The organism is Sporomusa sp. 246TCP1, assembly GCF_057319775.1.
The window spans coordinates 4,130,244-4,245,586 of record NZ_CM170492.1 but is presented as its reverse complement, the minus strand read 5'-3'; the positions used below and the strand labels follow the sequence as shown (position 1 = coordinate 4,245,586).

General features: G+C 42.5%; 102 protein-coding genes, 4 pseudogenes, 1 riboswitch and 1 other annotated feature (2 of these 108 cut by a window edge). Of the genes and pseudogenes, 76 read left to right on the top strand and 30 right to left on the bottom strand.

All coding sequences use genetic code 11. The features are described 5' to 3' along the window. Both AC1ECB_RS20050 and AC1ECB_RS20045 read left to right on the top strand, forming a co-directional pair. A protein-coding gene (locus tag AC1ECB_RS20050; RefSeq protein WP_485665436.1) for a hypothetical protein crosses the window boundary here: on the top strand, nucleotides 1–89 show its 3' portion. Its footprint begins 85 nt before the window's first position; only the last 89 of its 174 coding nucleotides appear in the window; the start codon falls outside the window, past its left edge; its stop codon occupies nucleotides 87–89. Nucleotides 90–109: 20 nt separating this feature from the next. Continuing rightward, nucleotides 110–721, top strand: a complete 612-nt coding sequence (locus AC1ECB_RS20045; RefSeq protein WP_485669375.1) for a transposase — start codon at nucleotides 110–112, stop codon at nucleotides 719–721. A gap of 194 nt (nucleotides 722–915) precedes the next feature. Here AC1ECB_RS20045 and AC1ECB_RS20040 read toward each other — a convergent pair whose 3' ends face one another. Next, nucleotides 916–3,051, bottom strand: coding sequence for a cell division protein FtsA (locus AC1ECB_RS20040; RefSeq protein WP_485665435.1), 2,136 nt, complete (start codon nucleotides 3,049–3,051; stop codon nucleotides 916–918). Between the two features lie 182 nt (nucleotides 3,052–3,233). Between AC1ECB_RS20040 and AC1ECB_RS20035 the strand changes: the two genes are divergently transcribed. From AC1ECB_RS20035 to AC1ECB_RS20025, 3 genes are read left to right on the top strand one after another with little or no spacing between them, the layout of a single operon-like run. Continuing rightward, nucleotides 3,234–4,079 (top strand): DegV family protein, encoded by an 846-nt coding sequence (locus AC1ECB_RS20035; protein ID WP_485665434.1) that lies wholly within the window; start codon nucleotides 3,234–3,236, stop codon nucleotides 4,077–4,079. Nucleotides 4,080–4,102: 23 nt separating this feature from the next. Then, nucleotides 4,103–5,737, top strand: coding sequence for a DAK2 domain-containing protein (locus tag AC1ECB_RS20030; protein ID WP_485665433.1), 1,635 nt, complete (start codon nucleotides 4,103–4,105; stop codon nucleotides 5,735–5,737). Nucleotides 5,738–5,782: 45 nt separating this feature from the next. Continuing rightward, entirely contained in the window at nucleotides 5,783–6,427 is a 645-nt protein-coding gene (locus AC1ECB_RS20025; RefSeq protein ID WP_485665432.1) for a cyclodeaminase/cyclohydrolase family protein, read from the top strand. A gap of 43 nt (nucleotides 6,428–6,470) precedes the next feature. Here the strand turns inward: AC1ECB_RS20025 and AC1ECB_RS20020 are convergent, their stop codons facing one another. Then, the gene (locus AC1ECB_RS20020; protein ID WP_485665431.1) at nucleotides 6,471–8,645 is read right to left on the bottom strand and encodes a Tex family protein; all 2,175 of its coding nucleotides are present in this window, start codon (nucleotides 8,643–8,645) and stop codon (nucleotides 6,471–6,473) included. Between the two features lie 179 nt (nucleotides 8,646–8,824). Between AC1ECB_RS20020 and AC1ECB_RS20015 the strand changes: the two genes are divergently transcribed. Beyond that, on the top strand, nucleotides 8,825–10,153 hold the full coding sequence (locus tag AC1ECB_RS20015; protein ID WP_485665430.1) for an MATE family efflux transporter: 1,329 nt from the start codon (nucleotides 8,825–8,827) through the stop codon (nucleotides 10,151–10,153). Nucleotides 10,154–10,191: 38 nt separating this feature from the next. On the opposite strand, the gene AC1ECB_RS20010 is transcribed toward AC1ECB_RS20015, so the two are convergent. After that, the gene (locus tag AC1ECB_RS20010; RefSeq protein ID WP_485665429.1) at nucleotides 10,192–11,229 is read right to left on the bottom strand and encodes an HD-GYP domain-containing protein; all 1,038 of its coding nucleotides are present in this window, start codon (nucleotides 11,227–11,229) and stop codon (nucleotides 10,192–10,194) included. A gap of 195 nt (nucleotides 11,230–11,424) precedes the next feature. Here AC1ECB_RS20010 and AC1ECB_RS20005 point away from each other — a divergent pair, with 195 nt between their 5' ends. The 12 genes from AC1ECB_RS20005 (at nucleotide 11,425) to rlmH (ending at nucleotide 23,740) form a co-directional block, all read left to right on the top strand. After that, nucleotides 11,425–13,815 carry an MASE3 domain-containing protein gene (locus AC1ECB_RS20005; RefSeq protein ID WP_485665428.1) on the top strand — a complete coding sequence of 797 codons (2,391 nt, stop codon included), beginning with the start codon at nucleotides 11,425–11,427 and terminating at the stop codon, nucleotides 13,813–13,815. A gap of 196 nt (nucleotides 13,816–14,011) precedes the next feature. Next, nucleotides 14,012–14,209, top strand: a complete 198-nt coding sequence (locus AC1ECB_RS20000) for a YvdQ family spore coat protein (protein WP_145092598.1) — start codon at nucleotides 14,012–14,014, stop codon at nucleotides 14,207–14,209. Nucleotides 14,210–14,222: 13 nt separating this feature from the next. Continuing rightward, a complete protein-coding gene (locus tag AC1ECB_RS19995; RefSeq protein ID WP_485665427.1) occupies nucleotides 14,223–14,531 on the top strand; it encodes a spore coat protein in 309 nt (102 codons plus the stop codon). A gap of 202 nt (nucleotides 14,532–14,733) precedes the next feature. Then, nucleotides 14,734–15,165 (top strand): transcriptional regulator PerR, encoded by a 432-nt coding sequence (gene perR, locus AC1ECB_RS19990; RefSeq protein WP_021169777.1) that lies wholly within the window; start codon nucleotides 14,734–14,736, stop codon nucleotides 15,163–15,165. Between the two features lie 84 nt (nucleotides 15,166–15,249). After that, entirely contained in the window at nucleotides 15,250–15,918 is a 669-nt protein-coding gene (deoC, locus tag AC1ECB_RS19985; RefSeq protein ID WP_485665426.1) for a deoxyribose-phosphate aldolase, read from the top strand. A gap of 95 nt (nucleotides 15,919–16,013) precedes the next feature. Next, nucleotides 16,014–16,895, top strand: coding sequence for a peptidase MA family metallohydrolase (locus AC1ECB_RS19980; protein WP_485665425.1), 882 nt, complete (start codon nucleotides 16,014–16,016; stop codon nucleotides 16,893–16,895). 141 nt (nucleotides 16,896–17,036) lie between these two features. After that, nucleotides 17,037–18,272: a hydrogenase small subunit gene (locus AC1ECB_RS19975; RefSeq protein ID WP_485665424.1), complete on the top strand. Its 1,236-nt coding sequence runs from the start codon at nucleotides 17,037–17,039 to the stop codon at nucleotides 18,270–18,272. Nucleotides 18,273–18,278: 6 nt separating this feature from the next. Beyond that, nucleotides 18,279–19,655 carry a nickel-dependent hydrogenase large subunit gene (locus AC1ECB_RS19970; protein WP_485665423.1) on the top strand — a complete coding sequence of 459 codons (1,377 nt, stop codon included), beginning with the start codon at nucleotides 18,279–18,281 and terminating at the stop codon, nucleotides 19,653–19,655. 175 nt (nucleotides 19,656–19,830) lie between these two features. Further along, nucleotides 19,831–21,180 carry a phosphomannomutase/phosphoglucomutase gene (locus AC1ECB_RS19965; protein ID WP_485665422.1) on the top strand — a complete coding sequence of 450 codons (1,350 nt, stop codon included), beginning with the start codon at nucleotides 19,831–19,833 and terminating at the stop codon, nucleotides 21,178–21,180. Between the two features lie 163 nt (nucleotides 21,181–21,343). Beyond that, nucleotides 21,344–22,126 (top strand): MBL fold metallo-hydrolase, encoded by a 783-nt coding sequence (locus AC1ECB_RS19960; RefSeq protein ID WP_485665421.1) that lies wholly within the window; start codon nucleotides 21,344–21,346, stop codon nucleotides 22,124–22,126. A gap of 11 nt (nucleotides 22,127–22,137) precedes the next feature. Then, a complete protein-coding gene (locus tag AC1ECB_RS19955; RefSeq protein ID WP_485665420.1) occupies nucleotides 22,138–23,256 on the top strand; it encodes a S1C family serine protease in 1,119 nt (372 codons plus the stop codon). 4 nt (nucleotides 23,257–23,260) lie between these two features. Further along, the gene (gene rlmH / locus AC1ECB_RS19950) at nucleotides 23,261–23,740 is read left to right on the top strand and encodes a 23S rRNA (pseudouridine(1915)-N(3))-methyltransferase RlmH (RefSeq protein WP_485665419.1); all 480 of its coding nucleotides are present in this window, start codon (nucleotides 23,261–23,263) and stop codon (nucleotides 23,738–23,740) included. 43 nt (nucleotides 23,741–23,783) lie between these two features. Here rlmH and AC1ECB_RS19945 read toward each other — a convergent pair whose 3' ends face one another. The 3 genes from AC1ECB_RS19945 to AC1ECB_RS19935 all read right to left on the bottom strand — a co-directional run bounded on the left by AC1ECB_RS19945 (nucleotide 23,784) and on the right by AC1ECB_RS19935 (nucleotide 28,369). Further along, nucleotides 23,784–25,343, bottom strand: coding sequence for an HNH endonuclease family protein (locus tag AC1ECB_RS19945; protein WP_485665418.1), 1,560 nt, complete (start codon nucleotides 25,341–25,343; stop codon nucleotides 23,784–23,786). A 2,583-nt stretch (nucleotides 25,344–27,926) separates the two neighbouring features. Next, the gene (locus AC1ECB_RS19940) at nucleotides 27,927–28,121 is read right to left on the bottom strand and encodes a hypothetical protein (protein WP_021169767.1); all 195 of its coding nucleotides are present in this window, start codon (nucleotides 28,119–28,121) and stop codon (nucleotides 27,927–27,929) included. Next, complete coding sequence (locus AC1ECB_RS19935) at nucleotides 28,118–28,369, bottom strand: helix-turn-helix domain-containing protein (RefSeq protein ID WP_485665417.1); 252 nt, start codon at nucleotides 28,367–28,369, stop codon at nucleotides 28,118–28,120. Before AC1ECB_RS19935 ends, AC1ECB_RS19940 begins: the two co-directional genes overlap by 4 nt. 132 nt (nucleotides 28,370–28,501) lie before the next feature. Between AC1ECB_RS19935 and AC1ECB_RS19930 the strand changes: the two genes are divergently transcribed. Then, nucleotides 28,502–28,810, top strand: coding sequence for a helix-turn-helix domain-containing protein (locus AC1ECB_RS19930; RefSeq protein ID WP_094606864.1), 309 nt, complete (start codon nucleotides 28,502–28,504; stop codon nucleotides 28,808–28,810). 413 nt (nucleotides 28,811–29,223) lie between these two features. Here the strand turns inward: AC1ECB_RS19930 and AC1ECB_RS19925 are convergent, their stop codons facing one another. The 3 genes from AC1ECB_RS19925 to AC1ECB_RS19915 are packed head-to-tail and all read right to left on the bottom strand — an operon-like array spanning nucleotide 29,224 to nucleotide 31,258. Further along, nucleotides 29,224–29,943, bottom strand: coding sequence for an IS91 family transposase (locus AC1ECB_RS19925; RefSeq protein WP_485665416.1), 720 nt, complete (start codon nucleotides 29,941–29,943; stop codon nucleotides 29,224–29,226). Next, a complete protein-coding gene (locus AC1ECB_RS19920; protein WP_485665400.1) occupies nucleotides 29,895–30,389 on the bottom strand; it encodes an IS91 family transposase in 495 nt (164 codons plus the stop codon). Before AC1ECB_RS19920 ends, AC1ECB_RS19925 begins: the two co-directional genes overlap by 49 nt. Then, nucleotides 30,386–31,258, bottom strand: a complete 873-nt coding sequence (locus AC1ECB_RS19915; RefSeq protein ID WP_485665399.1) for a tyrosine-type recombinase/integrase — start codon at nucleotides 31,256–31,258, stop codon at nucleotides 30,386–30,388. The genes AC1ECB_RS19920 and AC1ECB_RS19915 overlap by 4 nt, the downstream gene beginning before the upstream one ends. 500 nt (nucleotides 31,259–31,758) lie before the next feature. On the opposite strand from AC1ECB_RS19915, the gene AC1ECB_RS19910 reads away from it, so the two are divergent. The 9 genes and pseudogenes from AC1ECB_RS19910 (at nucleotide 31,759) to AC1ECB_RS19870 (ending at nucleotide 37,583) form a co-directional block, all read left to right on the top strand. Then, entirely contained in the window at nucleotides 31,759–32,160 is a 402-nt protein-coding gene (locus AC1ECB_RS19910) for a transposase (RefSeq protein WP_485665415.1), read from the top strand. Nucleotides 32,161–32,216: 56 nt separating this feature from the next. Continuing rightward, on the top strand, nucleotides 32,217–32,588 hold the full coding sequence (locus tag AC1ECB_RS19905) for a hypothetical protein (protein ID WP_485665414.1): 372 nt from the start codon (nucleotides 32,217–32,219) through the stop codon (nucleotides 32,586–32,588). 228 nt (nucleotides 32,589–32,816) lie between these two features. Further along, nucleotides 32,817–33,092 (top strand): type II toxin-antitoxin system prevent-host-death family antitoxin, encoded by a 276-nt coding sequence (locus tag AC1ECB_RS19900; protein WP_485665413.1) that lies wholly within the window; start codon nucleotides 32,817–32,819, stop codon nucleotides 33,090–33,092. After that, entirely contained in the window at nucleotides 33,073–33,375 is a 303-nt protein-coding gene (locus tag AC1ECB_RS19895; protein WP_485665412.1) for a type II toxin-antitoxin system RelE/ParE family toxin, read from the top strand. Before AC1ECB_RS19900 ends, AC1ECB_RS19895 begins: the two co-directional genes overlap by 20 nt. A gap of 154 nt (nucleotides 33,376–33,529) precedes the next feature. Beyond that, entirely contained in the window at nucleotides 33,530–33,757 is a 228-nt protein-coding gene (locus AC1ECB_RS19890; RefSeq protein WP_485665411.1) for a hypothetical protein, read from the top strand. A 205-nt stretch (nucleotides 33,758–33,962) separates the two neighbouring features. Next, nucleotides 33,963–35,357 (top strand): IS1634 family transposase, encoded by a 1,395-nt coding sequence (locus tag AC1ECB_RS19885; RefSeq protein ID WP_485665410.1) that lies wholly within the window; start codon nucleotides 33,963–33,965, stop codon nucleotides 35,355–35,357. Between the two features lie 41 nt (nucleotides 35,358–35,398). Next, nucleotides 35,399–36,563: pseudogene (locus AC1ECB_RS19880) on the top strand (IS3 family transposase). Nucleotides 36,564–36,597: 34 nt separating this feature from the next. Beyond that, nucleotides 36,598–36,921: a hypothetical protein gene (locus AC1ECB_RS19875; protein ID WP_485664417.1), complete on the top strand. Its 324-nt coding sequence runs from the start codon at nucleotides 36,598–36,600 to the stop codon at nucleotides 36,919–36,921. 269 nt (nucleotides 36,922–37,190) lie between these two features. After that, nucleotides 37,191–37,583 carry a plasmid pRiA4b ORF-3 family protein gene (locus AC1ECB_RS19870; RefSeq protein ID WP_485665409.1) on the top strand — a complete coding sequence of 131 codons (393 nt, stop codon included), beginning with the start codon at nucleotides 37,191–37,193 and terminating at the stop codon, nucleotides 37,581–37,583. A 212-nt stretch (nucleotides 37,584–37,795) separates the two neighbouring features. Here the strand turns inward: AC1ECB_RS19870 and AC1ECB_RS19865 are convergent, their stop codons facing one another. Both AC1ECB_RS19865 and AC1ECB_RS19860 read right to left on the bottom strand, forming a co-directional pair. Continuing rightward, on the bottom strand, nucleotides 37,796–38,035 hold the full coding sequence (locus AC1ECB_RS19865) for a helix-turn-helix domain-containing protein (protein ID WP_485665408.1): 240 nt from the start codon (nucleotides 38,033–38,035) through the stop codon (nucleotides 37,796–37,798). 437 nt (nucleotides 38,036–38,472) lie between these two features. Then, nucleotides 38,473–38,583, bottom strand: a complete 111-nt coding sequence (locus AC1ECB_RS19860; protein ID WP_485665407.1) for a BBE domain-containing protein — start codon at nucleotides 38,581–38,583, stop codon at nucleotides 38,473–38,475. A 529-nt stretch (nucleotides 38,584–39,112) separates the two neighbouring features. On the opposite strand from AC1ECB_RS19860, the gene AC1ECB_RS19855 reads away from it, so the two are divergent. Continuing rightward, entirely contained in the window at nucleotides 39,113–39,676 is a 564-nt protein-coding gene (locus AC1ECB_RS19855) for a hypothetical protein (protein ID WP_485665406.1), read from the top strand. A 698-nt stretch (nucleotides 39,677–40,374) separates the two neighbouring features. On the opposite strand, the gene AC1ECB_RS19850 is transcribed toward AC1ECB_RS19855, so the two are convergent. Further along, on the bottom strand, nucleotides 40,375–41,283 hold the full coding sequence (locus AC1ECB_RS19850) for a hypothetical protein (protein WP_485665405.1): 909 nt from the start codon (nucleotides 41,281–41,283) through the stop codon (nucleotides 40,375–40,377). A 139-nt stretch (nucleotides 41,284–41,422) separates the two neighbouring features. Here AC1ECB_RS19850 and AC1ECB_RS19845 point away from each other — a divergent pair, with 139 nt between their 5' ends. From AC1ECB_RS19845 to ltrA, 3 genes are all read left to right on the top strand, one after another. After that, nucleotides 41,423–41,662: a hypothetical protein gene (locus tag AC1ECB_RS19845; protein WP_485665404.1), complete on the top strand. Its 240-nt coding sequence runs from the start codon at nucleotides 41,423–41,425 to the stop codon at nucleotides 41,660–41,662. A 449-nt stretch (nucleotides 41,663–42,111) separates the two neighbouring features. Further along, nucleotides 42,112–43,236: a radical SAM protein gene (locus tag AC1ECB_RS19840; RefSeq protein ID WP_485665403.1), complete on the top strand. Its 1,125-nt coding sequence runs from the start codon at nucleotides 42,112–42,114 to the stop codon at nucleotides 43,234–43,236. A 467-nt stretch (nucleotides 43,237–43,703) separates the two neighbouring features. Then, nucleotides 43,704–45,080, top strand: coding sequence for a group II intron reverse transcriptase/maturase (gene ltrA, locus AC1ECB_RS19835; RefSeq protein ID WP_485664894.1), 1,377 nt, complete (start codon nucleotides 43,704–43,706; stop codon nucleotides 45,078–45,080). Nucleotides 45,081–45,483: 403 nt separating this feature from the next. Here ltrA and AC1ECB_RS19830 read toward each other — a convergent pair. The 9 genes and pseudogenes from AC1ECB_RS19830 to AC1ECB_RS19790 all read right to left on the bottom strand — a co-directional run. Further along, nucleotides 45,484–45,867, bottom strand: a pseudogene (locus tag AC1ECB_RS19830) (transposase); the annotation flags it as partial. Between the two features lie 34 nt (nucleotides 45,868–45,901). Beyond that, nucleotides 45,902–47,485 (bottom strand): IS66 family transposase, encoded by a 1,584-nt coding sequence (tnpC, locus tag AC1ECB_RS19825; RefSeq protein ID WP_485665402.1) that lies wholly within the window; start codon nucleotides 47,483–47,485, stop codon nucleotides 45,902–45,904. An 89-nt stretch (nucleotides 47,486–47,574) separates the two neighbouring features. Then, nucleotides 47,575–47,931 (bottom strand): IS66 family insertion sequence element accessory protein TnpB, encoded by a 357-nt coding sequence (tnpB, locus tag AC1ECB_RS19820; protein WP_485664426.1) that lies wholly within the window; start codon nucleotides 47,929–47,931, stop codon nucleotides 47,575–47,577. Beyond that, a complete protein-coding gene (gene tnpA, locus AC1ECB_RS19815) occupies nucleotides 47,925–48,293 on the bottom strand; it encodes an IS66 family insertion sequence element accessory protein TnpA (protein WP_485664427.1) in 369 nt (122 codons plus the stop codon). The genes tnpB and tnpA overlap by 7 nt, the downstream gene beginning before the upstream one ends. 110 nt (nucleotides 48,294–48,403) lie before the next feature. After that, nucleotides 48,404–48,748: a transposase gene (locus AC1ECB_RS19810; RefSeq protein WP_485665401.1), complete on the bottom strand. Its 345-nt coding sequence runs from the start codon at nucleotides 48,746–48,748 to the stop codon at nucleotides 48,404–48,406. Continuing rightward, complete coding sequence (locus AC1ECB_RS19805; protein ID WP_485665400.1) at nucleotides 48,700–49,194, bottom strand: IS91 family transposase; 495 nt, start codon at nucleotides 49,192–49,194, stop codon at nucleotides 48,700–48,702. Before AC1ECB_RS19805 ends, AC1ECB_RS19810 begins: the two co-directional genes overlap by 49 nt. Continuing rightward, on the bottom strand, nucleotides 49,191–50,063 hold the full coding sequence (locus AC1ECB_RS19800) for a tyrosine-type recombinase/integrase (RefSeq protein ID WP_485665399.1): 873 nt from the start codon (nucleotides 50,061–50,063) through the stop codon (nucleotides 49,191–49,193). The genes AC1ECB_RS19805 and AC1ECB_RS19800 overlap by 4 nt, the downstream gene beginning before the upstream one ends. Nucleotides 50,064–50,978: 915 nt before the next feature. Further along, on the bottom strand, nucleotides 50,979–52,298 hold the full coding sequence (locus AC1ECB_RS19795) for an FAD-binding oxidoreductase (RefSeq protein ID WP_485665398.1): 1,320 nt from the start codon (nucleotides 52,296–52,298) through the stop codon (nucleotides 50,979–50,981). 304 nt (nucleotides 52,299–52,602) lie between these two features. Next, entirely contained in the window at nucleotides 52,603–53,268 is a 666-nt protein-coding gene (locus AC1ECB_RS19790; protein WP_485665397.1) for a flavodoxin family protein, read from the bottom strand. A 110-nt stretch (nucleotides 53,269–53,378) separates the two neighbouring features. Between AC1ECB_RS19790 and AC1ECB_RS19785 the strand changes: the two genes are divergently transcribed. The 8 genes from AC1ECB_RS19785 to AC1ECB_RS19750 all read left to right on the top strand — a co-directional run bounded on the left by AC1ECB_RS19785 (nucleotide 53,379) and on the right by AC1ECB_RS19750 (nucleotide 61,049). Then, on the top strand, nucleotides 53,379–53,705 hold the full coding sequence (locus tag AC1ECB_RS19785; RefSeq protein WP_485665396.1) for a winged helix-turn-helix transcriptional regulator: 327 nt from the start codon (nucleotides 53,379–53,381) through the stop codon (nucleotides 53,703–53,705). Between the two features lie 116 nt (nucleotides 53,706–53,821). After that, nucleotides 53,822–54,736, top strand: a complete 915-nt coding sequence (gene rocF / locus AC1ECB_RS19780; protein ID WP_485665395.1) for an arginase — start codon at nucleotides 53,822–53,824, stop codon at nucleotides 54,734–54,736. A gap of 62 nt (nucleotides 54,737–54,798) precedes the next feature. Continuing rightward, nucleotides 54,799–55,002, top strand: coding sequence for a hypothetical protein (locus tag AC1ECB_RS19775; protein WP_485665394.1), 204 nt, complete (start codon nucleotides 54,799–54,801; stop codon nucleotides 55,000–55,002). Nucleotides 55,003–55,034: 32 nt separating this feature from the next. Further along, a complete protein-coding gene (locus AC1ECB_RS19770; protein WP_485665393.1) occupies nucleotides 55,035–57,947 on the top strand; it encodes an HD domain-containing phosphohydrolase in 2,913 nt (970 codons plus the stop codon). Nucleotides 57,948–58,623: 676 nt separating this feature from the next. Further along, the gene (locus tag AC1ECB_RS19765; protein ID WP_485665392.1) at nucleotides 58,624–59,067 is read left to right on the top strand and encodes a hypothetical protein; all 444 of its coding nucleotides are present in this window, start codon (nucleotides 58,624–58,626) and stop codon (nucleotides 59,065–59,067) included. Nucleotides 59,068–59,078: 11 nt separating this feature from the next. Then, complete coding sequence (locus AC1ECB_RS19760; RefSeq protein ID WP_485665391.1) at nucleotides 59,079–59,354, top strand: hypothetical protein; 276 nt, start codon at nucleotides 59,079–59,081, stop codon at nucleotides 59,352–59,354. Beyond that, nucleotides 59,323–60,612 (top strand): glutathionylspermidine synthase family protein, encoded by a 1,290-nt coding sequence (locus AC1ECB_RS19755; RefSeq protein WP_485665390.1) that lies wholly within the window; start codon nucleotides 59,323–59,325, stop codon nucleotides 60,610–60,612. Before AC1ECB_RS19760 ends, AC1ECB_RS19755 begins: the two co-directional genes overlap by 32 nt. Further along, on the top strand, nucleotides 60,612–61,049 hold the full coding sequence (locus AC1ECB_RS19750; protein WP_485665389.1) for a DUF350 domain-containing protein: 438 nt from the start codon (nucleotides 60,612–60,614) through the stop codon (nucleotides 61,047–61,049). Before AC1ECB_RS19755 ends, AC1ECB_RS19750 begins: the two co-directional genes overlap by 1 nt. Nucleotides 61,050–61,148: 99 nt before the next feature. On the opposite strand, the gene purB is transcribed toward AC1ECB_RS19750, so the two are convergent. Continuing rightward, nucleotides 61,149–62,507 carry an adenylosuccinate lyase gene (gene purB, locus AC1ECB_RS19745; protein ID WP_485665388.1) on the bottom strand — a complete coding sequence of 453 codons (1,359 nt, stop codon included), beginning with the start codon at nucleotides 62,505–62,507 and terminating at the stop codon, nucleotides 61,149–61,151. 300 nt (nucleotides 62,508–62,807) lie between these two features. Next, nucleotides 62,808–63,035: a binding site (T-box leader), on the top strand. Nucleotides 63,036–63,105: 70 nt separating this feature from the next. Here purB and AC1ECB_RS19740 point away from each other — a divergent pair. From AC1ECB_RS19740 to AC1ECB_RS19695, 10 genes and pseudogenes are all read left to right on the top strand, one after another. Further along, nucleotides 63,106–64,752: pseudogene (locus AC1ECB_RS19740) on the top strand (2-isopropylmalate synthase); the annotation flags it as partial. A 108-nt stretch (nucleotides 64,753–64,860) separates the two neighbouring features. Continuing rightward, the gene (locus tag AC1ECB_RS19735) at nucleotides 64,861–65,097 is read left to right on the top strand and encodes a helix-turn-helix domain-containing protein (RefSeq protein ID WP_485669374.1); all 237 of its coding nucleotides are present in this window, start codon (nucleotides 64,861–64,863) and stop codon (nucleotides 65,095–65,097) included. A gap of 352 nt (nucleotides 65,098–65,449) precedes the next feature. Next, entirely contained in the window at nucleotides 65,450–68,542 is a 3,093-nt protein-coding gene (locus tag AC1ECB_RS19730) for a bifunctional diguanylate cyclase/phosphodiesterase (RefSeq protein WP_485665387.1), read from the top strand. After that, a complete protein-coding gene (locus tag AC1ECB_RS19725; protein ID WP_485665386.1) occupies nucleotides 68,520–68,699 on the top strand; it encodes a hypothetical protein in 180 nt (59 codons plus the stop codon). The genes AC1ECB_RS19730 and AC1ECB_RS19725 overlap by 23 nt, the downstream gene beginning before the upstream one ends. Before the next feature lie 200 nt (nucleotides 68,700–68,899). Then, nucleotides 68,900–69,691 (top strand): transposase, encoded by a 792-nt coding sequence (locus AC1ECB_RS19720; RefSeq protein ID WP_485665385.1) that lies wholly within the window; start codon nucleotides 68,900–68,902, stop codon nucleotides 69,689–69,691. A 246-nt stretch (nucleotides 69,692–69,937) separates the two neighbouring features. Next, the gene (locus tag AC1ECB_RS19715) at nucleotides 69,938–71,608 is read left to right on the top strand and encodes a DUF4127 family protein (RefSeq protein ID WP_485665384.1); all 1,671 of its coding nucleotides are present in this window, start codon (nucleotides 69,938–69,940) and stop codon (nucleotides 71,606–71,608) included. Between the two features lie 91 nt (nucleotides 71,609–71,699). After that, complete coding sequence (locus tag AC1ECB_RS19710; protein WP_485665383.1) at nucleotides 71,700–72,647, top strand: MDR/zinc-dependent alcohol dehydrogenase-like family protein; 948 nt, start codon at nucleotides 71,700–71,702, stop codon at nucleotides 72,645–72,647. A 182-nt stretch (nucleotides 72,648–72,829) separates the two neighbouring features. Further along, nucleotides 72,830–73,825 (top strand): potassium channel family protein, encoded by a 996-nt coding sequence (locus AC1ECB_RS19705; protein WP_485665382.1) that lies wholly within the window; start codon nucleotides 72,830–72,832, stop codon nucleotides 73,823–73,825. Between the two features lie 204 nt (nucleotides 73,826–74,029). Continuing rightward, nucleotides 74,030–74,785: a sulfite exporter TauE/SafE family protein gene (locus AC1ECB_RS19700; protein WP_485665381.1), complete on the top strand. Its 756-nt coding sequence runs from the start codon at nucleotides 74,030–74,032 to the stop codon at nucleotides 74,783–74,785. A 265-nt stretch (nucleotides 74,786–75,050) separates the two neighbouring features. Continuing rightward, complete coding sequence (locus AC1ECB_RS19695) at nucleotides 75,051–75,596, top strand: DJ-1 family glyoxalase III (protein WP_485665380.1); 546 nt, start codon at nucleotides 75,051–75,053, stop codon at nucleotides 75,594–75,596. A gap of 160 nt (nucleotides 75,597–75,756) precedes the next feature. Here the strand turns inward: AC1ECB_RS19695 and AC1ECB_RS19690 are convergent, their stop codons facing one another. Continuing rightward, nucleotides 75,757–76,635, bottom strand: coding sequence for an SDR family oxidoreductase (locus tag AC1ECB_RS19690; RefSeq protein WP_485665379.1), 879 nt, complete (start codon nucleotides 76,633–76,635; stop codon nucleotides 75,757–75,759). A 63-nt stretch (nucleotides 76,636–76,698) separates the two neighbouring features. After that, nucleotides 76,699–77,346, bottom strand: coding sequence for a dienelactone hydrolase family protein (locus AC1ECB_RS19685; RefSeq protein WP_485665378.1), 648 nt, complete (start codon nucleotides 77,344–77,346; stop codon nucleotides 76,699–76,701). Between the two features lie 350 nt (nucleotides 77,347–77,696). Between AC1ECB_RS19685 and AC1ECB_RS19680 the strand changes: the two genes are divergently transcribed. Next, nucleotides 77,697–78,584, top strand: coding sequence for a DUF2339 domain-containing protein (locus tag AC1ECB_RS19680; protein WP_485665377.1), 888 nt, complete (start codon nucleotides 77,697–77,699; stop codon nucleotides 78,582–78,584). 208 nt (nucleotides 78,585–78,792) lie between these two features. Here AC1ECB_RS19680 and AC1ECB_RS19675 read toward each other — a convergent pair. Beyond that, a pseudogene (locus AC1ECB_RS19675) lies at nucleotides 78,793–79,923 on the bottom strand (IS256 family transposase); the annotation flags it as partial. Nucleotides 79,924–80,014: 91 nt separating this feature from the next. On the opposite strand from AC1ECB_RS19675, the gene AC1ECB_RS19670 reads away from it, so the two are divergent. The 13 genes from AC1ECB_RS19670 (at nucleotide 80,015) to AC1ECB_RS19610 (ending at nucleotide 96,357) form a co-directional block, all read left to right on the top strand. After that, complete coding sequence (locus AC1ECB_RS19670) at nucleotides 80,015–81,679, top strand: IS1634 family transposase (protein ID WP_485665376.1); 1,665 nt, start codon at nucleotides 80,015–80,017, stop codon at nucleotides 81,677–81,679. Nucleotides 81,680–81,878: 199 nt separating this feature from the next. Further along, nucleotides 81,879–82,862 (top strand): DUF2339 domain-containing protein, encoded by a 984-nt coding sequence (locus AC1ECB_RS19665; RefSeq protein ID WP_485665375.1) that lies wholly within the window; start codon nucleotides 81,879–81,881, stop codon nucleotides 82,860–82,862. Nucleotides 82,863–82,903: 41 nt separating this feature from the next. Next, on the top strand, nucleotides 82,904–83,167 hold the full coding sequence (locus AC1ECB_RS19660) for a DUF2339 domain-containing protein (RefSeq protein ID WP_485665374.1): 264 nt from the start codon (nucleotides 82,904–82,906) through the stop codon (nucleotides 83,165–83,167). Beyond that, nucleotides 83,151–84,668 carry a tetratricopeptide repeat protein gene (locus AC1ECB_RS19655; RefSeq protein WP_485665373.1) on the top strand — a complete coding sequence of 506 codons (1,518 nt, stop codon included), beginning with the start codon at nucleotides 83,151–83,153 and terminating at the stop codon, nucleotides 84,666–84,668. The genes AC1ECB_RS19660 and AC1ECB_RS19655 overlap by 17 nt, the downstream gene beginning before the upstream one ends. A 214-nt stretch (nucleotides 84,669–84,882) precedes the next feature. Further along, nucleotides 84,883–85,515 (top strand): class I SAM-dependent methyltransferase, encoded by a 633-nt coding sequence (locus AC1ECB_RS19650; RefSeq protein ID WP_485665372.1) that lies wholly within the window; start codon nucleotides 84,883–84,885, stop codon nucleotides 85,513–85,515. 22 nt (nucleotides 85,516–85,537) lie between these two features. Further along, nucleotides 85,538–87,181, top strand: coding sequence for an autotransporter outer membrane beta-barrel domain-containing protein (locus AC1ECB_RS19645; protein ID WP_485665371.1), 1,644 nt, complete (start codon nucleotides 85,538–85,540; stop codon nucleotides 87,179–87,181). 126 nt (nucleotides 87,182–87,307) lie between these two features. Continuing rightward, a riboswitch (TPP riboswitch) is annotated at nucleotides 87,308–87,419 on the top strand. Nucleotides 87,420–87,484: 65 nt separating this feature from the next. Next, on the top strand, nucleotides 87,485–88,699 hold the full coding sequence (cytX, locus tag AC1ECB_RS19640; RefSeq protein ID WP_485665370.1) for a putative hydroxymethylpyrimidine transporter CytX: 1,215 nt from the start codon (nucleotides 87,485–87,487) through the stop codon (nucleotides 88,697–88,699). Beyond that, nucleotides 88,678–89,490 (top strand): hydroxyethylthiazole kinase, encoded by an 813-nt coding sequence (gene thiM, locus AC1ECB_RS19635; protein WP_485665369.1) that lies wholly within the window; start codon nucleotides 88,678–88,680, stop codon nucleotides 89,488–89,490. Before cytX ends, thiM begins: the two co-directional genes overlap by 22 nt. Further along, nucleotides 89,483–90,112 carry a thiamine phosphate synthase gene (gene thiE, locus AC1ECB_RS19630; protein ID WP_021169734.1) on the top strand — a complete coding sequence of 210 codons (630 nt, stop codon included), beginning with the start codon at nucleotides 89,483–89,485 and terminating at the stop codon, nucleotides 90,110–90,112. Before thiM ends, thiE begins: the two co-directional genes overlap by 8 nt. 125 nt (nucleotides 90,113–90,237) lie before the next feature. After that, nucleotides 90,238–91,431 (top strand): CCA tRNA nucleotidyltransferase, encoded by a 1,194-nt coding sequence (locus AC1ECB_RS19625; RefSeq protein WP_485665368.1) that lies wholly within the window; start codon nucleotides 90,238–90,240, stop codon nucleotides 91,429–91,431. Nucleotides 91,432–91,513: 82 nt separating this feature from the next. Continuing rightward, entirely contained in the window at nucleotides 91,514–93,259 is a 1,746-nt protein-coding gene (locus tag AC1ECB_RS19620) for an ABC transporter ATP-binding protein (RefSeq protein ID WP_485665367.1), read from the top strand. Between the two features lie 103 nt (nucleotides 93,260–93,362). Further along, nucleotides 93,363–95,597 (top strand): PAS domain-containing protein, encoded by a 2,235-nt coding sequence (locus tag AC1ECB_RS19615; protein ID WP_485665366.1) that lies wholly within the window; start codon nucleotides 93,363–93,365, stop codon nucleotides 95,595–95,597. Between the two features lie 61 nt (nucleotides 95,598–95,658). After that, nucleotides 95,659–96,357: an N-formylglutamate amidohydrolase gene (locus tag AC1ECB_RS19610; RefSeq protein ID WP_485665365.1), complete on the top strand. Its 699-nt coding sequence runs from the start codon at nucleotides 95,659–95,661 to the stop codon at nucleotides 96,355–96,357. A gap of 128 nt (nucleotides 96,358–96,485) precedes the next feature. Here the strand turns inward: AC1ECB_RS19610 and AC1ECB_RS19605 are convergent, their stop codons facing one another. Further along, on the bottom strand, nucleotides 96,486–98,462 hold the full coding sequence (locus tag AC1ECB_RS19605; RefSeq protein ID WP_485665364.1) for a methyl-accepting chemotaxis protein: 1,977 nt from the start codon (nucleotides 98,460–98,462) through the stop codon (nucleotides 96,486–96,488). A 763-nt stretch (nucleotides 98,463–99,225) separates the two neighbouring features. Here AC1ECB_RS19605 and AC1ECB_RS19600 point away from each other — a divergent pair. The 4 genes from AC1ECB_RS19600 to AC1ECB_RS19585 all read left to right on the top strand — a co-directional run bounded on the left by AC1ECB_RS19600 (nucleotide 99,226) and on the right by AC1ECB_RS19585 (nucleotide 104,952). Continuing rightward, a complete protein-coding gene (locus AC1ECB_RS19600; RefSeq protein ID WP_485665363.1) occupies nucleotides 99,226–100,701 on the top strand; it encodes a methyl-accepting chemotaxis protein in 1,476 nt (491 codons plus the stop codon). 80 nt (nucleotides 100,702–100,781) lie between these two features. After that, nucleotides 100,782–100,988, top strand: coding sequence for a twin-arginine translocase TatA/TatE family subunit (locus AC1ECB_RS19595; protein WP_485665362.1), 207 nt, complete (start codon nucleotides 100,782–100,784; stop codon nucleotides 100,986–100,988). 218 nt (nucleotides 100,989–101,206) lie between these two features. Beyond that, nucleotides 101,207–104,173, top strand: coding sequence for a hypothetical protein (locus AC1ECB_RS19590; RefSeq protein ID WP_485665361.1), 2,967 nt, complete (start codon nucleotides 101,207–101,209; stop codon nucleotides 104,171–104,173). 158 nt (nucleotides 104,174–104,331) lie between these two features. Then, a complete protein-coding gene (locus tag AC1ECB_RS19585; RefSeq protein ID WP_485665360.1) occupies nucleotides 104,332–104,952 on the top strand; it encodes a hypothetical protein in 621 nt (206 codons plus the stop codon). A gap of 99 nt (nucleotides 104,953–105,051) precedes the next feature. Here AC1ECB_RS19585 and AC1ECB_RS19580 read toward each other — a convergent pair whose 3' ends face one another. Next, on the bottom strand, nucleotides 105,052–105,327 hold the full coding sequence (locus AC1ECB_RS19580) for an EamA family transporter (RefSeq protein WP_485669373.1): 276 nt from the start codon (nucleotides 105,325–105,327) through the stop codon (nucleotides 105,052–105,054). 390 nt (nucleotides 105,328–105,717) lie between these two features. On the opposite strand from AC1ECB_RS19580, the gene dapA reads away from it, so the two are divergent. Then, a complete protein-coding gene (gene dapA, locus AC1ECB_RS19575) occupies nucleotides 105,718–106,599 on the top strand; it encodes a 4-hydroxy-tetrahydrodipicolinate synthase (RefSeq protein WP_485665359.1) in 882 nt (293 codons plus the stop codon). Between the two features lie 82 nt (nucleotides 106,600–106,681). Here dapA and AC1ECB_RS19570 read toward each other — a convergent pair whose 3' ends face one another. After that, complete coding sequence (locus AC1ECB_RS19570) at nucleotides 106,682–107,128, bottom strand: hypothetical protein (protein WP_485665358.1); 447 nt, start codon at nucleotides 107,126–107,128, stop codon at nucleotides 106,682–106,684. Continuing rightward, nucleotides 107,128–107,937, bottom strand: coding sequence for a DUF3100 domain-containing protein (locus AC1ECB_RS19565; protein WP_485665357.1), 810 nt, complete (start codon nucleotides 107,935–107,937; stop codon nucleotides 107,128–107,130). Before AC1ECB_RS19565 ends, AC1ECB_RS19570 begins: the two co-directional genes overlap by 1 nt. A gap of 169 nt (nucleotides 107,938–108,106) precedes the next feature. Between AC1ECB_RS19565 and AC1ECB_RS19560 the strand changes: the two genes are divergently transcribed. After that, complete coding sequence (locus AC1ECB_RS19560) at nucleotides 108,107–109,420, top strand: amidohydrolase (protein ID WP_485665356.1); 1,314 nt, start codon at nucleotides 108,107–108,109, stop codon at nucleotides 109,418–109,420. Between the two features lie 117 nt (nucleotides 109,421–109,537). Here AC1ECB_RS19560 and AC1ECB_RS19555 read toward each other — a convergent pair whose 3' ends face one another. Beyond that, the gene (locus tag AC1ECB_RS19555; RefSeq protein WP_021169717.1) at nucleotides 109,538–110,086 is read right to left on the bottom strand and encodes an NADH peroxidase; all 549 of its coding nucleotides are present in this window, start codon (nucleotides 110,084–110,086) and stop codon (nucleotides 109,538–109,540) included. A 218-nt stretch (nucleotides 110,087–110,304) separates the two neighbouring features. Here AC1ECB_RS19555 and AC1ECB_RS19550 point away from each other — a divergent pair, with 218 nt between their 5' ends. From AC1ECB_RS19550 to AC1ECB_RS19525, 6 genes are all read left to right on the top strand, one after another. Continuing rightward, complete coding sequence (locus AC1ECB_RS19550; protein WP_485665355.1) at nucleotides 110,305–110,772, top strand: protease inhibitor I42 family protein; 468 nt, start codon at nucleotides 110,305–110,307, stop codon at nucleotides 110,770–110,772. A gap of 169 nt (nucleotides 110,773–110,941) precedes the next feature. Beyond that, nucleotides 110,942–111,838, top strand: coding sequence for a LysR family transcriptional regulator (locus AC1ECB_RS19545; RefSeq protein ID WP_485665354.1), 897 nt, complete (start codon nucleotides 110,942–110,944; stop codon nucleotides 111,836–111,838). 45 nt (nucleotides 111,839–111,883) lie between these two features. After that, on the top strand, nucleotides 111,884–112,621 hold the full coding sequence (gene pxpB, locus AC1ECB_RS19540) for a 5-oxoprolinase subunit PxpB (RefSeq protein WP_485665353.1): 738 nt from the start codon (nucleotides 111,884–111,886) through the stop codon (nucleotides 112,619–112,621). 12 nt (nucleotides 112,622–112,633) lie between these two features. Then, complete coding sequence (locus AC1ECB_RS19535; RefSeq protein WP_485665352.1) at nucleotides 112,634–113,575, top strand: 5-oxoprolinase subunit C family protein; 942 nt, start codon at nucleotides 112,634–112,636, stop codon at nucleotides 113,573–113,575. Nucleotides 113,576–113,760: 185 nt separating this feature from the next. Next, nucleotides 113,761–114,984 (top strand): NRAMP family divalent metal transporter, encoded by a 1,224-nt coding sequence (locus AC1ECB_RS19530; protein WP_021169712.1) that lies wholly within the window; start codon nucleotides 113,761–113,763, stop codon nucleotides 114,982–114,984. Nucleotides 114,985–115,057: 73 nt separating this feature from the next. Further along, nucleotides 115,058–115,343, top strand: the start of a protein-coding gene (locus AC1ECB_RS19525) for a LamB/YcsF family protein (RefSeq protein WP_485665351.1). The gene runs 479 nt beyond the window's last position; the window shows 286 of its 765 coding nt (coding positions 1–286); it begins with the start codon at nucleotides 115,058–115,060; its stop codon lies off the right edge, out of view.

The window sequence follows — 115,343 nt, the reverse complement described above, 5'->3', positions numbered from 1 at the left end:
GGCAAACAGTGGTGCTTAAACTGATTCGAAAGAGTATTACGGCAGAAGAGAAGAAAAAGTTCAGCCGCTATTACAACAAGCCTATGTAAATAATGCAGATGGCTTTTATATATATGCCCCGAAACAAAAGGGAAATTTTAAAGAACAATTACAATACATTGGTCGTTATATGAGACGTCCTGCAATCGGTATAAATCGAATAGTAGACTACGATGGTGAAATGGTAAGTTTTCGTTATCATGATAAAAATGATGGTCAAGAAAAGGTTGAAACAATAACGGTGGAAGAATTTATAGGTCGAATCATAAAACATATACCAGATGAACAATTTAAAGTGATTCGTCATTATGGAATCTACTCTAGACGAATCAAAACCCTATGCAAACAATTAATAACAGTTTGGCAAAAAAATGCACGTAAGTGGCTAGTAAAGATAAAGCGGTTAGTAAAAAGAAATTGGAGTCAAAGAATCAAAGAACAGACAGGAAAAGATCCAATGATATGTCCCCATTGTAGTAATTATTATGAATACAAGGGAGAAGTCTGTCTAAAAGAAGGTAAATTGACAGTAAAATATGCAAAAGATAGTATGGCGAGAGCTTATTTAGAAAGGATGATTGACGATAGCACAGGCAATGAGAAAAAAGAAAGCAAAGAAAATAGGCGGGAAGCCAACGCCTCCTCGCCCAAGTACGGTAAAGTATATTTGTTTAGTGTGTGATGAGATTGAGAATATTCCATACCAAGTTGTTAGGAATTTTGACAGAATGGATGACGGTGATCCAACGGTACCGCCACAGTTTGCTTGTCAAAAATGTGGCAATGCGATGTATCCTGAGTATTACAAAGGGGTTCATGGATTTGAGTATAAGATATCTGATTTGAGGTAGACCAAAAGGACGCGTAGCGTTTTTCTTATTTTTCAATTATTTGAATGGTTACACTGTCACCGTTTTTGACGATGGCGGTAAATTCTGTGGGCAGACCATTTAAGAGCACATTTACACTGGCGGTAACTGGCAGGCTAAGGGGATCAAAATCGGCAGCAAGGAGTACATCGCTGATAAGTGGCTGGAGGTCTGAGGAAGTAAAATCAATTACGCTGCCGGAAATGGCAGGCAGGCTGATATCTGCCGGGTGTCCATCTACCAGCACAGTGTGACGGTGAATAGGGATAGTGCAAGGTGTACCGTTAAACAAAACCTTAATATCGTTGCCACTATCCTGATTGGTTATTCCCAGGACATCGGCCAACGTTGGCGGCGGCAGCTTAAGTATTTCAATGGTATCGCCAGACGCTAGCAGTGTATCAGGGGCTGCCGGGACGTTATTAATAGTATACTTGGGCCAGATAGTATACGTGCGTTCGGATCCATTAACCTGATAAACATATTCGGCAGAGGTGGGCTCAAGTGCTAGTTGTTGTAAAGCCTGTTTGAGTGTGGGCTTGGGATTAACGCAAATCTGGTCACGGTCACTTAGTACCGTGTCCGGGGTAGCGGGAGTTCCATTTACTGTTATTGGCTGCTCTAGGAGATAGTTCTTGCCGTCAATAGTAATTGGTACTGACTCAGGCGTAGCTGCGATATCTTTCAGGAGTGGTGCTGGTGTTGTTCCATTAGTACCGAGGTTTACCACAAGTATATCATGGTCATGCAGCGCATCGGTCAACTTGGCGGGCTGGCCGTTCCGCAGAATTTCGCCAGGATTACCATGACTACCGGCAATAAACCGGGTTTTACCATTGACGGAAATGGTTAAGCCCATGCCGGGACGGCCGCGTAATGCCCGGATGTCAATACCGGCAGCGAGCAAAGCATCGGCTACTGTTAACCGGCTTAAATTAAATAAGCGGATTGTCCGTTCATTCAGCGTAATATTAATAAAGTTAAGCATGCGCCCGCCAGCCAGCTTTAAAATTCCTAGTGGTGTTACTGAATCCGGGGTGCAAAGTGCTGCCGGTATGCCAATAATGCCTTCAATCGAATCAGGACGGCGAATGGCTATCTTAGCAGCTGGAATATCAAGCGCCTGTGCTAAGGCTTCAGGCAAAAGTGGTGTGAGTGCGCCGCCACCAACCAATAATACCGCTTGCGGACGTTCATTATTGAGTGAAAGTATTTCAGCGGCAAGAGCCTGCGCAAGTTCTCCTACCTTAGACGTCATGGCCGCAATAATGTCTTTGGCAGAAACCTTTTGTGACATACCTAATACATCGGTAAAAGAAATTTTTTTATTTTTGCCACTTGATTGGCGTTTGACTGTTTCCGCAACATTAAAATCAAGCAGGAACTGCTGTGATATAGCTTCAGTGATTTCATCACCGGCGAAAGGTACCATGCCATAGGCTATGACAGAGCCGTCACGGGTAATGGCAACATCAGAGGTACCGGCACCGACATCAATAAGCACCAGATTAAGATGGCGCATGGTAGTGGGAATAAGTACATTAATAGCGGCAATCGGTTCCAATGTGAGGGTGGACATTTCTAATCCCACAGTTTGAATAGCTGATTGCAAAGAGTCAATAACCTGCCGCGGCAAAAAGGTAGCAATGGCTTCAATGGCAGACTGTTTACCACGCTGGCCTATCAGACTTTTTATGCGGGTACCGTCTAAGCTGAAGCTAACGACACTATAACCGACACAGTAATAGTCAGACGGCTGAGGGACAGCGCCTGAAGTAGCCAGCTCAGCCTGGGCTGCTTGAATGGCAGCGAGCTCCAGTGAGCGCTCATCCTCTATGGTAAGAGCTCCATGTGAAGCAGTGTCAAGAGTTGCTGAGGTTTTAAGCGTGCACAGAGCGCGCCCGGCAGCAGCTACGGCTACCTTGGTTAGCGCACCGGTAGTGGCTTCCAGCCGCGTTTTGACAGAGGCTAGTACTTCTGCTACCTCCTGAACATCGTGAATTTGGCCGTCAAGCATGGCACGGGTATGATGTTCTTCCCGGTCTGATGCTACTAGTTTTATCAGGCCATTTTCCATTTCGCCGACAAGGCCGACAACGCTGCGGGTTCCGATATCTAATGCAAAGAGGAGTTGTTTGTTCATAGCTACTCCTTCATAAATAGTATAAGTATAGTTAGCTTCGCCGCTTACTATCCGACTTCCTGTCAGCCCCGGTAAGATTTAAGAATTTGCTGAAATTCTGGTCGAAAAGGCATAACGATATTTTTGTGTATTTGTGCTAGATTATTTGGTAAGATATAGGTTAAAGGAGTAGGAGAAGGGTTGTGTATGTTATTGATATACAGATAGTGATTGACAGTACGGCCAATGTCCCGGAAGAAATGCTAATAGCTCATGCCAATCTCCGTGTTGTGCCGTTAAAGATTATTCTCGGTAAGGACGAGTGGAACGAACCGGAGTTAACTACTGCAGAATTGTTCCGGCTGGTTAATGAAAAAGGGGTGCATCCCCAAACTTCACAACCCGCGCCGGGTGAATTTGTTCAGGCATTTATGCCGGCAGCTCAGGGACATCCGGTTATTATGATTTGTCTTGCGGGCGGGTTAAGCGGTACCGTTAATGGGGCCAGAGCGGTAGCTAATAAAGACTTTAAAGGCCGGGAAATCTATGTTATTGACTCTTGCACTGGTGCTATTGGCGCTGTAAAAATGGCAGAGTCGGCGCTGGCTATGGCAGCAGCCGGTGAGTCAGCCCGCGTAATCGCCGAATATCTGCGGCGCATGGCAGCTGCCACCCGCACTTTATTTATTGTTGACTCACTGGAATATTTGCGTAAGGGTGGGCGCATTGGCGGGGCGGCGGCGTTGGTTGGCTCTATATTGCAAATTAAGCCAATTCTTATGCTACGGGAAGCAAGGGTGCAGGTACTTGATAAGGTGCGCACCCAGTCACGCGCCATATCCCGTATGCTGGAGGAACTTTCTAAAGAGGATAGTCTGGCGTATATCGGCATAGTATATGAGGATGAGCCGGCTGTGGTCGAAGAAATGCTGACATCCATTCACCAGCGCTATCCTGATATCCCTGTATCGAGATCTGTACTTGGGTCAGTATTGGGTGCCCATTTGGGCCCCGGAGTTATTGGACTGATTTTTCAAAGCAAGGTATAAGAACTGTGGAAGGGGATACTAGTATGCAGCCAAGGGGCGAAGTAATTGACGGCAAAGATTTTCGCCGGATGATTACCGGGGCTTATAGTGCATTTATGCGTAAACACGAATATATTAATGGTCTGAATGTCTTTCCTGTTCCTGATGGCGATACCGGAACCAATATGCTGCTTACGCTGGGAGCAGTAGCCAAAGCCGTGACAGAAGCTCCAGATGAGGGGATTGGTTCTTTGGCTCGCCGGGGAGCTGACAGCGCTATCATGGGAGCCAGAGGTAATTCTGGTGTTATTTTGTCACAATTGCTGCGTGGAATTGCCAGAGGACTGTCAGGTAAAGATACTGCCACCTCTGCTGAAGTCGGTAAAGCCTTTCAATATGGGGTGCTGTATGCCTATCGTGCTGTTGCCAGGCCGGTAGAAGGCACTATCTTGACTGTTGCCAAAGGAATTGCCAAAGGCACCTATCGAGCAGTTCGGGATCATGCGACTTTTTCGGATATTTTGGCAGCGGCAATTCATGCCGGCGGGGAAGAGTTGAAAAGGACTCCGGAATTGCTGCCGGCGCTAAAGGAAGCTGGCGTGGTAGATGCTGGCGGTCAAGGACTGATTGTTTTTCTGACTGGCTGCCTGGAGGGACTGGAAGGCAGGTTTTGCGGGCCTGAGGCCGATTTTGGCCGTACGTTGACTGTGCCGGGTATTACCGCTGATATTACTATTGCTCATCCTTATTGCACCGAGTTTATCGTTAAACGGTTTGCTGCCAGCTTGGTGGAGGTGAAGCGCCAGTTAGAGCAAATGGGTGAATCTTTGGTGCTTGCACCAGGTGAAGATATTCTAAAGGTGCATATGCATACCGCTCACCCTGGAGCTGTATTGGAATCAGCCATTGCCTGGGGGACGCTTCATGATATCAAAATTGATAATATGGCAGATCAACATCGCCAAGCCATTGATCTGGGAGAAGTTTTGTCAGCAGTGCCGGCGGCCCCGGCTCAGGCTAGGGATAAGTTAGCGATAATCAGCGTGGTTGCGGGCGAGGGCATGAGTGCTATCATGCGGCAACTCGGAGCCAATATTATTATCTCAGGCGGGCAGACCATGAATCCGCCTGTGGAAGAATTTATAACAGCCGTGCACAATGGACTGGCTGAACAATACATTATTTTGCCAAACAACAAAAACATTGTTCTGGCAGCAGTGCAGGCCAAAAAATTATTGGGGGAACGGGTGGCTATTGTACCAACAACTACTATTCCACAAGGATTTGCTGCTATCCTGGCCTTTGACCCGGGCGACTTGCTTGAGGCTAATATCCGGCGAATGACTGAGGCTCAGAAAACCGTGAGATCAGGGAGCCTGACCATGGCTGTGCGTGACTCGGCTATGGACGGTCAAAATGTGCCAGAAGGCTCCTATATTGGAGTGATTGACGGCAGTGTAGTCGTGTGGGCTGATAATATAGCCGGCGCCTTAAAGCAGCTTGTCTCGTGTTTGGTGGGGGACGATAGCGGTGTGGTTAGCTTGTATTACGGGGTTGAGCTTGTCGGAACAGAGGCTCAGATATTAGCTAAAGAGCTTGGTAAAGAGCTGGAGGGCATAGAAGTCCAAGTGTATTTTGGTGGGCAACCGCATTATCAATTTATCGTTAGTGTTGAGTAAGCAGTGATATATATGTACAAGCAAAAGCGAAGGGATGCGATAGATATGTTAAGTTCATTAAGTATTAATGATTTTGCTGCTAAATTGGCTTCTGATGTCGTACCGCCAGGCGGAGGCAGTACGGCAGCCTTATATGGGCTCATGGCGGCAGCCTTATTAGAAATGGCAGTAAACTATTCCTTAAAAAGTCCCCAGCATTTGGAGGATAACGAGATTCTAAGCGCCAAACAAGCTGATCTGACCAGACTTCATATTGAACTCACGATATTAATTGACCGGGATGCGTTGGCTCTCCAGGGATTACTAGCGGCCGCTGATTTATCAGCAACAACTACTGAAACACAAAAGGTGCGCAATCTGGCGCTGCAAAAGGGTCTTAAACAGGCCGCCGAAGTACCAATTGAAACAGCCAGCGCCTGTCTTGAGGTAATGGAAATCGGGAAGGCCATTGTCGGTTTAGTGGATAAAATGGTAGTGAGTGATTTAATGGCCGGTGTGGCTGCTGCTCACGCCGGTATTACAGCTAGTTTGCTAAGTACAGCCATAAATTTGGGCGAAATTCAAGAGGAAACACTGGTTAGCGGACTTACCGGGCAAATTTATCTGCTAAGAACTACCGGTGATGAGCTTAAGGCAGCCATTGAAGAAAAGGTCTACAGAAGTGAACCATTTACTGTGTTGCGGGGGTAATTATTTAAAAATCCCTGTATCTTTGTCAGATACAGGGATTTTTTTACTTTTTAGGGACTTGTTTGAGGCTAAGACCAATACGCTTACGTTCTTCGTCAACATTAATGACTACTACGTCGATGATATCGCCCACTGAGACAACCTCGGTGGGATGGCGAAAAAACTTGTGGCTCAGTTCTGAACGGTGGATTAGACCGTTAATCTTGATACCGATATCAACAAATACGCCAAAATCGGTCACATTGTGAACAGTACCCTTGATTAGCGTACCAGGAGTAATATCAGAGAGCTTGACAATGTTTTTTCGGGTTTGGGGTGGTGGCACATCCTCGCGCGGGTCACGGCCTGGTTTGGCTAAAGCGGCCAGGATGTCCCGGACTGTCGGCTCACCGGCATTCAATTCGGCTGCCAGGCAGGCAACATCAGCGTCCGGTGCTGCCTGCTGCAGGGCGGCCAACCTATTTTTGTCTGATAAATCCTTTAACGTAAAGCCGAGTTTGCCTAAAATAGCTGCTGCCAGTTCATAGGATTCCGGGTGAACCGGGGTGTTATCCAGCGGGTTACCAGCCTGGGCAATCCGTAAAAAACCGGCACACTGGGTAAAAGCCGCTTTACCTAGCCGGGCGACCTTTAACAGTTCTTTACGGCTTTTGAATTGGCCGTTCTCGGTGCGGTAGGCAACAATGTTTTTGGCGACACTGGCATTAATACCGGCGACATAGGTAAGAAGCGCCGGGGAGGCAGTATTAAGTTCAACACCGACATGGTTGACGCAGGATTCTACTACATTGGTTAAAGTACCGCCAAGTTCTTTCTGGTTTACATCATGCTGATATTGGCCAACCCCAATAGATTTGGGGTCAATTTTGACCAGTTCGGCCAGTGGATCTTGGATACGGCGGGCAATGGAGACTGCGCCGCGGATAGTTACATCCAGATCAGGCAGTTCTTCTTTGGCCAGTTTTGAGGCTGAGTATACTGAAGCCCCGGCTTCATTGGCAATAATGTAGTGGACGTTCAGATTGTGGGTGCTGATCAGGTTGGCGGCAAATTCCTCAGTTTCGTAGGAGGCGGTGCCGTTGCCAATGGAAATCAGCGTAACTCCATGTGTGTGGATAAGATCCAGCACTTTGGCCGCGGCTTCCTGGCGTTGGTGTTCACTCATGGTGAGGTAAAGTGTGTTGGTTGCCAGCACAGCGCCAGTCGGGCTGACCACTGCCAGTTTGCAGCCGGTACGGTAGCCAGGGTCAAGACCCATTACCGTATGGCCTGCCAGTGGCGCTTGCAGTAATAAGGGACGCAGATTGAGGCCAAATACGCGGATGGCCTGCTTTTCGGCGTTTTCGGTTAAGAGGGTACGGAGCTCCCGTTCCAGTGTTGGAAATAGCAAACGTTTGTAGCCATCAGTAAGGGCATCGGTAATAACCTGGCTGAAAATGGAGTTGCCGCTAAGTATTTTGTTGCCAATGAGCCGGATATTAGCTTCCTGGTCGGTGGCGAGGGTCACTTTAAGGGTTCCTTTAGTCTCGCCGCGGTTGACTGCTAAGATTCGGTGGGACGGCATGCGATTGATCGGTTCGCGGTAGTCCTTGTAGGTCAGGAACTCTTTGGCTTCTGTTTCTTCGACAACAAGCTGAGTAGCGATTTGGGCCTTTTGCCACAGCTCTTTGCGGAGCAGGGCGCGGATATCGGCTCGCTCACTGACTGTTTCAGCAATGATATCCTGGGCACCGCTTAGCGCTAGCTCGGCAGTAGTAATCTCATGCTCTTCATTGATGTACTCAGCAGCTATATCCAGGACATTGCCGGTAGTTTGTTGCTGAGCCAGAATTAGTGTTGCCAACGGTTCGAGGCCCTTTTCCCGGGCAATTTGCGCCCGGGTCCGTTTTTTTGGCCTGTAGGGCAGATACAGATCTTCCAGTTCTTGCAGTTTGGTGGCTGACTGAATAGCCTGGGTTAGTTCAGGGGTTAATTTGTCCTGCGATTCAATGCTGGCAAGAATTTCTTCCTGTCGCTTGATAAGATTGCGGAGATATTGAGTACGTTCTTCAATTGTACGGATATGTTCTTCGTTAAGCTCACCGGTGGCTTCCTTGCGGTAACGGGCAATGAACGGGACGGTATTGCTGTCATCTAATAGGTTTATGGTAGCGGTTACCTGATGGGGTTTAACGGTTAGTTCACGCGCAATAATCGCGGGGATATCGGTAATTAGCATTTGTTCACCAGCTTTATTTAGTTTAGTATTCTTTATTATAAGCAGTTTTTACTGTAAGCACAATATAATGACCCTAGTTGCTGCAGAAAAAGGACTATTTTTCCGGGATGCAGAAATAGTAGAAATTGAGAAAATAGCTAGTTTAATTTCTTTGCAGGGACTAAGGGGACGATGCGATAGTGATTGTTTCAATCGGAGACTATATGCGGCGGCAAATTATAAAATTGGTCTGGCCGGTGATTTTGGAAGGTGCCGGGGTCATGGCTGTTGGTGTGCTGCTGACAGCCATGGTAGGCCGGCTTGGCGCGGTGCCCTTAGCTGCGGTCGGTTTGGCGACAATGCTGCAATTTTCCACAGCAATGGTGTTTGCTGCCGCCGGTACTGGTGCTGCCTCAATTGTAGCCCGGGAAACAGGGGCCGGTAACTGGCAGGAAGCCAGGAATATTATTGGGCAGGCTATTCTCCTGGGGGCGGTTTTGGGGACAGGGGTAGCTGCTAGCGGATGGTTTGCAGCCGAGTTTGTGCTTAACTTGACGGCGGCTGAGCCAGAGGTGACCGGACTGGCTAGCTCTCTGGTTAAAATTACATTTATGTTTACGCCTTTGTTCTTAATTATGTCTATTGGTACTGCCGCCTTGCGGGGTATGGGAAAAACACAAACTGCTTTTTATATTACGCTGGTCAGCAATATCGCAGCAATTGGTATAGCTTATGTACTTGTTTTTGGACATGGTTTACCGGCTATGGGTCCTTATGGTGCTGCCTGGGGCATGGGCGTAGCGCAGTTGGCAGGCGCCTTAACGGTCTTGCTTGTTCTTCATCGTCAACAAAAGGTTCAGCTATCCTGGCGGCATGTGCTGGTAATTCGCAGCAAGGTAATTGCTCGCATTATGGACATTAGTGTGCCGGCCGCTTTAGAACAGCTAGCAATGCAAAGTGGCCGGATGGTGTTTACCTTTATGTTGGCCGGTGTGGGCTCAATGCAATTTGCCGCTCACCAGATCGCCACTCAGATTGAGTCGATGTCGTTTTTGCCGGGTTTTGGTTTTTCAGTGGCGTCCATGACCCTGGTTGGTCAGTATTTAGGCAAAGGTATGCCCCACCGGGCCATACAATTTGCCTGGCTAACAAATAAAATTGCTTGGTTGAGTATGACTGCTGCCGGGGTAATAATTTTTATCTTTGCCAGGGAACTGACCACTTTGTTTATTGATGATCCTCAGGTCACCCATTGGGGCACACTGTGTGTGATGATTGCCGTACTGGAGCAACCGACACTGGCCATCTGTTTTGTGTTAGGTGGAGCTCTGAGAGGGGCAGGGGATACACGGTGGCCGATGTATATTACGACCATGGGAGTGTGGCTGATACGTATGCCATTAGTGTATTTGTTTATTTGTGTCTGGGGTTATGCCATTACGGCTGCCTGGTATATTACGGCAGGTGATTTTCTGATTCGAGGTGCCATTTTGTGGTGGCGGTTTGACTCAGGGAAATGGGCTAAATAACGAACGTCACGCTATTTTTGCGTGACGTTTTTATTTTACTACTCGGCAATTACATCAACAATAGTGAGTTGGGGTCTTATGGCCAAATCGATAATTTGGCCCTGACTGTTTGCCCGGGTGTTCCGCTCGGCAATCTGTACTGTTGGGGTAGGTGCAAAGCGTACTTTGTTTTTTATGACGTAAGCTTTTTGATTGGTATTTAGTCTGACCAGACAGCCGACCGGATACAGAGGTGTAGTATGGAAAAAGGCCCGTAACAGATACATATCAAACAGGGCATTGGCATTTGCCAGCATATTTATCATAATAGTGCTGCGTGACTCGCCGGTTTTAGTGGCAGCAGCCATAGTGTTATCAAAGTAATTAGCAATTGTCACTAACCGTGACAATGGATGAATTTCTTTTCCAGCCAAACCAGCAGGATAGCCTTGGCCATCATAACGCTCATGATGTTCAGCCGCAATACGGGATATGATGCCTCCAACCTTGTTTTTAATGAGAAGCTGCTGACCATAAACAGGATGCAAGCGCCCGGGGTCGACTACCGAACCATTAATAGCAGGCATTACTACTTTACCTAAATCATGAAAAAGTGCTCCCAACGCCAAATCCATAATGACTGGGCGCGGCAGCTTAATATAAAGACCGGTGGCTATTGACATAAGGCATACATTGATGGCATGGTCGGTTTCAGTTTCATTAGGCTGGCGTACTTGCACATTGACAATCTGTCCCAGATTTCGTTCAGTATCATTAATAACCTTGCCAACCGTTTGTCGAATTTGTTTCAAATACATGGTTCGCAGGCCGGAATCCAGTATATCCTGAGCTTTTTTACAAAATAGCGAACGGAAGCACAAAGTAAGTTCCTCGCGGATTTCCGGGGCAATTACATTGGGTTTTTTTAACTCAGCTGCATAAGGATCATAAATAGGAATAGTGGTTACTCCCAACTGCGTAAGCCGGGTAATATAGTACTCAGTAAGGGCAATGCCCTTTTCTAAAAGCAAAGTGCCATTATCATCAATTATATCGCGTGCCAGTACCATACCGGCTTTTATCTCATTAATAAGCATAAGGTAGTCCTCCTTATTATGACTACCATTATTATACATAAATAAAATTAGAAAAGAAATATGTATTTTGCTTAGTTATCTAGGACTTTAGTCTGATATTGACATATTGACATAAGGAACACTGTTGTTTATTGCGGCATATTATGTTAGTAACATGGTTGGTAATAGTTACCTTGTTGGAGGGACGGGATAAATGTGTCATCGATAATTAATTCTATTAAAGCTAACCTGCAATTAGTTGCCCTTACGTCAGTATTGATCGGTATCTTAGGAATAGTATCCTGGTTGCCTAAGGTTTTCTATATTGTTTATGATAATGAGCTCTATCTTATCATCCATTCAATTAGTGAAATAATTTGTATAGCAATCGGGATAAGTGTATTTATTGTAGTGTGGTATGGTTGGCCACAAACCAAAAACAGTCGTGATCTGCTAATTGCTATGATTTTTTTGGCTGTAGGTTTGCTGGACCTTGCTCATTTACTGTCGTATAAAGGAATGCCTGATTTTATCACCTTAAATAGCGAAAATAAGGCCTCGTTGTTTTGGATTATCAGCAAAATGTTGGCTGGTGCGGGATTGTTGGCTGCCGCCTATATTCCGCGCCACAGTAAAAACCCGGTATTTCACCGGTTGTACCTTCTGACAGTGACAATTACCATGACTACTGCCTGCATAGTGTTGGTAGTACTGTTTGAGCATTCCCTGATTCCTATGTTTATACCGAAACAGGGGCAAACCTTGGCAAAGCTTGTTTTGGAATATACGACCATGCTGCTTAATATTTTGGCTATTTATATGTACGGCCACCGTAACCCGTCACAGCAAGCCGTATTTTTGTTGCGGGTCAGTCTGGTATGCAGCTTGGCTTCCGGGATGGCGTTTACCTTATATGATAATGTTTATGATAGTTTCAACTTTCTTGGACATGTGTACAAAATCATGGGCTATTATTGTGTGCTGCGATCTTTGCTGCAAACCTCTATTGTGCGTCCCTATATGCGTATTGCGCGTCTTAACCGTTCACTCAGGTCTATGGTCGCCAAGAATATGACGTTGTATAAAGAAACCAAAGACAGTGAACGCATTCTGCAGCAAGCCTTCATCCAGTTAGGTGCTACATTAGCCAGCAAACATGATTTGGAGGGAATGCTCCAGCAGGTTGTATCTGCTACTGGGACAGTGTTTCAATGCGACCATGTCTATTTAGCACTAGCGGAAAATAAAACGCTAAAAATAATGGCTTACATTAGCAGCTTTAAACCACCAGATAAAATCAGTCCTGAAAGAAGCTTTATGGGTAAAGTATTTACCGAGAAAAAACCGCTTGTCGTTGATTATATTAGTGATTATCCGGAATGGATTATCGAGGCTGTCAGTCTAGCTGGGCTAAAGTCGATGGTGGGTGCACCAATCAGGCATAATGGCGATGTTATTGGTGTGCTGGAGATTTTTTCCCGTAAAGAAAAGGATTTTTCTCAGCATGATGCCCAATTTTTGAGTGTTTTTTCCCATCATGCCGGAGAAGCCATTAAGAATGCCAGAGCGTATGCAACCACGGTGGAAAGTTTTGCGGAACTCAGCCTACTTTATGATATTGTCAAAGAGTTGGCTATTCAGAAATCTCCGGCCACTATTTTGACCCGAGTAACCGACAAACTCTATAATTTATTTGCTGCCAATGGGGCTGTGGCTTTCATCATGCACTATCGGGATGACGGTATTCATACCGAACCGGTGTTTGCTACTGGTTTTGAACAACGAGAAATTGATCATTTGCAGCATGTATTTTCTGACGGGAAAATGACCTGGCCCTGGAGTGGGCTTAGTAGTATGGATGACGGTACCGCCTATGAGGAGACGCAACGGGGACTTATTACGATGTCGGTACTCTTGTCGCGGCGCCTTAATATCCTGCCGCTCCTGGCAAGTGGTAAGTTGCAGGGCTTGATTGTGCTTGGGTGGAATGATCCTATGCAAGAAATTCCGCCAAGTAAAGATCTTGTGCTCAGCACCATTGCCAGTCAAACTGCCATTGGGCTTGAGCGGGCATATCTATATGACCATTTCCAAGCCATGGCGCTGACCGATCCCTTGACCCGACTGGCCAACCGTCGTCAGTTTGAGGTGGTGCTAGAGCGTGAGATTAGCCGTACCCTAAGTTATCACCGGCCGTTAAGCCTGATTATGCTGGATATCGATTTCTTCAAGAAGGTCAATGACACGTGGGGGCATTTGGCCGGTGACGCTATCTTGCAGCGAATGGGAAGTGTAATTAAAGAAGGTTTTCGCCCAACCGATATGCTTGCACGGTATGGCGGCGAGGAATTTGCGGTGGTCTTGCCGGAAACTTGCCTAGAGGAGGCAATGCGATTGGCGGAGAACTTCCGCATGGATATTGAAAGTGCCAGCTTTGAGGCTGGTGACACAATAATTAATATTACCATTAGTTTGGGGGTAGCCACTTTTGAAAGTTGCAGTAACTGGGCCGAGCCAAAAAAAGAGTTGATTGATGCTGCCGATCAGGCACTTTATCGCGCGAAACAGCAGGGTCGTAATCGTGTAGAGTGCCATAAGGAAAGTTAATAAAATATCCAGAACTGGAATAATAACTGGAATTTGTGCACATTCTATGGGTGATATAGTGAGTCTTAGCTTTAGTGAGGCGTTTAACCCCCAGCTAGAGTTTAGTCTAACTTATCCCGGGACTTAGTTGCTCTTTCTCCCAATAGGAGTGGTAGAGTAGCCTGGTTATCAGATAAACCGCAAAGGGGGGATATGTGTGCTATCATCCAAAGAACTGATGCATCTTGAGGATTTTCTGAGTATGGAACAAAACTGTACTAAAACAATGAATTACTTTGCTAGCAGTGTACAGGATACTCAGACAAAACAGCTTTTCCAACAAGCTTCTCAGAAGAGTCAGCAGCATTTGCAAACTATGAGCAAACATTTAAATGCAGGCCAAAATTTACAATAATTGAGGTGATACTATGGCACAAATGGGCCAGCAACAAACCACACAAAGCGGTATGAGTGGTCAAGGTGTTAGTCTTTCAGAACGTGAGCTATTGCAGATTGCTCTTAATGAAGCAAAATATACAGCCGCTGCTGTTAATACATTTGCCCTGGAGTCTTCTAGTGATACTCTCCGCCGGGACTATTTGACTATTCTTGGTGATGTCCATAATCAAGAAAAACAAATTTTTGACTTAATGCAGCAAAAAGGCTATTACAACGTTAAAAACGCCAATCCGCAAGATATTGCGCAGGTTCAATCCAAATTTAGTCAGGGACAGTAGTATTTTGCAAAAGTCTGAGTAAAGTTGGGAATATAAAAGGGTAGAATTTTGTATTTTTATGCAAAATTTTACCCTTTTTAGTACATAAAAATTATTTTCATAAAAATTCCTTGACGCCTTAATTATTACGATGTAGAATAAAAAAAGAACTATTCAATAACTATTTTCCGGTGGTAATTTGTAGTAAGGGTAGGGGAAATTTGTGGATATTTGTGTTACATCCTTGTTGAGGGATAAGGGGTTCAAAGTTACGCCGCAGCGACTGGCGATTTATAGTGTTTTAGTTGCTACGAAAGCTCATCCCAGTGCGGAAATGATTTACAATGAGCTTCAGCCGGTGTATCCTACAATGAGTTTGGCAACTGTGTACAAAACAATCGAGATTTTAAAAACCTTGGAACTGGTACAGGTACTTAATGTTGGCGAAGATAGTTTTCGTTATGACGCCAATACAAGCAATCACCCACATATCCGTTGTATGAGCTGTGGACGGGTGGATGACCTATTCGGAATAGACTCTGCCGGATTTATTGAGCAGGTTTCAGCTACAACTAATTATACTATCCAAGGCCAACAGTTTTACTTTTATGGTATTTGCCCCAAGTGCCAGGGCGCAGCTGCGGCAGTAAGTTAGCCACCCAGTAAGAGAACAGATTTACGCAAAGATTGCCGATATAGGCAGTCTTTTCGCTATTTCATTTTAAGGCAGGTAATGAATATGAATTTGGCAAGTTATATTGATCATACTTTACTTAAGCCAGGAGCTACAGTAGAGGACATTATCAAATTATGTGAGGAAGCAGAGCAGTATAAGTTTGCTGCTGTGTGCGTAAACCCCATCTATGTGGATTTGGCGGCCCATTGTCTGGCCGGTACAGGTGTGAAAACGGCCACTGTTATTGGATTTCCGCTAGGGGCTACTTTCACCAGCGCTAAGGTAGCAGAGGCCAAAGAGGCAGTACTGCGCAAGGCCAATGAACTGGATATGGTCATAAATACCGGTGCAGCCAAGGCTGGGTTATGGGAAGCCGTAACAGATGATATAAAACAGGTGGTCGAAGTCGCTGACGGTGCTGTAGTCAAGGTCATTATTGAGACCGGTTTGTTAACCGATGACGAGAAACGCCGTGCTTGTCAGGCTGTGCTGGAAGCAGGGGCTCAGTTTGTCAAAACCTCAACAGGGTTTGGCTCAAGCGGTGCAACAGTAGAAGATATTCAGTTGCTCAAACAGGTTGTTGGTGACAAAATCGGAATTAAGGCCTCAGGTGGTATTCGTACCCTGGAACAGGCCAAGGAACTTATCGCTGCCGGAGCTACCCGTCTGGGAACAAGTGCCGGCATAGCAATTGCGGGTAGTATTCCACCGACTAGCAAGGAAGAGAAGTAAAAGAGAGATTCGTCTTTACATAAAAAACCTGTAGAAGTAAACTTGTGCGCATGGTATAATGTCCTTTACTTGCTTAGAAAGGAGGACAGCAAATCATGCGTACATTTTTGCAAATGATTCCCGGCGGTGTGCCGGCAGTTGTTGGCCTGGTCTTGGCTGGTCTGTTTGTCAGTATGGTACCGGTTCACCCGCAACTGTGGCTGTACCCTCTGGCACGGCAGGCGGTTGCTCTTAAAATTAATTATCAGACCAAAGACATGCTGGTCCAGGAAACACCGCATTTTGTTATTCGCTATACGGAAAGTGATGCCGATATGGTAGCCATGGTAGCAGCGGCGGCGGAAGCGGCTTATGAGCCGGTGACGGCAACGCTCAAGTATGCTCCTAAAGGCAAAGCGCTTATTCTGATCTATCCTGACCGTCAAGCCATGAATAAGGCTTTCGGTTGGGCCGGAGAATCAAATGCCATGGGTTTTTACTGGGGCGGGGTTATTCAGATTTTGTCACCTAAGGCATGGCTTAAAAATAGTCAGTCGGTCGAGGAATTTATTACTACCGGGCCGCTGGCGCACGAATATACCCACCTGGTTCTGGATCATTTGGCCAGAGGGAATTATACCCGCTGGTTTACTGAGGGTTTAGCCCAATATGTTGAATATAAGGTTAATAACTATGAATGGGTGACTGCAGATAATCGTTTAGCAGGAAAGTTATATTCTATGAACGAACTTGACGGTGATTTCGACGGATTGTCCAATCAAGCGCTGGCTTATCGCCAATCACTGGCAGCAGTTCGCTATATTGCCGAAGTTCACGGTGAGGCAAAACTTAGTCAAGTATTGGGCTACCTTAAAGCTGGTGAAAAGGTTAATAAAGCGATTGAAAAATCGCTTGGTATGGATTACGTCACCTATGAAACCATGGTTAATCTTTGGGCAAAAGGTAATATGAAAGAATATAGCAAAATCGCTAATTAAGGGATGTGCCGTACAGGCATATCCCTTTTTCTACATAGATAAACCAAATGTGGGAAAATTAACATTGCTATGTATTCCGTAAATATTTAATACGCTGGATGTATAGTTGCAGTGAAGAATTGTCTGCCAAGGAGGAAGTCAATGCTTACCAGGCGAGAATTTCTTAAATTATGTACTGCTACTGTGTTGACCGCCAATCTAACCGATCAGATAGTGCCTCTTATGCGCCATGCATTTGCTGAGGGTAAGCTAACCAAACCGCCTGTAATTTGGCTGGAACTCGGATCTTGCACCGGCAATTCCATTTCCCTTGATAATGCAGTTAATCCAACTGTTTATCAAGTGCTTACCGATATGGTAGATATGCGTTATAACTGGCTGCTCAACGCGGCTCAGGGCTCAGAGGCCGTACAGATGCTGCTTGATACAGTGGAAAAAGATGCGGGTAAGTTCTGGCTGGTAATCGAAGGTGCGGTTATGACAGCCGATAACGGTCGGTATAATCATGTTTTTATGCGTGGTAATCAGATGGTTACCGGCATAGCGGCTCTACAGGAAATAGCGCCTAAGGCCAAACATATTATAGCTGTCGGAACTTGTGCTTGTTTTGGCGGCCCAGCGGCGGCTTATCCCAATCCGGGAGGAGCAAAGGGAGTGTGGGAAGTAATTAAACAGCCAGTTATTAATATTCCGGGCTGTCCTGCAAACCCTGACTGGATGACAGGTACTTTTAGCCATCTTATTATGTATGGCTTACCCGAACTGGACAGTTATAACCGTCCTAAGCTGTTTTTTGGACAGACCATCCACGACTTGTGCCAGCGCCGCCAGCAATTCGAAGATGGAATTTTTGCCTCCTTCCCTGGTGAAAGTGGCTGCTTATATAAGGTGGGCTGCAAAGGGCCGATTACGTATGCTGACTGTCCGAGGCGGCAATGGAATCACTATGTCAACTGGCCGGTTAGAGCGGGAGCACCTTGTATCGGCTGCGCCAACCCAGGTTTTCCCGACAGTTCCATGCCCTTTTATAACCATCTCCCCGATGTGCAAACACCCCTGGGAGCACTCAATGTTAAGAAATTTGGTGCTGCAGCTGCTGGCCTGGGAGTAGCGGCTGTCGGTGCCCACCTTATTACCGGTGTTGTCGCCAGGCGAATAGGCAAACACTGGCTTGATGGCACTAAACCCCATGAACCTGATCCACCGGAAAATATTGAGCAGCTCAAGCAAGAGCTTGATGATCTAATCCGTCAACAAAACGCGCTCATCAGTGAGAGCAAAAGTCTGCAACGGAGCGAGGTTAAACGTAAACTACCCAGAACTTTGCGGCAGAAAGTCGTTGATTTCTTTCGTCCAGGGCAAAAACACAGGAGGTAGTCCGCCATGGCTGTGCAAACAATTTTCCCAGTAACACGTATTCATGAGCCGCTACGGGCTGATGTCGACGTACAAAATGGCAAAATCGTAGATGCGTGGCTGGGAGCGCACTTATTCAGAGGGTTTGAAAACATGTTGACAGGCCGTGATCCGCGGGATGCGGCGCTATTCACCCAACGTATTTGCGGAATTTGCTCAGGTGCTCACGCTGTTGTCGCCAGTATGGCCCAGCAACAGGCATTCGGCGTTGTTCCCACGCCTACTGGTCAGCAGCTAACTAACCTTATATTTGCGGCTGACATCATTCAGAATCATCTGCGTCATTTTTATATCCTGGTATTATATGACTATGTAAAAGGCCCTGATATGCCGCTGTACATATCCAGGTCACAAGCCGACTTTCGTCTGCCGACTAAGGTAAATGATGAACTTTTGCAGCATGCCAAAGAAGCGGTATTACAGGCTATGCGGGCCCATGAGGCCATGGCTGTATTTGGGGCTAAGGCACCGATGCAGCAAACCATTATGCCCACCGGGGTTACCGAGCAGGCCTCAGTAGAACGGTTAATGGCATACAGCAGTATATTGCAAGAACTAACAGAATGGGTGGAAAAATTTTTTATCAACGATGTCATGATTATTGCCGACTATTATAAAGACTACTATAGCATTGGGGCAGGTTATGGCAACTTTATGTCCTACGGCATGTTTCCTGCGCCGGTAACTGGCGAGCGGGCGTTTAACCCTGGCCTAATAGTAAACCAAGGCCAGATCGAGCAGCTTGATGTCAATCAAATTGCTGAGGAAATCCGCTATAGCTGGTATAAAGACGAACAAGAGCGGCGAACTGTGCCGGAAGGCCGCACCATCCCCAGCCGGGACAAGCCTGATGCGTATTCCTGGATCAAGGCGCCGCGCTATCAAGCGTTACCGGTTGAGGGCGGGCCACTGGCCAGAGGGTTTATTAACGGCGATTACCGACGAGGAGTGTCGGTTATGGACCGCTTGGTAGCCAGGGCTAAGGAAACGCTCAAAATATGCCATCTTGCCCAAGGCTGGCTTAATGAGATTGTGCCAAATACGCCCAGTTGTCAGCAGTTTACGCCGCCTGAAGCAGGGATAGGCATAGGTTTAACAGATGCCATGCGGGGGGCACTGGGGCATTGGATGGAATACCGGCATAATAAGGTGACTCATTACCAAGTTGTAACGCCGACGACTTGGAACTTTTCGCCACGCGACAACCAGGGTATACGTGGCCCGGTTGAGCAGGCCCTCATCGGCACGCCGGTGGCTGATGGCACTAACCTTATCGAAGCCGGACGAGTGATACGGTCATTTGATCCGTGCTTTACTTGCGCAGTACATATGCTGGAGCATTAGTATTCGCCGACATTTTGAATTTATGAAAACCCTCCTTCCTGCTTGCTATATGTTATGTCATGTTGCAGAAAAGGTGAGCAGTTGAAGTCAGCTTAAGGGCGTGATACAATATTACCAGAAACTAAAAGACTTGGCTTTATGCCAAGTCTTTTACATAGCCGGAAGGGGGACAAGTATGAGCATATTTAAAGCTTGTGATATTCGTGGCGTGGCAGGTAAGGACTTGACTGATGTAATGACCAGACGAATTGCGTTAGCTGTAGGGGTTATGCTTGCTGGGCAAAAAGTGGTGGTGGGTGGTGATATTCGCTTATCTACGCCCGCGCTGCAACAGATTATGATCGAAGGTTTGGCCGAGTCTGGCTGTCAGGTGGTTGATATCGGCACAGTGGCAACACCGGTATTTTACTATGCACTACAAACCATCAGTGCAAGTGGTGGTGTTATGGTAACAGCTTCCCATAATCCAGCCCAGTATAATGGTTTTAAACTGGTGCTCGGTCCTAAACCGGTTAGCGAGGAAGAGATAGCTCATATTGGCCGGTTGGTGGAAGTAAACGCCCGGACGCATGGCGTCGGTGAGGTAATGCAGCGTCCTATTGTCGAGGAATACATAGAATATACAGCTAGCAAAGCACGGGGTGGCAAATTGAAGGTAGTTATTGATGCTGGTAATGGTGCTACGGCTACCATTGCTCCCAAGCTTTTTCATCAGTTGGGATATGAAGTAATTGAACTCAATTGCATACCAGATGGCCGGTTTCCGCATAGGCCGCCCAACCCGGCGCTGCCGGAAAATCTGGCAGCCCTCGGTGAAGCGGTGCGCAGGCATGGGGCGACAGTAGGGATAGGATTTGACGGAGATGGTGACAGAGTGGGAGTTGTTGATGAAAATGGCCGTCCGCTTGATAATGATGATATTATGGTGTTAATGGCCAGACAGTATCTTGCAAGTCGGACAGGTGCAATTATTTATGACGCCAAGTGCTCTATGGTTGTGCCGGAAGAGGTTGCAAAGGCAGGCGGACGGCCCATCATGGCTCGTGCCGGACACACCTTTTGTAAGACTGCTTTTATTCAGGAACAGGCATTATTTGCCGGTGAAATCAGCGGACATTTCTTTTTTCGCGAACTTGGGTATGATGATGGCATGTTTTCAGGCTTAAAAATATGTGAATTAGTGGCCGAACATGGAAGCTTAGCCACCCAGGTTGATGCTATTCCTAACTACCTGTTGACACCGGATATCCGGGTTACCTATCTGGGTCCGGATAAGGAAGTCGTGCTGGATCAGGTTGCCGGTAGACTTACCGCTTATACACCTAACCGGATTGATGGTGTGCGCATTGAATTTGCCGATGGCTGGGGCATGATTCGCGCCTCGGTGACAGAGCCTCTGTTTACCTTACGGTTTGAGGCAAAAACACTCAAACGGCTAAAGGAAATCACCGCAACGCTGCTGGCTGTTTTGCCTACTGAACTCCGGGAAGCGGTCAAGGAAAAATTGCCTGTCGAATGCGTATAAAGTGGTATTGCGAACCGTAGTCGCCGCTAACCAGGAAGCATTGGGTTGCGATGATTTGTTTTGTTATAAGGAAGCCAAAATTATGAAATGAAAAAGGATTTATAAGTATCTAAGTCGAATATATAACTAGTTTGTACTAAGGATATGGGTAAAAGAGGTAATTATGCAAATTCATGTTTTGGCTAGCGGCAGTAGTGGTAATGCTGTATTTATTGAAATGGAAAACACCAAACTATTGGTGGATGCTGGTATTAGTACTAGGCGTATCAAACAGTCACTAGATATACTTGGCACCAAGATTGAAGAACTTGATGGTGTGCTCATTACCCATGAACATCGCGATCATGTCAAGGGGTTGACGACACTGCTGAAAAAATATCAGCTGCCGGCCTACACCCGTCCAGATACCTGGCAGTCCATGTATTGCCGGGAAGTACTGCCAGATAACTGCTGCCGGGATCTTTCGGACAGTCTGGATATTGGCAAAGTAAAAGTTGAACCCTTTGCCATTTCGCATGATGCCGCTGATCCTGTCGGGTTTCGTCTGCAGGCGGGCAGCATCAAAGTCGGTATTGCTACCGACCTGGGGTTTGTTACACCGACAGTCAAAGCCGCATTGTCATTGTCTGATGTATTAGTATTAGAAGCAAACCATGATCTTGATATGCTGAAAAACGGCGATTATCCCTGGCCTCTGAAAAAACGTATTATGAGTAATCGCGGTCATTTGGCCAACACTGATGCGGGTTGGACGCTGGCGCGGCTTAACCGCAAAGCCCACACTAACGTTTTTTTGGCACATCTCAGCCGGGAAAATAATCGACCTGAACTGGCAAAAGAGACAGTAGCGAATATATTAACCCAAGAGGGCTGCAAACTGGAACAAGAAATATCATTGAATCTTACCTATCCTGAACAAATATCAGGAATATGTGAACACCAATAGGAGGCGATAGCATGAATTGGTTCAAAAAATTGACTCCCTATATTGCAGTATCGTTAATTAGTATGATTATTGGGGCTATTCTAGTGGTAGGTTGCGCTGGCAATGTTACCGAAAAAGCTCCGAAACCGAATGCCGGCTCGTCCTTTCAAGCCTTGCAACCGCCTACGGCTCAGGCCCAGGTATCAGAAGCACGTAACACGCCCATTGTCAGGGCTGCTCAATCAGTGGGTCCGGCTGTTGTTGGCATTACCACCAAAGGTCTTGCCCGCGACTTTTTTAGCAACCGCAAAGTACTAGTGGAGCAGGGAACCGGCTCAGGGGTTATCTTTGATGCACAGGGCTACATCGCTACAAACAACCATGTAGTAGAAAATGCCCAGGAAATATCAGTATCTCTGGCTGATGGCCGCACTTTGGACGGCAAGGTAATTGGTGTCGATCAATTTACTGATCTGGCTGTTGTTAAAGTGGAAGCTCAGGATCTGCCGGTGGCTACGCTGGGTGATTCTGATGCTCTTATGGTGGGAGAACCGGCTATTGCTATTGGCAATCCACTTGGCCTTGAATTTAAAGGCAGTGTAACTACCGGTGTAATCAGCGCCCTTAACCGTTCCCTTGATATCGGTGAGCGACGCTTCAAACTTATCCAAACCGATGCTGCTATTAATCCTGGTAACTCCGGGGGAGCCCTTGTCAATGCAGATGGTGTGGTAATTGGCATCAACAGTGCCAAAATTGCCCTTTCCGGAGTGGAAGGCATTGGGTTCGCCATTCCCATTAACAGTGCCCGCCCCATTTTGCAATCACTGATCGACAAAGGCCGGGTAGTTCGAGCTTATCTGGGTGTAGGGGCATTAGACCAAGCTTCTGCTGCTAAATACGGCTATGAACTTAAACTGGATAAAGGCGTTTATATTGCCAAAGCAGCCCCGGCAGGTCCAGCCTATAAAGCGGGCATTCGCGAAGGCGATGTCATTCTCAAAGTCGCTGGCGCTGAAACCAACAGTGTAACCGAACTCAGAGCTGTACTGGATAGTCAACAGGTAGGCAGCACAGTGGAAGTAGTCTTGAAAAGAAATGACCAACGCGAGACTATCAATGTCCTTCTCGAAGAAATGCCAGGACAATAATGGTATGAAGATCACCATCGCTGCTATCGGTAAAATCAAAGAAAAGTATCTAACTGCTGGTATCCAGGAGTTCTTGAAGCGTCTTCCACCCTACTGTAAGCTTGATATTGTGGAACTTGCCGAAGAACGAATGCCGGATAATCCCTCATCAGCCGAAAAAATACAAGCGCTCACCCGTGAGGGTGAGCGCCTTTTAAAAGCTGTTCGTCCAGGAAGTTACCTAATTGTACTAGATGTGGCCGGACATGCCATGTCATCAGAGCAATTGTCGGCCAGGTTTGACAGTTTGGCACTAAGCGGGCAGAGCGATATTACCTTTATAATCGGCGGAGCCTTTGGGTTGTCAGCTGAGGTCGTAGCGGCGGCAAAGGAAAGATTGTCGTTTTCAAAAATGACCTTCACCCATCAGATGATCCGGCTGCTCCTGGTGGAGCAGGTTTATCGGGCGTTTAAGATTAGCCGGGGTGAACCGTACCATTGGTAACGGCGAAAAATGGCCTTTCTCATTACGAGTAAGGCCATCTTTTTTAATTTTTTATTGTAGAGTTGCAGTAGGGATGGGATAGCTGTGCATTGTCTAAAGAACCATTTCCGCCATCGCCTTTCTTTTGAACATGGTCAATGGAGATTGAATTACGGTGTAGATACCCCCCGCAGATACTACAGCGCAGCATAGTAGCCTTTGCTTCGCGGACAAAGGCTGCAGATTTTGTCTCGTCACTGAAATCCGATGATAAAGTTGCTGCTGTTTCAACTATATTCCTTGCCAAGTACTTAAATTGTTTTTCCGCTAAGATTTCATCAAGAACTTGGTTAATAGTTTTGTTTTCTGCCAACTTTTTGATGCATAATAGGTAGAAATCCTTAATAAAAGGGTAAGCTTTCACTGCTTCCCTATATTTCCGAACAATTTGCTGAATTAGATAGTCATTTGATAATAGTATATCTTCAAATTGTTTTCGAATCTGAATGAATTTGGTGAATGAATTATGTCTTTCCATCTCTCTAATTAGTGCGGCTACTGCAAAGAAGGATGCAATTTTATGTCGTCCTTCCTGAGAGTAAAAATAAACTATTGGATGCAAGCCTAACGATGACTGATGTGAACTGTTAATTCGGTAGGCAAGTTTGCGGCAATTAGTTAAATATTTAATGGTTTCGGACCCATCGATATCTTCTGTTTCCGCGCGCGTGGGAGAGGTAAGTCCCTCATTTGCAACTCTAACAAAATCAACTATTAACGGGAGTGTCTGCGAAGAGTAAAGCTTGCCGCCAACGGGTAGGTCCAGGGTCTTAATTGGAGTTTTTAATGCAGGGGTAAATAGCATATCATTAATTTCTTTAGATAGTGTCTGAATTTCAACTTGATGTTCCCCTGAAAACCTTGACCAGTATTTATGTCCTTTACCACCATGAATTATTGCTCTTGCTGCAATTCCACGGGGTAGCTTTCGCGATTTCAATAACTCCTTCTCTGTATTATTCAAGGGTGTGCCTTGTTGATTAATTTTAAAAAATGATGTTTCTGCAATGGTTGCGTCTCCATCCACCCATTGCAACTGTATAGCAAGTGCGCCTAGATTCTTGGCTCGTTGAACAATTTCAGGCTTTACCTTTTCTGGATTCGTAAACGCGAGTGAATATAGAGAGTAAGCACCGATTTGTTTATTGATAAAATCCCGTGTTTTTTTTGCAGCCCCCAATTGCTCATCTGGTATAATGCCATCGTACGCCTTGCGTGATAAACTTCCATCTCCGTAATCATCGTTAACCCACGCGATGAGGGCGCTAAGCCTATGTGACCCGTCGATTACAAAGTTATAGCCAAAAGTACTTCTCCACAAAATGATAGCGGGTATAAGTTCGCCATTTAAGAAAGTTTCTATAAGGCTGCATATCCGACTGGCATCCCATTCGCTTGTTTCGCGTTGGAAATCAGGTTTTCGTAGAACTTGAATAAAGAAATCAGATTCTCGTAAGTCACTTACTGATAGATTTGATTTTGTTAGACCGGGTGCTTTTCGTTCATCTTGTACATCAAAATCTTCTCTCGGGATAAGAGCATCTAAATTTATTTTAGTAGCCATAGTAAAACCTCCGCTCACTGTTTTCCATAGACTTCAACATTATGACAAAATATTCCTCCGTAAATGGCATAATTATTAAATCTAAAGCGATGTCTCAAACTAGCGAGAGCTGAGGCTTTTTTGTGTTCCTGGAATTCGAAGGTGTCAGCCCTCATTGCTATCAATTCTAATATAAGACTAGTCCGGCTCGTTTAGAGGATTGGTGGTGTGGCATGTTTCAAAATTAATGTTATTTAGAAACAGAGGGAGTATAGACGCAGGGGGACGATTCCGGCGAGTCATTCCTTAGATTTGACATTAGACCCTATACGCAGAACGTAGCGTTGGTAACGGCGAAAGATGCTGTTGACGCAGGAAAGTCAGGCTAGGGCGGGATTTTAGTTGATAATGGCGCTGGTAAGAAAGGCGTAATTAAACGTACAAGCAAAGGTGACTTTCAGTACAGACCACTTTAAACGAAATATTGTAAAAGTAAGAGATAAATACCCCATAGGAGCCATCAAAGGCTTTCCTATGGGGTACTCTTTTATTTGGGGGACAGTCGGGGACGTTCCTTTTCTGTCACAATGAAGCTGCCAAAAAAGGAACGTACAGAAGACATAGGAACGGTGGTACTGTCTTTATGCTGCATGCTGGACACAACCACCGTCCCCGTGGCATGTCCAGAGGTAAGGGACCCCATGAAGTATCCGCTGGGCTAAGATGGAAAGAGATGCATTACTTAGGCGATTAAAAGAAAAAGAATGCCTATCGATTCGCCAAATTGAGAGGGCAATCGGAATATCGCGTGGCGTTGTAGCAAGGTGTAGCTGCTAACCTCCAATAACCATGCCTTGCTCAGTACTTTTGTCCATGAATAGTGAAGGTTGCTCTCTTGTTTTGCCTCATTTTCCAGGTGTATAATGCCAGCAGGAAGCGGAGGGATAGTTCTCAAAGGCTTCAATCGGAAGTTTTGCGCGCAAAAAGGCTCAATTAACAGCTCCCGGCTGCCAGTTGAGCCACAAAACTATCTACGCGCAAAATTTTGGATTGCCTCAGAAGAATGAAGTCGCGGGCTGCCCAGCTATGGAATTTCAATCTTTTTCGACTTATTTCGACGTTTTCTCAAATTATAAATGTGTACATTACAATTTTATCTTATCCAGGCTGAACTGTAAATAAGCCATCGCGGGAGCGATTTCGTTCTTCTTTTTGCTTCCTTTGGGGGGACAGTCGGGGACGTTCCTTTTCTGTCACAATGAAGCTGCCAAAAAAGGAACGTACAGAAGACATAGGAACGGTGGTACTGTCTTTATGCTGCATGCTGGACACAACCACCGTCCCCGTGGCATGTCCAGAGGTAAGGGACCCCATGAAGTATCCGCTGGGCTAAGATGGAAAGAGATGCATTACTTAGGCGATTAAAAGAAAAAGAATGCCTATCGATTCGCCAAATTGAGAGGGCAATCGGAATATCGCGTGGCGTTGTAGCAAGGTGTAGCTGCTAACCTCCAATAACCATGCCTTGCTCAGTACTTTTGTCCATGAATAGTGAAGGTTGCTCTCTTGTTTTGCCTCATTTTCCAGGTGTATAATGCCAGCAGGAAGCGGAGGGATAGTTCTCAAAGGCTTCAATCGGAAGTTTTGCGCGCAAAAAGGCTCAATTAACAGCTCCCGGCTGCCAGTTGAGCCACAAAACTATCTACGCGCAAAATTTTGGATTGCCTCAGAAGAATGAAGTCGCGGGCTGCCCAGCTATGGAATTTCAATCTTTTTCGACTTATTTCGACGTTTTCTCAAATTATAAATGTGTACATTACAATTTTATCTTATCCAGGCTGAACTGTAAATAAGCCATCGCGGGAGCGATTTCGTTCTTCTTTTTGCTTCCTTTGTATGAACAGCAGGCAAAAAATATAAATAGCATGAGGGACGATAGGGGACGTCAGGTTGTGCGAAAACGCTTATCCGTAATTTTCATTCTCCACTTTGATATTAAAAATAAGCATTAATGTTGGAATTTGAGGCTTAAAAATACCGAAATATTGGCGACACTCTCCACTTTTCCAGTTTTGCATCAACCAATATGGACTTTTCGCACACTCTGACGTTCCTTTTCCGTCAACTTTTTGCTATCATGTCACGAATGTAAACAGCGTGACGAAGAACTTGCCCCGTGCTGATATTCCGTTATTTGACCGGATTAAAAATAAAAGAAATAGGCTTGGTTCTCCGTGACAGATAGCAGCGAAATGATTAGGTTTATTCGCCGGTATAAAGCTGGGGGAGAAGGGGTCTTACTTTTGTCATTGCCACAAAAGTAAGCAAAAGGTCTAGGCCCGAAGCCCCCAAAAGCTGAAAAGTCAGGTGGTACTCCTAAAATCCGTAAACTCGCTACACTCAAACAGTACGGATTTCTTAACGGAATACCGCCTGACTTTTCTCCTGCGGAACGCTTTTTCCGGCAAAGGGCCAGGGGTTACCGGGGTTACGAGGGGTGTTGAAAAGAAGCACGGGGACGCTCAATTTGCTTCGTTTAAAGAATTAAGCAATGAAGTGAGGTAGGCAGGTTTATTCACCACCTGGAAATCTGACCAAAAGCGGTTAGGAAATCACTTCTATACTTTTGCCGCCACAGATTACGCCGATCCGTTCTAGCGTACCCAAATGATATTTCATAACCTTCAACAGTGCATCCTCCGGCGACTTGGCAAACACTATGACCGAGTTATTCCAGTTAACTTCCTGCCCGCTATATTCCTCGACTTCCCCATCGCAGACATACCAGAAAAACTTCACGCTTGTCCCCCCTGTGATTCATTGACAGAGAACCGACTTTTCGACGTGGCGGTTTGGTCGCCCAAAAGCTCGGTTATACTTACACCAAGGGCAGAGACGAGTTTAAATAAGGTTTTAGCTGTAGGACTATTTTCTCCCGATTCAATATAATGAATCGAAGATTGAGATACACCTGATATTTGTGATAGTTGTTCTTGAGAAAGATTTAAAAACTCGCGCCTTTGTTTAATTCTTATACCTACGTCCAACTGGATACACCCCTTTCCTATCTTGTATTCAGTATAGTGATATTTATCGTTGCCGTCAATCATTATTTTGATGTGACAAACACTTATTTATCACTTATAATCAGAATAGTGATATGATCGGAGGAGTAGTACATGCCCAAGATAGGTCACCGCTTACGCGATTTACGGCTCCAAAAAAAATTGACGATGAAAGAAGTAGCCGAGATTGCCGGAATTGCCCAATCTTCACTCAGTTATATTGAGAATGGTAATAATTCTCCAAGTATCGAAACATTAGAAACTATTCTAATGGCATTAGGAATTACAATAGGAGAATTCTTTTCCGAAGAGAAACCAGAGCTTGAACCAGAACTCCGCCGGTTATTGGATACCGCTAAAAAGTTGACGCCAGAGCAGCGAGAACTTGCTCAGCGATTACTGGAAGCGCTAGGCAAGGATTAAACCACCCTGCACTAAATTAAAATTCGAGTAAGAGGCTACCCATTAATTGAGTAACCGACTTCTCACGCCACCGTATTCAATTCGCTGATAGCTTTAGTGACTCATGAGGACGGTTCTTGAAGGTATCAATCGGAAGTTTTGCGCGCAAAAAGGCTCAATTAACAGCTCCCGGCTGCCAGTTGAGCCACAAAACTATCTACGCGCAAAATTTTTGATTGCCTCAGAAGAATGAAGTCGCGGGCTGCCCAGCTATGGAATTTCAATCTTTTTCTCTTGGTTTTTGATCGTTAATTTTTTCTGTTTTCGTACATTTTTTTGTGCTTTACTTTGCTGATTTGTAATAAATTGGGCTTCATTTGTCTTGATTGGACATACCTTCCCCCTCCCCACAAACGGGTCTTGGCAGTATCTATTCAATTTTTGCAACTATTAAGGCGATGCCTCTTTGGGTAACGAATAGCTTGCCTGTAATTTCCTTTTCCACATACAGGACACCTCGTTACATCCCGGCCTACAAGAATGCATAGAATCTCAACAGTTGTAAGACCTTCAAATTTTGGTTTGTAGGTTGGACTTAACGTTAGTTTTCTGCTTAGTTCCAGCTTGGTCTTTTTGTTTCGGTTGGCAAGGAGTCCATAATGCCTGATTTTGACAAAACCTTTGGGAAGTACATGCAGTAAAAATCGCCGGATGAATTCAACGCCACTGAGCGTTAGCGTTTTTGTCTGGTTGTTGTCGTTAGAGTCTCTTACGGTAATTGTCACCGTATGTTCATCCATGGCGACAATGCGCGTATTGGATAAGGCTATCCGGTGCGTGTACCTCCCCAAATATCGGACAACAGCGAGTGGTCCGGAAAAAGTCTTTTTAGAGTAAATGTACCAGTTTTTGGCATAACACTGTTTGAGTAAATCCCGGAAACATTTTGGCTGTTGATATTTCTGGGCATCTCCATAAAACATCAGCAAGTTTTGACGGTAGTATTGCTTGATGTGGTGAAGAAATTTACCTCGAAACTTTTTAGCTAACACCTTTACTGGAATGAAGAACTTCTTGCTGCTGTTTCGCCATTGATTGTTTTTGGTTAGTCCACCTGCCAATACCACAGTATGGATGTGCGGATGATAGTGCAAATCTTGTCCCCAGGTATGCAGCAAGGAAAAAAGCCGATCTGTGCACCAAGATATTTGGTATCTTGGGAAAGTTCCGCCAAGGTTTGGGCTACCGCTTTATACAACAAGCCATAAAGCAATTCCTGGTTTTGATAAACCAATGGCTGAAGCTGTGATGGTAAGGTAAACACAACATGGAAGTAAGGGGCAGTGAGGATATCTTTGCTTCTTGCGTCTACCCAAACTGCCTTATTAATACCCTGACACAAAGGGCAGTGCCGATTCCGGCATGAATTGTAACGAACAACTATATGGCCACATTCTTCGCATTCAAACGTATGACCACCTAAAGCTGCTGTCCTGCAGCGCATGATGTCACTAACGGCTTTGGCTTGTTGTATATATGGAGCATAGCTTTGTTCATACTGGGGATAAAACTTAAGGAAAACATCCTGTACAGTAGTCATTTGGGGTTGCTGTTTCCAGTATCAAGAGGACTCTTAATGCCCATAAGGCTTTTCGATGTCATATGCAGGTACGTCATTGTAGTCTGAAGATTTTTATGCCCCAGCATTTGCTGGATAAACACGGGATCGACCCCATCTTCTAATGTATGTGTAGCAAAACAGTGCCGAAGCGTATGGGCAGAAATATTCTGGTCCATTTGCAACTGGTTGCGCAGCTTAATGATGGTATTTTTGATGGACTTAACGTTAATGTGCTCACCTTTGTGTTGTCCTGGAAACAACCAATCGTCCATTTGGTAGCTTGAAAAATATGCCCGGAAGTATTTTCGCAATACATCAAGGGCCAGTTCTGATAAGATGGTGTATCGATTTGTATTATGTTTGGCGTTTTCTACCCGTACGCGCATACTTTTACTACAAATATCACAAATCTTCAATTTAGCTACTTCGCTGACCCTGAGGCCACTACCGTATAGTAATGCTAAAATAGCTTTATGCTTTAGATTCGCAGCTTTATTTAATATTGCCAGTACATCTTGTTTAGGTGGGATGACTGGAAATTTACGTATTCTTTTCATCCGGGGAATTTTTAAGGGGTTCCACTCTTTACCTATGATGCAGGTATGAAAGAATTTGACAGCAGAAATGTAACAATTGATGGTTCCCGCTGACAGACCCTTTTCCTTTTTGAGATAGAGGATATATTGTTGGATATCACTATCTGTAACGTTTTCCATGCATTTGTGTTGATTTTGCATATAATTGATGAAGGCAAAGATTCTTCGCAAATAGGATTCTCGTGAAGATTCCGGAGTTCCTTTAAGTTCAAAGTATAGCTCAATCTCTTGTTTATATTGTTGCATAGACATACTACCTCCTGATTTTTTGGGTTTTGTGAAGCCAATTCATGGCATCAGGAGGAGCTCTAGCTGTGTTAAAAAACGTATGTATTTCAATCTTAAGACATGGTATAATCATAAAGTAAAAAGTACGTTCCTCCTTTCTGGTTTGTTTGGTTTGGCGATTAAACAATACCACAAAAGGGCGTACTTTTTACATTTTTCATGAAATTTTTATTTACGGGAGACTACCAAGGCCATCGCGTGAGCGATTTCGTTCTTCTTAGAAAAGCAAAGGGACATCAGATTGTGCGAAAACCATGCATTCCTTTAAATATTCACCTAAAAGTGGGGAATGAATGGCGTTTTCGATCTATTTTTATCCTCTTGAAGCCTCGAACTAGGCAATTTTTGATGCTAAAGTGGAGAATTAAAATTAGTGATTTCTGTTTTCGCACAGTCTGACGTTCTTTTTGCTTCCTTTTCTTCTTTTATGCTAAACTGGAGAAAAAAGATGACGGAGGGAAAAAATGCCAAGGATTGCAAGAAAGAAAAGTAATAGTGGAATCTATCATGTTATAGTAAGGGGAATCAACCGGCAGGATATATTTTACGAAGAAGAAGACTATACAAAGTATTTAGAAGGACTGAAGCGAGCGCAAGAGATAAGTAAATTTGAGATATATGGATATTGCCTAACGAGTAATCATGTACATTTGTTGCTGCATGAAAAAGTAGAGAGTTTGGAGTCAATAATGAAGCGTGTAGGAGTTAGCTATGCTAGCTGGTATAACAAAAAGCAGGAGAGGGTCGGGCATGTATTTCAAGATAGGTATAAGAGTGAACCTATAGATAGTGACGCATATTTGCTAAGCGTGTTGAGATATATACATAATAATCCAATAAAGGCACAACTGTATTGCAGGCAGTAGACTATATGTGGAGCAGTTGTAGGAAGTATAACGACTCGAATAAATATCTTGGAGATATGATTAATACGGGATTTATTCCAAAGATATTTGACGAATGCAGAGAGATAGCCCGACAAAGATGGCAAGTTTTTATGAAACAGGATAGTAATGATAAATTTCTTGATATAGAGGAGAAGCAGCAAAAGATAAATGATGAACGTTTGTATAAAGAAATACAAAAAAATCTTAAAAGGACAATCACTTGGAGAGCTGCAATCAATGGAAAAGCCAGTAGGGATAAGCTAATACGGAAAATTAATAGTATCGAAGGTGTAACGCAACGCCAAATCGCAAGAGTAACGGTATCAATCAGAGCCTTGTGTTTAAAATATAGGAGCAAGAGAACCGTCCCAATGCTTCCCGATGCTTCCACCAATGCTTTCATTTAGTGGGACACTGTACTTATCCCCTTGTTCTCTATGGCCGAGAGTTGGCGGCCGTGTTGGGGATGTCAGACCGTTTTTTCACACGGACCCACAGCACATCTAGCGCATAGCATTCTCGAAAAAGCAGTATGTCGGGAATGCCGACATACTGCAAGGAAAGCAAATAATTTTTATATAGTATTTTATCAAAATTATGATATAATATTGATAAAATACATGGGGGTGTACAGCATGCCAGTAATTCGTCCAGTCTCAGACTTAAGAAATAAGACCCCAGAAATTGAAGATATTTGTATTAAAGAGCAACAGCCAGTTTTTATTACTAAAAACGGAACTGGTCATCTGGTGGTTATGAGCCAACAAATGTTTGAAGAACAGCAGGCTATGTTAGAATTGTATGACAAACTTGATGAAGCTGAAGCCCAAAGTAGAGCAGGAAGACATCGCTCCTTTCGGGAGTCTATTGCAGAGTTGAGGAGCCGTATCAATGCCAAAGTTTCAAATTGATATTACTGAAATTGCGGAACAGGATTTATTTGAACTGGTAGAATATATCGCGGCTGATAATCCGCCTGCTGCTTTGCGTATGGCGGACGAAGTCGAGCAATGCATTTTGCGGTTAGAAGATTTCCCACTGCTGGGGGTAATCCCTAAGAATCGTCGACTAGCCATTAAGGGATACAGAATATTAATTGTAGATGATTACTTAGTGTTTTACATTGTAAGTGGTGAAACAGTAGAGATTTGCAGAATACTCTCAACAAAAAGACATTATATAAAACTACTTTAAAGTATCCATTGGTGATGGCGAAACAAACACAAAACCCCTGTAAAATTTTTGATAATTTCGCAGGGGTTTTATGCTTTTTCTGGAATTTTATAAATTATAATAGTATTGTAGGTCGGAATCGACGGAACAGTTCACGAGATCCTTAGGTGTTAAGATGAGGGCAATGGGTAAAATAATAGATATGTTGCAAGATACTATTGAGGTAGGCTATACTCCTGCTGAAATTAAAAAGAGTGTTATAGATACCTCGAATATATATTTTCAAAATAAAGATGTTTTATATCAGTATGCTACTTCAAGTGAAATACTTGAAGTATATGAATTTATAATAAGGTATCATTACGATCAAAACAGGTGTCAGGGGACGGGGTTATTGACATAAATTATGCTTTGAGTAAGCGCGAAAACAGACACTCCCTCCACTTTTAAGCTTTCGGGTTAGCAGTTTTGGGGGTTTCACACAGTCTGCCGTTCCCCTGATTGGACTAATATTTTGGAGGATGCGAACATGATCTCACATTTCGGAGGTGAGTTTGAAAAGCCTAGAAAATAATCATTATTTGTTAGGAAAATGGTTCTGAGAGAAAGTGTCGAAGTTTCCTTTCTATAAGAATACGGATAGAAAGGAAGTCTTAATTCTGGCAAAGATAAAATATCCTCAAATTACGCCTTGTACCCAGACACCTGTTGCTGTCTTAATAGCTAATGAATATCTTAACAAACTTAATTTTGTTGAATTTATAAATTCCCAAGTTGTATGGGACCATAAGAAGTGGAACGTCTCACCGGGGGTACTTGCAAAAGCTGTTATTCTAAGTACTTTTTATGAAGTCCGATCCCCATTATACCGAATTTCCGACAAGTTTGTGCATTCAGATACTGAATTTTTGTTCGGAACTGGTGTGACCGCTGATCATCTAAAAGATGATGCTATTGCTACCTGCCTTGATAGAATTAATGATGCAGGTACTGACAAAGTATTTTCTGGAATATCACTTTCTGCTTATGCTAATTTCAACCTGGATATTTCATATCTGCATAGCGATACGTCCAATATTGTTATGTATGGCGAATATGAAATGTGCGAAGAAGAAGATTACGAGGGGGTTACTATTACTTATGGTCACAGCAAGGCCAATCGGCCTGACAAAAAACAGGTTAGTGTTGGCACCATTGTAAATCATCAAGGTGTTCCGTTGATTAGTAAGACCCTTGACGGCAACGTAGCCGATTGCGAATGGAACAAAGAGGCAATCGGTATGTTAAAAGAAGTTTTGGGAGAAAAGTTGACAACATCTGTCTATGTTGCAGATTGCAAGCTGATTACTATGCCTAATATCCATTTGTTGTGTGATGACATGAATCCTGTACAGTTCGTTTCTCGCTGTCCTGATTCCTTTTACGGTAAAATTGGCAACAAAATGGTTGAACAGGCGTATCTTGACGACAATTGGTCTGAACCTATATCCATTGGTAAAAAAGATACTTATACTCGGTATCGACTGAAAAGCTATACACGAACAGTGGAGGGAAAACCATTAAGATTTATCGTTGTTGAGACAACTTCAAAGAAAAATTTAATTGACAAAATATTAGAACGAGAGAAGTCCTCTTTTGAAAAGGCCACAAAGATACTGATGCAACAGACGTTCGCCTGTCAAAGAGATGCCGAAAATGCACTTAATTCATTCAATATGAAAAACAGGAAAAAGCTTTGGTTACTTAACGCAACCGTCTGTTCGGAGACAAAAGTTAAACTCAAGAGGGGGCGGCGTCCTAAAAATACCCAGGCCGAGATAGACAGCGTCACAACAATCTGGTGTATCCAAGTTGATAGTATTGAGCAACACAAAGAAAATGTAACAAAAGCAACTCAGCACTCTATGACTTTTGTACTTGTGACCAATATATTGGATGAAAAAATGGATGATGAAAAAGTGATTTTCACTTACAAAGGGCAGTCTGCCGCGTACCCCGTTTGATGGACAGTAGAAACACATAGTATACTGATATCAGAGAGGGGATAGAAAAGATGAAGCAAGCTAAGAAGTACAGCGCAGAATATAAGATGGAAGCAATTCGACGATTGGAGCAGACGGGTGAATCGGTCGCTAAAGTGGCTGCTGATCTTGGGGTTAATGAAAATACGATGCACGGATGGATAAAGCGGCACCGTGAAAAACCGGTAAATCCTTTTCCCGGCAGCGGCAAGCTCAGCGACGATGATGAAAAGATGCGTAAGCTGGAACGAGAAATTCGTGAGCTGCGGGAGGAAAATGAGATTTTAAAAAAGGCGGCGCAGTACTTCGCCAAGAACCTCAAGTAAAAAGGTTCGAGTTTATCGCAGAACACCGCCATGAATATCGGGTAGCGAAGCTATGTGAAGTGCTCTTTGTTGCAAGAAGCGCTTATTACGCATGGGAAAAACGCCCGGCAAGCAATAGAACGCTTGAAAATCAAGCATTAGCTGAAAAAATCAAAGAAATTCATGAAAGAAAGAATCGGACCTGTGGCAGCCGGAAGATGACCCGGGAACTACGACGACTCGGCAATCATGTAAACCATAAGCGGGTCGAACGAATCATGAAACAAGAAGGAATCCGCTCGAAAGTAGCCAGGAAGTTTAAGGCCACTACGAATTCTAACCATACCCTGCCGGTAGCTGAAAACCTCTTAAATCGTGAGTTCACAGCAGAAAAACCTAATCAGAAGATGGTAAGCGATATTACCTATGTATGGACTGAGGAAGGTTGGCTATATGTTGCTGGAATAATGGATCTTTGCGGACAGAAGATAGTAGGCTTATCTATGGGGGATAGAATGACGAAAGAACTAGTGATAAACGCTTTGAAGAGCGCTTATTTTCGGGTGGGCCGGCCAGAAAACGTATTACTTCATTCGGATCGAGGCAGCCAGTACTGCTCCCACGACTACCAAAAGCTGCTGAAAAGATATAAGTTCACTTGCAGTATGTCGCGGAAGGGAAACTGCTGGGACAACGCGCCAATGGAGTCATTCTGGGGAAAATGAAATACGAATGGCTCAATGAGCATCGGTTTAAGACAAGAGATGAGGCAAGAGCTGCCGTCTTTGAATATGTTGAAATATTTTACAACCGACAGCGCTTGCATGAAACCAACGGCTATCTAACTCCGGAAGAATATTATTCAATCGCCTTGGCGGCGTAGGCAATTGTGCAAAACATTGCGAATGTAGAGACTGATGATTGTAGTGACTATAAACATCGGCTGTAGTGACTATATTTCACAAGAGGTTGTTATCATGTTTATACGAACAATAAAACGCAAGCTCAAAACCGATACGGCGTTTGATTTCAAGCTACTTGAATCTTATCGTCAGGCCGGATCGCCTCCCAAGCACAAGTTTATCAAAGGTTGGACGATAAAGAAGTCGGACATTTGGGCCATGGGCGACATATTCGTAGACGACATAGAATTTGATCTCGATTTAGCCGGGATGAGTCGTAGCGAAATCAGGAAAATTATCGCGTCGATACGAAAAAAGTTAGTGACTTTGTTGAAATAATGAGCATGGCTTTGAGATATTGAGAAATTCTTGGGTTTTTCCTGTCTATTTTGCGGGGGACGCCCCAGTCTGTGGTGGAAGTGCAATTTCATCTTTTGAAAAAGCCATGTCTTGCGTCACAAATATTTTTGAAAAAACCGCACCGGGTGGATACGCTGATGATGTTGCTTACGATTTCTTTACTTATTCGTGCTCTTATGCAATACCAGGCCAGAGAGTGTGTTAAAACAAAAACCGTTTGATATTGTGGGCACCTCCGAAATCTGAGCATGATTGATAATCTATTTGTTGTTAAAGTACTTTTACGGAGGGGAGTTTGGCGGCGCATTCAGTTATCTTTCCGGCATACGTTGCATGATTTGCATAAAGCAATACTGGAAGCTTATGATTTTTCTGATGACCATTTATATGCTTTTTTTATGAATGGTCAGCCGTGGCGGGGAGAAGCTTATTGGAGTCCCAACAATGATGAGGGGCCATATGCTGATAAAATTAAATTGGGGAATTTGAATTTAGAAATTAAGCAGAAGTTTTTGTACCTGTATGACTTTGGAGATGAGTGGATATTTTCGATACAAGTTGAAAAGATTTTAGAAACGGATGTTCCTGTTTTGAAGCCGATTATTCTCGAAACGCGTGGAGAAGCCCCGGAACAGTATTAGTAAAGTAAAGCAAGGAGTGGCGGGGTTTTTAGGGAAACATACAAATGTTTTGGGTAATTTAGGGTATAAATTGACAGAAGCCTTACATTGATCAGACAGAGTGTCAGGGGACTGGGTTATTGACATAAATTATGTTTTGAGTAAGGCGCGACTGATGGGTGGGAGCATGCGAGGAAAATGAAAGATGTCAGCAACCCCGTCCCGTGGCACCTCTAGTTGGAGGAGCTGCCCTCGTGACAGGGCGGATATGGTTCTTTTCTGTTTGTTCTGTTTAAAATATAATCCGTGCTTGTATTGTGCAAATCCGCCAGTTTGATTAAAATTTCGGTTGGAATATCTACTTCACCACGTTCGTAATTGCTATAAATCCTTTGGCTGCAATTGAGATACTTCGCAATCTGTGTTTGCGTTAAATCCTTGTCTTCGCGTAAATTTCTTATTCTTTCATACATAAATGTCACCTCAAGACAATTATATTTTAGCGAATTATTCGCTATTGACTTTTAGCGAAAATATCGCTAAAATAACCTTGAGATGTAGATTGAGAAGGTTGAAAATAATATCTAACGCCTTAAACAGGCAAATAGGCAACCCAAATAAGCCATCAAGAGATGACTAAAGAAAGTATAAAATTGGAAATTTAAAAAATTAACTTGCAGTTTTTATTCGATATCCTTGAGATTGTGCTAATAAAACAGCCTGCTCAACGGTAATTTCACGATTTCAAGGAATGAGATCCGCTTTATGATAAAGTTCTGAATCGTAGGGAACCTTGTTTTTGACAGGAAAGTACAAATTGCCGGACAAGATTATTATTTAGTTATCAGAAGATATTCTTATGAGGAAAATTTTTACTAAAATCCGTGTTATACCATCACTCATGGTTTTTTTACAAAATACTTTGAGGAAAGCTGAAAATATTATAGGGATCATATTCTTTCTTGATACGCTGCAGTCTTCGTACATGTGCTCCATAGTATGCCTGCTCATAATTTGGCAAATTATTGTAGGGGAATTGATATAGAGGACAGCCGGGGACGATCCATTTTTGTCACAATAAAGTTGTCAAAATGGGAACGTCTTCGCACTTTCTCCAAGAATTTCAATTCTATAGAATGATTAAAATGAATTTCGCCATTTAACCCGATATGGAGAACCGTATCATTGGTAATGGTGATAGAACTCTTGCCAAATTTTTGTAGATTTGGCAGGAGTTCTATGTTTTTGATGGAAATTTATAATTTATCATCTAATGAGTTATAGGGACTGACAGAAACATTATCTTAAACCACTAAAATTAGATGTCATAAAGATTAGAATGCAAGGCAAAAAGCATTGAGCTACTGGAGTGAGTTTTAAGAAGACTGACTTAACTTAGATCAGAGTCAAATATGGGAAGTTTCATGAGTAGTAGGTGCAGACAGTAGGGAATACACTACGAGTAATAAAATGGTGAAATATAATATTTCTAATTATATCTGTTTGCGGGATGCGACAGAGTATGAATTAGAAGGTTGGGGGTTTTATATATGGATTGGTTAACGATACTTTGGTTAGCCATTATTGTAGCTTCGGTAATTTTCATGTTAGTTATAGAAAGATACTTAAGAATGCGAAGAAATAATCGGCGACTCAGACTAGGAAGTGATGTTCCAATTGGGTATTTTTCTGACAGCTTAAGTAGTGGGAGTGGTCTGAATCCGAAATTCGGAGGCGGTAGCAGTGGTGGCGCGGGAGCTACGAGAAGCTTTGCATCTTCGGTTACTGAATCGGCAGGGGTTGCAGATGTTCGCATCATTACTGCAAATTCTGTTGTGAATGGTGAACTCACAGGTGACATGGTTTCCAATGAAATTAGTGAAAATCTGTTACCGTCTGCAGATACAATCTCGAATATTATAGAACCGACTGTTGCAATTGATACTGCAACAAATTTGATATCTACAACTGTCGATGCAGATAAAGTGGTTACTACAGCCCTTGAATTCATAACAGATGCTGCAGGAAATGCTATTGAAGCCACTGGAGAGGTAGCTGGAGCTGTTGCTGAAGTCGCGGGAGAAATAGTATCAGAAATTATTAGCAATAATTAATTTGTGGAACAGTTGGGGATGTTCCTGCACCACGCAGGGGCGCATCATATAGTGAGTGGGAATCCCGTTGAGAAGATTTAGCAAATCACTTATAGCGAGTCTTGAACAGCATATGAGAAGCGCAGGGACGCTCATTTTGCTTCCTTGAAGCGAGAGTATTAGTGTCTTGTATAATTGCCAAATGATTATATTTATCAAAGGAGCGTCAGAAAAGCCTTATGATTGGAGATATACGCTATAAAACTAAGGTGCTATTTAATATAATTTTGATTATTGTACTTAGTTTAGGCTTGACTTGGATACTATGCATGTTTGTTCCAAATTTCGGATTTGCTATTGAGTATAATGATGCAATAATATATAAATTTAACAACTCGCATCTGACAAGAGATACAATAAAGGTCATACTTATTTATATAGTAGTGTTTATTAATTATTTTGGTTATTTGTTTACACCATCATTCAAAAGTTGGAAACGCATAACTATTTTAGAATTAGGATTATTGGTGGGGATGATTTACATTTTTTATAGGACCTTACAATTTACTTCACTATGATGTAGTGTTTCAAAAAAACACAGGGACAGGTGTATTGTTTTTCAAAAAACATGGAATCTGTCCCGCTGTTTTTTGAGCAATTAAAAATCAATTTACGGAGAAGATTTATATCTTTTAGTACTCCCCCAAAAAAAGACTGGCTCAGTTTGTTTGACCGTAAAGGTTCGCTACCTTCTTTCTATAACTATACTTCCGAAGCAATCCATCAAAAATGATTAATAGTAGTGGAATAGCAACAAATATAACTAAATCGGCAGTACGCTTTCGAGAGTTAAGGTTTTCTACTTCTAGATTAGCTTCTTCAAGGCTTAACACTAATCGAGCGTTAACTGCAATTTGATACAAATATTTACTATCACCAGGTCCGTCCGAATACCACATAGTAGCATACATTCCATGATATTTAGGCCAAGGCGCCTTACCTAAACCCTGATGTACATATAGGATGGTTTGATTATTGCTATCTTTTAAACCTATGCTAGAAACCTTGATTCTTCCTCCTCCTGGATTGTAAAAAAATACTCCCTCCATCTTTTGAAGTTCGTCTAATTTTTGAACTTTTAAATCTATGAATGCTCCGTCGTTCAAACCTAAATAGCCAAACAATATAAAGACAAATATAGTTGTTAAGATGCATCTAAATCTGAATTGTTTTCGAAGCTTATCTTTAAATTTGGATAGCTCCTCTTGATTCATTCCTGGTGGGAGGGAAATAACATCTTCCGATGAACTTTTCGGTTCCCACCAAAGACGACCATCTCTAACGACGCTTCGTTCGTGGCAGATACTGCAATTAATCCCTCCATCTTCAGGAACCTCTGAAACTTTTGCTCCGCAGCTCGGACATGTTCCTTTTACACTGCTAGTAGCCCAATTAATTAGTACAAATAATGGTCCAATTGCTATAACTATAAAGAAGATGACAACATTATGTGTCCAGGCCGACCATACTATGAGACAAAGTCCAAGAACGAGACACATTATAGTTAGTCGATGATATTGAGTCGTTGATTTTTCTAAGTAGGTATATTTTACTTTGTTGTCAGACAAACTTACACCTCGCTTTTCTGCGTAGTCAAAAAGAAAAAATATTGAGGTTTTTTGGTTCAATTTTGTAGACAGAGCTTAAATACTTCCTTATATTTCCACATTACTTGTTTTTATCCTCCTTTTTCAGTAGCATTAAATTTTGACAATAAATAAAATTTCGCAAAGCGACAGCTCGGTTGTTCTCAGGGGGGACAGTCGGGTAAGTTCCTTTTCTGTCACAATGAAGCTGCCAAAAAAGGAACGTACAGAAGACATAGGGACGGTGGTACTGTCTTTATGCCGCATGCTGGACACAACCACCGTCCCCGTGGCATGTCCTGTTCCTGTTATGAAGCCGATTATTCTCGAAATGCGTGGAGAAGCCCCGGAACAGTATTAGTAAAGTAAAGCAAGGAGTGGCGGGGTTTTTAGGGAAACATACAAATGTTTTGGGTAATTTAGGGTATAAATTGACAGAAGCCTTACATTGATCAGACAGAGTGTCAGGGGACTGGGTTATTGACATAAATTATGTTTTGAGTAAGGCGCGACTGATGGGTGGGAGCATGCGAGGAAAATGAAAGATGTCAGCACCCCCGTCCCCGTGGCACCCCCGTCCCCGTGGCACCCCCTAGTCGCAAAAATAATCGGGATTACTTTTTACTATCGTGGTAACGACATCCCGTTGACATTTGTTGCAAACTGATGCGTAACCCAGTATAATTTAACTGTTATGGCTTGATTACTCATTATAAGAATAAGCAATCAAGCTCAACTACCGATTTTTAATGGTATTTACACTTGGCGAATCATGTGAAGTTATAGATTAAGCAGATAGGCGGATACGTTATGAAAATTTCCAAGAAAGATGCGTTGATATGGTTTGATTTTTTTTCACAATTGCCTGAGGAAGAGGAAATTAGTATAATACATGAAGAAATCATTTACTCTACTTTTGCGCAAATTGAGGCAGCAATTGATCATAGAAATGATATGTTGATGTCGGAAATTAGAAGATTAAAAACTTTGGAAAATAGAACTTTTTTTGTAGGAAATGAAAGCAAATTCCCAAAAGGATGTCGTTCTTGTCTGTTGGGTACTGGTTTGAGTGCAATTAGGAAAACGAACAAATGTAATTTAGAGTGTAAGTTCTGTTATAATTATGGTGAACTAGACGATATTCATCCAGTTGGAGAAGGTATGTGGGAAATTGGCGGCACAAAATTTTACGAGAAGGATATTGATTTGCTTCTTTCCATTCACCAAAAACCCACTGGCATTTCCTACGTTTATTTAGAACCTTTTATGGAAATTGAAAAATATTATTCGGTTATAAAGAAATTTAGTGAAGCTCAAATTCATCAACATTTATACACAAATGGCACTTTAGCTACAGAAGACACATTGAAAGCATTAGGTGGAGCCGGTCTTAATGAGATACGTTTCAACTTAGGTGCTTCTAATTGTTCGGACAAAGTAATTGAAAATATTCGATTAGCGAAAAAGTATATTAACAGTGTAGGTATTGAAACTCCAATGACTCCTGAGTTTTTCGAAGTTTTCTTTAAGAAAAAGCAAGCAATCTTCGAGACAAAACTCGATTTTATCAATTGTGCGGAATTACATTTAAATGAAAATAACATAAATAATTATTTTGGGGAAAATATGTATATTTCCAGACATGGCTATATATCTCCAATTTGGAGTAGGGAATTAACTTTGAAGTTCATGAAAATAGCTGATGAAGAAAACTGGGATTTAGCAGTTCATGATTGCTCAAACTACACAAAGTTTGCAAGAAGTTTAAATTTGAACAGTAAAGTGGGTATGTGGTTTGGAGCCAGTAATTATGCCTGTGAATTTTCTATGATTCCATACGAAATATTTATACCAATACTGAACGATGACAATTTCAAATTTTTAAATGAAGAAGAATTGCCTGACGACTATAAACCAGAAATTATAGATTTTTAGAAGGGTGTGTCATTTAGGAAGCTTTTAACCAAACAGGAGGACTCACGGGGACGGTTCTGTGCGCCAAGAAGCGCACAGAGTATAGCGGGTGGGAGTCCCGCCTGAGAAGGCTTAGCCAGCCACTCAGTATCTAGCCTTGGGACTGAAGCGGTAACGCCAGGTCTAAGCGTAGGCAAGAAAGGTAGTAGGCCGAAAGCGAGAGCTGAAGATGTAGAGCCCCGAAATCCCCAAATGGGTAGGTCGATGCCTTAGAACCAGCAGAAGACAACACTGAGTTTAGCGATAAAAGGCGAGCTAAATTCAGCTCCCCGGGGTCAAAGGTCTTGGCATGCTACACATCATTACTCTGTGTGAACTTGGGAGACCCTGCCGCCCTCTAACGAGAGTATGGCGGACAAGTCGAAGACGAGGAGGCCAAATAGACGGCAGGGAGTCGGAATGCGCTATAATACTGAGGATGCAGGGTAATGCCTGCGGAGGGAAGGGCGCTACGAAGCAGTGACCTTGAAAAGGGAAACAATGCTGCACTGGAGGCAGAGAAACCATTGGGAACTAAACTAACAAGGATAGCCGAATTAGCCAAACAGCGACCAAAAGTCAAATTGCAAACCCTGATTCATGCTATTGACGAAGAAAGCCTGAAAGCCGCTCATCAGGCGCTAAAAGCAGGTAAAGCCCTAGGCGTAGACGGAATGAGCAAAGAGGAATATGGCAAGCAGCTAGAAGAAAACATCAACGATCTTCTGGGAAGAATGAAACGGCAAGCGTATAAACCACAACCTGTCAAGCGAGTCTATATCCCAAAAGGAAACGGCAAGATGCGTCCGCTAGGTATTCCGTCCTACGAGGATAAAGTGGTGCAGAAAGCCCTTAACGAAATTCTAACAGTCATCTACGAAACAGAATTTCTCGACTGTTCCTATGGATTCAGGCCGGGAAGAAGCTGCCATGATGCGCTAAAAGAAGTCGGCAGAATTATTGAGACGAAGAAGGTCAGCTATGTGGTAGACGCGGACATTAAGGGATTCTTTGACAACGTCGACCACGGGTGGATGATGCGGTGTCTGCAAGAACGCATACAAGACCCTAACCTTTTGCGGCTGATAAGCCGGATTCTCAAGGCGGGCGTTATGGAAGAAGGCGTAGAATACGAGACAGATACAGGAACGCCGCAGGGCGGGGTCGTGTCTGCAACGCTTGCAAACGTCTATCTGCACTATGTACTCGACTTATGGTTCACTCTGAACATAAAGCGTGAAAGCAGAGGCGAAGCCCATATCATCCGGTATGCCGACGACTTTGTTTGCTTCTTTCAATACAAAGACGACGCAGAAGCCTTCTATAGGAAACTAATAGACAGACTAGGGAAATTCAACCTTGAGATTGCCCAAGAGAAAACGAAGATACTCGAATTTGGCCGATTTGCCGAAGAAAGACGAGCCAGACGAGGCGATGGCAAACCGGAGACCTTTGACTTTCTCGGGTTCAGCCATTACTGTAGCAAAGGCAAGCCTGGGAACTACAGCGTCAAGCGGAAAACAAGCAAGAAGAAATTCATTGTGAAGCTAAAAGTCCTCGCAGAATGGGTCCGCAAGAATATGCATACCGAGCTTGGGGACTTAATCAAGCAGCTAAATGCCAAACTAATTGGCCATTTTCGCTATTACGGGATTACCGGCAACCTGCAGCGAATCAAAGCATTCCGGTATTTCGTACGGCGAAAACTGTTTAAGGTCCTCAACCGCAGGAGCCAGAAGAAGAGCGTGAACTGGGATGGGTTTGCAAAGATTGAGGAGCGATTCGCAATTGCCGAGGCAAGAATCTATGTAGATATGTATGGCTAACTGTAAGTGAATGCTGTGGAAGAGCCGGATGCCTTAATTGGGCCCGTCCGGTTCTGAGAGGGGGCCGCCGTGAGGTAGGCCTCTACTCTACTGAAGGTATCAATCGGAAGTTTTGCGCGCAAAAAGGCTCAATTAACAGCTCCCGGCTGCCAGTTGAGCCACAAAACTATCTACGCGCAAAATTTTTGATTGCCTCAGAAGAATGAAGTCGCGGGCTGCCCAGCTATGGAATTTCAATCTTTTTCTCTTGGTTTTTGATCGTTAATTTTTTCTGTTTTCGTACATTTTTTTGTGCTTTACTTTGCTGATTTGTAATAAATTGGGCTTCATTTGTCTTGATTGGACATACCTTCCCCCTCCCCACAAACGGGTCTTGGCAGTATCTATTCAATTTTTGCAACTATTAAGGCGATGCCTCTTTGGGTAACGAATAGCTTGCCTGTAATTTACCTTTTCCACATACAGGACACCTCGTTACATCCCGGCCTACAAGAATGCATAGAATCTCAACAGTTGTAAGACCTTCAAATTTTGGTTTGTAGGTTGGACTTAACGTTAGTTTTCTGCTTAGTTCCAGCTTGGTCTTTTTGTTTCGGTTGGCAAGGAGTCCATAATGCCTGATTTTGACAAAACCTTTGGGAAGTACATGCAGTAAAAATCGCCGGATGAATTCAACGCCACTGAGCGTTAGCGTTTTTGTCTGGTTGTTGTCGTTAGAGTCTCTTACGGTAATTGTCACCGTATGTTCATCCATGGCGACAATGCGCGTATTGGATAAGGCTATCCGTAAGCGTCAAAAATGCCGTCACCTTGACAACAAGTCATTTGGTAACGGCATTAGTTTTACAGTAATCTGGAACAAAACTGGGCATTAGTCGTTGTAGTACCTCAACATCATTTCGTATATCCCAGTTGGGTGCGTTTTTAAAAATATAAGTCAGGTAGGCATATGGATTGAGCCCATTTTCCTTTGCGGTTTCTATTATGCTAAACACAACTGCGCTGGCTTTAGCTCCTCGCGGTGTGTTGGCAAAGAGAAAATTTTTGCGGTCAATCACAAACGGCTTAATGCTGCGCTCGGCGCGATTGTTACTGATTTCCAGCCTTCCGTCCAGTAGATATCGTTCGAGATATTTCCATTGCTCCAACGTATAGTGCACGGCTCTGCCAAATCCGCTCTTGGTAGATGCCTTTACTGTATGAAGGTACGACAAAAACTCGTCAAGCACTGGTTTTGCCAGTTCCTGACGCTTTTTATAGCGTTCTTCCGGTGTACAATCAGCTAGTTGGCGCTCAATAGTAAATAGCTTATCGCAATATTGTTTGCCACGTTGCGCCCCAGAGCCTTCTCGGTCTTTTTCCAAAAGGCCTTTTAGCGCCTCGTCAAATTTTCTTCTGGCATGTGCCCAGCAGCCCACAATGACGATTCGCTCCGGCAAGCTATGATACCCGGCATAACCATCCGTATGAAGGTAGCCGCTAAACTCCTGCAAAAATTCTAAAGGATGCTTTGCCTTCCGGTCTGGCTGATAATCACACAGCACAATAGGTATACTAGCACACCCGCCAGTTCTATACAGCCACATGTAGCTTTTGCTTTGCGCAGATTTGCCCGGCTCGTGAAGTACCTGTAAAATGGTTTCATCTGCGTGGAGCACTGGCTGTATGGAAAGTAGCTCTTTAAAGGCATCATAGATTGGCTCCAGCCAATCTTCAGAACACCGAATTAGCCAGTTAGACATAGTTTGTTTGGAAAGAGCTATGCCCATACGGCTCAAATCTTGCTCCTGGCGATGCAATGGCATTCCATTTGCAAATTTCTGTGTCATAATATGAGCAACTGCTTCTGGAGAAGCAAAGCTTCCTTTGATTACCGGCTTGTCCATTGGTGCCTTGATAATAGGCACGCTGCATGAATTGACTTCACAGTCGCGGCAGGCATATACATAGTCAATATGTTCTACGATAACTGCTTTGGCCGGGATGATCTTCAATTCGCGGCGGACATTTTTACCCATAATATGCAGTTTTGAACCACATTCCGGGCATTCCTGTTCATGTTCCGGTAAAAAATGCTCTACAACCTCTATTGGTAAATCGGCAGGAATGGTCTCTTTTCTTTCTTTGACATTCTTACGATAATGCTTCTGAACTTCAGTCAATTCAGGCTCGGGCACCCGTTCATCTGCTGTTGCCTCCGCCTCGTTAAAAAGATTAAACTGATCGTATTTGCTTTTTTCACTGGAGGAGCCGAACTGTTTTTGTTTGGAAAGACGCATTTGCTCCATCAGCCACTTGACCTGTTGAGTCAGTTCCTCATTTTGTATTTTTAGTGCCTCATATTCAGTACGAGAAACAGAGATCATTTCTTCTTGTGTATTAGTACCGTTCACTAGAATTTTCATGTAATAATTATACCATATTTTATGGCTTTTTTCCATGAAAAATCCGTTAAATCCATTGATTTTGCAGGATATTTAGGACTTTCAGCAAATTAGACGATTTGTATTTTATCGACTTTTTTATGCGCCCTCGGCTGTTGAATGCTTAACCCTTCCATTAGCCAACGAAACTGTTGTGGCGTAATGTGTTTGACCTCTTTTTCATCTTTTGGCCACTGAAAGCCTCCGTTCTCCAGCCGTTTATACAAAAGTACAAAGCCATCGCCATCCCAAAAGAGCGCTTTGATTCGATCACGCCGACTACCGCAAAACAGGAACAGACTGCTGGAGAACGGATCTAGGTGAAAGCATTGCTGTATGGTCGCTGCCAGACCATCAATAGATCTTCTCATATCGGTGTGGCCACAGGCGAGAAAGATATGTTCGATTTTAGATATATCACCTAACATAAATGTTTCAGTGCCAGAAGCGTAGCCTCCACGGTTACCATATCAGCGCCTTGATAGACATGGATTTGCATATCGTTACGCTCAATCGTGATAGCCAATGTTTCCGCACGATGCTTAGGCATCTTCATTTCTGCAAATACCGAACCCTGTACGGGAACAGCCTCGCTGGAGGCAGGGAGACTTACCGAAATTGCCCGGCAAGTCTCCTGACATACAAGTTTCTGCCAATGATAGTATGTTTTCACGTTAATGTTATTTTCGCTGCACCACGTTTTAATGGTTTTGCCACTGTTGCGGCAAGCCGTAACAATATTGCGCCATTTCTCCAATCGAACTTCATGCGTCACTTTCTGTACGCTCATAAAAGTAGACCTCCTGCGAGTTTCTAAGAATCCAAATGACTCCAACAAACTCTATGTGATTCTCTTGGACCTATTGTCTCATCCGGAGGCCTGGTTGTACATGTGACGATTTATTTGACGCTTACGGCTATCCGGTGCGTGTACCTCCCCAAATATCGGACAACAGCGAGTGGTCCGGAAAAAGTCTTTTTAGAGTAAATGTACCAGTTTTTGGCATAACACTGTTTGAGTAAATCCCGGAAACATTTTGGCTGTTGATATTTCTGGGCATCTCCATAAAACATCAGCAAGTTTTGGCGGTAGTATTGCTTGATGTGGTGAAGAAATTTACCTCGAAACTTTTTAGCTAACACCTTTACTGGAATGAAGAACTTCTTGCTGCTGTTTCGCCATTGATTGTTTTTGGTTAGTCCACCTGCCAATACCACAGTATGGATGTGCGGATGATAGTGCAAATCTTGTCCCCAGGTATGCAGCAAGGAAAAAAGCCGATCTGTGCACCAAGATATTTGGTATCTTGGGAAAGTTCCGCCAAGGTTTGGGCTACCGCTTTATACAACAAGCCATAAAGCAATTCCTGGTTTTGATAAACCAATGGCTGAAGCTGTGATGGTAAGGTAAACACAACATGGAAGTAAGGGGCAGTGAGGATATCTTTGCTTCTTGCGTCTACCCAAACTGCCTTATTAATACCCTGACACAAAGGGCAGTGCCGATTCCGGCATGAATTGTAACGAACAACTATATGGCCACATTCTTCGCATTCAAACGTATGACCACCTAAAGCTGCTGTCCTGCAGCGCATGATGTCACTAACGGCTTTGGCTTGTTGTATATATGGAGCATAGCTTTGTTCATACTGGGGATAAAACTTAAGGAAAACATCCTGTACAGTAGTCATTTGGGGTTGCTGTTTCCAGTATCAAGAGGACTCTTAATGCCCATAAGGCTTTTCGATGTCATATGCAGGTACGTCATTGTAGTCTGAAGATTTTTATGCCCCAGCATTTGCTGGATAAACACGGGATCGACCCCATCTTCTAATGTATGTGTAGCAAAACAGTGCCGAAGCGTATGGGCAGAAATATTCTGGTCCATTTGCAACTGGTTGCGCAGCTTAATGATGGTATTTTTGATGGACTTAACGTTAATGTGCTCACCTTTGTGTTGTCCTGGAAACAACCAATCGTCCATTTGGTAGCTTGAAAAATATGCCCGGAAGTATTTTCGCAATACATCAAGGGCCAGTTCTGATAAGATGGTGTATCGATTTGTATTATGTTTGGCGTTTTCTACCCGTACGCGCATACTTTTACTACAAATATCACAAATCTTCAATTTAGCTACTTCGCTGACCCTGAGGCCACTACCGTATAGTAATGCTAAAATAGCTTTATGCTTTAGATTCGCAGCTTTATTTAATATTGCCAGTACATCTTGTTTAGGTGGGATGACTGGAAATTTACGTATTCTTTTCATCCGGGGAATTTTTAAGGGGTTCCACTCTTTACCTATGATGCAGGTATGAAAGAATTTGACAGCAGAAATGTAACAATTGATGGTTCCCGCTGACAGACCCTTTTCCTTTTTGAGATAGAGGATATATTGTTGGATATCACTATCTGTAACGTTTTCCATGCATTTGTGTTGATTTTGCATATAATTGATGAAGGCAAAGATTCTTCGCAAATAGGATTCTCGTGAAGATTCCGGAGTTCCTTTAAGTTCAAAGTATAGCTCAATCTCTTGTTTATATTGTTGCATAGACATACTACCTCCTGATTTTTTGGGTTTTGTGAAGCCAATTCATGGCATCAGGAGGAGCTCTAGCTGTGTTAAAAAACGTATGTATTTCAATCTTAAGACATGGTATAATCATAAAGTAAAAAGTACGTTCCTCCTTTCTGGTTTGTTTGGTTTGGCGATTAAACAATACCACAAAAGGGCGTACTTTTTACATTTTTCATGAAATTTTTATTTACGGGAGACTACCAAGGCCATCGCGTGAGCGATTTCGTTCTTCAGATGAGTCATTTCTTTAGATTTGACGTTAGACCCTATACCCAGACCCGTATCACTGGTAACAGGTCAAAGTTAATGGCGAGAAATGGTAGACCAGAGTTTTCATTTTTTGCGCGGGCGTAAGAAATTTAATTTTTAAGCTGTATTGGAGAAGTGTACCTAAGAGTCTATTGGTGACGTGAAAGAAGCAGACCTCCTGTCAATTTTTGTGAATTTGGCAGTAGGTCTGTGTTTTAATTATTCAGCGTACTTCTTTTTTGTCGAAAATAACGAATAAGGAAATAATACAAGGGTATCGTTAAAAACAAAACCCATGCTGGATGCTAGGCTTTATACAGAAAGCCTAGGGTGAGATATATGGCGGCAATTAAAACGGGATAGGGCAGCAATTTCCAATCTTTCTGTTGAATTGCTGTAGCGATGCCACTACTTATGGGGATGAGCAGGAAGATTAGCCAAGTGGGGTGCCAGATATTATAAAATATACCAATAGGGATATAAACAAGAATGGCAATCATAGCGATGGGAAATTGGGCAGCATGATGATTTTTTATGCCCCCATTTTTTACGGGCTTCTTTAAACGTATAATCTTGTCCGTTGATTGTAATATAAGCGGTGTCTTTGATATGCACCTGCTCTTGTTTGGCAAAATCTAGTTGTTTTTACAAAATACTTTGAGGAAAGCTGAAAACATTATAGGGATCATATTCTTTCTTGATACGCTGCAGTCTTCGTACATGTGCTCCATAGTATGCCTGCTCATAATTTGGCAAATTGTTGTAGGGGAAGTTAATATATGAGCCCAAAGTAACCGTATAAATATAGTCAAAACCTGCTGCTACCCATTTTTTGTGGAGCGATGCTTCTTTTTTCCCTTCCCAAGACGAGGTTATAGCAATTATATAATTGGCTTGCCTGTCAAAAAAGGCTGTTTCGTTTACTTCCACATTTCTAACGGCTCCCCCTAACGAGTATACCCGGATGGAAGAATTTGCATTGTTAGCTGGTGCCTTATCTATAATATCTATAAATTTTACTAGTTCACTCTGTGAAAAGTGCCTGCGCACGAATCTACCCGTAGCCTTAAATGATTCTCGTTCGGGATAGATTTCTCCTATTGTTTTTACTGCATCTATGAAATCTACATAGTCTATATTTTCAAGGGTTATCCCGGGTATCTCCAGTAAGGGCCCTAAAATTTGTCTGGCCTCCTCCGGGCATCCGTAAAAGAATGAGTTCATCCATGCTCCCAGCTTGTATATTCCACCAAATGCACTAATCCTGCGGTCCAAATTTAACAGCCACTTTTGCCATACCCGCAGGAATTCAAGTCTGGCTGATTTATCATTATCCCATCTCAACTGAATTAGCGTTATTTTGTCAACATTTTTTAACCGGAATTTATACCTGGTTACAACCCCGAAATTCCCACCGCCTGCTCCCCTTAGTGCCCAAAATAGTCCTGGATTACAGCAGTCGTTTACCATTAGCTGATTACCTTCGGCATCAACCATTTCTGCCTCTAACAGACTATCTGCCGTAAGGCCCAAATAACGGGTTGATAACCCTATTCCGCCTCCCAAAACCAGCCCGGATATGCCTACAGACGGACAAGTTCCCCCCGGGAATGTGTAACCACATTGATAGAGCCTTTCATATAAATACCCTAATCTTACTCCGGCTTGTATGTCAACGGTGTCATCGTCAGTATTTACTTTTATATCGTTCATTAAGGTAGTGTCTATCACTAATTTGCGATTCCCAGTAGAATAACCTTCATAATTATGTCTGCCGGATCGGATTCGCAGTTTGACTCCTTGTTTTCGTGACCAAAGTATTGCATTGGCTATATCGCAAGAGTTAAAGCAATAGACGATAGCACAAGGGTCTTTGTTTATAGCTATGTTATATTCTTGTCTGGCTTGCTCATACTCGGGCTGCCCCGGTATTACAACCTTTCCTGTTAGCCCTGTATAGCTCAAGTTATTCACCTACTTTTTTATTCTCTCGTATTATTTTATGTTAATAAAATATATTTTGTTACTTTGCTTAGCCCTAAGAAACCTGTTTAGAGTCTTGCTAACTAATCCGGCAGGAAAACTACTAATAAGAATCCACCATGTCAGTATCCCGTTTCGCTGAGTGACCTGTAACATTTAGCATCAGGGTCAAGACCACGCAGCTATTTACGGTTTCATTTGTTTGTTGCTCCAAACACCAAGCTGATTGATAATTCCATCTGATAACTTGCTCATGCACTATACCTCCTTTACCAAATGAGCAATATCAATAAGTTTCCTCTGTAATAACTCTTGTGGCAAATCTTGCTCCCATTTCAAAAGCTTTTTTACAATCATTGGGGAATTCTTCTTTTCGTCTCTTTGCTTTTTTTTCTGGATCAAATGATGTTACAACATATTTAGAGTAATCGTCAAACTGATATGTATCGGTAACAAATAAGGATTCTACTGCACCAAAAGTTCTCTGAAGTGCCATTTTCGTAAGATTAAGATGGCGTTCGTATCCCATTTCATGCATACGACCATCGTCTATATTCATGGTGTAGATGAAACCTGTTTGTATCTTTTTGGAGAAAAGAGTAGAATAGTTTTTATCATATACTAGGTATTGAAATATTAATCGTTCAAGAAATGATCTCATCTCACCTGTAACCGCTCCGAGATAGATGGGTGACCCAAAGACGATAGCATCGGCTTGTTCGATTTTTTCCAGAATTGGTGTTAAGTCATCTTTATAGGCGCACTTCCCGTAACTTTTGCCATCTTTTAATTTACAGGCAAAACAACTTACACATCCTTTATAATTGAGATCATAAAGATGGATGATTTCTGTCTCTGCGCCTTGTGAAGCTGCCCCTTCTAGTGCATGATTCAATAAAACTGCAGTATTCCACGTTTTTCTTGGGCTGCCGTTAAATGCCAATACCTTCATAAACGATGCCTCCAATTTGTACTTGTTTTTTCTCTTTTAATTGTATATTATTTTATTAAAAAAGATAGTATGCACTTTTAAGGTAGATACTATCCAAAAGGAGAGTATCTATGCATAAATGGTTGCCAAGTGAATGCGACTGTCCTATTACTTATACACTAGCTGTGGTCGGTGGGAAATGGAAGTGGCTTATCCTTTATAAATTATTTCAAAATGGAATACAAAGATATGGCGAAATCAAGAAAAAAATGCCATCTATTACACATAAAATGCTAAGCCATGAACTCAAAGAACTAGAATTAGAGAAATTAATCCATCGAGAAGAGTACTCTCAAGTTCCACCTAAAGTGGAATACTCACTAACAGAAAAGGGTGAAACGCTCATTCCAATATTGGAACTTATGTCAAACTGGGGAGCAAACAATAGGACTAGATAACCTAAGGAAGAGATAGTAATTGAGCCGATCGTTTTGATGCCGAATGGGAGAACAAACTATTTATTTGAGATTCGAGGCGGTAGTGTTTAATTGTCAGCAAGTAGAAAGGTAGATATATGAGGAAAATTACAGTTATAGGGGCGCCTGTTTGGCTTGGTCAGTCTGAATTCGGAACGCAATTAGCTCCCGAGGCAATTCGAGCAGCCGGAATCATAAAGGATCTACAGTCAAGTCATATTGATATCATGGATGCAGGAGACTTGAGTATCAAAAATGAAAAAGCATGTTGCCGTATTAACGATATCAATTGTAAAATTAAAAATTTGGAAGCTGTTCGAGACAGTGTAGAACTTTTGGCTTCAAAAGTTTCGGAAGTTGTTGGTGAGGGAAGGTTTCCTCTTGTTTTAGGCGGTGATCACAGTATTGCTATAGGAAGTTTAGCTGGCATTGCAAAGCATTATCGAAATTTAGGCGTTATCTGGTATGATGCACATGCCGATAGCAATACAGTAGAAACATCACCTAGTGGTAATATCCAGGGAATGCCCTTAGCGGCAAGCCTTGGGGCGGGACATTTCGATTTGCTTGAAGTAGGTGGATATAGAAATAAGGTTAAAGCGGAACATATTGTATTGATCGGAGTCCGCGATATAGATCCCGGCGAAAGAGAATTTATTGATCGAAACAAAATCAAAAGATTTACGTCCGAGGATGTTTATCGAGTTGGAATACATAATGTAATTGAAGAGGCCGTCTCATACCTGACTGCAAAATGTGATGGTATTCATTTGAGCTATGACTTAGATGTAATTGACCCGAGCGATAGTACTGGCGTAGGAACTCCGGTAAAGGGCGGAATCGGTTTTGCGCAAAATGTAGAAGCAATGAAATTACTGGCAAAATACAATGTAATTACTTCGGCTGAATTTGTAGAAGTCAATCCTTTGCTGGATAAGGATGGAAAAACTGTAAAGGCTGCTGTTACGTTAATACAGGCTTTGTGTGGAAAAATGAGCTATCAACAATATTAGTGAAACCTTATGGTATTGCGAATATAAGCCATTATATGAATAACCGGCAGGAGATTGTTGAGATGGTCGCAGCAGAATATGGTGTAGATATAAAAGACAGCAAGGAGTTACCTATTCCTATTCGTAACGAATTAATCCTTAGAATACGCCAAAGGTCGCAGTTGACTTTAAGGCAAATTGGTGAAATATTTGGTGGCATCAGTGAATCAATGGTAAGCAAAATAATAAAAAGTCTCACTCGTTCAAGTCAAGAACCGTCACCTTGAGGATGGTGTATTAAGTACATAGGGGGAGCGACATGAACAAGGTTAACCAATTTATTCGAAACTGGATTATTCCTGACAAGTCCATCATCCTATTTTGTGTGACTCTGCTGATTATTGTATGGAGCGGTGTTTTGTGGCAGATCGATCAAGACAGGAAGACGACCCTCAAAACGCTTGAACGTGACGGCGATAGGCTGGCCCGCGCCTTTGAAGAGCATGTACGCAGGGTGCTCAAGGTTAATGAGCAATATCTTAGTCTGCTTAAGGATAATTATGAAACAGTAAATGGCGTGACTCAATCAACCCAACGCCTTATTGAGCTCCTAGCAAAGGATCAACAGGTGATTCAACTAGGGATTTTAGGAACAGACGGGCATCTAATGGCGAGTTTGCGGCCTGACCCTGTAAAGGTTGATTATTCTCAAGCAGCTCGTCTTCAGGCTCACGCAGCTGCTGATAAAGGCCAATATTTTCTTGATCAGGCTACAATTGGTCCGGTAAGCAACGTCTGGTCTATACCGCTATCGGTCCGATTGAATAAACCGGACCGTAGTTTTTCCGGCGTTGCCTATGTATCTATTAGTACGGATTATTTCAATAAATTCTATTGGGATATGAATTTTAATGCAGAATACGTTATTCGGATTGTTGGCCGGGATGGCTTTGTGCGGGTATCCAGTAAAAGTAGTGAAGTTGGTACTAAGATGGTTCCCGCTGATCTTTGGAAGTACTTAGAGCAGGCTTCTTCCGGATTTTATCGAAGTAATGGTTTATTCTATGGTAAGCCATTACTTGTAAGTTATCGGGCGTTGGACGATTATCCCATTATCGTCCAGGTTGGTGTATCAGAAAGTGTATTAGCACCGATGGTTCAGCGTGGTCAATTTTACCTAGGGGGAGCTGGGGCTGTATCTTTATTCATTTTGCTCTTTTGCGGGGGTCTGGTTGCCAGTGTAAGGAGAAACCGCCAGATAGACGAATGCATAAAGCAAAGTTATAAGGAACTTGCTGAAGCCCATGAAGAACTTATAGCCACCGAAGAAGATCTGAGAAATAATTTCGATGAATTAAATAATGAAAAGGCTTTTTCCAGTGCTGTTCTGGAAAGTATACCAGGGCTTCTTTACCTTTATGATGATCGGTGGCGGCTCGTCCGATGGAATAAAAACCATGAAACCGCTACCGGTTATTCTGCAGAAGAATTATCCAACATGACACTGCTCGACTGGTATAAAGGAGATCAGGATACGATTATACGCATCTCAGGCGAAGTGGCAAAAGCACTACAAACTGGGATGGCTTTTTCAGAGGGACTTTTACAGAATAAGGATGGCAGTAAAACTCCCTACTATTTTACTGCCGTTAAAACAACGATTGATGAGCAGCCTTATTTTGTGGGCATAGGTATTGATGTTACTGAGCAAAAGAAAGCGCAAGTTGAACTTGTTGAAAAGGAAAAAAGATTACAGAGCAGCTTGGAAGAACTCACAGCGTCCCATGAGGAATTGCTTGCAACCGATGAAGAATTGCGCAATTTGTACGATGAAGTAGTTGCCGCTAATGAGAATTTAGCGCAAAGCCGTCAGGCATTTGCCGATATGTTTAACGCCGTCGCTGATGGTTTGGTGGTATTCGATAAAAATGGCGAAGTCCTGGCGATAAACCGCCGGATGACAGATATGTTTGGCTATACGGAGGAAGAATTAACACATCAGGGGACTGCTTTAAGCAGTATCCGGACGGCAGTAACGGAAGGGACTCAGCCCTTGTCTGAGCGAGAGACCATTGATCGCTATGGACGCAGCTTGGTCGTAGAGATTAGTTCTTCCACGGTGCTGCTCAACGGGAAGAAATGTTTTCTGGCACTGATTAGGGACGTAACTGCCCGTAAACAAATGGAAGAGAATATGGAATTCCTGCGAAAAAAAGATCCTTTGACGGGTGTGTATAATCGTGCTTATTTTGAAACAGACATCATGCGGATGCAATCAAGTGAATTTCGGGGTATTGGCATGTTTGTCTGTGATGTCGATGGTTTGAAGTTAATTAATGATACCCTGGGGCATCGTCAGGGGGATGAATTACTGAAAAAAGTGGCTGAGATATTGAATTCAGGTGCACGAAAAAAAGAATATGTGGCCAGAATAGGCGGAGATGAATTTGCCGTGGTTTTGGTTGGGGCAACACAACCACGAATGGAAGAATTGGAACGGTTTTACCGCACAAAGGTGGAAAAATATAATCATGGGAATCCTCATTTGCCTCTGAGTCTTTCTATGGGATGGGCGTTAGAAACACAACAGGCAAATATCGAAGTAATCTTTAAGACGGCTGATAACAACATGTATCGCCAGAAATTGCACCAGAGGCAAAGTGTGCGCAGTTCGATTGTTCAGATTATGATGAAAGCACTGGAAGAGAAGGATCATATCACGGAGGGGCATGCTGATCGCGTGGGTGAACTTATGGAGATTATGGGATTTAAGCTGATGCTGCCACAGAATGTAGTGGCGGATTTACGTTTGTTGGCCAAATTCCATGATATCGGAAAAGTTGGCATCTCAGACAGTATTTTAAAAAAACCTGGCAAACTGACCGAGGATGAGATGACTATTATGCGGCAGCATTGCGAGATCGGCTATAGGATCGCAAAGTCCTCACCGGACTTAGAACCGATTGCCGACTGGATTTTGAAACATCAGGAGCATTGGGATGGCGGCGGTTATCCATTGGGGGTTAGCGGCGAAGATATCCCGATACAGTGCCGTATCCTTGGTATCGTTGATGCATTTGATGCGATGACTAACGACCGGCCTTACCGTAAGGCCATGTCTATTCATGAAGCTTTGGCGGAATTGAAACACTGCGCTGGAAAGCAATTTGATCCGCAGCTTGTTGATATTTTTGTATCAATTATTATGAAGGAGCATACAGGTATGAACTAACGAGTTATGTCGGGGCGAAGAGAAAACCCACTAAACAGTGTCCAAAAATCAAGGACTCTTGCCGAATTTTATTTGGTAGGAGTTTTTTGTATGGTGTCAGTGTATGGGAAGTGCATATAATCAGAAAGATTTCAATTGTTTTTGTTAAATATATAGGTTTTGCTTTCATTTTGTAGAATTTATAAATTATACAATGCTAATAAGGATTTTGCGGAATTACGTTGCCAAGAAAGGTGGTGTAGAGTGCTTGAGGACAGAAAACGGTGTGGAAATACAAATAATTTCCTTAAAGCTAAGACGATCTTTATTGGAAGTTGTCAATATCGACGCATTGCGGGATGTATGTGAAAAATTTACATGCTTCACAAATGCCGTGACAGCGATTCTTGATTTGGAAGGAAACATTGAAAGAGGCCCTAAAAAGAGCCGATGATGCGATGTACAGCGATAAACGTTTGCGGAAAAACTTAAACAATAGTTAGAAAAAATACACTTATGGTGAAATTATAGATATGCAAAGTGATTTTTTCGCCGATCATCATACAAAGAGGAAATGAAATCTGTATTGTCGTATTGTATAATAATGACGTTATTTGATAATATAATTTTTTGCAGTGCTTTTTGACAGTGATGACGAGGTCCAATAAAACTATTGGGGTGATTGGGAGGTACCATTTTGGCTAAATTGGAATACCGATTGCTAAGTGAAGTTGAAAGCTACCCTATCCTATACTATTATGAAGATATTGATTATTCGGAAATTGCTGCTCGGTTGGCCTGTGATTATTTTGTTAAAGATGCGGTAACTTACGAAAAAACCTCTGGTGCCAGAGAAATTACAACTTATGTTATTTATGTAAAAAAAGCTGAAGTTCAGGATAATAGTTTGCCTCAGCCGCCTAATACGAAAAGTATCTTGCGGTTAGAGCTGCGGCAATTTCTTGAAAATAGTAGCTATTATCCGGAAGTGGCCGTTTTTGAGCCCAAAGACAATTTGGATATGCTCCTTTATTTGCAAAGCGACTTTTTATATTGGCTGGGTCAAGAGTGGCGAAAAACCTCAGCCGAGCTGGATGAAGACCGTAAAGTATATATTGTTTATGCTACGCCTATGAATTAGGAGGATTCAGCATGGGATCTAAAGATGATCGATTATTGGGGCTTTTTTTGGCTACCGTCCTGGCTTTAACTCCTGGCTGCAGTTCACATACTCATATTGATCGTAACCATGACGGTTACTGTGATGATTGTAATGCAGCAATGGGGAGTACTTCCACCAGCCATAGTTATTTTGGTAACTCGGGGATAAGAACATCTTCATCCCCTGATACCTCTTCTGGTCGCATATCTACAGCCTCTTCGCCTAAAGGCGGTATTGGCAGTCATAGTTTTGGCAGTGGCGGTTAACATGACCGGTTACAGACAACATAGGGCAGACCTATTTGACCGCATAAGGCAGGAAAACATTTTTACCTGGGACTTTATGTACGGGCAGGAATATGCATTAGCTACAACCTGTCAATTATCCCAAAATGAACTTGAAGAAATTGCCTATGCTACCGAACAATTGGGCGGTATTTTTGCTAAGACGATAAGAATTCTTCAGCAAGGCTGTGACCAGATGCTGTTGGAATTAGGTATTCCGTCCAAATCATTTAATGCCGTTCGTGTTCCCATTTTGCTGCATTGCCCGACAACAATCGGCAGATTTGACTTTGCCCGCACAGCTAATGGGTTAAAAATGTTAGAATTCAACAGCGACACTCCTGGCGGAATTGTCGAAGCCTTTTACCTGAACGGCAGAATATGTGAATATTACGGTTATATTGATGTCAACGCCGGTTTGCTTGGAACCATCGCCAATGCATTTGACGCCATAATGGCTGAATATAAGTCGCAGGGGTATAATACGGAGAATATTGTTTTTAGCGCCCTTGATTGGCATGAAGAGGACGCGGGAACGGCACGTTTTCTCATGAAGCATTCCGGCTTATCGGCCTGCTTTGTACCACTTAAGGAGCTTAGAATTTACCAGGATCGTCTCTGGTGGTCAAGCGGCGGGCGGTTAAAGCCAATTGATGTCTTGTACCGTTTGCACCCGATTGGTATCATGTGTGAAGAAAAGGATCAGGATGGCTACCCGACCGGGGAACACTTACTGGATCTGGTAGCCCGAAAAAGGCTGGCAATAATTAATCAGCCGGGAGCTATGCTCGCGCAGACCAAAGCACTTCAGGCACTAATCTGGAGTTTGCATGAAGCCGGCGAGTACTTTACGCCACAAGAACAGCAAGTGATTGGCACCTATATGTTACCCACGTATTTGGAAAACCGGTTTTTGGGTAAAACTGACTATGTTGTTAAGCCTGTTTTGGGGCGAGAAGGCGGTGCTGTCACTATTTACAATGCAGATGGGATAGCAACGGCCAAAGATAGTAATAAATCGTATTGGGAACAAAAAATGATTTATCAGCAATGTGTTGAACTTGAGCAAATAAAAGTAGAAACATTGAAAGGTTGCTATGATGGGTTTCTATTGTGGGGTTCATTTCTTATCGGTGGTAAGGCTGCCGCTGTTAATGCCAGGGTTGGCGGCCGAATAACAGACGATTTATCCTATTTTTTGGCTATCCGTATGGCTAATAACAAGGGGGAAAATACATAATGGAAGGTCAATGGCTAAATATAATTAATTTTTTGCTATACTTGGGGATATCTTTACCACTCCTCGGAATCGGTATGTTTCTTTTTATGAAAATAACCCCTTATAGTGAATTTCAAATAATTAGTGAGGGTGATGAAGTTAATACACCAAGGAAAGCTGCTGCAGCCCAAGCTGCAGCATACACTTTAGGCGGCAAAATTATTGGTCTTTCTCTAGTATTAGCTTCTGCCATTTTTCATTCTGTTAGTATCATTGATTTAGCTTTATGGGGAAGTATTGGGATCGGGTTTCAGGTAATCATTTTTTATCTTTACGAATTAATTACTCCCTTCAAAGTAACCAGTGAAATTCCAAATGGCAATATTGCCGCGGGTATTCTGTCTGCGTTTTTAAGTACTTCAATCGGCTTATTACTGGCCGCGTTAATAAGTTATTAAACTACTTAGGCAAAGGTAGGCTCAAAGGCCTGCCATCCTGTGTCTGTTCTAAGCAAAGCAAACCGACCCAAGCGAGGTCGGTTTGCTGCAAGTTTTGTTTTATTTTATATGTTTTACCAAGGAAGCGGCTATACCTACATATTGTGACGGTGTCAAGGCTAGCAGGCGTTTTTTGTCTGCTTCCGGCAAGTTTACACTTTCGATAAAGGCCTTGATGTCTACTTCACTGATGCCTTTGCCGCGGGTAATGGCTTTTAGTTTATCATAGGAATTGGCATGGCCGTGTTTACGCATCACGGTTTGCACTGCCTCGGATAAAACTTCCCAAGCGTGGTTTAGATCGGCGGCAAGGGCTTCTTTATTGACTACTGTTTTTCTAAGACCCTTTAAAGTATAAATAATCGCAATATGGGAATGGGCAATGCCTGTGCCAATATTGCGCTGAGCCGAAGAGTCGCTAAGGTCACGTTGCAGACGGGAGATAGGCAGCTTGTTGGCCAGATGGTCAAGCACTGCATTGCTCAGACCTAGGTTTGCCTCCGAGTTTTCAAAGTCGATGGGATTTACTTTATGCGGCATGGTAGAAGAGCCAACTTCACCGGCAATCGATTTTTGCTTGAAGTAGCCAAGGGAAATATAAAGCCACATGTCGCGGTCAAAATCCAGAAGAATATTGTTAAAGCGCGTAAGCGCATGGAAGGATTCGGCCACATAGTCATGGGATTCAATTTGGGTTGTCAGTGGGTTGTAGGTCAATCCCAGGCCTTCGACAAAAGAACGGGAAACAGCTTCCCAGTCTACTTCCGGATAGGCAATGCTGTGGGCATTGAAGTTGCCGACGGCGCCGTTGAATTTGCCCAGATATTCCTGGGAACGAATTTGTTTTAACTGGCGGTTCCAGCGGTAGACAAACACGGCCAGTTCTTTGCCTACGGTTGTAGGTGAGGCTGCTTGTCCATGGGTATGGGCCAGCATGGGTATAGTTTTTTCTTCTTCCACCATAGTCGTAACGGTCTGCACCAAAGTTTCCGCTGCCGGCAGCCAGATATCTTCGATGCCGTGCTTAAGCATCAGCGCATAGGAAAGGTTGTTAATATCTTCGGATGTACAGGAGAAATGAATAAATTCCAGTACATCAGCCAGTGACATGGCGCCTAGGGTTTCACGGAGAAAATATTCAACTGCCTTTACATCATGATTGGTAGTGCGTTCAATTTCTTTAATCCGCAGCGCGGCCGGTTCATCAAAATTTTGGACAATGGTGCGCAAAAAAGCAGTTTCCTCTGAAGTGAATTGGCGGATTTCAGCAAAAGCAGGATTACCCGCCATGGCAATGAGCCACTCCACTTCTACATGAATACGGTATTTTATTAAAGCCCATTCCGAAAAAAAGTCGCCTAAAGGCTTGGTAATGGCTCCATACCGTCCTTCCAGTGGGGTAAGCGATTTAATACTCATATAATATCCCTCGTCATTCTTTAAAATTAGTAGATCCATGAAATTACTGTAAAAATCTATGCCTAGTATACTACATTACAGCCTTAGAATGCCATGCTCTAAAATCCTAATAGCCTAAAAAAATTTGCCGTTTTTCTTCTTTCTTTTATGATCAACAGTAAAAGAATAAAAAAGATCAAGAAAAATGATTAAATTTATCACTACGCAAGACGGGCGATATATGTTATCATTCAATTGGGATCTGGAATCCTGCGAGAATGTTACTTAGTTGTTGAATTAATGATTGGATAGTTAAATAAAGTATTTGATATGAAGAGGAATAGTATCCACAAATTGATTTCAGAAAGCTGTTGGATGATGCAAAACAGTATGAGAAATGTGGTGAACTCGCCTTGGAGCTTCTGGCTGAAATACTAGTAGGTCATGACGGAAGTCCTCCGTTATCAGGATAGGCATTAGTAGTGCCGATGAGTGTATGGTGATCATAAAATAGAGTGGTATCGCGGAAGCTTGTCTTTCGTCTCTATAATCCATTGTAATGGATTATAGAGACGAAAGACTTTTTTAGCTGCAGGCGATGAAAGAAGGGAGAATATATATGAAGAATTTTGAAAAATATGAAAGGGCATATTTTATGCCACCCCAAGTATCCTATGACTGGGTTAGGAAAGATCATATCAGTGCCTCCCCAATCTGGTGCAGTGTTGATTTAAGAGACGGTAATCAAGCGCTTATCGAACCAATGAGCTTGGAGGAAAAAATAGAATTTTTTCAGATGCTGGTTTCCATTGGGTTCAAGGAAATTGAGGTCGGTTTCCCGGCGGCATCAGATACGGAATATAACTTCTTAAGGGCATTAATAGAAAGAAACATGATACCAGAAGATGTAACCATTCAGGTACTGACACAAGCCCGGGAACATATTATTAAAAAGACATTTGAGGCGGTTAAGGGAGCACCCCACGCCGTAATTCATTTGTATAATTCCACATCTGTTGCTCAGCGGGAGCAAGTGTTTAGAAAAAGTAAGGAAGAAATCAAGCGGATTGCTGTAGATGGTGCAGAGTTATTAAAGAATTTGGCAGAAGAGACAACTGGTAATTTTTCATTCCAGTACAGTCCAGAGAGTTTTCCTGGAACGGAAGTGGATTATGCATTGGAAATATGTAATGCGGTACTGGATGTATGGAACCCGACTCCTGATAAGAAAGCAATTATCAATTTGCCAACAACGGTAGAAAATGCAATGCCTCACGTATTTGCCAGTCAAGTGGAGTTTATGAATAAGAATCTAAAATACAGGGATTCAGTTATTTTGTGTTTACATCCTCACAATGATAGGGGCTGTGGCGTTTGTGATGCCGAATTGGGAATGCTTGCGGGTGCCGATAGAATTGAAGGGACACTATTTGGAAACGGAGAGAGAACAGGAAATGTTGACATTATCACGTTGGCAATGAACCTATTTTCACATGGTGTTGACCCTAAACTTGACTTTAGCAATATGCCGGAAATATGCCAGAAATATGAGAATTTAACCAGAATGCAAGTGCATGCTCGCCAGCCATATGCAGGTGAACTGGTATTTACCGCCTTCTCCGGGTCCCATCAAGATGCGATTGCCAAGGGGATGAATTACAGGAGCGAAAAGAAAACTAATCAATGGTCAGTTCCATATCTTCCCATTGATCCTAAGGATGTTGGGAGGGAATATGATTCAGATGTTATCAGAATTAACAGCCAGTCAGGCAAAGGCGGTATTGGTTACATTTTGAAAGAAAATTATGGAATGTCTATTCCTGCTAAGATGAAAGAGGATGTCGGCTATACTGTAAAGGGTGTTTCTGACAGGGAACACAAAGAATTATCACCAGAGTGGGTATACCAAATATTTGAAGATAAATATATGAATAACACGCCGTATTTTCATATAGACGAATTTCGTTTTAAACAAATGGATGGTATTATGGCCCAAGTTACTATAAATCATAACGGACAGGTTAGAACAATTGTTGGAAATGGGAATGGACGCCTGGATGCTGTCAGCAATGCGATTAAACAGTATTTTGACGTTCATTATGAGTTAGCCATTTATGAAGAACATGCCCATTCCAAAGGCTCATCCTCTAAAGCAGTTTCCTATGTTGGAGTTAGCTGCAACAACAAGTTATACTGGGGTGTTGGAATTGATGACGACATAATTAATTCTTCGATTAATGCCCTTGTGGTAGCTGTCAATCAATTAGACGAAATACAGGCGGAGGATAAATGCAGGGATGAAAGAATTAATGAAATCATAAATTACATCCAAATAAATTACTTAACAGTTACGTTAGTGGAACTTTCTGACCAGATGCATTTGTCAATCCCGTATCTATCAAAGTATATTAAGGAAAAGACAGGGGGGACATTTGGCGAAATCGTTAGAAATGTCCGGATGAAAAAGGCTTGTACTTTTTTGAAAAATGGAAACATGACAGTTGAAAAGATTGCTGATAGCGTAGGTTATCAGAACGTGGAACATTTCAACAGATTATTTAAGAAAAAACATGGAATGACACCAGTTCAATTTCGTAACAAGAAGAAGTAGGCTCAGTGATATCAGCTTATGTGAGCGGTCTTTTGTACTATCTTTATATTAGCAAATTCATATAAAGTTGGGCTGTGGATAAACTTATCGTTAAGTTTTCTACAGCCCCTTTTATGTTTAAATTCAATGTCAAAGGGACAGGTCCATTGACATATTGATATATAGCGATACAAAACGTAGATTATTGCAAAGTTTCGTAGTTTGTCGAAGGGATTAATAAATTTCGTTAGAATATATGATTATATCAAATAAGCAACTAAGGCCTCCGATTCTCAAGAATTGCAAGAAATTGTAAACTTTTGTTCGTAAAGGACAGAAAGTATGGTTTTAATTTAGGGGTGTAGTTAATTATATGCAGTTTTCAATTCGCCATCAATTGACCTTAATTATATGTTCACTAATATTACTTGCGATGGTTTCTACACTGATGATTAGTCACTTTTTGATATCAGAAGATTATGAAAGCAAAATGCAATATAACCTTCAGGCTACGACAGAAAGCCTGGCCTTTAATATCGCTCAGTTTATGCAGAATGCATATAATGTCAACCAATTAATAGCTGAATATCCTGATTTGAAAAACCTGGATCCCCAAAAACAATATCAATTATTAACAGAGATTAAAAGAAAATACCCATTTTACCAGGTTTTGACTATTCAAGACCATAATGGAGACCAAACGGCTAAAACGAGTGGCTCTTTGGTCAACAGATCTGAGCGGTGGTGGTTTAAAAAATTTATCGCGGAAAGACAACCGTATATTTCCCAAAGCTATTATTCCATATTTTCTGACTCTCCGGTAACATCAATTATTCAGGGGATATATTCACAGGGTAAGTTATACGGGATTCTATTGGCAGATATCGAAATAAAGCAATTGCAGCAGATGGTAGAGAACTATAGTTCGGGTGGGGAAAGCTATGCCTACCTTTTAGATGGAGAAGGGGTAGTGATTGTTCATCCAGATAGGCAACAGGCTGCCGAACTGTATAATTATAAAACAATGAAGAAAAAAGTATTATTGAGAGATATGGCTGGCATACCACTAAGGGACGACAAAAATAACGAAGTTACGGAGGAAATCCCCTTTGAACTTGCACCCTCTTTGCAAACTATTGTCGCTAAAGTTACAGCAGGCGAGATCGGCGCAGGAGAATACACCGACACTAATGGCGAGAAGTACATGTGTGCATACAGGGCTATTTCCATTCCGGGAAAGTCCAAACCCTGGAGCTTGATTGTAGTACAAGAAAAAAGAACTGTAATGGCCTTTATGGATTACGTAACGTTAAATTCTACTCTTGTTGGAATATCGGTTATTGTATTTTCAGCACTATTAACAATGTGGTTCTCACGTAGACTGACTAATCCTCTTATAGATATAGTACACGCTACTAATCAGGTTAAAGATGGTGATTTGGCCGTAGAGCTAACAGTTAACTCTGCTAATGAATTTGGCATCTTGGCCGCGAATTTTAACCAGATGGTATATGAATTGTGCCAACATCGCGAGCGTTTACAAGGCCTGGTTGAGGCACGGACAGCTCAATTGGAGGCTGCCAATCAAGAAATGGCAGCCATAAATGAAATACTGGAGGATACAAATCAGCGTCTGAATGATGAAAATTTAGCTAGGCGTCAAACTGAGGAAAATCTAATACTACGTGAACGGCAATACAGAGCGATAACCGGTCTTTTAACACAGCGGCAAGCCGGTGAAAGGGAAGATATTCTTGAAATAATTCTGCATAATGCAATAAAACTGCTTAATGCTGTAGCAGGTTATATTGGTTTGTTCGATGATCGCGGGAAAAATTTTTATATCCATTACGGCATCGGAATCAATAGAGCGCAAATTATGCAGCCACAACCGGTCAATATAGGGATACAGGGACAGGTTTATTTTACGGGGAAGATTTGTTACATTGCCGATTATCGTGCCCATCCTAAGCGGAGTTTTGATAAAACATTAAAACCTTCAGCAAGTAGTGTGATCGCTGTTCCGCTGAAACAAGCCGGTAAGGTAAGTGGAATTCTTACAATTAGTTGGAGTGAAGTCGCTACGTCTATTAAAGCGGAGGATTTAGCCGGCCTGCATCAGTTTGCTGATCTGGCATCTGTGGCCTTGGAACAGGATACTGCACAGAAGAGGATTAGCGAGATTGCATTTCATGACACATTGACAGGTTTACCTAATCGCGTGAATTTGAATTTGTATCTAAAGGCAATGCTGGAGAGGGTTCATCTCGGTCAGTCATCTGGTGTTATTTTGTTTATTGATATAGACGAATTTAAAGAAATCAATGATAATTTTGGGCATTCTTTTGGTGATGATGTTCTTGTTACAGTAAGCCAGTATCTTGTAGCGGCAGTCGGGGAAGGGGCATTTATATCTCGTATAGGCGGCGACGAATTCATTGTTGTCGTGCCAGGGGAAACTAACCGGGATAAAGCAGCTAAAATTGCTGGTAATGTTATTCGTGAACTCTGTAAGGAATACCGAGTAGCTTATGAAAGAGTACATTTATCAGCTAGTGTTGGGGTTGTAGTATATCCTGATGATGGCGGCATGGCAGAAGATCTCCTTAAAAAAGCTGATATTGCTATGTATGCTGCTAAGAAAGCAGGGAAGAACTGTTGGCGTTTTTACGAGCCGGTATTGCTCCAAGAGACTAATGAAAAAATGGTGCTAACCAATGGTTTGCGACGAGGGTTGGAACTTGGGGAGTTTTCGCTGCAATACCAGCCACAGTTTGCTTCTGCGGGAGAGTATCTGGTTGGTTTCGAGGCTTTGCTGCGGTGGAACAGTGCTGACCATGGTTTTATGCCACCTAATCGCTTTATTCCTTTAGCGGAACAAACTGGTCTTATTGTGCCTATCGGTGAATGGGTGCTTACAGAGGCTTGTCGTTTTGCCAGGCGATTATCAGATATGGGGAAGGGAAATATTCATGTGGCGGTGAATATTTCCCTACGGCAGTTGGTATCAGATAACTTTGTGGATAAGGTTCGCAGTTGCATTGAGAATGCTGGTATAGAGCCGGGGCAGATTGAAATTGAAATTACCGAGAGTGTTTTTATTGAATCGGTGAATCATGCTATTCTCAAGCTATGTCAATTGCGAGAGATCGGAGTAATACTTTCGCTAGACGATTTTGGTACTGGTTACTCATCATTAACTTATTTAAGGAGTTTACCGGTAGGGGTACTAAAAATTGATAAATCGTTTATAGACGAGATTATTAATGACCAGGCACAGTTGCATGTAGTGGGGGCAATTATTAATTTAGGTCATACTTTGGGTCTCACCCTGGTAGCAGAAGGTGTGGAGACCGAGAAACAGTTAAAAATATTGTTGGAGTACAGATGTGATCGTATACAAGGGTATATTTTCAGTAAACCGCTTATGGAGGAGGCCGCTATTGAATTGGCGCAAGGGATGTAATAAAAATGATGAGAATTTGATAGGGGATGAGCTTTTGCAAGCCAATAACCTGTTATTGGTTTGCAGACTAAAATTACAGTGCCTTTGTGATGTAGTTGCCGTGGCTTTGCTTGTAACCAATATATTAAGCAACGCTAATCCTATATTTCGGGCTTAGCGATAAAAACCACTAGTAATTGCGACTCAACGAAGTAATGTATAGGGAACTGCTAGATAAATCAACGGATCGCTGGATTGCTACACAGTTGTTCAGTAAAAATGGCAACAACATGCCCGGGACAACCAAATGTCACAGGGACAGGTACATTGACATTTTGAAAAGCGGATAGCATACTCAGTTTTTAGGGGGGATTAAGTATGCCAAGATATGCTCGAATAAAAAGCCAAACGCAGATTTACCACATCATACTACGAGGTAATAATCGGGAAAAAATATTCAGAGAAGAAGATAAGTCCAAAATTATTCTTATACTGGAAGATAAAAAGAAGTGCGGAAAATTTTTCCTCTATGCATATTGCGTAATGGATAACCATATCCACCTAATCATCAAAGAAGGTAATGACACAATAGCAAGTATTGTTAAAAGGATTGCCGCAAGCTATTCCTATTATTTCAACAAAAAATATAAGCGAATCGGGCACGTGTTTCAGGAAAGATTTAAGAGTGAAAATATTGAAGATGAAAGCTATTTACTAACAGCCATAAGGTATGTTCATCAAAATCCTATTAAGGCTGGAATTGGAACTATTGAGGGGTACAAGTGGAGTAGCTATAGGGAATATATAGGTCTTGATAAAAAATTAACGGATACTGAAGAAATATTGGGTGTTTTTTCAAATTCCCATGATCAAGCCCGTAAAGAGTTTGTACGGTTCAATCATGAGTTTATTAGCGGAAATTTTTTGGAAGTTAGTGAAGAGAAGGAATTAGATCAGTTCAACGTTACTGAATATATTAACAGGTATTTGGCTGAAAAAGGTATAGGAATTATTGATCTGAAAAATATAAGCAATAAGCCACTGAGAGGGGAATTAATAAAGCTGCTGCTGGCTAAATCTAATCTGTCTCTAAGAGGGATTGCAGCCGAGTTGGGTCTAAACCGGGAAATGGTGCGAAAGTCAGTTGTGTCAAAGGACCTGTCCCCTTGACACTTTTGTCCCCTTGACACTATGACCTCTATCCCGACCCTTGACACGTTAACATTTGTTTTAATATAAAATCGTCTTTTCCAGTGATATGGAGAACGTCGCGCTGGGAGACGAAAATTTTGAGAATTATTTATGTAAATATATAGCAGGAGTTAATCCCTTCCTGATAGAAAACAGGTATAGCTCATGTAGTTGAGCTATACGTTTTTTTATTTGAATTAAATGGGGAGTGGAGCTAAAAAAAATATGACCGAGAAAACATGGAACTTCTTTTCTTATAAAAAAAAGAGAGGATTTCCAAGTATTGGATTCAAGAGAGCCTTACAAAAATTCTACAGGGAGGATGCTATGAGCAAATACAAATTTCTTTTGCTGACGGTGATAGCTGTTTTTTGGTTGGCTGTCACTCCCGTCAGCGCTCAGACCATAGTTTATATACCAATGGATGATCGTCCGGTTAATCTGGATTATGTAGTCGACACGGTTAAGGCAGTGGGTGTGGATATTGTGGCACCACCAGCGGTCCTGCTAGGTAGTCGCAATGAGCCGGGCGATCCGGATGGCCTGTGGAGGTGGCTATTTGAGCACGCCCCCATTGCCGACAGGGTGGTGTTATCAGCTGATTCTCTCTTGTATGGTAACCTAGTGGGATCGCGTACGCATACCATTGCCATGAATGTTATTGAGGACAGGCTTACTAATTTCGCCAAGTTAAAAGCTCTTAATCCGGCAATGAATATATATATTTTCTCTACCATTATGCGTACGCCTAAATCTGGCGAAGGCGGAGAAGAACCGGCCTACTACGAAGCATATGGGCCGAGTATTTTTCGAATTACCGCCTTGCGTGATCAGGCTGAGACTCGTGGCTTGAAGAGTGATGAAAGAAGCGAGCTGCGTGGCTTATTGGACAAGGTGCCGCAAGCAATATTGACCGACTGGTACGCCCGGAGGGAGAAGAACTTCATTGCTAACCGGCGTTTAATCGATTACGCTAAAAACGATACCTTCGCTTATTTGTTGATGGGGAGAGATGATTGTTCGCCTTATTCCCAGTCACATATGGAGTCTCGCCATCTGGCTGCAGAGACGACTGAACTTCCGATGAGTAAATACGCCTCTTTCCCTGGAGCTGATGAGATTGGAATGCTAATGGTGACGAGGGCGATCAATAATGCCACAGCTCGTACGCCAATAGTGCGGGTATTGTTTGCTCCCGGTGCTGGTCGGGACACGGTGCCTTCTTATGAGGATGTTGCGGTTGGCCAGACGATCAACGCCCATATCTTCGCTGCTGGCGGCATACCGCTGAATTCAAAGCTGGCTGACCTGACGCTGGCGGTAAATACGCCTGAAGATGGTGTTACCCATGAGGCCGATAGCAATTTTAACCGCGGCCAGTTTAGGGCGGCACCCGTCGCTTTGGCAGCGGATGCCGCGCTTGAGGCGGCATCCGGGCACCGGCTGGCTGTGGCAGATATTGCTTTTGCCAACGGCGCGGATAACGCCTTTATGTCCGAGTTGCGCAAACGCGGGCTGCTGTTTAAGCTGGAGTCCTACTCGGGTTGGAACACTGCGAGCAATACTATCGGCTATGCGATCGGCCAGGGAATGTTGGCCGGTGAGATGGCACCAGTGGACAAGAACAGGCTTCTTGCAGTGAGACTTTTGGACGACTGGGCTTATCAGGCTAATGTTCGGGGCTCGGTAGGGACAGAAGTGCTCTTCCCACTTGGCGGCAATTGGTCTTATCTCGATAAGTTAACTCCCCAGATTACGATCGAGACCGAGCGACGGCTGCGGGCTTTCGCCGCCGCCAATTTTCCTGAGTATCTTTTGAATAATTTCAAGCTTGCCTTTCCCTGGAACCGGATGTTCGAAGTAAAGATAGAGTTGTATGAGTCTCCAAAAAGTTAGCCAATGAATGCTGAATTGAGCAACGGAATACTCATGATTAAAACTATTAAGAGCAGCAAGGGTATAACAATGTGTAAAAGGAGATGCGAAAATGAAGTGTTTATATTTCGATGCTGCATTAACCTTTATTGAAGATTATCCTCAGCCTAGGAGAGATAAAGGTGAGGCTCTAATTAAAATTCATTATGGAGCCATCTGTAATACAGATAAAGAAATCATTAAGGGATATAAAGGTTTTCAGGGAATTTTAGGACACGAGTTTGTGGGAGTAGTGGAAGAGGCAGAGGATTCAACTTATATTGGTAAACGCGTAGTTGGCGAAATTAACCTGGGTTGCGGAGAATGCGAACGCTGTCGTCAAGGCTACAGTAACCACTGTAAAAACCGTAGAGTACTAGGTATTACTAACAAGGATGGAGCCTTTGCTCAATATATTACTTTACCGCTGGCAAATCTGCATCTGGTTCCTGATGATGTTGCTGATTTAGAAGCAGTGTTTGCCGAACCGTTGGCTGCTGCGCTGGAAATTACCAACCAATGCCATATCAAGCCAAATCATAAGGTAGCCATTGTGGGAAATGGCAAGCTGGGACAGCTGATAGGACAGGTACTCAGCCTTACTGGCTGTGATTTAACTATATTAGGCAGAAATGAAAAATCCTTGCTTTTGTTTAAAAACAAGGCGAGGGTCCAGTTAATTGCCCAAGTTGACTATGAGAGTTATTTTGATGTAGTAGTAGAGGCTACAGGGAATCAAGCAGGCCTAAGCTATGCGCAAAAAATAGTAAAACCGATGGGAAAAGTGGTGCTGAAAAGTACTTATCACGACCAGGCATTATTAAATCCCACCTTATGGGTAGTAAAAGAGATCACTTTAGTAGGATCCCGTTGCGGTCCCATGGATGCAGCTCTTAGATTATTGGATAAAAAACTGGTATCTATGGAAGGCTTAATTGGCGGCGTGTATACATTGGAAGAATACCAAACAGCATTTGATGATCAGAGTTCATTAAAAAGTGTATTTAAAATTGTTGAATAAAGATTGTTTTGTTATTATTGCAATTCGGTTGATTTTTTATGAATATTCCCCCAAGGAAGGTTGCTTCTGAAGCTAAAGATAAATCCTTCCGGCATATTGCTGGAAGGATTTTTGACGTACAATGAATGTATTGTTAAACTAAGATGATAGGCAGTACGATAAAGTAAAGGGGGGTGAGATAGTTGCATTTAGATCGTTTAAAATTATCACTTATTTTTTTTATCGGTATTTTAATAGTCGGTATTATTGGTTTTATGTCATTAGAAAATCTATCCTTTTATGATGCCACCTATTTGGCGGTGGTAACAATCGCTACTGTTGGTTTTGGTGATATTGTTCCAAAATCAGCGGCTGGCCGAATGTTTACTTGCCTGTTTATTATTATTGGAGTCGGGATGGCTTATTATACTTTTACATTAGTAATCAGCATGTCGATAGAAGGAAGATTAAAAGATTTTTTTGGGAGGAAGGGTATGAATAGGCGTATTGCGAGTTTAGATAATCATATTATTGTATGTGGCGCCGGCAAGGTTGGGGGAAATGTGATTCAGCGTTTGCAGGATGAAAGGCAGGCCTTTGTAGTCATTGAAAAGGATTTGGAACTCTATGAACAGTTGTGTGAAGAAAAAGTGTTAACCATTCATGGAGATGCTACGCTTGATGAAATATTATTACAAGCTGGCGTCAAAAGGGCAAAAGGCTTAATTACAGCTTTGTCTCATGATGCAGATAATGTATATGTCACTCTTACCGGGAAAAGTCTCAATCCAGAGATGACGATTGTAGCAAGAGCTGATAGAGCGGAAGCAGAAGAAAAGCTACGTCGTGCAGGGGCTACCACAGTTATTTTCCCATCTGTAATGGGGGGGCGGCAGATGGTTTCGGCTATGATAAAACCTGTGATTATGGATTTTGTCGAAAACTTGTTTTACAATCAAGATTTACATATGGATATTGCTGAGGTTACGGTACAGCCAACATCTTCATTAGTGGGGAAAAACTTCATTGAAAATGATATTAAAGGACGATTCAATTCGATTGTAGTAGCCATCAAGCGGGATGATAAGCTAATCACTAATCCTCCGGGAACACAAGTTATAAGCGCCGGTGATATTATGATTGTTCTCGGTCAGAGGACAACTTTAAGTAAATTGAATGAATTGGCATTGGCAAAATAGAGAGCAACGGCATTAAAAAACAGGATTAAGAGCAAGAAGATTGTATTATAAAAGTAGTTGTTAATGACAAGAGGCCGGGGACTTTTTATATCTGGCTCCGCCAAATTAGGGGAGGAATGCCAATATTGCATATAAATCTCGAATAACTACATTATCAAAAGCTTGTTCGCTGAAAGATAGGTAATGAAGGTGGTACTTTAATTTATGATAACATTTGTTGTTCTTTTTATTGCAGCTTTTTGTGCAGGTATTCAAAATGCATTAGCTGGCGGAGGATCATTCCTTACATTTCCAGCACTGATGTTTACAGGATTGGACGCGCGGGCGGCCAATATTACATCAACTGTTGCACTTTTTCCGGGGCAGATTACAACTGGTTTAGCCGGCCGAAAGAATGTTTCAGGTTTACCCCAACTATCATTTAAGGTTTTGTTTGGCGTTAGTTTGATTGGCGGTGTTTTTGGTGCTCTTCTTTTGTTGATGACTCCTGTTTCGATTTTTGAATTTTTGGTACCGTGGTTGGTTCTATTTGCTACATTTGTTTTTTTATGGGGAAGCTTTTTCCGGAAAACAAACGGAAATTCAAAGCCTTTAGGGCCGGGTACTTCCTTAGCCATGCAGTTTGCTATTTCCGTTTACGGTGGATATTTTGGTGGAGGCATTGGCATCTTAATGCTGGCTGCCTTGACAATTGCAGGTTTGGATGTGCGCAAGGCGGGAGCGACTAAAAATGTATTGGCTGGAGTAATGAACGCTTCCGCTGTTTTGATTTTTCTTTTTTCCCGGGATGTTGCGTGGACGCAAGTTATGGTGGCCTCAGTTGCCTCTATTGCAGGGGGCCAGATAGGAGCCTACGCATTGAAGCGGGTAAATGAAAAGCTATTGCGAATTAGCATTATTATCTTTGGCTTTGGATTAGCCGTTGGACTTTTTGTGAAGGCCCATGGAGCGATAATTTAACAGCCTTGATTTCTTGCCCGTTTATGCGAGCTTCAGGGCTGTTTTATAAATTATAGTTGTATTTATTCATACAGTAGGTTGTCACGTGCTTGCAACGATACTATAATAAGACTATATATAGATGGGTTAAACTGGAAAAATAAAAATGAAAAATAGTAAGTAATTTTCATACAGAGGTTGGAGGCGATTTTTATAGGATTTGAAATTTTCCGGAACTTGTAGATCTAAAGTGTCAGTGAAATGAATAATGAAAGGATGTATGGAAATGAAAGTATTATTGCATTTAGCGGATGGATTTGAGGAGATAGAAGCAATTAGTGTCGTTGATATTTTACGCAGAGCAGGTATTACTATTCAAACGGTTTCTATTATGGGGAAAAAGGAAGTAACTGGCGCACATAATATTACGGTTATAGCGGATGTGTTATATGAGAGTGTTGACTATTCGGATGTTGACATGATAATACTTCCGGGGGGATTGCAAGGAACGCAAACTATGGACAAACATGTTGGTTTAAATGAACAGCTATTAAAAGCTGTGGAACAGGGAAAATGGGTTGCAGCAATATGTGCAGCTCCGGCTATTTTAGGTAAATTAGGGCTTCTCAAAGGGAAATCAGCTACTTGTTATCCTGGGCATGAGCAGCATTTACAAGGTGCAGATACAAGTGTGCCAGACAGTACAATTATTGATGGTAATATAATTACTTCACGTGGACCGGGTACTTCACCGCACTTTGCACTAACAATAGTAGAAGTCTTAAAAGGGTTAGAATTAGCAAATACCATAAGGCAAGAAATGATTATCTGACTGAAAGCCTTACCTGGTAGGAAGAAACTGGTGAAATTATGCCAAATTATGCATGAATTTGGCATAATTTTTGTACATTTAAGGGAAGCAATAATGTAGTTAGTTCTGTCAAAGATTTTGATGAAATGATGGTCAAAGACTACCAGACGGGTAAATTACGCTAGCCGTTTACAATGGTTCCGCCATTGACGTGCAGTATCTGCCCTGTTACATAGGAGGAATCTTGTGAGGCCAAAAAGAGATAGGACGGTGCAACCTCGACCGGCTGCCCGGCGCGTTTCATCGGCGTATCTTGCCCAAACTGGGCTACGTGTTGTTCGTTGAACGAGGCAGGAATAAGGGGTGTCCATATTGGTCCGGGAGCAACGCCGTTTACACGGATACCTTTTCCAACAAGTGACTGCGCGAGTGAGCGGGTAAAAGTGACGATTGCGCCCTTGCTGGCTGCGTAGTCCATCAACAACTCATGACCCTCATAAGCAGTAATGGATGTTGTATTTATAATTACACATCCATTGGTTAAGTGAGGTAAGGCGGCTTTGCTGAGATAGAAGTACGAGAAAATATTCGTGCGGAAGGTTCGTTCCAATTGCTCAGCGGTAATATTCTCCAGGGTTGTTTGGACATGCTGTTCCGCAGCATTGTTGACTAGGATGTCAAGATGACCAAACTCGTTAATTACTTGAGTGACAGCATATTTACAAAACTCTTCATTTCCAACATCACCGGCAAGGAGAAGACAGCGATGCCCAAGTTTTTCGATATCACTTTTGGTCATATTTGCATCAGCATGTTCATTGAGATAAATGATGCCGATATCAGCACCTTCCAGCGCGTACAAAAGAGAAACAGCTCGTCCAATTCCACTATCACCACCGCTGATTAATGCTATTTTTTTTTCTAATTTACCGCAAGGCTTATAGTCTTGCTTAACTGAAATCGGGCGAGGGGTCATAGCAAGTTCACTGCCTGGTTGTTGGTTTTGCTGCTGAGGTGGGAAAGAGGCAGGTGTATTTGTTTGCTGGCTATTATTTTCCATTTGAAGACTCCTTTACATTAATTGCTTTAAGAAGCGACTTGCAGCGGTATAGATAAAAATTGTCTAATACTTTGCTGAAGCCAGATATTTTCTAAACCAGTCAGCGGCTTGACTGGCCACTTGCTCAAGGGTTCCAGTTTCTTCAAATAAATGAGTAGCGCCTGGTACGAGGATGAGCTTCTTAGTTGATTGTAATTGGGTAAAGGCCTGTTCATTCAATTCGATTACGTCAAAATCATGACCACCAACAAGCAGCAAAACAGGAGCGATTACTCGGTTTAAGTCATCCCCTGCTAAGTCAGGCCGCCCGCCACGCGATACCACTGCCTGGACTGAAGTTTGCATAGCAGACGCTTTCAAAGCCGCTGCAGCACCGGTGCTTGCCCCAAAATAGCCTATAGGCAGACGTTGAGTTTGTATTTTATTTCGCATCCAATCGGTAGCTATGATTAGCCGTTGCGTAAGTAGCTCAATATCAAACCTTGTGTCATAATTTTTATCTTCTTCAGGTGTTAATAAGTCCATAAGCAAAGTTGCCAGTTCATTATTATTTAATATACGTGCAACATAATTGTTGCGAGGACTGTGACGGCTGCTGCCGCTGCCGTGGGCGAAAAGTACAATACCCTGCGAGTTAGCGGGTATTCTAAGTTCTCCTTCAAGAAAAGCCGTATCTGCCGGAATTCGTACCAATTCTTCTGTTATACTCAAAATTTACACCTCCAAACGGTCCAGTAGTATCTTGTTACTATTACTATACCGACAATAATTTGCCGTTATACCTGATACTGAGAAGGGAATCACCCGTAACACATCAAACGGCGAAACTTTTGTTAAGGTATTGTAAAAATATAGCAGGATATATTTTAAAAGGTAGAGAAAATAGCCATAACTTACTGAAAAAGTAAGTTATGACTATTTTTACGTAGGAGCGTAAAATATATACAAGTAACATGTCTATAGCAAGAGTTATATTTTTTTACTAACCAGAAAATGTGATAACTACATTATGGTATGATTTAGTAGATGTTAAAGCTTTATTGTGCGACAGGGGGGGTATCGTGGAGATTCAGAAAAGATTAGTGGATCTTAAGGAAGGTCAGCATAAAATATTGGAGGAATATGAGAGACTGATACAGGATTATGATTTCAATAGATTAGTTAGTCAAAATGAAGAGTTACAAAAGGAATTAGCAGAGTGTAAGGGACGATTGGATCATCTAGAAGTAAAGTATGAAAGTGTGACAACGGAAAATCAGAGATTAAGAATAAGTCTCGAAGAACAAATTTTGGATGAAAAACTTAATGTACTAAAGATTTCCCGGAATAAGTTAGATACTTATTTCAAATCTACTATTGATGATTGCGAAAACCGCCTCATAGCTCTAGAACGACAATCAGAAAAAGAAATTGCTAAGTTAAGAAATGCAGCAGTTAGGAATCTGGGTAGTGAGCAAGAACGTTTTGTGAGTGAATTGAATCAATGGGCACAAAATTTAGGTGAAAAAATCCGCGGGCATAGAGAGCAGCTTGGTGTCAACTCGGAGGAGGTAGCGAATGGCATACAGACACAGATTGATGCTTTAGGGGCAGAAGGAGTATCAGAAGAGGTCATTCAAAAACGAATTCGACAGAATGAAACGGAAATGAAAATCGGTCTAAATTGGATTAATAAAATAGGTATTATTTTGATTTTATTTGGCGTAGGGGCAGCGGGGAAATATGTCCATTCGACTTGGTTTACTGATTATATGAAGGGGGCTTCTTTCTTCATTCTTGGCGGATTGTTTTTAGCGGGCGGAGAATATCTGAATAGTAAGGGCAGGGATATCTTTGCCAAGGGTTTGTTAGGTGGGGGTGTGTCAATATTATATTGTGCTGTTTTTTACAGTTACTTTTTATTGCATATTATTGATATTCATGTCGGGTTGTTCGGGAGTGTTTCGTAAACCGTGTAAATGGAATAATCGTTCAGATTATTGGGTAACCTACTCATGCTTTTACTCATATGCAGGATAGGGCAACGCAGAGGTGCGACCCGAGCGGCGTATGAGGTTAGGCGAGGCGGCGATGCTCACGAGAGCGTCGCCTTTCTGATAGCCGCCTTGGAAAACAAAAGCGATAAACCTCGGGGGTTCGGGGGCTGAGCCCCCGTGACTAAGCACTAAGCGATCGCTGGAACCTGCCATCGAAAAATATCATGAGTTGCCCTATTATAATTCCCCAATCACGAACTGGCATACTCCACTTTTTGGTAATTTCTTGTATCGACAGGAAAACTGACTTTCTGACAGCATCATCGGTAGGGTAGATCGTCTTGGTCTTGGTATATTTGCGCAGCATCCGATGAAACCCCTCCACTGCATTGGTGGTATAAATGAGCCGCCGAACTTCTTCTGGATACTTAAAATAGGTGGAAAGATCTGTCCAATTTGCCTCCCAGGACTTTACAATCTGAGGATATTTCTTGCCCCATTTCTCGCCAAATTCCTCTAACCGGTACTCGGCATCATCTAAAGATAGCGCTCCATAGACAAGCTTCAGATCGGCCATAACCGCCTTAATGTCCTTGTATGGCACATATTTTGTGGAGTTGCGGATTTGATGAATGACACAGAGCTGCTGCTCTGTTTTTGGGAAAACCGTGGCTATCGCATCCGAAAAACCGCTCAAATTGTCCCGGCAGGCTATCAAAATGTCCTGCACGCCCCGATTTTTCAACTCATTACAGATGGTCAGCCAGAAAGAGGCGCTCTCGTTTTCCGACATCCATATGCCCAGGATCTCTTTTCTGCCATCCATGTTGATACCTAACACCGAATAGACACACTTGTTGATAATCTTGGCATCTTTTCGTACTTTGAACACGATGCCATCCCAAAATACGATAGGGTAGAGGCCATCCAAGGGTCTGACCTGCCATTCCTGTACCGCTGGCATGATTTTGTCGGTGATCCGGCTGATAAGACTGGCCGACGCTTCTACTCCGTAGATATCACGCAGATGGTCTTCAATGTCACGGTTCGACATCCCTTTCGCATACATCGCGATAATTCGGCCTTCTAAATCCTCCGATTTTGTCTGTCGTTTCTCTACCACTTGAGGGTCAAATGTGCCGTTTCGGTCTCGAGGGACACGTAATTCAGTTTCACCAAGCTCGGTTTGTAGGGTCTTTTTCCCATAGCCGTTCCGGCTGTTTCCACTGTTATTCCCTGCCAAATCATGTTTTTGGTAACCAAGGTGTTCGTCCATCTCTGCTTCAAGCATCTCTTCAAGCGTACCTTTAAACCTGGATTCCCGAAAAACATAACGATGAACATGCTAGAAAGCTAGTAAATATCGGTGTTTAAGCCACTTTTCTCTTGAGTTATACCTCGTTATGTTATATAATAAACATAACGAGGTGGTGGTTGAATTGCCGGCGATTGTTCATCAGAAAGATAAGCGTACGGGGATTACTTATGCATACGAGTCCATATCTTATTGGGACACAGAAAAGCAGCAGTCACGGGCAAAACGTAAGTTAATTGGTAGAGTCGATCCCGAAACCGGGCAAATCGTGTCGACACGCAAAAAAGCAGCTAAAACGCCTGGACCAGAGATACTTACACAGCCTAAGATTGGCCCCTTCTCCATTACCGCCATCACAAGATCCTATTATGGAGCAACTTATCTATTCGACGAAATTGGAAATATGTCTGGTGTTACGGAAGATCTCAGAAAATGTTTCCCTGATACTTGGCGTCAAATCCTGTCCATTGCCTATTACCTCATTCTTGAAGATAAGAACCCGCTTTATCGATTCTTAAAATGGTCAAGAATGCACCGACATCCTTATGGCGAGAATATCTCGTCGCAAAGAAGTAGCGAGCTGTTTGCATCCATTACGGAAGAAGCAAAGGAAAAGTTTTTCATCCTGCAGGGAAAGCGGCGTGTAGAGAAAGAATTTTGGGCGTATGATACAACTTCGATATCCAGTTGGTCGGAACTTCTGAAGGAAGTGAAATACGGTCATAATAAAGATCATGACTTACTGCCACAAATCAACATTGCCATCCTTTTTGGAGAGAAGTCCAATCTACCGTTTTATTATAGGAAGCTTCCAGGCAACATTTCGGATGCGAAGACGGTGAAAAACCTGTTGGCTGACATGCGCTTTCTTGGCTATGACAGAATCAATCTAGTTATGGATCGAGGATTCTATAGTGAAGAGAACATCAATGCCCTTTATCACGATCATCAGAAATTTTTGATCGGTGTAAAACTGTCACTGAAATTTGTCAGTGCAGAGGTTGAAAAGATCAGTGATTCCATCCGTAATTTAGAACATTATTCGGAAAAATATGATTTATATGCCTATGTGGTGCCCATCAAATGGAATTATTCGCAGAAACGTCCATATAAAGGTGATATCCTCAAGGATAAGCGCAGAATGTACTTGCACCTCTTCTATAATCCAGAGAAGGCAGTGGATGACGAACGCGTATTTAACCGGAGGATTTTATCATTGCGAGACGAACTGCTAAAGGGTAAAAGAAAAGCAGACCATGAAAAACAATATGAGACCTATTTCAATATAAAGAGCACGCCAAAACGAGGAATTCAAGTTTCCATCAAACAGGATGCTTTGGAAAAAAACAAAAAATGCTATGGATATTTTGCATTAGTAAGCAATGAAGTGAAGGAACCTATTTTGGCGCTTGAGATATATCGCAACAAAGATCTTATTGAAAAAAACTTTGGGAACTTGAAAGAGCGACTTAATTTCAGACGAACCCTGGTTTCCTCCGAAGAAAGTTTAGAGGGCAAGATTTTCGTGGCATTTGTGGCCTTGATCTATCTCGCTTATATAAAGAAACAGATGGAAGATAAAAATTTATTCAAAAAGCACACAATGCACGAACTTTTGGATGAATTTGATGTTATTGAGTGCTATGAACAACCAGGCCATGAGTTAGGGGTTAGCGAAATAACGCAGAAGCAGATTGAGTTATATAAAAATATGGGTGTAACTCCTCCTCGTTATGTTTGTCCGGGAGGATAGGTTTAAACAGCGATTTAAGCAGTTTGTGAACATCCTCCATGTTTGTACATTGCTTGGATAACAGGCCTACTAATTCTTGTTCTCGTTCGTGCATATCGTAACATCTCCTTTATGGGGATTATTACCATTTACACACTTCCTTAAACAGTCTCGGTTGTTCCTGTCGGGGCTAATTACGCTGACGGCAGTTGTATTATCGGTGCGATATCAGTCTAATACAATTTGTTCGCTAGGGCTTATTGGCGGATATCTACCTTTTTTTAGTTATTTGATGTCCTTTGGAATTAAGGGAGAAGCCTGCTATATTGCTATGGTTTATTTATTTCTCTTAAATTTATCAGTTTTAGGTGTATCCTTTTGGAAAAAGTGGAATGTGGTAAATTACCTGAGTATCTTGTTTCATATTCCATCCCTGATGTATCTTGTTTTCAACGCTGACAATGTTTTTGCAGGTATGGTATATACAATAGTAACATTTACTACTCATTTGTTCACGCAACTTGCTTATCCGCTAAAGTATGCTGTGGAAATTAAAAGAGTTGACTTGCTGCTGATGGGGGTTAACACCTTTCTCAGTTGCACAATTTTATATAGTTTATTTGCCAAAGGAGGATTATCAGACTATAACGGTTTGTTGGCATTGGCCTTCTGTCTTGTTTATATTGGAGTGGCTAAGTTAATTGAAAGACAAATGCCTGATGAGAAATATGGCGGGCTTTTATTTTATGCGACATCCCTGACTTTTGCAGTTTTGATGATTCCGTTCCAGTTTGGCATGCAGTGGATGTCTATGGGCTGGCTTGTGGAAAGTATAATATTGATAATAGTTAGCCTAAAATATCAGATGGAAAAGATGGAGAAGGCGGGTTGGCTGATTTTTGGTCTTTGTTTGGGTGCTTTTTATCTGGGAGATTGGGCACGTATGTTGCCATTTACCAATGCTACATATTTTAATTCTAAATTTACAGGGATTACAGTAGGAACAATTCTAGTTACTGCTGTATATTTAATTGACAGTCAGCATGGCGGTATGTCCAAGTACGGCAGGTTTTGGAACATTGCCATGGGATTTAAGTATTTTGCTATAGTAAATGCGTGGATATATTTATTGTATATTGGAGTGGAGATTTATTCCGCCTGGATGCCTCGCGGCTATCATTTTATTTACTTGGCAATGTCATGATTATATTAACGCAACAGTTTCATCTTGGTGGTGGGCATTTTTTGTCCAGCTTGATATGTCTTTTGGCAGCATTAGGTGCTCTGGTGTATGGGTTTCGGAAGAACTATATCTATACGAGAAGATTTGGTTTGGGTTTATCAATTTTTGCCACAGTAAAATTATTTCTCATTGATTTAACGTTTTTGGATACTTTCAAAAAAATTATTGCCTATTTTGTATTTGGATTTGTATTATTAGGTATATCTTATTTATATCAACGACTGAGAGCCGAAGCGGAGGGGCAAGATTATGATCAGAAGATGTAGTTTTATTGCGATACTGGCATGGGTTTTATCCATGCCAGTTTTTGCAGCGGAAAACCTTGATGCCTGGAACTATTCCGCTCCAATTTATTTTGAAGGCAATAGCAAATACAAATCTCTTTTTTTGACGGAGGATATTTATGAACATGCATCACCAAGTCTTGCAGATGTTCGGATTGTTGATGCTAAAGGTGAGTATATACCCTTTTATATCCAAAATGGCGCAATTGCTTTCCGGAAAAACAAGATTATGTATAGGTCAGAGGTCGTGCAGAGTTTTAAAAAATATAATGACAGCTACGTTGACTTTGTTATAATCCCTTTGCAAAACAATACAGATGTATCAGGGAATAGTCTGATTTTTGAATTACCTACTGACAATTTTTTAAAGCATATTGAGATATATGGTAGTTATGATGGCGATGGTTGGGATTATATCGGTAAGGACTATGTTTTCAGAGCGGAAAGTCACGAGAAAAAAGAAGTTTCTATGGGTAACAAACGGAAATATACCTACTATCGCACTGTAATACTAGATAATCCGGAAAATATAACCCTGAAAAACATGAGTCTCAGCAATAACTATACTGATAACCAATGGAACAATTTTATTAAAACGGCACAGGTTGCTTATGATGTTAAGATAGATAAAAACGATTCAGTAGTAACCATATCAAATAAGCAGAGACTAACAATCAAACAGATAATTCTAGAGGTGGAGACAGATTTTCAAAGGAGTTACAAAGTTTATGGGGATAACTTGAATGGAACTATTCTTAAGAGCGGTGAAATATATAACCTGCAGCTTGAAAATGTTAAAATTCCAGGTACTAAAATTGATTTTGGCAGTAGTCCAATCTCTGCACCGACTATCACAATTAAGATTAATAATAGTGATGATCGTCCTCTTACTATAGCCCAAAATGAAAATTCCTTTGCGGCTATTCAGTGGTATGAGAAAGGGGTGGCCTATTTAGACGCGACGGATTGGGATAAGGCCGTCGCAGCTTTAAATAAAGCGATTGAATTAGGGACCTCCAATATATGGGCTTATATTGATTGTGGGAATATTTATGCGTATAAAGGGTTAGGCGATGAACGTCAATATAATGTTGCCTTAACTTATTACAATAGAGCCATTCAATTAGATCCGCAGTTTGCAGAGGCCTATGAAGGGCGTGGGACTGTTTATTATCGCCAAGGTAAATTTGACTTAGCATTAGCCGACTGTAATAAAGCGCTTCAATTAAAACCACAGAATGCAAGTACTTATTGTGTTCGGTCGGGGATTTACCAAATGCAAGGTCAAGCAAACTTAGCTGCAACTGATCTGCAAAAATATTATGAAGTGGCATTGGAAGAATGTAATAAAGCGCTTCAATTAAATTCGCAGGATGCTTATACTTATCAGCAGCGTGGAACTTTGTATGAATGTCAAAGGGACAGGTCCATTGACACACAAAATAGCCAAGGCGCAGATTTACCACATCATGCTACGAGGTAATAGCGGAAAAATATTCAGAGAAGAAGACAAGTCAAAAATGCTTTACACTGGAAGATAAATGTGTGAAGCTCAGTTGTGTCAAAGGACCTGTCCCCATGACAGGATGTTCAATTTTTTGCAGGAGTTTTATATTTTATGGTAAATAGTTCTATCTTAGCAGGGGGTTTATAGATATTCTTGCGTTTCCTGGAAATGATTGGGGGTATATGGTAAGTTGCAAGATAAAACAAAGCTGACAATTGATGCATATAATAAAAACTTTGCTGGTTATGCTGATAAATTTATGGATTATAGGCCATATGCTCAGCGCGTTATCGAGTTTGCGGATTTATTAGAAGATGATTTTAAAGTATTGGATATTGGTTGTGGGCCTGGAAATGTGGCTAAACAATTATGTGCCTTAAAGAGATTAGAGATTACTGGCATTGATTTCTCTTCTGAAATGATAGCAATAGCTAGAGTCAGTGTTCCAGAGGGAATTTTTCAGCTTCAGGACTGTCGCAAAGCAAGCTTTTTGTCAGAATATTTTGATGCAGTAGTACTTTCCTTTAGTATTGTTCATTTGGAGGATGACGAGGCGAAGGAAGTATTAGCTAATGCCGTAAAATGGCTCAGGAGTGATGGTTATCTTTATGTAAGCTTTATGGAAGGAAAGCAGGCTGGCTTTGAGACGACCAGTTTTTCTTTACAGCCGCTATATTTTAATTATTTTCAAGAAGCTAAAATCGATGCTATTCTAAAAGTGAATGGAATCGATTGCTTTCATAGTGTACGGCAAAATTATTTAGAGCCAGATGGGAGTAGCACTACAGATGTTTTCCTGTTTGGGAAAAAACAGCAGAGATAGATTTTGGTGAAAGGAGCTGACTATGTTAATGCACGCGAATAAAAGTAGTTTCATAAATTGGCAGAAACAATTCGCGACCACCGTTATCAGTGTAGCAATATTGCTGTTTAGCATCACACCAGTTGCTGCCGAGTCCCAGCAGGTTATGGACTGGAATAGTGCGCTCGCTGCAATTGATGCCCAGATTCAGGCCCAAGGAACCAGCCCGGCGCAGACTGTGAGTGGCCAGAGTGCAGTGAACATTGTTCCTGGTGTTACTGATGCTTTGTTAGAACAAAAAAGACAAATTTTGCTAGTTGCGGGTTTTACTAATTTTTCCAGAAAAAATTACTATAGTAATTTTTATTCGTTTACAAGTACGCCAGGTATTACTGATACAGCGGTTCGGATTGTGGAAACTGAGCAAGACATGAAATTAGTCCGCAGGGGCAATCATCTGAAATCAGATGAGATTACCCAGGGTTATTTAGGCGCATGGTGGTCAGATAAATACTATTCTGTGGCAGATTCACGCAATGCACAGGCGATATTGGCTGGCTGGGGTTCTGATTTACAGGATATTTATGTAATTTCCGTACCAAAGGGAACTGAGCTTATTGCCGGTACCGCAGCGCCAATGGCTGCTGGCAGTGAATATCGCAGTGGGGGAGCGTATCAGTATTGGAAACGTAGCGGTCAACCGGAAAATACAATGTCCTGGCTGGTATATGCTTTGTATGCGCCTAATTATCTATCAGGTTATAGTGCGGCAATTACCAATGGGCAAAACCTAAGCCGGGGGATTATTGACGATTTAGACCTGCATATGTATGAGCTGCGTAATTCTCAGGTCGTAGCAGGTAAAGAAAATAATACTATTTGGGTAAGTCCTTTTGGCAATGATACAAGCTACAGGAATGGTTCTGGATCCAACTATCATGCTCAGACGAAAGGCATGCAGTTGGGCTGGGAAAAACTAGTTAATGGGGCTGTTGTTGGGGAAAAGAATAAAATGTATGTTGGTTTCATTGCTGGACATGGAGAAACTAATCAAAGGAATACGGCAAGTAATGTGAAGAATGAGATAACAGGAAATTATGGTGGCCTCTATTCCGTAATCAGGATGCCAGTGGAGGCCGGCCATTCCGGTTATTTTAATGCAGTCTTACTATATGGCAACCTGGATTTTACCAACAATGTGCCAGGTTATTATGGGTATGGTCTTAAACAGCAGTATTCGGGACGGCTATTTGTTACTTCGCTGGAGCATGGTGTGACTTTTCAACAGCAACATGGTCTGGTACTGGAACCACAGGTGCAATTATCGTATATTGGTATTCATCAGAGAGACTTTACCGATAATGTGGGAGCAAATGTGTCGTTAAAAAAAGGTGATTCTGTACAAGGGCGGCTGGGCCTGCAACTGCGCAAGGCGGTAATGCAAAGTAACGGAACAGTAATGACTACCTCGCTCGGGGTACATTATATTCATGAGTTTAAGAGTGATAATGCAGCCGATATTTCGGGTGAGCAAAGCCAAAACAGACTTGGAAGCAATATGTACCAAATTAATTTGGGGTTAAAGGCTGGTTTAAGTGGCAATTTATATCTAGACGGACAATTCAGCAAGCTATTTGGTGATAAGCGTGGTTGTCAGGGAAATCTGTCCTTAAAAGGATATTGGTAAGAGTCGAACGTGCTTTGCACCTGTTTACTAGACAGTATTTTATCATTTGTAATAATTTGTTAGTAAATTGCTTGTAGATAGTTGAAAATGGTGATTAGATATGTTACGATGAGCCTAAAAGAATATTGACATTTCAAGGGGTGCTGGAAAGGCCGGCTGAGATATAGATCTAATAAAATCTATGACCCTTTAACCTGATCTGGATAATGCCAGCGTAGGGATGATGGTATAGAGTGTTTTGTACTTTAAGCGCATCCTTGTGGGTGTGCTTTTTATTTTTTATAAAAAGGAGTGTTATATTGAATGTCGAATGAAAATAGTACATTAGGGTTTAATCATTACTTGTTTTTGTGGTTTGGTGCGGCTGTATCTATTGCTGAGATTCTAACAGGCGGACTCTTGGCTCCACTTGGTTTTTACAATGGCGTAGCAGCTATTGTGACTGGCCATGTGGTCGGAACTGGTATTTTAGTGTTGGGTGGGGTAATTGGTACTCAGGAGCGGATACCGGCGCTGGTATCAACTCGGATTTCTTTTGGCGAATATGGGTCTTATTTATTTTCAGTGTTAAATGTTTTGCAATTGGTTGGGTGGACGGCAGTTATGATTATTGCGGCTGCCCGCTCAGCGAACGAGATTGGTAAGCTGCTCTGGGGATTGGACCAGCTTTCTGTATGGACAATTAGCATTGGTGGCTTAGTCCTCATATGGATTGTACTTGGCCGGGAAGGTGGCCTGAAAAAAGCCAATATGGTGGCTGTTTTCCTTTTGCTTGGTATCACCATCGTGTTAAGTACTGTTGTATTTAAAAATAGCGCTGCGTTAACTGCGCCACCTGCCGGGGGCCTGTCTTTCGGCCAGGCCGTAGAATTAAGTGTTATTATGCCGCTTTCCTGGCTGCCCTTGATTGCGGATTATACACGCTTTGCCAAAAACAAAAAAAGTGCCGCCTGGGGGAGTGGCTTGGGTTACTTTGCTGGCAGCTGCTGGATGTATATTATTGGACTGGGAGCTGCCATAGCTGCTGGCAATGCAGAACCTTCGTCCATGATGCTGGCTGCTAATCTTGGGCTGGCTGCACTAGGAATTGTAGTCTTGGCAACGGTAACAACTACTTTTTTGGATGCCTATTCCGCAGGTGTGAGTTTTGCAAATATGTTTCCTAAACTCAATGAGAAACGGGTAGCTTTAGTTATGACGGTGATTGGCACAATAGCTGCTTTGTGGTTTAATATTGAGCAGTATGAGAATTTCCTCCTGGCTATTGGCTCTGTTTTTGCACCCTTATTTGCCGTTTTGTTGACAGAGTATTTTATTATAAAAAATCGCAAGGTTCAAGCTAAAATACTAATTAACTGGGGAGCGCTACTTATTTGGGCGCTAGGAGTAGGCCTGTACTATCAGTTTATTAAGCTGGACTTTGTGCTGGGCGCTACCATACCAGTAATGATAATAACAGCGTTACTATATAAAGTAACATGGGGGGTTACGAAACAATGGAAATACTGCAAAAAATAGCAGATAGCCTCTTAACCTTGAAGACTAAGAAACCACTGGTGCATCATTTAACTAATTACGTTACGGTAAATGATTGTGCCAATATAACCCTGGCGATTGGTGCTTCGCCAGTTATGGCTGATGATATTGAGGAAGTAGAAGAAATGGTGTCATTTGCGGCTGCCTTGGTAATAAATATTGGAACGTTGAATTCCCGGAGTATTGAATCCATGGTAGCTGCCGGCAAAAAAGCCAGGGAGAAAAAAATCCCCATTATTTTTGACCCAGTGGGGGTGGGCGCTACCGCTCTTCGTACAGCTACGGCTAAGAGAATTATTCAGGAGGTTTGTCCTACGGTGATTCGTGGCAATATGTCGGAGCTGAAAATGATTGCCGGCGTTGCTGCAGATATCAAGGGTGTTGATTCTGTTGCTGATGAGGTAGACGGAGAAAAGGTGGCGCGGCAGCTTTCGCAAAAACTGGGCTGCGTAATTGCTATTACTGGTAAGCAGGATATTATTGCCGGCGGGGAACGGGTGTGTCGTATTGATAATGGACATGCTATCTTGTCGCAGGTAACAGGTACAGGTTGTATGGCCACTTCTTTGATTGCTTGTTACTGTGGCGCAACAGACGATTGGTTTACCGGCGCAGTTGCCGGTGTGATGACCATGGGCTTAGCTGGTGAGTTGGCGCACCAATCATTACAGGTGGGAGAAGGTATTGGAACCTTCCGGGTTCGCTTGTTTGATGCAGTATGGTCGTTGACGCCGGAAGTCATAAGGAAAGGTGGTAGAATTACGAATGGATAAAAGGAATTGTAACTATTCTTTATACTTAGTAACAGACAGAGGTTTACTTGGCGATAAAGATCTTGCGAAAACTGTGGAACAAGCGATTCAGGGTGGCGTTACGGTGGTACAGGTAAGAGAGAAGAATCTGTCCTCAGCAGAATTTTATCAAGTGGCTTTAGTGATAAAAGGTGTTACGGAAAAATATGGTGTGCCGCTGATTGTGAATGATCGGGCAGATATTGCGTTGGCGGTAGATGCGGCTGGGCTTCATATTGGACAGGAAGATCTACCTGTGGCAGTGGCAAGGAAAATGTTAGGGCCTGATAAGATTATTGGTGTATCTGCGGCAACGCTGGCAGAAGCTTTGCTGGCGCAAGAACAAGGTGCTGACTATCTTGGTGTCGGAGCCGTATTCCCTACAAATACTAAGGATGATGCCGATAGTGTCAGTTTGGCAGAATTGGAAGCTATAAAAGCTAAGGTAAAGATTCCCATTGTTGCTATTGGCGGAATTAATGGAAGTAATATCCGTGATGTCATGAATACAGGTGTAGATGGGGTGGCAGTGGTATCAGTCATTGTTGCTGCAGCAGATCCTAAGGCAGCGACTTGTAAGCTTTACCAATTGATGAAGCAATAGAACAAGGTAAACTTGCACCTGGTAACGAAATGACAATCATACAAACCCCAGGCTCCAGAACTGGAGCCTGGGGTTTGTATGTATTGAGTATTAAATGAAAAATATAATCAGGGGGGACGATCCTGGTGAATAGTAATGTCGTAACAGAGCGAACTTTTGCGGAAATCATTCTGGCGAATGGGGGACGCCTTTATAGAGTGGGTGGCTGTGTTCGTGATATGGTGAGAGGAATTGCGCCGAAAGATATTGATTTCTGTGTAGTTGGCATGGTTAAGAAAAACTTTAAAAAACTCTTCCCTGAAGCCGATGAATGTGGCAAATCGTTTCCGGTTTTTCGGCTGGTTATTGATGGCAGACCATGTGAAGTTGCCTTTGCCAGAACGGAGCGAAAGGTCGGCAGCGGCTATAAAGGTTTCAAGATTGCATCAAACCCCAAAATAACTATTGAAGAAGATTTATTTCGGCGTGATACAACTGTAAATTCCATTGCTGTGGATAGTTTGACTGGCGAAGTGATTGATCCTTTCCATGGAATCCGGGATATCAAGAACAAGATACTTCGTGCCACTAGCCAGCATTTTGTTGATGATCCCATACGTGCCCTGCGGCTTGCAGGACAAGCGGCGCGCTTAGATTTCGCCATTGATGCTGAGACACTGATTCTTGCAAGTGTCGCTGCTGATGAACTTGGCGGCGAACCTATTGAACGGGTGCTTGCCGAATTGACAAAGGTCTTGAATGACGCCCCGGCCCCGGCACGCTTTTTTAAGGTTTTGGTTCAGAGCAATTTATTGCCGTGTGTGTTTGAAGAAATAGCGGACTTACCCCCAGACCAATTTGCTATTGCAATGGATCGCCTGGATTCGGTGGCCAAAGCTACGTCAAGTCCAAAGCTACGGTTTGTCAGTTTGAGCCTTGTAATGGACCACCAAAGTATATACCACTGGAATAGCCGCATGACGTTGCCTGGTGACTGGCTTAATGCGTCTGTAACTGCCGGTAAAATCATAACATTGCTGGAGGTCCCTGACCCGGAAAAAATTGTAGCCGCAATTGATACTTTGCGGCGTGGTTCACTGACTGTAGCGGAATTTGATATTATTTCACAGGCAATAAACTTACATATCCCGGCTTTGAGCCCGTTTAAGGCACTCCTGAATCTAGTGCAGGATGTTGTCCCTGCCGAATTAAAAGGCAAAGATATTGGTGAATGGCTGAGGCAAAAACGTAGTAAGGTCATTACCGAGGTTTGGGAAAAAATGATGTTAGATAATGGAAGAAAAAGTGGCAGCATAGGTTTTGATGGAGATAAAGAATAGTGTCAGCTTACCTGTTGGTGGTGTATAATTAGGAGAAACAACTTGTCTGTTCTTTTATTATCCATAGGGAGAGGTGTTGCTGATGTCTATTCTTGCTGGTTTTTTGCACTATTATAAGCCATATCGGCGGCTTTTTTACATTGATATGGCTTGTGCTATTGTTGTTTCAGTCATTGATCTGGTTTTTCCGCAGGTGCTCAATTACCTGACAAAAAATTTATTAATTACGCAAACGATGGAATTTATTTCCATTATTGGCTATGTCGGTGCGGGAATGATGCTTTTATACGGCCTCCGTTATGCCTGTCAATATTACATTACGACTTGGGGACATGTAATGGGTGCGAGGATGGAAAGCGATATGCGGCAAGATCTGTTTGATCATCTGCAGCGACTTTCTTTTTCTTATTATGATAAGAACAATACCGGCGAGATGATGTCTAAACTGGTGTCTGATCTATTTGACATCTCTGAATTAGCTCACCACGGTCCGGAGAATATTTTTATCTCTTGTCTCAAACTGATTGGTTCCTTTGTTTTGTTGCTGATGATTAATATACCGATGACGCTAATCTTATTTAGCATCGCGGTGAGTATGACTATTTTCAGCTACTACAAGAACAAACGCATGAAAATACTTTTTATGGAAAACCGCAAACGGATTGCCACTGTCAATGCCCTCGTGCAGGATAGCCTTGCCGGTATTCGCGTGATTAAATCTTTTGCCAATGAAGAGATCGAACAAAAAAAATTTCGCCGCGGCAATCTCGAATTTCTCGAATCGAAAGAAAGCGTGTACAAAATCATGGGGAGTTTTTATGCCGGTAACGGATTATTGGAAGGGTTGCTGTATGTAGTGGTACTGGTAAGTGGCGGCTATTTTATCGGAAAAGGTCAGTTAGCGGCCACTGACCTGGCGGTTTATGCACTTTATATCGCTATTTTCATCAATCCACTGGATGTGTTGCTCAACTTTACTGAGCAATTTCAAAAAGGCTATGCCGGGTTTAAACGGTTCGCGGAGGTGTTGCAAACACAGCCGGAAATAGTGGACAAGGAAGCGGCCATTCCCCTTACCAACGTAAAAGGGTGCATCAAGTACTGCCATGTTTCTTTTGCTTATGAAGGGAACAATGATGTACTTAATCAGGTTGATTTTACGGTTGAAGCTGGAAAAACTATTGCGCTTGTTGGTCCGTCCGGTGGTGGAAAAACAACAATCTGTTCCTTGCTGCCACGTTTCTATGATGTGACAGCAGGCGCGATTTTGATTGATGGGCAGGATGTGCGTGACCTTACGCTTACCTCTTTGCGTAATGCCATCGGCATTGTACAGCAGGATGTGTATTTATTTGCCGGCAGCATATGGGATAATATTGCTTACGGGCGGCCGGACGCGACCAAAGAAGAGGTTATCTCAGCTGCGCATAAAGCTAATATTCACGATTTTATTGCTAGCCTGGAAGAGGGTTATGATACCTATGTTGGTGAGCGGGGCATTCGTCTGTCCGGCGGTCAAAAGCAGCGTATTGCGATTGCCCGTGTGTTCCTAAAAAATCCGCCGATTTTGATTTTGGACGAAGCGACTTCAGCTCTTGATAACGAGAGCGAACGACATATTCAAGCTGCCTTGGAAGAACTGGCCAAGCAGAGGACAACAATTATTATCGCTCATCGCCTAAGTACCATTCGTCATGCGGACGAAATCATCGTAATTAACGACGGGCAGATACAAGAGTGCGGCAACCATCAAACGCTGCTGGCTCATAAGGGTCTGTACGCTAAGTACTACAACATGCAGTTTGATGGCTTAGAGATAATCGATTAGGGAGAGGAAAGCAGGAAAATAAGGGCTGATGGCGAAAAATAATAATATGTACCAAATATAAACTATTATGGGAAATGCTTGCATAATGACGGAGGTGTGCCGTATGAAACTCAGCGAGCTGAATCAGGCAAAAATAGCGAAACCAACGTCTCTAGTTATGCCTGTTAACCAGCTAGAGGCACAAAGTGATCAAACATGGGAGGAACGTTTCCGTAAATATTGCGATACGATGATAGATGGATTATTACTGCTGCAGGCTAAGCGTGATGCTGCAGGGCAAATTACAGATTTTATCCACGAATATGTCAATGCGGCAGCTTGCCGCGACATTGGTATTACACAAGCTGAATTTCGCGACCGGACGATGCTGGAGTTATTTCCTCCGCCTAAATTAGCAGAACAATTCGAAGCGTTTTGCCATGTGCTTGAAACCGGAGAACAGGTAAACCTATGTGTTCCAATTAACGCTAAGGAAAACTATTTTTCTCCTACCCGAATTTTTGATATGAATGTCATAAAACTGAATGATGAGATTGCAGTCACTTGGCGTGACGTCACAGAAAGGAAGGTGACTGAGGCTAAACTACTCCGGCAAGAGTTGCAAATCCGGATGTTGATTGAGAATATGCCACTTGCGTTTAGTCGCTTTGACAGGCAGTTTCGGTGTATTTATGCCAACCCAACCGCGGTAAGGGAGTTAGGAATTACTGCCGAAACTGTTTTTTCCCCTGACCAGTCTAAATTCGAAGAAGTACTGCGGACAGGCCGGGCTGTAGAATATGATATGCACCTTTTTTCTGTGCATGGCGAAAGCAGGTATTATCATGTCCATATTTTACCAGAAGTAGATGAACAGGGACAGGTCGAATTTTTTTTGGTAAGTACGAAAGATATCTCCGAACAAAAGCAAATGGAATATGCGCTGCGGACAAGTGAAGAACGTTACAGGTCTTTATTTGAGTCGATGGGTGAAGGCTTTGGGCTCTATGAGCTGATTTATGATAAGTGCGGACAACCAGTTGATGCGGTGGTGCTTGATGTCAATCCTGGCTATGAAAAACTGATAAGGATATCGCGGGATAAAATTCTGGGACAAGGATATAGAGGATTTTTTCCAGCATTTGGCGCAGTGGCGATAGCACGATATGCCGAGGTGGTACGTACTGGCCAGCCGATGCATTTTGAGCAGTATAACAAAAACCTACACCGGTGGTATAGTATTTATGCTTACTCGCTGCACAAGGGAAACCAATTTGCTTTGATTTTCACAGACATTACAGACCGTAAGCAAGCTGATGAAGCCTTACGTCAGTCAGAAGAACTGTTTCACAAAACTTTCCACAGTAAGAGTGCGATGGTAGTTATCGTTAGAATGGCTGATGATAAATTTATCGAGGTGAATCAGCGGTTTTTGGATGTTATTGGGTACACGCGGGATGAGGTGCGGGGGCACACGCCTCAGGAATTGAATTTGTGGGCTGAAGATGACAATATAATAAAAACTCTAAAAGAAGACTTAGCCACAAAAGAGGAAGTCTCAAATTGCGAATTGCGGTTGCGAACAAAAGCCGGCAGCATTGTTACGGTACTATTATCAAATGCACTTATCCATTTGCAGGGGGAAATATGCCGGATCGGTATAGCTCAAGATATAACCAAGGAAAAGAAGCTAGAGGCCGAAATGCAGCGGTTAGACCGTCTCAACCTTGTCGGTGAAATGGCAGCCAGCATTGGTCATGAGATTCGCAACCCCATGACGACAGTTAGGGGATACTTGCAGTTATTCCAAAGACGGACAGAATTTGATAATTATAAGGACCAACTGAGCACCATGGTCGAAGAATTGGATCGAGCCAACACTATTATTAGCGAATTTCTGTCGCTTGCTAAGAATAAGGCGATTGTCAGGCAACGTGGGAGCCTAAATGCTATCATCGATACCATGTTCCCTTTGATTCAGGCTGATGCATTTCGGTCAGGACATAACGTTATTGTCGAAAAAGGCGATACTCCGGATAACGAGTTTGATCCGAATGAAGTGCGGCAGCTACTCTTAAACTTACTGCGAAACGCGATGGAGGCAATGGCGCCCAATGGTCATGTTAGGATTAAAACCTATTGCAGTAGTGATACTATCTTCCTTGAAGTGCAAGATGATGGACCGGGGATACCTGCTGAAATTTTGCAGCAGTTGGGTAAACCCTTCGTAACGACCAAGGAAAATGGCACTGGCCTGGGGTTACCGGTTTGCTATCGCATTGCAGAGCGACATAATGCAAAATTGAGTATCCAGAGTTCACCGCAAGGAACAACGGTTTGTGTTAAATTTAAGCGATAAAGAAGTTGCACATCAAATCTTATTCACTTATGGATCAACAAAGAAACCGGGGGTTAATTATTTGGGACAACAAGAAGATATTCTACAAGAGCTTATTCGTGCACGTAGTAATGAAGAAGCAGTGAGTATAGAAAGAGTGCATTTCTATAAGACAGATAAAAGTGTTAACCCCAAGCAGGAAGAACCGTTCTGGATTTCCCTGGGGAAACTGCCTGTTTTGGTGTCGGCGCCGCATGCTGTTAGGCATTATCGGCAAAAAAAAATCAAGATGTCAGATCAGTTCACAGGCTCGATTGTATACCTCTTAAGCAAATTGACAGGTTGTCATGCGATTGCAACAACTAAGCTTTATGGCGGCGATCCTAATATGGATACCCCCTGTATCTACAAAGAAAGAATTGCCGAGATATGTTGCCGGGAAAAGGTGAAGTTCGTACTAGATATCCACGGTGCAGCACGTGAACAGGAATTCGATGTAGACTTAGGCACAAATCATGGGAAAACTCTCTTAGCTAAGCCTAAGCTGGTAGACGTGCTGGAACATAATTTCCGGGGGTTCGGATTAGGCAGAATTTCCAAGGAACATTTTGCTGCCACAGGTCTTAATACGATAACCAATTATGTGGCCCGTGAACTGAAAATACCCGCTGTGCAGGTGGAAATTAATAAGCAATACCGGGTGCCCGCACAAAACCCGCAAGGATTTCACCGTCTGCTTGGAGCTTTGGCGGCAAGTATCAAAGAATTAGGCAGCACATAGGTTGCCACTGACTGGGTCTTGTGTAACCATAAACTAGTTATTCATCCCAATACCAAGAACAAGCCACAACTCAAATTGTGAGTTGTGGCTTGTTCTTGGTTATTTGTTTGTGTTTACATTTAATTTGCTTAGGTACGAAATTTATCAATAGCTTCTTGTAGTTCGGAAGCCATTTTGCTAAGACTTTGGCTTGAAGAAGCAATTTCCTGCATGGCTGCTGATTGTTCCTCAGTGGCGGCAGATACTGTTTGTGTTTCACCGGTTACTGTGTTTGTTAAGGCTGCAATATCTTTGACTGCCGACACAATTTGCTGGCTGCCGTTCTCAGTATCTTGAATAGCAACAGATATTTCACTGACTTGATGTGAAAGCTCAGCAATCATGGCAACTATCTTATGAAATGCCATACCTGCTTCATTTACCACGGTTGTAGCAATTTTTGTCTTGCTGGTGCCGTTATCCATAGCTTGCACGGCTTTGCCGGTCTCATTTTGAATGGCTCGAATCAGATCTGCAATCTGTTTTGCTGCAACTTGGGACTGTTCAGCCAGTTTCCGGACTTCTTCAGCAACCACAGCGAAACCACGTCCTTGTTCGCCAGCCCGTGCAGCTTCAATAGCGGCGTTCAGAGCAAGTAGATTGGTTTGACTGGCTATACCGGAAATCGTATTTACAATCTGCCCGATTTCTTTAGAACGTTCTCCCAGTTCAGTTACTACCTTTGTGGACGAGTTTACAGTTGTTTCAAGCTCAAACATGTGTTTGACAGCATTTTGGATTGACTTGCCACCCTCTTGGGCAGTTCCTGCAGTTAGTGCTGATTGCTTCGAAACGGCATTAGCATTAGCAGCTACAAGACTAATATTCTCAGACATTTGTGTCACTATCGTAGAAGCTGAATCCACGACAACCCGCTGTTTATCTGCGCCTTGCGCTACTTCAGTTATGGAGGCAGCTACCTGATTAGCCGCTTGCGCGGATTGTTCAGAACTTGCATTGAGTTGTTCAGAGGAAGCCGCAACCAGTTCAGCATTTCCCTGTATCTTACGGATGAGCTGAGTTAGGTTAATAACCATAGTATTGAACGCTTCTGCCAATAATCCTAGTTCATCCGTTGATGTTACTGCCAGCTTTTTAACTGTTAAATCACCTTCGGCAATACGATTGGCAGCAGATACGAGGGAGAGAATTGGCTTTGTTGCGATAGTAGAAAGTACATAAGCTGCTGCACCTGTTAGTATAATCAAAATCAAACCAACGAGAGAAAGTTTCACAGCCGCTGTTAGGCTGTGAGCACTCACAACACTGTCAGGGACTTCTGTACAGATCAGCCAACCTGTTTTTTCATCTTTAACATAGCTTACCAGCATTTTTTTCTTATCCATGATAACTTCTTCAGCGCCGTTATGTCCTGATAAACCATTTTTAACAAAGCTATAATTGGTTAAATCAATACGTTCTTCCGGCTTCTGAAGATTTTTCGTGGGATGGGCCAGTAGTTTTCCATCCCGATCCAGGATATAAACAGTAACAGTATCACCAGATAGACTTTTTACAAATTCATTTAGCACAGAAAGTTCAACCGTTCCTTGGATAACACCTGTTACATTACCACTCACGGCGTCTTTTATTGGCGCGGCCAGTACAGCGATAAGGTGCCCATTGTCTTTACTGACAAGAATTTCTGAGATTACTTCTGCTTGTCCCTGCATGGCCAATTTGAAAAAATTACGGTCGGCAACATTTGTCAGTGGTGCATCATCAATTCTTGCGACTTGCGTTCCGATAAAATTAGTAACGACCATAGGATTAAAATCTGTGTATATTTTTGCAGCATCAACAAGAATAGATTTAATTTCTTTAGGGTCATGAGCAGCATAGGAACGAATAGTAGGATTTGTCGCCAGTACTTTCACACCATACATATTTTTATCAATGAAGCTATTTACTTTCTCCTGAACAATTTCCGCCCGTTTGGAATTCTCCGACATAGCTGTTACTTGGGCAAGTTGGATAGAATTGTTCAAATTAATACCGATAAAAATAAGTAGTGGCAATGCACTGGCTAGCAAGAGTAATAAGGTTAGTTTTTTTCTGATGTTCATTATGTATCCTCCGTTTTAATTGGGTAATTGAAATAGTCGAAACCTTCGCACGAATAGGCATATAGTAATATTTTACAATTGGTGCCAAATTACCTCCGGAATTTTTTGCTGTGCGTCATAAATTTATTGTACAATGCTTATTGAATGGCCTCCAAAGCGCTATGAAAGTATTGACACAACATATGGTTTGGGTGCTAATATTGGTTTTCAGTTGCAGCGGTTAGGCAGTTCTCCGGAAGAACAAAAAAGGCTGCTGATGAGTGAGCAATACGCCCGGTTGAGACAAGCAGCGCATTTAGGAAATCAGTATATGTGCTTTAACTGCTTGAAGCTTTGTCCGGTAGGACAATCCTATAACGGGTAGGTTACTAATTTACTAGGATACAAAACTTAGCAGGAAATATCATGTAATAAAGAGAATGTGGCAGCGGCAATACTCGCCGCCGTTCTTATCCGTCGATTATTACTGGATTTTTGTGCCCTGGAGGGCAATTTTGCCCTCGGGAAAAAGTGTACTTGTTCAGGAAAATGGCATCAACCCCGTTCGTGAAGGGGTAATGCCATTTTTTTATAAAACAAGTCATGAATGAAAATTTTTGTCGAATCACACAACATCAGCAGGAATTTCATGTTTTGGTAGGAATAATAAAATAGTAATAGTTAATATTTACACAGAGGTGCAGGCGTTACTAATTTACAGTTCAAATTTTATAATTTTGTTATTGCTGCGCATGCTTAGGATAGTGAGGGAGGAAGTATCTCTATGAATTTATTTAAAAAAAATGCACCCTGCAAGGAAGCACTTTGTATAATTCAAAATGTGGAAGACCGGCTTAATGGAAAGGCAGTTGCGAAGCTTACGGTTGATTATCCCATTCATCAAACATTGCTCAAGCACTTTGATAAGTTGTTAGCAAGTGAAAAGAAAATGTCGGTAAGTTCTAAACAAATGTTAAGTAGTATCTCTTCGCTAAGTGAATTTGATGTTAAAATGACACATTCTGCCTATAAACTGATTGATTTTGCACAAAATATGTCGGCATTAAGTGAATCAAACCTTGCTATAGTTGAGGAAATCACGGCAAGTATGAATGATGTAAATGAGACAATCGGTCATACTTCTGCGACAATGAATCAATTATCGGAGGCTTCTAATAATTTAATTCGCAAGAATGATGAAAGTTTGGTTCAATTAACTGAAGTTAATACATTAAAAGAGAATGTTGTACAAGATACAACGACTATGAGTGAGCAAATAGCACAGTTGGTAGATATGGCTGCTAAAGTAAGCGAAATTGTCAATGGCGTGGAAGCCATAGCCGAACAGACTAATTTGTTAGCTCTTAATGCTTCTATCGAAGCGGCTCGTGCCGGGGAATTTGGCCGGGGATTTGCCGTTGTGGCTAATGAGATTAGAAAATTAGCCGATAGTACAAAAACTAATTTAGATGATATGAGGGTCTTTGTTAATAACATCCACCAAGCAGCCAACGGCAGCAGGGAAAGCCTGAATAATACCATGCAATCTACTAGTAACATGAACGCAAAACTTGATATAATATCTGGCACAATAAAAGAAAATGTTTTTATGTTAAAAGACACAATTAAAGATGTGGACAAAATATCAGATTCTATGCAAGATATTACAGAAGCCGCAAAACAAGTAAATCAAGCCATGAATTTATCAGCGCAAGATGCTGAAAAGCTACATAGTATGACCCAGATTATTCATGCTGATGCTACTGAAAGTGCTGTCAATGCGAAACAAATATCCCAGATTGACGAAGAATTTAGTGAGATTATCAAAGATATGATCTCATCTTTAAATGGCGGTATCAATGCTATTACCAATGACGAGTTGACAAAAAATCTTATAAAGGCAAAAGAAGCTCATGGCAATTGGATGAAGAATTTGAAACGAATTGTTGATGAAATGAAAGCTTATCCTATTCAGACCAATTCTAAAAGATGTGCCTTTGGACATTTTTATCATGCTATTATTATAACTCATCCCGATGTAGCCAAAGAGTGGGCGGCCATTGATGGGGTACATCAGGAATTGCATGGCATGGGTATAAAAGTAATTGATGCGGTTAATCGTAATGATTTAACACAGGCTAATGACTTATATATACAAGCTGAAAAACTATCAGAGGAGATATTTGTTCACATAGATAATACGATTAAGGCGATTGAAAGAAAGTCTAACTTAGGAGTAGAAGTACTGCAATTTGCGTAAGCACAAAAAGCTGATAGGTTTGAATACACAGTTCATAATAAGACCTAACTGGTAAGAAATAATAAAAGGGATGTGGAACTATGTTTAATCTAGGTATGGCTGAACTAAGCGTAATACTAGTTATTGCTCTGCTTGTATTTGGACCAGGTAAGTTACCGGAAGCAGGTAAGGCTCTTGGTAAAGGGATGACGGAACTTCGGCGGGCCCTTGCCAGTGAGGGTGCGAAGGAAGAAACGATCACTATCAAGGCTGAGCCGGTAGAAAAGAAGGCGGAACAAACAAAGTGAATATAAACTTTCAAACTGTTAGTATAAAATCAGCGAAGCTGCCATTCTATAAAAAGCTGGTTACTGTTGTGGGCTAATAGAGACTCCAAAAATTCTAGTTCATCTAGAATTTTTTTGTTTTTCGGCTGTCTTTGAAGGGAGAGCCAATGGCTTTGTGTAAAATATATACATAGTAAGAAAGGTTTCACTGGAGGACGTAACATGGGTAAGAAGATAGAATGGCACCCTTAAATCTAAGCCAAATAGCTATTTGGTGCCAACGAGACTTGCTTGCGCTGCAAAAAAAACAGAAAGAAACCGCTAGCATGCGGCTGGAGCTTGCCAGTCTCACAAAACGGCAGGATGAAATAATAGCAGAATGTACTGTTATCGCAGACAAGATTACCAGCGATGATGAACAATGGCGGGAGTTAGCTCAATTTGAGCATAAAGTTCAACGCGACAGTGAGACTTTAAAAGCACGGCATGAAGCTATGCAAGCAGAGCATCATAAAATAGTGAGCGAACTGGAACCCAGTCTGCCAAGGTCGGCACCTGCTGACGAGGAAGAGGACCAGTTGTTTACGGCCCAGTTTGAGACAGAAGCTGTCATTGCCCAAAACCTGATGAAAAGGGAAGAAGTGACTGTACAGTTAACCTATTTATCTGAACTGGCTGACCTGGAACAGCTGAATGAAAAGCTACAAGCAACTGTAATTACCCGGGAATTTGAGTTGCAGCGCATCGAAGCGGAAAAGACAAAACTGGTTAATGCCTTGTCGCTGCTTATTGAGCACAAACAAGATGCTTATGTATTATTAAGCGGTAAGCGCGAGGAGCAAATTATTGCTGTAGCAAAGTACAACCAAGACCTCACTGAGTTTGTAACTGTCGTGCAGCAGGTGGCGTGCCAGGCGCAAGCGCCGGTAAATCACTTTCTAAATCAGGATATCAGTCGTTTGCTGGAATTAATTAATATTCTTAAGCAACGACAATATGATCTTAAATCTTCAGAGTTTGATAAAATAAACCAATTACGTGAACTAGCTTGCGTTCTAAACGATACGGCGAAGGACTATGGTTTGACGACAAGTGATCTTCAGTCAGATCCAAAAGGTGTGGTGGTTAATTATCAAAGTATCAGTCACTTACGCCAGGAAATCAATGACCTATTATGGGTTACACCACCGGGAATATTGACTAAACTTGGCCTTTGTGCGCAGTGGAAGAAAACGTTACTGGATTTGCTTATAAAAGCTAAGTCGATGGAAGAGTTGGCAGCTTCGCCTGCAGTTCTTCGTGAACAAACAATTGTCGAAATTGATAAGGTATTGTTGGAATGCCGTCATCTTACGCAACGGATTTATGAGGCTTGCTACCGGCAACTGCTGGATTGCGGACATTCACTGGAACATGCCTATAACCAGTGCCAAGAGGAATTAGCGGCTTTAACACAACAACTGCTAAGCTCCCGTAAAGAAACACGAGTTCTTAAAGCGAAAATGGACACTAATGTCGTTGGTGATGTTCTTGAGCTGCAACAAAGTCTAGGAAAAATTGAACACACGCTGGAGCAGGCTCGCTGCAAGTTGCATCAGCAGAAGTCTGTGTTTGCTGAGCGGCTGGGTTTATTGCCGGAAGATGACATAGTGGTAGTGCCCCACCGGAGAGAACAGAAAAATAGGTTAGAAGATCTCTCAAGACAAATTGACAATATTGAGAAACAAATGACAGACAATACAAATAGGTTGCAGGAAAGCCGCCAGCATCTGATTGAATTGGAAGCTGTGATAATGGTAGCTTGTGATAAACTGGAGAAATTAGTTTGCGAGCAAGATATCATTTCTTCAAGAATCAAAACAATTACCACACATTTGGCAGAAAGCGTGAGCTCTGATAACAAAATAAAGGTTTTGCTGTTGAAGGAATGGATAAGCCGGATACAGAAAGCTCAGTACCAGCCTGAATGTAACGCTGGAATGACTGACATAGTAAACGGAGCGACTCCGGCGGCAGTGATTTTTGGGAAAAAATCACAGGAGGTTGAGAATATCGCTCAGCATATAGTCGCTGAGCAAGCCGGACTGGTACTTTTGGAGACGCGGGAATGGCAACTGCCTGTTGCAGTTATATCGGTAAAATTTTGGCTGGACGGATACAGGCGCTATAACTTCATCGAAGAATTTATTTTGAAGTGTATTTCCTGCGGCCTGGCTGAGCTGTGTAGTCAACAAGGTATTGGTAATTTATTACGAGTGGAAGAGGTTGTTGTCAGCGATTACCTTAATGAACTTGTCCGGTGCCAGTTGCTGAGTGAATGTGAGGCGGCTGGCGGTACTAGGAACTACAAACTGACTGATAAAGGACAGAAAGTAGTTGTTAACGGTTTGTTTGCTGTTATCCCCTGCAATGGAGCAGTTGTGATCGCTGTAAATGCACAGTATGAGTTAATTGTTACCTGTAAACAACTGGTTGATAATCTCTGGGAGCAAAGTCTGCCGGTTTTTCGCTACTCTAACAAACAGGAAGAGCTGGCGCTTAGGAGCTATTTCCAAATAGAAAATGAAGACGCCAAAGGCATTGCCCAAGAGAGGATTAAAGAATGGTATACTGCTGATCTGGAAGAATATAAAACAATAATGTATGATGCACAGCGTAAACAAGACAGCTGTCTGCGCTTTGGTGAGATCTGGATATATGATGCTATTAATAATCAAATTATTTGTCACGTTTGGGATTTTGACCAACAGGCATTTTGTCCAAAACTGGAGTTTGTACTTAATTTGCTTGAAGGCGAACAACGGTTTAAAAAGGTGCAAGCCGCTTATCTACAGGGGCTGTTTTTGGAAAAACTAGAGGCCCAGCTGTTAAATGGTTATTTAGCTGACGAAGTACAGTGTATTACCTGGTTTTATGCCATATTAAGGCTGAGTGAGCATAGCTATATACGTGAGATACTGGTTGAAGAGGCTTTGAAAAAAGTAATTGCCATTCATTCTGATCGCACGTTATTTAAACTCTTGGCGGTGTATGTTAAAGTCGATGAATATGAGTTTGGATTTAGCCATTTGCTGGTTTGGTTGGCGGGAAAGCAAGAGAGTCATACCAAACTGACATACTGGCTGGAGAAGTTGCGTACTCGTAATCCCAAGGCATATAGTAAAATAACCACAACTTACAAAACCACTCTGAGAAGAGTGCGATAATGCGTTTGCTAACGTTAGCACTATTAAAGATGAACTTATTCGATTAGCGAATACTTCCAGAGAGGATTCTAAATATAAACAAAAAAATGTATAGTATACTACGGATATAGCAAGTTACTACAACTGCTAATATACTAGAATAGAGAGTGAAGTTTTCAATGAAAAAACTGATTGTGGCAACAATGCTTGCTTCTCTAACTCTTGCCGGCACTGCTTTTGCAAGTGTACCAGGCCTGGATATAGCCACAGGGCAAGGGCAAATTGGCTATTCTTATAATAATTTAAAGACAAGTGTGGGAACACTTGGCGATCTGGGAACTTTAAAAAACAATAATTTTCAAGGAGCCTATGGCCTCAGTGACAAGTTAGCTGTTACTGGTGACTACCTGAATTCTGAGTCCAAAAACTTCTATTCAGCAAGTAATGGCTATTACTACAATAATTTGAGTCTCAATTCAACCGAAATTGGCCTGCAATATAAATTAAATAAAAATGTTGCCGTTTCTGTAGGTAATGTAAAATCGGAACTTAAAGCTAACAGTGACTCGATTTCCACAAATGAAATGTTTGGCGGTATTGCGTATAAAGGCACTATTTCCAATAAGGTGGGCAGCTATGCCTCCTATATTCGTTCTGAAAACGTGCAGGACTGGAAAGCTGGTCTAACTTATGACGTAGGCAGCAACATCACACTTGATGCCGGATATCGTAACTTTGAAAATAATGACTTGGGGATTAAGGCCGACGGCATGGGCTATGGTGCAAACTATAAATTTTAGTTAAGGAAGAACGATTAAAAGAGACTACAGTTGGTAGTCTCTTTTGGTTTACGGGTGAAAATATTTACATCGTGAAATAAATTTAAAAAGCTGAATTTCTTAGTGTCGATGCCAAAAATCCCAATGACTAGTTAGCGAAGTCATACATATACCTATAATAATACAAGCCGCTCCGGTAAGCTGTGACCAATTGATCAATTCATGTAAAAAAAAAGTTGCAAAACACATTCCGGAAAGGGGAATAATGTTAGTGAAAATTGTCGTGCGGTTGGGACCTATGGCAACTATTCCTTGATTCCACCAGCAGAATGCAAGTATGCCACTACCAAGTATCATATATATCATACTAAACCAACCATAACTTTTATAAAATATAGATACATTGGTACTTATAGTATACCTAAAAATAATGACAGTAAACGATGCTTAGCTTACTCAACCGGTCCAACACCGATTTTTTCGGTTCAGGTTACATCTCACAGGGATGTGGCGAACGGCGTATTATGTCCATTGTCAATTGCTAAATTTTATTGGTATTGGAAGCATGTGGTGGAAGTCCTAAAGCTTTGGTAAAATAAGGACAACTGTATTTGTTAGGTACTATTTTTATGTATATAAGGCAACTTGAGTTGCTGCATGACCACATTTTTGTTAAGAAAGAAAGCGGCTTAGGCGATATCTATATAGAAATTGGTTGTTTTATAGGATATAATCAAAGTATTAATGATTTTGATGTACCAAATATAAATAAAGGGTGGTTAACTTATGAGAAAACCATTATTTACTGGGTCTGCAGTAGCTATTATAACTCCATTTACTGACAATGGTGTTGATTATCCATCATTAGCAAAGCTAATTGAGTTTCAAATCCAAAACGGCACAGATGCCATTGTAATCTGTGCTACTACGGGCGAAGCCTCCACCATGCCAGATGATGAGCATATTGCTACTATTAAATTTGCGGTAGGAACAGTCAACAAGCGCGTACCGGTTATTGCCGGTACGGGAAGTAATGATACCCGCCATGCCATAGAATTATCGAAAGCAGCAGAAGCAGTGGGCGCTGACGGACTATTATCTGTGACTCCTTACTATAACAAAGCTACACAAAAGGGATTATATAAGCATTTTAAGCTTATTGCCGATAGCGTTAAGATACCAATAATTTTATATAATGTGCCGAGCAGAACTAATTTGAACATAAATCCTGAGACAATAGAAGCATTAGCTAAAATCGATAATATTATTGCCGTAAAGGAATGTAATCTAGGTCAAGTTGGTGATGTAGTAAATTTGTGTGGTGAGGACTTCTCTGTATATTCCGGTGATGATAATAGTGTTTTGCCTGTACTGTCATTAGGTGGTCAAGGTGTTATTTCTGTAATGGCTAATATTATCCCGCAGGATACCCACAATATGGTTGCGAAGTTCTTTGAGGGGGATTATAAGGGTGCTATCAAGTTGCAGCTTCAGACACTGAATCTCATAAAAGCCTTATTTAGTGAAGTAAACCCTATCCCGGTTAAAGCAGCTGTAAACCTGCTGGGCTTTACGGCCGGTCAATGCCGTATGCCATTAACAGAGCTTGAAGATCATAACCTGGAACTTCTCCGCCGCGAAATGAAAGCCTACGGCTTGATTAAATAGAAATTGGAAAATAATCAAAAAAAAGCAGCAGTCCCGTGATACTAGGGCTGCTGCTTTTAAATTATTCAATGGTGTACGGTTGTTAAATTATGCCTTCAAAATGTAACATAATTTGAGCAATGGCGGTGGCACATAAGAAGGTGCCTGTATACACCGCTAAAGCGACAACAATAATTTTCCAGGACATTTTTTTAAAGGCTTCTAAATCCTTGCCGATGGCTAAACCGGCATAGGCTAGAATGGGTGTGCACAGGGCCAAGAAATCAACCTTGGATGTGTAAAAGGTAATAGTTTTGGCAATAGGCGAAATAGGGGATGTTGCCAATAAAGCCACAATAGATACCCAAAATACCATAGGCAGTTTAATTGGTATTATGTGGGTTAAACCGACGCCGATCAGAGTAATAATAAGCATAATTGCATAACCAATAGCTGCTTCACCTGCAGGCATATGATAGCCGATAACATTGCCGGCTGTTGTCATAATACCTATCAGTACCAAAGCAATGAACATATCGCGAAATTTCATTATTCATCAGCCTCCTTTGAATCATTTTTCCGACCCAAAATAGGTTTAAGTACAGTATAGAGCTTCTCAGTAACAGGCAGTGAGACAAAGAGTGAAAAATAGATACCGATGATGGTTGTTAAAAGATTGGAAGCCCCTGCATACATCAAAATTTCATTAGCCTTATCAGGAAAAACAGATTTAAGTGCGCCTGAGGCTGCTGCCATCATGCTACCGGAACCAACGCCAGCACCCATCGCTAAGGCGTAAGGATGGAAGATGCCGAGAGCAGCAAGGTAGCCTGCCAACAATCCCAGCCATACAGCGCCGAACAGGGTGCCACAGATATAAACAGACATAACGCCGCGGCCTTCTGGGGAACTTAAGCCGTATTTCTCACTGATAATTGCGATGTTAGGTTCCCGGTCAATAGAAAATGTTGCGCCAATAGCTTCGCGTCCTAAACCCAGTGCTATTGCAATTGGCAAACCGAGGATTACTGTTCCTAAGAAATGTCCAAGTTCCTGTAAGGATAATGCAAGTCCGGATTGCACGACTTTTACAACTTGTGGGCCGATAACCGTTCCGAGTTTAGTCACTAACATGAGTGTGGTGATGCCCAAAATGGCAGAGGCCAGTGTCATTTCTTCTGCTTTCACAACCTTTAACCTGGGGATACTCAAAATACCGCCGATGACCATAGCGTACAACATAGGCAGAAAAAGCAATACCCCGGGGCCTAAGGGGATCTTTTTAGCGCCAATCCATTCACAAATTATGACAATAATTAGTGCGATGCAATGGATTCTCCAGTTTTTTAAAATGTCCAAATTGATATTCCTCCTTTGTATTTTTGAGAAAGACGCATATATATAAATGATGGAAATATTATATCATACAAAAATCTATTGTGGTAGAATGATAACAAAATGAGATTTAAACTTATCTAGTTACTATTATAAGGATAAGTTATACAAAACAAAGTTAGGGGTCATGGTTATGGAAATTACAGAATTGAAAAATAAAGTCTGCAGTGTTATTGATGAGTATCAAGAAAAAATCATCAAGCTGGCAAAAGACGTAGCGCAGCATCCGGAACTGGGTTATAAGGAGCAAGTAACCTCACAGCTTGTAAAAAGGTTCTATGAAGAAATCGACTTAACCTACGAGGATGGTTTAGCGATCACAGGAGTTAAGGCCAAGCTAAAAGATAACGATAATGGCCCGAATGTTGCTATCTTAGGTGAATTGGATGCTGTATTATGCCCGGATAGTTCCTCTGCAGATCCGGCAACCGGGGCGGCTCATGCCTGTGGGCACAATCTGCAGCTTGGAGCTATGCTGGGGGCCGCTCTGGGACTGAAGCTTAGCAATATAAGTCAGCAGCTCACGGGCAATGTGACTTTTATGGCAGTTCCGGCTGAAGAATATGTTGAGATTGCCTATCGACTGAAGCTGAGAGAAGCAGGCAAGCTGCATTATCTCGGTGGCAAACAGGAACTCATATATCGTGGCGCCTTTGATGACATCGATATGGCGATGATGATTCATTCAGCTAAAGAAGCGCCGGAACCTACTGTACAAATAGGAGAATCAAGTAACGGCTTTATCGGCAAAACCATTCAATATATTGGACAAGAAGCGCACGCGGCCGAAGCTCCTGACCAAGGTATTAATGCTCTTAATGCTGCTATGCTGGGACTCATGGGAATTCACGCTTTGCGTGAGACCTTCCGTGATGGTGATATTGTGCGCGTACATCCCATCATCACCAAGGGCGGCGACCTGGTAAACAGTGTGCCTGCCGATGTGCGAGTGGAAACCTATGTGCGGGCAAAAACCATGCAGGCTATTGATGCAACCCACAGCAAAGTCGACCGGGCACTTAGATCCGGCGGCGATGCAGTGGGCGCCCAAACCGTGATACAATCCCTGCCGGGATACCTGCCGCTTAACTGTTCTGCCGCCTTTAACCAACTGTTTGTTGAAAATTCAGTGCAGTTTCTCGCAAGGGAAAGTATAACGAATTCCGGTCATTTTAGCGCTTCCACTGACATGGGCGATGTGTCCCATCTGATGCCAGTTATTCATCCTTATATTGGTGGAACAGTCGGAGCACTGCACACCAGAGACTTTTGCGCCATTAACTATTATGCAGCCTGTGTTTTGCCTGCCAAAATTATGGCTATGACTGTCATTGACCTGCTTGCAGGCAATGCCCAGCAGGCAAAAGCTATCTTAGATTCTTATCAGCCGCTTATGACAAAAGCAGAGTATATTGAGAAATTGGACAGCTATTTTGCGCAGAGCTAATTGGCAATAACAGAAAAATATAACGGCATGAATGAGAGGAAGGTTGAACTGGCCTTATAGCCACAAAAATACCTACGAGTCGATTAATGGACTCGTAGGTATTGTGATTTTTGAATACTACTTCCCGAAATATCTGTCTAGTAATCCCTTAAAGGCGGCGCCATGACGGGCTTCATCTTTGCACATTTCATGAACAGTGTCATGAATAGCATCCAAACCAAGTTCTTTGGCTTTTTTGGCAATAGCCAGTTTGCCTTGACAGGCACCATATTCAGCTTCTACCCGGAGTTCAAGGTTCTTTTGGGTAGATGGATTTACAACTTCACCCAGCAACTCGGCAAATTTTGCGGCATGCTCGGCTTCCTCAAAGGCAATGCGCTTATAGGCTTCAGCTACCTCGGGGTAACCCTCGCGGTCAGCTTGGCGGCTCATTGCCAGATACATGCCAACCTCGGTACACTCTCCCATAAAATTCATTTTCAGTCCTTCAAGTATTTCGGCATCTACGCCAGCGGCTACACCGATTCTATGCTCATCAGCCCAGTTCAAAGTTGTAGTGGACTGTTCAACAAACTTACTAGCAGGTGCCTTGCATTGGGGACAAGCATCAGGAGCGGAATCTCCCTCGTGAACATAGCCACAGATAGTACATACAAACTTTTTCATAAATCTACCTCCATAAACAATAATTATTATTATAGGATAATTATAACACGTAAAACTAAAAATACAATACCTATTTTAAAAAAATATGAATTCAACAATAATTTTGATTTGCAAATCATTATGGTGACCATTGATGATACAAAATCTAGCAGGAAAATTTATATAGCGCGGAGAACTGGTATTAACCTGCAAGCGAGAATTTGAGGAGGAAGATGTTTATGGGGGACTTTTCAAAGAAACTGCTGTCAAAACTGTTACTCGTAGTGATGGTATTGCCTTTATTGTTTGCTGGCAGTGTGTCGGCGGAAGGTATGGCTTACCGGGAGGAGTCTGTTAAGCTGACAGTACAGGTGGATAGTTTGGGTCAGGGGGTTGTTGACATGGCGCTTGCTCTCCAGCCAGGCGAAGTGTTCCGGGTGGAACTGCTTTCTGCGGCTGGAACTGGTTATTCATGGAAATTAGAGGGAGAACCGATGTTGGTGAGAGCATCACAAACAGCGGATTCTCAACCGCTGTCAGCGGACAAAAATCTGTGTGGCGGACCGCTGCGTGATGTTTATATACTGAAGGCGGGCGATGAGTTGGGAACAGAAACCATCCGCTTTAGCTTTGCCCGGCCCTGGGAAGCGGGAAAATTGGCAACCAAGACACTGGCAATCGCTGTGACAGTTCAGGAGAGCAAGTAGCTAATGGAACTGTCAGTATAGAACTAAACCTGTATATTCTGGGAAAGTACTAATATGGAATAAAATGGCCGAGCTCATTAGAAAGATCAAGTGAGTTTCGGCCACTTTTTTAAAAAAGTGGTCGAAAGTGTTAAATCGAGTATAATATAGACAAGTAGGTTGTTTTGGAGTGGTATTTTTGGAAATACGACAATTAAAGACGTTTATGAGTATTGTTAAGTTTGGTAATTTTTCGCAGGCTGCACAATTTCTTGGCTATACTCAGTCTACAGCAACAACGCATATTCAATTTTTGGAAAAAGAATTAAATACTGTTTTGTTTGAACGGTTTGGTCATCAGCTAATGCTTACCGGTGACGGTGAACGGCTCTACGATTATGCTGAGCGCATTACCAAACTGGCCGAGGAAGCTAAAAATGTACTTGATGATTTTTCAATACCGCGGGGGCCGATTATCATTGGTATGCCGGAATCACTTTGTGTATACCGGTTGAAGGATTTGCTTAAGGAATATGCTGCCGTATATCCTGAGGTGGAATTGAAGGTGAAGCTAGGTATTTCAAGTGATTTTTACAATATGCTGCGAAAAAATATGATGGATATGGCTTTTTTTCTGGAAGAGAAAATACAGGAGCCTGACTTAGTCAGTAAATTGTTATGGCCGGAGCCTGTGGTTTTAATCGCTTCGCCCAACCATGCTTTCAGCAGGTTTGCCGGGGTGCAGGTAAGCGATCTGGGCGGACAAACACTGATCTTTCCCGATTCCGGTAGTAGCTATCGGACTTTATTGGAAGAAAGTATGGAAAAAGCGGCTGTCCAGCCGGGAAATGTGTTGGAAATATGCCAGATTGAGGTTATTAAGCAATTTGTTATGAGCAATATCGGGCTGACTATCCTGCCCCAGGCGGCAGTCCAAAATGAACTTACGGCAGGTACCTTAGTGGCTTTGCCCTGGTTGGGACCGGAATTCCAGATCAATGCATATCTTGCCTACCACAAGGATAAATGGCTTTCTTCTACCATTCAAGCCTTCCATAAGCTTGTTCACGAGAGATTACTGAAGTGAGTTTCTTGCCAATTGAGAAGGTCCAAAAACCAGTGGAGGGTGCTTATGAATAAATGGTTGTCTGGTGTCAGAATGCTTGTTGCGGGTGAGTATGGGTTGGTAATCGAATTTGATCCAGAGATTTCGCCTGCTATTAACAGGATGGTGCAACAGCTTGCCGGACTGCTTAGCAGCAGTTTGCTTTCTGGTGTTATTGAGGTAGTGCCCACCTACCGGACTATTATGGTATATTTTGATCCTTTGGTAATAACGAGGCAGGATTTATCCGGGTTTATCAGCCAAATGCTGTGTAAAATGAATCCCCAAAGCAGTCTGCCTACAGAGGCCAAGATGGTCTATGTGCCGGTTTGTTACGGGGGGGTGCTGGGACCTGATTTGGAATATGTGGCCCGCTATACCAGGCTGACGGCAGCAGAGGTTATCGATATTCATACCGCAACCCCCTATTTGGTGTACATGCTGGGGTTTACCCCAGGGTTTCCTTATTTGGGCGGGTTGGCTGAGCAGCTTGCGATGCCAAGGCAAGAAAAGCCACGTGCTAAGGTGCCGGCCGGCTCGGTGGGAATTGGGGGCAGTCAGACAGGCCTTTATCCTGTGGAAAGTCCGGGAGAATGGTGGCTGATTGGGCGTACGCCGGTCAAGGCCTTTAATCCTAAGAACAGTCGGCCTTTTTTATTTTCTCCCGGAGACTATCTGCAGTTTTATGCGATAACTGTGGAAGAGTATTTTGCGATACGCCGTGAAGTGGCAGCAGGCACTTATATTCCGCGAATTTGTCAGTGAGAGTGATGAGTAGTGATTACTGTTATTCAACAAGGTTTCTTTACAACCGTACAGGATGAAGGCCGATGGGGCTACCAGGCTTATGGGGTGCCGACAGCCGGGATGATGGACCGGTATGCCGGGCGCATAGTCAACTTATTGGCAGGAAATGAGGTACAGGCAGCCGTGCTGGAAATGACCTCTTGGGGAGCGGTGCTTAAGTTTGATGAGGAGCGATTGGTGGCTGTTGGCGGCGCAGATATGCGAGTAACGGTAAATGGTGTTGTTGTTCCCAATTGGTCGGCTTTTCTTGTGCCCAGGAACGGAGAACTTCGATTTGGAGAGGCTGTCACCGGCTATCGGGCTTATTTGGCGGTGCAGGGAGGAATCGATGTTCCCTTGGTACTGGGCAGCCGGTCTACTTGTGTTAAAGCAGGCGTTGGGGGCTACGAGGGGAGAACGCTGCGGCAGGGCGATATCCTGTATGTTGGGCAGGCAGGGGCAGGTGCTGCCAGACCACAGTCACTCCCCAGTGCATATATTCCGTCCTATGGTGACAAGGTTTTGATAAGAGTGATGCTCGGGCCTCAGCAGGATATGTTTTCTGAGGAAGCAATTGCTTCCTTTTTCGCTAAACCATATACAGTTACCAAGCAAGCTGACAGGGTTGGTTACCGGTTGACAGGCTGCCGGATTTTACCTGTCGGTAAAGCAGATATTATCTCTGATGCTGTGTATCAGGGCTCTATTCAGATTGCATCGCATGGTATGCCGTTTATTATGCTGGCAGATCACCAGACTACCGGAGGTTTTGCCAAGCTTGGCTATGTGATTCGGAACGATTTGTCCAAGGTCGCGCAGACCAAGACCGGTGATAGTATACGATTTTGCTGTGTTAGTGAAGCGGAAGCAATTGCTGCACTCCACGCAGAACAGCAATTGTATCAGGTTATTGCCACAGCATTGAGAGCTTAAAAAATAGCTTTTAGGAAAATCGAATGTCCCTATTTAATTTTTCAATTTTACATCCGGTTAGTTCGGTGTTATGATGAAAAAAACCAAATTTCGCACGAAGCAAAGACGCTTTAGACAAAGATTAACTTTGTTTGAGCGTCTTTTTTGCGAAATAAGGGTAAGTACAAAAAATAGGGGGGATTACTGTGGAACCAGTAAGGAATGTACATCCGGGTAATAAGAAGGTAAAATCAAATTGGGAATTACTGCTAGGTGCCGCATTTTTGATGGCAACCTCGGCTATCGGGCCAGGCTTTTTAACGCAAACAACGGTATTTACCCAACAGTTAGCAGCAAGTTTTGGTTTTGTTATTTTAATGTCTATTGTTCTGGATGTTGGCGCGCAATTAAATGTTTGGAGAATTATTGCAGTTTCGGAGAAACGCGGTCAGGATATTGCCAATATGGTTTTTCCAGGGTTGGGCTATTTTGTCGCCCTGCTGATTGTTTTGGGAGGCCTTGCTTTTAATATTGGCAATATTGCCGGAGCAGGTCTTGGATTAAATGTAATATTTGGTATAACACCGGTAACTGGTGCAATTATAAGTGCAGTAATTGCCATCACAATTTTTCTTTTAAAAGAAGCGGGAAAGGCCATGGATCGAGTTGCTCAGATCGCAGGCTTTGTCATGATTGGGTTAACAGTTTATGTGGCTATTTCTTCCGCGCCACCTGTGGGTGAGGCCATGGTGAAAAGTATTATGCCTGATAAAATCGATATGTTTGCCATCATTACCCTGGTTGGCGGTACCGTAGGCGGCTATATTACTTTTGCCGGTGGACATCGCCTGCTGGATGCAGGTGTGCGTGGGGTTGAGGCTTTGCCGGAAGTAAACAAAAGCTCAGTTTCCGGTATCTTGGTTACAGCGATTATGAGGGTAGTATTATTTTTGGCAGCTCTGGGTGTTGTTGCTCAAGGTCTTACGCTTGATCCGGCTAACCCGCCTGCTTCGGTATTTAAACTGGCAGCAGGCGCTATCGGTTATAAAGTATTTGGTGTCGTCATGTGGGCTGCAGCTATTACCTCCGTTATTGGGGCTGCCTATACCTCGGTTTCGTTTATAAAGACCTTCAGTGCCACTGTCGCCAAAAATGAAAAGCTTATGATTATTGGATTTATCTTAGCATCTACTTTAATATTTGCCATTGTTGGTCGTCCGGTTAAGGTATTGGTGCTGGTAGGGGCGCTTAACGGACTCATTCTGCCGATTACACTTGCCACCATTTTAGTTGGTGCTTATATGAAAAAGATTGTTGGCGACTATAAACATCCGTTGTGGATGACAATTTTCGGCGGTCTAGTGGTTGTTGTGATGTCCTATATGAGTGCCTATACGTTGATTAAGGAATTGCCAAAGCTCTTCTTGTAAATTAGAGGCAAATGAATAGCGTTAGCAGAAATTATAATCTTTACCAAAAAAATAGGCTGGAGGTATTATTGTTATGTACCGGGTTGACTTAAATTGTGATTTAGGAGAGAGCTTTGGCGCTTACAAACTTGGCGTGGATGAAGAGATTCTGCCGCATGTAACCTCAGCAAATATTGCCTGCGGCTTTCACGCCGGCGATCCGGGAGTTATGCGCAAAACAGTCATGCTGGCCTTGAAAAATGGCGTAGCGATTGGTGCTCACCCCGGGTTGTCTGATTTAGTTGGCTTTGGCCGGAGACAAATGGATATATCATCTCAGGAGGCGTATGATCTGGTAGTGTACCAGCTTGGTGCATTAA

Coding starts and splice junctions, on each gene's coding strand:
- AC1ECB_RS20040 (WP_485665435.1), bottom strand. CDS start 3,051: ATGAACAAACAACTCCTCTTTGCATTAGATATCGGAACCCGCAGCGTT.
- dapA (WP_485665359.1), top strand. CDS start 105,718: ATGAGAAAACCATTATTTACTGGGTCTGCAGTAGCTATTATAACTCCA.
- AC1ECB_RS19600 (WP_485665363.1), top strand. CDS start 99,226: ATGAATTTATTTAAAAAAAATGCACCCTGCAAGGAAGCACTTTGTATA.
- AC1ECB_RS19805 (WP_485665400.1), bottom strand. CDS start 49,194: ATGACTACTGTACAGGATGTTTTCCTTAAGTTTTATCCCCAGTATGAA.
- cytX (WP_485665370.1), top strand. CDS start 87,485: ATGTCGAATGAAAATAGTACATTAGGGTTTAATCATTACTTGTTTTTG.
- AC1ECB_RS19910 (WP_485665415.1), top strand. CDS start 31,759: ATGCCAAGGATTGCAAGAAAGAAAAGTAATAGTGGAATCTATCATGTT.
- AC1ECB_RS19915 (WP_485665399.1), bottom strand. CDS start 31,258: ATGTCTATGCAACAATATAAACAAGAGATTGAGCTATACTTTGAACTT.
- AC1ECB_RS20030 (WP_485665433.1), top strand. CDS start 4,103: ATGCAGCCAAGGGGCGAAGTAATTGACGGCAAAGATTTTCGCCGGATG.
- AC1ECB_RS19960 (WP_485665421.1), top strand. CDS start 21,344: ATGCAAATTCATGTTTTGGCTAGCGGCAGTAGTGGTAATGCTGTATTT.
- AC1ECB_RS19875 (WP_485664417.1), top strand. CDS start 36,598: ATGATTGTAGTGACTATAAACATCGGCTGTAGTGACTATATTTCACAA.
- AC1ECB_RS19965 (WP_485665422.1), top strand. CDS start 19,831: ATGAGCATATTTAAAGCTTGTGATATTCGTGGCGTGGCAGGTAAGGAC.
- AC1ECB_RS19870 (WP_485665409.1), top strand. CDS start 37,191: ATGATTGATAATCTATTTGTTGTTAAAGTACTTTTACGGAGGGGAGTT.
- deoC (WP_485665426.1), top strand. CDS start 15,250: ATGAATTTGGCAAGTTATATTGATCATACTTTACTTAAGCCAGGAGCT.
- AC1ECB_RS19735 (WP_485669374.1), top strand. CDS start 64,861: ATGCATTTGTCAATCCCGTATCTATCAAAGTATATTAAGGAAAAGACA.
- AC1ECB_RS19590 (WP_485665361.1), top strand. CDS start 101,207: ATGGCACCCTTAAATCTAAGCCAAATAGCTATTTGGTGCCAACGAGAC.
- AC1ECB_RS19905 (WP_485665414.1), top strand. CDS start 32,217: ATGATTAATACGGGATTTATTCCAAAGATATTTGACGAATGCAGAGAG.
- AC1ECB_RS19855 (WP_485665406.1), top strand. CDS start 39,113: ATGGATTGGTTAACGATACTTTGGTTAGCCATTATTGTAGCTTCGGTA.
- AC1ECB_RS19560 (WP_485665356.1), top strand. CDS start 108,107: ATGGAAATTACAGAATTGAAAAATAAAGTCTGCAGTGTTATTGATGAG.
- AC1ECB_RS19595 (WP_485665362.1), top strand. CDS start 100,782: ATGTTTAATCTAGGTATGGCTGAACTAAGCGTAATACTAGTTATTGCT.
- AC1ECB_RS19700 (WP_485665381.1), top strand. CDS start 74,030: ATGATAACATTTGTTGTTCTTTTTATTGCAGCTTTTTGTGCAGGTATT.
- ltrA (WP_485664894.1), top strand. CDS start 43,704: ATGCCTGCGGAGGGAAGGGCGCTACGAAGCAGTGACCTTGAAAAGGGA.
- AC1ECB_RS19720 (WP_485665385.1), top strand. CDS start 68,900: ATGCCAAGATATGCTCGAATAAAAAGCCAAACGCAGATTTACCACATC.
- AC1ECB_RS19920 (WP_485665400.1), bottom strand. CDS start 30,389: ATGACTACTGTACAGGATGTTTTCCTTAAGTTTTATCCCCAGTATGAA.
- AC1ECB_RS19785 (WP_485665396.1), top strand. CDS start 53,379: ATGCATAAATGGTTGCCAAGTGAATGCGACTGTCCTATTACTTATACA.
- AC1ECB_RS20025 (WP_485665432.1), top strand. CDS start 5,783: ATGTTAAGTTCATTAAGTATTAATGATTTTGCTGCTAAATTGGCTTCT.
- AC1ECB_RS19645 (WP_485665371.1), top strand. CDS start 85,538: ATGTTAATGCACGCGAATAAAAGTAGTTTCATAAATTGGCAGAAACAA.
- AC1ECB_RS19930 (WP_094606864.1), top strand. CDS start 28,502: ATGCCCAAGATAGGTCACCGCTTACGCGATTTACGGCTCCAAAAAAAA.
- AC1ECB_RS20020 (WP_485665431.1), bottom strand. CDS start 8,645: ATGCTAATTACCGATATCCCCGCGATTATTGCGCGTGAACTAACCGTT.
- AC1ECB_RS19980 (WP_485665425.1), top strand. CDS start 16,014: ATGCGTACATTTTTGCAAATGATTCCCGGCGGTGTGCCGGCAGTTGTT.
- AC1ECB_RS19800 (WP_485665399.1), bottom strand. CDS start 50,063: ATGTCTATGCAACAATATAAACAAGAGATTGAGCTATACTTTGAACTT.
- AC1ECB_RS19890 (WP_485665411.1), top strand. CDS start 33,530: ATGAGGGCAATGGGTAAAATAATAGATATGTTGCAAGATACTATTGAG.
- AC1ECB_RS19750 (WP_485665389.1), top strand. CDS start 60,612: ATGGAAGGTCAATGGCTAAATATAATTAATTTTTTGCTATACTTGGGG.
- AC1ECB_RS19775 (WP_485665394.1), top strand. CDS start 54,799: ATGGTCGCAGCAGAATATGGTGTAGATATAAAAGACAGCAAGGAGTTA.
- AC1ECB_RS19895 (WP_485665412.1), top strand. CDS start 33,073: ATGCCAAAGTTTCAAATTGATATTACTGAAATTGCGGAACAGGATTTA.
- thiE (WP_021169734.1), top strand. CDS start 89,483: ATGGATAAAAGGAATTGTAACTATTCTTTATACTTAGTAACAGACAGA.
- tnpC (WP_485665402.1), bottom strand. CDS start 47,485: ATGAAAATTCTAGTGAACGGTACTAATACACAAGAAGAAATGATCTCT.
- rocF (WP_485665395.1), top strand. CDS start 53,822: ATGAGGAAAATTACAGTTATAGGGGCGCCTGTTTGGCTTGGTCAGTCT.
- purB (WP_485665388.1), bottom strand. CDS start 62,507: ATGAGTATTAAATCGCTTACCCCACTGGAAGGACGGTATGGAGCCATT.
- AC1ECB_RS19760 (WP_485665391.1), top strand. CDS start 59,079: ATGGGATCTAAAGATGATCGATTATTGGGGCTTTTTTTGGCTACCGTC.
- tnpA (WP_485664427.1), bottom strand. CDS start 48,293: ATGAGCGTACAGAAAGTGACGCATGAAGTTCGATTGGAGAAATGGCGC.
- AC1ECB_RS19770 (WP_485665393.1), top strand. CDS start 55,035: ATGAACAAGGTTAACCAATTTATTCGAAACTGGATTATTCCTGACAAG.
- AC1ECB_RS19570 (WP_485665358.1), bottom strand. CDS start 107,128: ATGAAATTTCGCGATATGTTCATTGCTTTGGTACTGATAGGTATTATG.
- AC1ECB_RS19655 (WP_485665373.1), top strand. CDS start 83,151: ATGATCAGAAGATGTAGTTTTATTGCGATACTGGCATGGGTTTTATCC.
- AC1ECB_RS19670 (WP_485665376.1), top strand. CDS start 80,015: ATGTTATATAATAAACATAACGAGGTGGTGGTTGAATTGCCGGCGATT.
- AC1ECB_RS20010 (WP_485665429.1), bottom strand. CDS start 11,229: ATGCTTATTAATGAGATAAAAGCCGGTATGGTACTGGCACGCGATATA.
- AC1ECB_RS19585 (WP_485665360.1), top strand. CDS start 104,332: ATGAAAAAACTGATTGTGGCAACAATGCTTGCTTCTCTAACTCTTGCC.
- AC1ECB_RS19550 (WP_485665355.1), top strand. CDS start 110,305: ATGGGGGACTTTTCAAAGAAACTGCTGTCAAAACTGTTACTCGTAGTG.
- AC1ECB_RS19620 (WP_485665367.1), top strand. CDS start 91,514: ATGTCTATTCTTGCTGGTTTTTTGCACTATTATAAGCCATATCGGCGG.
- AC1ECB_RS19555 (WP_021169717.1), bottom strand. CDS start 110,086: ATGAAAAAGTTTGTATGTACTATCTGTGGCTATGTTCACGAGGGAGAT.
- AC1ECB_RS19710 (WP_485665383.1), top strand. CDS start 71,700: ATGAAGTGTTTATATTTCGATGCTGCATTAACCTTTATTGAAGATTAT.
- AC1ECB_RS19790 (WP_485665397.1), bottom strand. CDS start 53,268: ATGAAGGTATTGGCATTTAACGGCAGCCCAAGAAAAACGTGGAATACT.
- AC1ECB_RS19945 (WP_485665418.1), bottom strand. CDS start 25,343: ATGGCTACTAAAATAAATTTAGATGCTCTTATCCCGAGAGAAGATTTT.
- AC1ECB_RS19900 (WP_485665413.1), top strand. CDS start 32,817: ATGCCAGTAATTCGTCCAGTCTCAGACTTAAGAAATAAGACCCCAGAA.
- AC1ECB_RS19970 (WP_485665423.1), top strand. CDS start 18,279: ATGGCTGTGCAAACAATTTTCCCAGTAACACGTATTCATGAGCCGCTA.
- tnpB (WP_485664426.1), bottom strand. CDS start 47,931: ATGTTAGGTGATATATCTAAAATCGAACATATCTTTCTCGCCTGTGGC.
- pxpB (WP_485665353.1), top strand. CDS start 111,884: ATGAATAAATGGTTGTCTGGTGTCAGAATGCTTGTTGCGGGTGAGTAT.
- AC1ECB_RS19975 (WP_485665424.1), top strand. CDS start 17,037: ATGCTTACCAGGCGAGAATTTCTTAAATTATGTACTGCTACTGTGTTG.
- AC1ECB_RS19615 (WP_485665366.1), top strand. CDS start 93,363: ATGAAACTCAGCGAGCTGAATCAGGCAAAAATAGCGAAACCAACGTCT.
- AC1ECB_RS19730 (WP_485665387.1), top strand. CDS start 65,450: ATGCAGTTTTCAATTCGCCATCAATTGACCTTAATTATATGTTCACTA.
- AC1ECB_RS19840 (WP_485665403.1), top strand. CDS start 42,112: ATGAAAATTTCCAAGAAAGATGCGTTGATATGGTTTGATTTTTTTTCA.
- rlmH (WP_485665419.1), top strand. CDS start 23,261: ATGAAGATCACCATCGCTGCTATCGGTAAAATCAAAGAAAAGTATCTA.
- AC1ECB_RS19690 (WP_485665379.1), bottom strand. CDS start 76,635: ATGGAAAATAATAGCCAGCAAACAAATACACCTGCCTCTTTCCCACCT.
- AC1ECB_RS19995 (WP_485665427.1), top strand. CDS start 14,223: ATGGCACAAATGGGCCAGCAACAAACCACACAAAGCGGTATGAGTGGT.
- AC1ECB_RS19865 (WP_485665408.1), bottom strand. CDS start 38,035: ATGTATGAAAGAATAAGAAATTTACGCGAAGACAAGGATTTAACGCAA.
- thiM (WP_485665369.1), top strand. CDS start 88,678: ATGGAAATACTGCAAAAAATAGCAGATAGCCTCTTAACCTTGAAGACT.
- AC1ECB_RS19695 (WP_485665380.1), top strand. CDS start 75,051: ATGAAAGTATTATTGCATTTAGCGGATGGATTTGAGGAGATAGAAGCA.
- AC1ECB_RS19715 (WP_485665384.1), top strand. CDS start 69,938: ATGACCGAGAAAACATGGAACTTCTTTTCTTATAAAAAAAAGAGAGGA.
- AC1ECB_RS19605 (WP_485665364.1), bottom strand. CDS start 98,462: ATGAACATCAGAAAAAAACTAACCTTATTACTCTTGCTAGCCAGTGCA.
- AC1ECB_RS19955 (WP_485665420.1), top strand. CDS start 22,138: ATGAATTGGTTCAAAAAATTGACTCCCTATATTGCAGTATCGTTAATT.